Below are 115343 nucleotides of genomic sequence, written 5' to 3' on the forward strand. Positions count from 1 at the left end.
GAGCGGTCCAGCTTCGACGATCCGTCGCCAACTCAGCAGCCAATCGCATACGAAATCCTTTTGCGCAGCGACCTCGTGATCAAGACGAGGCGTTTTTCAACAGCCTGCTAGAGGATCAACCCATCCTGTCGGATTGGACGCGTACTGATAGACGTTGATGCCGCCGGCTAACCCGATCGGGTCTTTCGATACGAACCGTCCGCTACTCGGATCATAATACCGATGCCGGTTATAGACGAACGAGGGGCCGCTAACGCGGCCATCTCATTCATTTAAAGGCAATCCGAAACCAACTTAACCAAATCAGCGAAGAACGCGTCAAGCTCCATGCACAAATACTCTGGATTCCCGTCGAATTTAAAGATATCTCCAGAAATCACTTTTCCCTCTTGATCCGTCAGATCGGCGGTTACCCTATATTTATCACCTACACCTGTCAGATCAAGTGTTAGATCGATCTCCTTTGGGTAGAAGCTTACGTATGCCGTGCCGCCGAGAGAGTTTTGGTAAAATCCTGAATTTGATGACTCAATTTTGACCCTCTTTTCAATGGCACATTTTACCCTTGCCACATAGTCTGACAAATAGGATTGGATATCAGTCGCCATCACTTTTTCCCCCGACCGGTGACTGCTCCCAATATACCTTCTGTCAGAGAATACGTCGAGCCGCCTCCTCTGGACTTCGCCCAGTCTGTTAATTTGGAATCGGTCGGATCGTTTATCGGTCGAATGGTCACGTGACCATTCGGCTTATCATGCGTCGCTTGAAGCCCGCACGAACAAAGCTTGCCGACGTCCAGCTCGACATATTTCCCGCTGTCCAATCCCGCTTCCGAAGTGGCTGCCGACAAGCCCGGCTCTTTCCCATCGACTCGGGTCGTGTCTTTTCCTAAGCTCGGAGTCAGACTATCGGGGGTCCCCGATGCATTTCTAAAGACAGTTCCGCTAGTTAGAACCTTAGGTTCAAAACCGGTTAACCCTAGCGGATCAACCCACCCCGTCGGATTGGGCGCGTACTGATAGACATTGATCCCTCCATGCAGGCCGATGGGGTCTTTCGAGATGAAGCGGCCCGTCAGCGGATCATAGTACCTGTGCCGGTTATAGTGAAGACCCGTCTCGGAATCAAAGTACTGGCCCGCGAAGCGCAGCGGGTTGCTGATTCCTGCCTTGCGTGCTGCTTCGCTGATAACCTCGCTTGCCTCGCCCCACGCCTTGTAACGGACAGATCAGGCGACCTCCCCCGATTCGTCACTGACCTCCTGTGGCGTGCCAATCTGATCGCAATGGTAGTAAGCGATGCGCGCAAACGCCGACGCGGCGACATCGCCGTCGTCCAACATCGCCGGCCCTGTGGCCAGCGCAAGCGGCGTGAAACTCCCCTGCTCATACACGGAGTGCGTCGTCTCCCGTCTCTCCCACGCTGTCTCATAGGCCAGAGTGTCACCGTCCCAACCGTACAACGTGAAACCGTAGCCACGCTCCTGCTTCAGACGTTGCCGTTCCGCATCCCGCCAGCCACTGCCAGCGCCCGCGAGATACGGCACCAACGGTTCGGTTACGGCCCGCTGACCACCACCAACTCACTCCAGGAGTTGATCATGGCTGACGCCAATCTTAAAGCACGTCCACCCATCACGGAACGTTTCATCACCAGGCAGCGCAAGCGAGACATCGGTCGTTACGGAATGAGGGCCATCTATGACGAGAGTTGCGAGCCCCTACACCTCTGGCTCAAGATCGCCGGCCGCTGGCTGATACACGATGTCGGCTTCCACGCCGGACAGAAGCTCCACGTTCACGTCGAACACGGCAAGTTCACCATTACCGCCGCACAGATCGCTCCCGCAGTAGAACAAGCGGAGCAGATCACCATCTCCCCGGATCTCCGCCAACCTCGATAACAACAAGGGCCGCAACCGCGGCCCTTGTTGTTACTGAAGCCAATCCATAGCAAGCTTCAGAATTTCCTGCAAATTACCAGGACCGCCGTATCCGATGAACTCCGTTTCGGTGGCGCTTATCCTGATCCAATCCTCGTCGTCACGCTCAATGTTGATATCGGTCGGTCTCCTGACTGAAGCACCATTTATCTTGACCCTCCAGCCCGGGTTGTCGATATTGACAATCTCCACACCATAAGAGTGCTCCCAAACATCATTGCATTGGGATGTATACCAGCGCTGCAACGCAGCTATTAAATCGCTCATTTGCACAACCCTTTTCGTCTTGCCAGCTCCCTCGCCACTCGAACATCTTGCTTGGTCGCCGCCCTTGTAACCTCTGTCTTTTTCGACGTAGTCACCTGACCGTTTGGCCCGACATTTATTTTCCGAGTCTGGACGTGCGGGGTCGGAATATCGACACCAGTAGCTTTGTCGAAATGTGATGCCCCTTGCAAATCGATGTGGCCCTGTGTCGTCGGTGTAGAGAATGTCACTGAATTCTGGTTGATTTGCCCGGAAAGCTCACGAGCCATCTCCTCCTCATTTTTCAGCCCACGGGACGTATAGTCATTGCAACTTGGCAAGCATTTCGCACATTGCTTCGACAGCCCCAACGGATCAATCCAGCCGACCGGATTTGGCGCGTACTGATAGACGTTGATGCCACCCGCGAGCCCAATCGGGTCTTTCGATACAAACCGTCCACTACTCGGATCATAGTACCTGTGCCGGTTATAGTGAAGACCCGTCTCGGAATCAAAATACTGGCCAGCGAAGCGCAGCGGGTTCGTAATGCCAGCCTTACGTGCCGCGCCGCTGATAACCTCCCTTGCCTCGCCCCACGCCTTGTAGCGGACAGACCAGGCGACCTCCCCCGATTCGTCACTGACCTCCTGTGGTGTGCCAATCTGATCGCAATGGTAGTAAGCGATGCGCGCAAACGCCGACGCGGCGACATCGCCGTCGTCCGACATCGCCGGCCCTGTGGCCAGCGCAAGCGGCGTGAAACTCCCCGGCTCATACACGTAGTGCGTCGTCTCCCGTCTCTCCCACGCTGTCTCATACGCCAGCATGTCGCCATCCCAACCGTACAACGTGAAGCCGTAGCCACGTTCCTGCTTCAGCCGTTGACGTTCCGTATCCCGCCAGCCACTGTCAGCGCCCGCGAGATACGGCACCAACGGTTCGGTTAGCTTCGCAATGCGCCGGCCGAGCGCGTCGTACGTATACGTCGCCTGCATGTGTCGATCGCGTGCCGACACCATCCGGCCAAGGCTGCTCCACTCGAAGTCCGTGCGCTCGCCGTTTCGCGTGCGCTGCTTCAGGTTGCCCATTTCATCGTAAGCGAAATGGATTCCCGCATAGTCCTTCAGCAGATTGTCCAGCAGAGGTGCGGATCGTGCCCCACCCAACACGCCGATGCCGTGTTCGTCGCGCTCCTTCGCCTCGGCGATGTTGCTCGCCGGGTCGAACGAGAACGTCTCGACCCCAAGCGATGATTGCGCGCGTGTCAGTCGACCGATCGGGTCGTACGCGTACTGGATCTCGCCGCGCCGCAGGTCCGTGATCTGGGTCAGCTGGCCTGCGGCGTCATACTGGTAGCGGCGTTCCATCACCTTGCGGCCCGTGCCTTGCAGCAGTTGCCGCGCGAGTCGGCCAGCCTCGTCATAATGCGTCGTTTGCGTCAGTCCGTTACCGAGCTCGCGCTGCGTCTCACGGTGTGAGTCGTCGCGCTCGAAGTTTGCAACGGTCCGCCCGTCGAGCATGACGCCATGCACGTGACCGGAACCGTAGGTAAGCCAGTCCAACCGATGACCATCCGGCCGAATGGTCGCAACTCGCGCCCCGACTTCGTCATACTCGTGCCGCCACACGAATTCGTATTCGCTTCCTTCGACCCGCATGAGCATGTGCTCGCGCGCCAGATTTCCCACTGGATCGTAGAAGCACTGCACGCGCGATTGATCATTGACCGCGAGCGCCAGCCGGCCCAGACCGTCGTACTTGAACGACTCGCTCTCGACAGTCACCTCACCTTGCGCATAAAAGGACGCCCGCACGGGGCGGGCGCAAATGGCGTCGTTGATTATGCCGCCACCGCCGAACATAGTTACATTGCGCGGCTATAGGGCAGCCCCGTCTATCGTCGCCACTCAGTAACATCCACCAGAGATATTCCATCCATCTCAAAAAAATCAAGACTCATTGCCTTTGACAGATCATCGGAAATGAATAAAAGATCGTTAAGTACGACCTCCCCAAATCGGAGTGAAATATCTATACTCCCCATGTTTTTAACAAGAAGAGCTCCACAGTATTTCCAGTCGTCGTCAATTAAAACGTAAAATGAATCAAGATTGCTTTTCTTTATTTTAGATAGAGCCACCCCAACTCCACGTAAAGAAATGCGTCGCTTCCTCGTGCGAAGGCGCGCACTCCCATCTTTAAACTTTTCCAATATGGCGTCTGTTTTATCCAATGGAATAATTTCTTTTTGAGCACCAACTGAAAACAGCGCAGCGACCTTGCGAAGATATTCATTGAGAATCGTTTTCCCACGAACCCTTCGGTACAAAAGCTCCTTTTTGTACCTGTCTGCTTTGGGATCAATCATCGCAGCCCCCGTAATATGCCTTTCCTTTCGGATTGGCGATTTTGGGTCTACCATAATCGTTCATTCTAGCCTCGCCGGTGATCGGATCCACCTTAACCTTGCCCGCCTCCCAATGGTGCTCGTCCAAGTGACTTACGTCCATCGTTTGCTGCTGCACAGTGGCCTGTACTGTCCCACCTCCGGCTTGCGGAACTTCATACCTGTATTCCATTCCGGAGGCATTCCTTGACTGAGCAATCGGTTGCTGGCTTGTCGGAATTCCAGCTTGCCTCATCGCTTCGCGGCGAGCAGCTCGAGACGAGACGTCGGGTCGACATTTTAGCCCTAACGGATCGATCCAGCCTGTCGAGTTAGGCGCGTACTGGTATGGGTTGAACCCACCGGCAAGCCCGATGGGGTCCTTACTGATGAACCTGCCGGTGGCCGGGTCGTAATACCGGTGCCGGTTATAGTGTAGGCCAGTCTCACGATCGAAGTACTGACCCGCGAAGCGCAGCGGGTTCGTAATGCCAGCCTTACGTGCCGCGCCGCTGATAACCTCCCTTGCCTCGCCCCACGCCTTGTAGCGGACGGACCAGGCGACCTCCCCCGATTCGTCACTGACCTCCTGTGGCGTGCCAATCTGATCGCAATGGTAGTAAGCGATGCGCGCAAACGCCGACGCGGCGACATCGCCGTCGTCCAACATCGCCGGCCCCGTGGCCAGCGCAAGCGGCGTGAAACTCCCCGGCTCATACACGTAGTGCGTCGTCTCCCGTCTCTCCCACGCTGTCTCATACGCCAGCATGTCGCCATCCCAACCGTACAACGTGAAACCGTAGCCACGCTCCTGCTTCAGACGTTGCCGTTCCGCATCCCGCCAGCCACTGCCAGCGCCCGCGAGATACGGCACCAACGGTTCGGTTAGCTTCGCAATGCGCCGGCCGAGCGCGTCGTACGTATACGTCGCCTGCATGTGTCGATCGCGTGCCGACACCATCCGGCCAAGGCTGCTCCACTCGAAGTCCGTGCGCTCGCCGTTTCGCGTGCGCTGCTTCAGGTTGCCCATTTCATCGTAAGCGAAATGGATTCCCGCATAGTCCTTCAGCAGATTGTCCAGCAGAGGTGCGGATCGTGCCCCACCCAACACGCCGATGCCGTGTTCGTCGCGCTCCTTCGCCTCGGCGATGTTGCTCGCCGGGTCGAACGAGAACGTCTCGACCCCGAGCGATGATTGCGCGCGTGTCAGCCGGCCTATCGGATCGTACGCGTACTGCATCTCGCCGCGCCGCAGGTCTGCAATCTGGGTCAGCTGGCCTGCGGCGTCATACTGGTAGCGGCGTTCCATCACCTTGCGGCCCGTGCCTTGCAGCAGTTGCCGCGCGAGTCGGCCAGCCTCGTCATAATGCGTCGTTTGCGTCAGTCCGTTACCGAGCTCGCGCTGCGTCTCACGGTGTGCGTCGTCGCGCTCGAAGTTTGCAACGGTCCGCCCGTCGAGCATCACACCATGCACGTGACCGGAACCGTAGGTAAGCCAGTCCAACCGATGACCATCCGGCCGAATGGTCGCAACTCGCGCCCCGACTTCGTCATACTCGTGCCGCCACACGAATTCGTATTCGCTTCCTTCGACCCGCATGAGCATGTGCTCGCGCGCCAGAATTCCCACTGGATCGTAGAAGCACTGCACGCGCGATTGATCATTGACCGCGAGCGCCAGCCGGCCCAGACCGTCGTACTTGAACGACTCCCTCTCGACAGTCACCTCACCTTGCGGATTCAAGAAGACTTGCCCACGGTCCGTGAACTGTGCCGGCCAGCCGCGTCGGGATTCAAGCCGACCCATCGCGTCGTATTCGAACGCATGCATAACGCCGCCGTACAGTCGGTTCGTCACGAGTCCGCTGCCCGCCGCACGGTAATACCGCGTCTCGCGTCCGTCGAAATCCGTTTCGCTGGTGAGACGACCCGCCGTGTCGTAGCCGAACCGGTACTCCCGTCCGTTTTCGTTGCGCAGCGTCGCGATTTGTCCGAGCCGGTTCCAGCCATACTCCACTGAATCACCGCGCGCGTTAAGTCGCTTAGCCAGCAAGCCAGCCGCAGTATAGGAATAACGCGTCGATCGGTTCAGCGCATCCACGTGTTCGAGCAGCCTGCCCTCGGCATCGCGCGCAAATGTGTCGCGCAAACCCGCTGGCCGCGTTACCCACGCAAGCTGACCGGCCTCGTAGCCGTACCGGGTGATTTCTCCGACCGCGTTCTGCTGCTGAACAAGCCGACCGCGGTCGTCGTATTTCCACGTGGCGGTCTTGCCCGAACAGTCGGTGTAGCTCGCAATCTGTCCGTCGGTCCTCCATGCGATCTTCGTCGTGCCACCCTTCGGATCAGTGATCGCGACCGGCAGTCCGGCGCGATCGTATTCATACTTCGTTACGCGCCCGAGCGGGTCAAGCGCCTCGGTCACGCGGCCCTTGCTGTCGTAGTACCGCTCCCAGCGATGACCTTCCGGATCCTGCAACCCCGTCAAATTGCCATGCCGGTCGTACACGTAATACGCGACGCGTCCGTCACGCTGCGTGTGCGAAGTCATCTGGCCTGCCTCGTCCCACGTGAACGATTCCTCGGTTCCGTCAGGGAGCACGTGTCGCGTCACGTTTTTGTCCGCGTTACGCATGAACCACTCTTCGGTGTGGTCCGGATAGACGATCCGGTACACATAGCCGTCGATGTCGTAGTACTGCTGGGTCGTATTGCCAAGCGCGTCGGTCACGAAGGTCAAGCGCAGTTGATCGTGCCAGGTCAGACGGGTGTCGAATGTGCCGTCGTCAGCCCATTCGTGAATCGCCTTCGCGTCCAGGTGCGTCCCGTCCCACTCCAAATTCATCCCACGTCCAGTGCGGTCGCTGTAACGCGTCACGAGGTGATGCGCGTACGCGTAACTCCACGACGCCGCATTCTCGTCGGTTGCCTCCACCAGATCGCCTGCCTCGTCATAGCGATAGCGCGCAAGCGTTCGGATTGCCGCTCCGGTCTTGTCGACCAACGCGACGCGCATGATGCGGCCGACGTTGTCGTGCGTCACCGCCGCGACGATGTCTGCCACCTCGATCCGTGCAAGCAAGCCCTCCACCCACGCCAGCGTCACCTCGTTGCCGGAGCGGTCCTCGATCTTCGAGAGCACGAAACGCGTTCCGTGCCGCTCGTAAGTCTCGGTCAGCGTTTCGCCGCGCACGAGCCGAATGCGATCGTCCGATTCACGCGTGAGCGTGCAAGACTCGATTGGATCGCGATGCGGTTGGCCCAGCGTCAGCGCCGGGTAAACCCCTGCATGTCGACCGGATCGACCACGGCGTTTCGCATGCCGTGGCCGCGGTCTTCGAGTGCAATGCTTTGCGCGCTGCGCACCAGCACGGCGTTGAGCAGTCGATGCGTATCGTCGACAACCGGCTTCAGGCAAAGGTGCGGCGTCGTGTGCTGGTAAGGCGGATGCGTGTCGAGCGGCCGGCGCGTATCCGTACGCAGATGGGTCGACAGCTCGCCTGCCATGCCGATCAAAAGCGCATAGACGTCGGCCGGCGACGTGGTCGGCACGCGCAGCATGTGCTGCAGCAGCGGCTCATACCGGTTCAGGATCTGCAGCAGCAGGTAGTCGGTGACCGTCGCGGCGCTCGCCGTGGTGTCGTCGGTGCCCGCCAGCCGCTGCGCGAGCGCATTCGCGCGCAGGCGTGCGAGATCGTGAATCTTCGTGACCCAGCTGGTCAGCAAGCCGCTCGCACCATAGCCCGACACCGGAGGAACGAGCGTGTCGTCGAGCTCGATGCTGTCGTCCGCGCGAATGGTCTTCACGCGCGTGAGCGCAAGGCCGATCCACGCATCGCCGAGCTCTTTCTCGGGCATCAGGCGCAAGCGCAGGTTCGACAGTTGCACCGGCTCGGGCGCAAGGCCGATCGAATTCGTGTCTCGCAACTCGGTATCGAACACGAGGTAGCGCGCCAGCGAATCCGGCGTGTTCTCGAACGTCGTCTCCTCGCAGTTCGGCAGACGGACCGGCACCGCCAGATAGATCACCTGATCGAGATGCTCCGGCCGGATCGTCAGCGGCGGCGGCAACGGCGTGTTGCCCGGCGCATCGAACGGCGAGCCGTCGGCGAACACGCCAGCGGCGGACTTAACGATCACTTTACCCAGCGCCAGCGACTCCACGTCGAGCGCGTAGTGTGCAAAGCCAAAGAAGAACGGCGACAGCGGCGCCGCACGCATGTGCGCGTACTTCTCGAAGTAGCGATCCTGTTGCTGGAACAGTTGCGGACGGAAAAACAGCCCTTCCTGCCAGGCGACCTTGGCGTACCAGCTCATGCGTATCGTCCGTTTCGTTGAGCGACGTGATTCATTTCTTGGCTTCCTCGATCGTGACGGCCTTGGCCTCAAGATCGATAGTGAGTTTCAGCTTCGGCGTGGAGATGCGGTACCACGCCTTATCGGGCGACGCAGGCATCGTGTAGACCGTCCGCCAGACGGAATTCGGCAGGTCGCGATACGCCGCAATCACGCCAATGGCGGTCGTGTCCGCCGCGGGTCGCCGCACAATCGTTTGGTGCTCGCCGGGGCGCAACTGCAGCTCGTCACGCTTGACGACATCGTCGGCCAGCACCGTCTTGTCCTGCGTCTGCAACGTAAAGAAATCTGCTGCCTTGAAGGCGTTATCGTTCTTCAGCTCATAGAGGCGTACGACTATCGGCGCTGCCCGGCCGCGATCATCCGGGTTGACGTCGGCCCGGGCGTTGACGGTCAGCTCAAGCCGGATCGGTTCCTTGGGCTTCGGCTCGCCGCTCACGCAGGCCGAGAGAATCGTTAAGCTGGCGAGCGAGGCGGCAGTCAGAATCGAACGCATGCAGAATTCACCTTGAGATACGCAGGCAGGCGCTGCGCGTGCGGCAAGACAATTGTGCCGACGCGCAGCGTGACGCCTGCTTACGCTTCCTTGTTGCCCTTGATGTCGAAGCTGGCCGTGACGGCACCGCCGCTGCCGCCCTGCGCGTTCTGCACGACATACTCCTGTTTCACCTTCGCGAACGACAGCGACACCGTCTCGCGGCTCTTTTCGGCGTCCAGCTTGCTGCCCGACGGCTTCACGCGCGTGACGATCACGTCGCTCATCGTGAACTTCAGGTACTCGAGCGGGTTGCCGCCGGCCTTGCGCATCACGAGCGTGGCCTGGTCGATATGCTTGCCCGTCAGCGCGTACTTCATCAGGTTCGGGCTCGCGCGATCGATGTTGTGCTCGAACGTCAGATCCTTGACCGTCGCCTTGCCTGCGCCGCCGCCGCTGCCGGCGTGCATCGTCGACTCCTGCAGGATTTCCCAGTCCCAGCTCAGGACTTCGATTTCGTCCTTGTGCTTGTCGTCGAGCGATTCGCCATTGATGCCATCGATCTTCAGGAAAATGTCTTGTGCCATGCCAATGCTCCTTCAGTGAGTAAAAAAGGCCGGACACCACGAGAGAAGATGGTTTAACGTCCGGCCAAAGAGGGCCAACCTTCGGAATTAAGCCGCTTCCTTGATCGAAGGCAGCTTGGTCACAAGCCGCAGCGAAACCGTCAGCCCTTCGAGCTGAAAGTGCGGACGCAGGAAGAATTTCGCCTGGTAGTAGCCCGGATTGCCTTCGACGTCCTCGACGAGCACCTCGGCAGCTGCAAGCGGCCTGCGGGCCTTGGTGTCCTGCGACGAGTTGACGGGATCGGCATCGACGTAGTGCATGACCCATTCGTTGAGCCAGCGCTGCATATCCTCACGTTCCTTGAACGCGCCGATCTTGTCGCGCACGATGCACTTCAGGTAGTGCGCGAAACGCGAGCACGCGAACAGGTATGGCAGACGGGCGGAGAGGTTCGCGTTGGCGGTCGCATCCGCGTCGTGATACTCGGCCGGCTTTTGCAGCGACTGCGCACCAATGAAGGTTGCGTGGTCGGTGTTCTTGCGATGCACGAGCGGAATGAAACCGTTCTTCGACAGTTCGGCCTCACGGCGATCCGAGATGGCGATCTCGGTCGGGCACTTCATGTCGACGCCGCCGTCGTCGGTCGGGAACGTATGACACGGCAGGTTCTCGACCGTGCCGCCGGACTCGACGCCGCGGATCAACGAGCACCAGCCGTACTGCTTGAACGAGCGGTTGATGTTGACGCCCATCGCGTACGCTGCGTTCGCCCAACCGTAGCGGCTATGGTTCGCGCCGTTCGTGTCTTCTTCGAAATCGAACTCGTCAACCGGATTGGTCTTCGCCCCATAGGGCAGACGCGCGAGGAACCGCGGCATCGCGAGACCGACGTAACGCGCATCCTCGGTGTTACGCAGCGAATTCCACGCGGCATATTCGAGGTTCTGCGTGAAGATCTTCGTCAGGTCGCGCGGGTTCGCCAACTCCTGCCACGACTCCATCTGCAGCACGGACGGCGCCGCACCCGTGATGAACGGCGTATGCGACGCCGCGGCGACCTTCGCGATCGAGCCCAGCAGGTCGACATCGGGCGGCGTATGGTCGAAATAGTAGTCGGCGACAAGACACCCGTACGGTTCGCCGCCAAGCTGGCCGTACTCTTGCTCGTAGATCTGCTTGAAGAGCGGGCTTTGATCCCACGCCAGCCCCTTGTACCGGCGCATCGTGCGATGCAGTTCGGTCTTCGAGACGTCCAGAACACGGATCTTCAGGTGCTCATCGGTCTCCGTGTTCGAGACAAGATGGTTCAGACCGCGCCATGCCGACTCCAGCGCCTGGTAGTCCTCGTGATGCAGAATCAGATTGATCTGCTCGGAGAGCTTGTGATCGATCTGCGCGATGATGGCCGCAATGCTCTTGTACGCATCGTCACTGATCGTGATCGACTGGCTCAGCGCCTGTTCCGCGAGCGTCTGAACCGCAAATTCAACTGCTTCACGTGCCTGCTCGGTCTTCGGACGGAATTCCTTCTCGAGCAGTTGCGTAAAATCGGACTGGGTGGCCACCTGCGCCTGGGCGGCCTGTGCTTGCTGTTTCGCCATGATGGTCTTCCTCGATCGGTTCGTCGGTCAGTTCGCTTCGCTGTGGTCGGCTGCACCGTCGTCGTGACGCTCGGGCTTCGGTGCCGCGGCCAGCGACTTGAGCAGCGCCGGATCCTGCAGCAGTTGCGTAACGAGCGCTTCGGCGCCCGACTTGCCGTCCATGTAGGTCTGCAGGTTCGCGAGTTGCGTGCGCGCCTCGAGCAGTTGGCGCAGCGGCTCGACCTTGCGTGCGATCGCGGCAGGCGAGAAGTCCTCCATGCTCTCGAAGGTCATGTCGACCATCATCTGGCCTTCGCCCGTCAGGGTGTTCGGCACCGCGAACGCGACGCGCGGTCGGATGGCCTTCATGCGCTCATCGAAATTGTCGATGTCGATTTCCAAGAATCGTCGATCCGTCACGGCCGGCAGCGGCTCGGACGGATGCTTGCCGGACAGGTCGGCGAGCACGCCCATCACGAACGGCAGCTCAACCTTCTTCTCCGAGCCGTAGACCTCGACGTCGTACTCGATTTGCACGCGCGGCGCACGATTGCGCGCGATGAATTTCTGCGAACTGCTGGAAGCGGACATGGACAGGCTCTCCTGGACGGTGGGAAGTGGACTGGGCGCTCAACTGAACGACGCGTCCAAATGGATAGGCAATGCATCGAACGTCAGCGCCCGCAGCGGAGCTGCAGCGGGATCGGCAACACCGATCGAAATGCGCGCGATCGCAGCCTTCGACGTGAAGGCGTCGAGCCAAAGGGCAGACAGGCGCGGCAGGATGTGTTGCTCGATAAACCCGATCAGAACGCGTGCACCGGTCTCCTGTACGAGACAGCGGCCGACGATGTAGTCGACCACCGTGTCATCGAAGGTCAACGCGATATCGTGGCTGTCCGCCATGCGCTTCACGACGCGGGCCAGATGCAATCGGACAATGCGGGCGAGCCCATCGTCGGCCAGCGGCCGGTATGGCACCACGGCCACCCGGCCAAGAAAGGCCGCGGGAAAGGCTTTGAGCAGTTCGGGCGCAAGTGCGTCCCGCAACCCGTCCATATCCGGCGCGAGCGCCGGATCGGCGCACAGGCTCGCAGTCAGGTCGGAGCCGACATTGCTGGTCAGCAGGATGGTGGTGTTGAGGAAATCGATGTGGCGACCGTCGCCGTCTTCCATGTAGCCCTTGTCGAACACCTGGAAGAACATTTCATGGACGTCGCGATGGGCCTTCTCAACCTCGTCGAGAAGGACGACCGAGTACGGACGGCGGCGCACGGCTTCGGTCAGCACCCCGCCCTCGCCGTAACCGACGTATCCCGGCGGAGCGCCCTTCAGGCCCGATACGGTGTGGGCTTCCTGATACTCGCTCATGTTGATCGTGATCAGGTTTTGCTCGCCGCCGTACAACGCCTCCGCGAGCGCCAGCGCCGTTTCGGTCTTGCCGACGCCGGACGGCCCGGCGAGCAGAAACACGCCGAGCGGCTTCTTCGGGTCGGTCAGGCCGGCACGCGCGGTCTGCACGCGCTCGCCGATCAAGCGCAGCGCATCGGGCTGGCCGATCACACGGGCTTCCAGCGTTTCGGGCAGCCGGCGCACGGCCGCGACCTCGTCCGTGACCATGCGACCGACGGGAATGCCGGTCCAATCCGACACGATCTCTGCCACGATCGCCTCGTCGACCTCCGGAAACACGAGCGGCGCATCGCCCTGCAGGTTAGCCAGCGTGCGCTCAAGCTCGCGGAGCCGCTCAAGTCGCATCGGTAAATCGTCGGGCTCTCCCGCAGTGCTCTCACGCGCGGCAAGCAGCGCTTGCGCGGCCGTGGCTTGCTCACGCCAACGCATTTCGACCGCGGCCTCGTCCGTCGCCAGCGTGTCGATACGCGCGCGTACGCTGGCCAACGCTGTGTCAGCCTCGAGACCGATACGTGCCTCCTGCACGAGCAGCGCCTCTTCAGTCCGCGCGGCAGCGAGCCGCTGACGCACGTCGTCGAGCTCGCGCGGGGTCGCGTGTTGCGACAGCGCCACCCGCGCGCAGGCGGTATCGAGCAGGCTGATCGCCTTGTCCGGCAACTGGCGCGCCGGAATGTAGCGATGCGACAACGTCACGGCGCCGCGGATCGCCTCATCACGTACCAACACACCGTGATGCGTCGAAAACGTTTGCACGAGCCCCCGGACCATATCGATGGCGGCGGCCTCGGACGGCTCCGCGACCTGCAGTACCTGAAAGCGCCGGGTTAATGCGGGGTCTTTCTCGATATGCCGCTTGTACTCGGCCCATGTGGTCGCGCCGATCGTGCGGATCGTGCCGCGCGCCAAGGCCGGCTTCAGCAGGTTGGCGGCGTCGCCCGTGCCGGCCTGACCACCCGCACCGATCAGCGTGTGAATCTCGTCTATGAACAGGATCACCGGCAATGGCGACTTGGCAGCCGCTTCGAGCAGCCCCTTCAAGCGGGCCTCGAATTCCCCCTTCATGCTGGCGCCGGCGAGCAGCGCACCAACGTCGAGGCTCAGCAGGCGCACGTCAGCGAGGTTCGGCGGCACGTTGCCCGACGCGATCGCCCGGGCAAGGCCCTCTACCACTGCCGTCTTGCCAACACCCGCCTCACCGGTCAGCAGCGGATTGTTCTGCCGGCGGCGCAGCAGCACATCGATCATCGTGCGGATCTCGAGTTCGCGGCCGATGACCGGATCGATCTCGCCCGCTCGAGCGCGCGCCGTCAGATCCGTGCAGTACTGCTCGAGTGATCCGTTTTTTTGCGCGCCCGGCATCGCACCAGACGCCTCACCCGGCGTGGCGGGCGACAAATCGCTATGGTCGTAAGGCGCGTCGGCCGCTTCCGGTGAGCCGGCGATCCACGCAGGCAGCACGCCGTCAAGCGCGTCGACCGGGATCTTGCCGAACGCGGGAGAGATGGAAAGCAGCACACGCCGCAGATCGGGTGTGGACACGAGGGCCGCGATCAACCACCCGCCGCGCACACGGCGGTCATCGTATTCGAGCGTCGCAAGCACCCAAGCGCGCTCGATCGCCATTTCGATATGCCATGAAAAATCGCTGATCGAGCTTGCGCCGGCGGGTAACGCGGCCAGTGCCCGCGCGAAATCGCGCTCAAGCGCATCCCGGTCGATGCCCGCGTGGCGCACGATCCGGTGGAGGTCGCCATCCGGCTGCTGCAGTAGCTGGTGCAGCCAGTGGATGAGCTCAACGAACGGGTTTCCGCGCAACTTGCAGAAGTTCGTTGCGGATTCGATGCCACGGTAAAGCTGGACCCCGAGCTTACCGAACAGTGCTTGCCGTGAAATGGTCATGATGGTCTTTTTTGTTGGCTACGATGCCCCGAGCACCCCGTCAGACCTATCAGGACTACTATGCAGAAGCCTTACCTGATGGAACCGAAAACACTCGACATATCGCTCTCTCTCCGATCCGAGTCAAACGGTCTACTCGGATCAGTGCCGCATTATCCGCATGAAATCGAAACGGCGTCAACGCATTCTCGACATCAGTAGCATTAAGAAAGAATCGCGGCCAATCCGCTCACTCTCCTTCCTGCCTAAATCGCAATCCCGCACGCCTAGCCGGGCCACGCCGACGAGTCATGATGGGATTGGAGATAATCCAAGTCTTTGTTTTTCGAGATAATTTTAGAATTATATGTTTAAACATTTTCACATATTTTCGTAACACGTTGATTTTCAACAACCCCCATCTTAACAATTGACAGTCTCTGACATTTATTTACCAACCCTTAAAACCGCTTACCACCCCACTCGACATCTGGATTATCGATGCCGCGATGGACGAGCCACCGGCACTCGTGTTTAAAATGCGGAACTCTCGTCATCGGACACCAAGATGCGCTCCCTTCGCCTACCCTGGCACCGTCAACCGAACCTCTCGCAGACCGAGCCCGTGCTTGGCGACGGGCTGGCCTCGCGCAGTCCCGACGTGATCGACTCCGGCCTTGCGGCAGACGAAATGGGCGGAGATCTGCGCACCAGCGACGACGTACTTGAACAACTCGGCATCGGGGGCATCGACAGTGCCTCGGCGCATATGCGCACTTCGGCTCGCGCGCCCACTGCCGCCGCTGACAGTCCCGACGCCCTGGTTGATACATTGCACGCCCAATATTGGCGCGCGCTGACCGATCCCCATGCGGCGGTCAGCACCGAGTGGGCGCAAATGGCAGATGAACCAGCCGCGCATACCGACAGTCCGGACCCGCAGGACGCCCTTCACGCGCATGGCAACCTCGGCGGTTCCGATTCGATCGAAACGTTGCTGTTTGGCAATCGCACGCTAGAGGACGTGTTCGAGCGACTGGATGGGCACGCCGAGACCGCGCTCGACGATGAACCCATTCCGGAAATCCTGCGGCTCTTTGCCCCGCCCGAATATCAAGCAGCGGCCGCACGGCGTGGGCCAGCTCTACCGCCCGCGCTCACCCGGCGCGAACACCACGCGCTGACCGTGGACAGTCCGCTATCCGCCCCCTCACGCAAGGACGAATGATGACCCGGCTCACCGCCTCCGACACGCCCTACACCCATCGTTTGGGTGACGCTCCCCTCTGCGAGCAAATCGAGCGCGTCTCGGCACGCCTGCGGGCTCAGCCGACCACCGCCTCCCATCGTTGGGCGCTGTTTCAGCTGTTGTGCGTCATCGGTGAGTGGGCGCGCGCGATCCAGCAATTGCAGACGTGGGCGAAGCTCGAGCCCGGCCAGGCGTCAACCGCGCAGGTTTATCGCGACTTGATCCGGGCCGAGCGCTGGCGAAAGCTCGTAGTCGAGGGAAGCGAGCGCCCGGGCTTCGTGCTCGAGCCGCCAGCGTGGGTCGATGGGTTGCTGAATGCGCTCCACTTGAATGCCGGCGGACAGATTGAACTAGCCGACGACGCGCGCGAGACCGCGCTCGACGCCGCACCGAGCGTCGCGGTCAGGATCCCTCAAGGAAAGGCCGCCTGGATTGTCGATAGCGATTCCAGTTTCGGCCCCGTCTGCGAAGTCATCACCGCCGGACACTACCGATGGGTACCGTTCAGCGATCTCGCAGCATGGCGCGTGTCGCCACCGGCAAAGCTTGTCGACTTGGTGTGGGCACCCTGTACGCTCACGCTCGTCGACGGCGCGCTCGTCCACGGCTTCATGCCGGCACGGTATCCGGGTTCCGAAACGGGGGACGACGCCATGCGCCTTGGGCGCGAAACGGTCTGGCTGGAGAACGGGCGAACCGGCATCACTGCACTTGGGCAAAAGACCTGGACAACGGATCAAGGCGACTTCAGTCTGTTCGATCTGGCGAACACCGAGTTCGGCTCGCGTATTGCTGACGGCGCGACCATTGGCGAGCGCGTCGATGACTGAGCGCAAAAAGCTCTCGACGATGGATGTGATCGCGGTCCGGACACCTCGGCGCGTCAACGCGCACCTGATGCCCACCCTGCTCGACCGGCTGCGCGACGACGCACCGCATCGGCAGGTCGAAGCGCCAGAGGAATACACGGTCACGCGCAAACAGATGCGGGACATTGTGCAGCGAGACCTCGCCTATCTGCTCAACACGACGAGCATCGAGGACCAGATCGATCGCGCACGCCATCCGCATGCGGCGGCCTCGACCGTGAACTTTGGCGTGCCGCCGCTCGCGGGAGCCTTTATCGCGTCGCGCCAGTGGAACGACGTCGAGCGCATGATCCGGCAGGCCATCACGGATTTCGAGCCACGGTTGATTCCTGATTCCCTTGTGGTGTCCCCTCGCCCCGGCAATGACGCCGCCGGCGAACATCACAACGTCCTCGCATTCGAAGTTCGCGGGCTGATTCACATGGATCCGTATCCGCTCGAATTCATGGTGCAAAGCTCGCTGGATCTCGAAACGAGCGAGATTCGAATCACCGGCATGCGCACCAGCTGAGCGCGGCGCGGCACAACGACAACAACGAGAACACTCCGATGGACCCGCGACTGCTCGACTACTACAACCAGGAACTCATCTACATGCGCGAGCTCGCCGCTGAATTCGCGCATGCTCACCCGAAGATCGCGCGGCGCCTGGGCATGCAGGCCGGCGAAGTGGCCGATCCCTACGTCGAGCGCCTGATCGAGTCGTTCAGCTTCATGGCTGCACGCATGCAGATCAAGCTCGACGCGGAGTTTCCGCGCTTTACCGAGCGACTGCTCGAGGTGATCTACCCGAACTACGTTGCGCCCACACCGTCGATTGCCGTTGCGCGCCTGTATCCCGGCCGGACCGAAGGTAACCTCGCCAAAGGGTATCGCATTGCGCGCGGCACTTCGTTCACCGCACGCATTCCCGACGGAGAGAGAACGGCGTGCCAGTTCACGAGCGGACAGGACGTGACGCTGTGGCCGCTCACGATCACCGAAGCGCGTCTGACCGGTATCCCGCCGGACATTCCGGGGCTCGCGCGGTACGTCCCGCCCGATACGCAGGTGCGAGGCGCCTTGCGACTCCGGCTGGCGACGACGGGTGACGTCCGGATCGCTGATCTGCAGGGACTCGACCGGCTCCCGATCTATCTGGCCGGTGATGAGCAGGTCGCTTCCCACCTGTTCGAGCTGCTGCATGTCGGCGCAATCGCCTCCGTGATTGGCGCGCCCGGGGAGTTCGGCGCACCGGGCCGTCCGCCCGCGGCGGTCACCCAAAACGCGGTGGAGCACGAAGGCCTGCGCACCGATCAGAACCTCTTGCCGCTGACGTGGACGAAATTTCACGGGCACAACCTGCTGCACGAGTACTTCGCGTGCCCTGCACGGTTCTGGTTCTTCGCGTTGACCGGCCTGGCCGAGGGCTTTTCGAGGGTGGATGGTCGCGAGGTGGAGATCGTCGTGCTGCTCGACCGCGCACCGGCCGAACTCGCCAACCTCGTCGACGCGTCACGCTTCGCCCTGTTCTGCACGCCGGTCATCAACCTCTTCAGCAAGCATACCGACCGGATCGAGCTCTCGCCGCGCGAAACCGAGTTTCATCTGGTGCCGGCGCGGCTTGCGCCCCTCGACTACGAGGTGTTCTCGGTGGAGACCGTGTACGGCCGCGTGGCCGCGACGTCCGCCGAGCTCGAGTTCCGTCCGCTCTACCAGACGCTGAACAACGATGAAGGCAACCACGGGCGCTACTTTTCGACCCGTCGCGAACGAAGGCTCGTGTCCGATTCGGCGCGCCGCTACGGTACGCGCACGCCCTACGTCGGCACCGAGGTATTTCTCTCGCTTGTCGACCAGAACGAGGCGCCCTATAACGAGAACATCCGCTTTTTGTCGGTCGACGCGCTCCTGACTAACCGCGATCTCGCCACGCTCGTGCCGCGCGATGGTGTGCACGACCTGGAGACCGCCGAGTCCGCCCCGGTCGAGAGCATTGGCCTTATCCGAGCGCCGAGTCCGCCGCTGCCGCCGTATGCCGAGCGCGAGATGGCCTGGCGTCTGATCCGCCAGCTCAATTTCAACTACCTACCGCTTGACGATCTTGATCACCGTGAAGGCGGCCAGGGTCTGCGAGATCTGCTTCGCCTATACCTTGCGGACGGCGATTCCGGACAAGGCCGGCAAGTGGAAAGCCTCGTAGGCGTGAAGACGCGCCCGGTGACGCGCAAACTGCCGGGGGCCGGCCCAATGACGTTTGGGCGTGGCATCGAATGCGCGCTGACCGTCGATGAAACCGGCTTCTCCGGTGTGAGCCCCTATCTCTTTGGGGTCATTCTCGAGCACTGGCTCGCGCGGCATGTCTCGATCAACAGCTTTACGCAAACCGAATTGCATTCGATGCAGCGCGGCCGTATCGCGCGCTGGCCCGTGCGCACCGGTACGCGTGGAGTCCTGTGATGAAGCGCGCCACGCTACCCGCGCTGCTACGCGATAGCACGCTGTCGCCTGAGCTGCTCGAACGGCTGCAGGCCGAACCGTGGCGCTTCGGGTTCCTGTCTCTATTGCGACGTATCGGCGCGAACCCGGCGATCGATCCGATCGGCACCGCACGCCGGCCGCGCTCCGAGCCGTTCCGGCTCGGCCAGCAGCCGAGCCTTGCCTTTGCACCGCGTGAAGTCGCGAGTGCGCAAGAAGCCGACGGGCGACTGAAAGTGCGCCTGTTCGGTCTCGGCATGCTCGGCCCCAATGGTCCACTGCCGATCCACGTCACCGAGATCGCGAAGGATCGTGAAGACAGTCGGCGGGACATGACGACGGTCGATTTTTTCGACATCTTCCATCACCGCTTCTTCACGCTGTTCTATCGCGCATGGGCGTCGGCCCAGTCGGCCGCCGGACTTGACCGACCAGACGAAGAGCACTTTTCGTTTTACGTCGCAAGCCTCACCGGACAGGACGTTGGTGAGTGTCGCCGGCGCCCCCTTCCGTCACACGCGCGTCTGGCCGCGGCGCCGCACCTCGTGCGCGAGTCGCGCAATCCGGACGGTTTGCGCGCGACGCTCGAACGCTACTTTGGCGTGCCGGTCGCGATCGAGGAGCACGTGTTTCACTGGATCGAAATCGATGCAGCCGACCGTGGCCGCATGGGACGTCCTGGTGCGGCGGCGACGATGGGACAAGGCGCGATGCTCGGCCGCGTCGCCCCGGATCGTCAGCATCGGTTTCGGATCGTCATTGGGCCAGTCGATCTCGACGCCTATCTGCGCTTTACGCCCCAGGGCGAGGATCTGCCGCGGCTTGTCGAATGGGTCCGAGCATTCGTGGGATACGAGCTGGAATGGGAGCTCGAGCTGCGCATCAAGCCTGAGAGTGCGCCACCGGCAGTGATGGGTGGCCGGCAGCGCATGGGCTGGTCCGGATGGCTCGGACGTCCGGACCCGCATAAACCCATTACCGGCATGCGTTTCGAGCCCGAGCGTTACGTGCGCCATTTCGATCGCAGTGCCACTGACTCCAAAAATCGACCATGAGCAAGAAGCAATCCGCCACGCACGGCAAGCCAGGCCGCGCCCCCGTCACGGGCGCGTCGCACTTCGACTGGCTCACGCCCGTGAGCGACGGCGCGCCTTGTGGCCCGGATCTCGAATACGACCACGATTTCGTGGTCCTCTTCGCGGGCGCGGCACCCAGGCAGGACGTGCAATACGGCGCGTTCGTCGGTGGGCCCGATCCGCTCAACTGGAGCGAGATCGAACGCGACTGCCGGCGCCTGATGCTGCGCACGAAGGACATGCGTGTGGCAGCGCTCTACACGCGTTGCCGCACCCGCTTGGGCGGTGCGGTCGGACTCGCGGAAGGTACGGGACTGCTCGCGACATGGCTGCAGACGTTTCCGGACAACATCCATCCACAGGCAGGCGTTGACAATGATCGCGAGGCCGCGCTGGACATGCGGATGAATGCGTTGCAGGGGCTCGCGGACCCCGATGGGCTGCTAGCCGACGTGCGGGAAATCGTGCTAGTGAAGTCGACCGCCACGCGGCTGCAGGTGCGGGATGTCGAGCGCGCCTTCGCGCATCCACGCCCGGCCGACGCCATCGCACCCGACTCGGTCGAGCAGCAGCTGCAGGATCTACGTCTGCAGCAGCCGGCGACCATGGCCGCCTTTGACGAGACGATCTCGAACCTCGCTGCGATCAACACGTGGTGCGCCGCCCATCTGGAGTCGTTCCTGCCCGACTTCTCGCCCCTGATCCGCCTCCTCCAGTTGCTGCAGCACGGCGACCAACACATCGAATCCGCACCGGCTGACACATCTCACTTCGACGCCGCCGATCACGATGGCAGCATGACAGAAGGAACGCATGCGACCGAATCCCCGCCGGTGCGACACAGCGGCGAGCGGCTCGCCACTGCCGAGCCGCCATCCACCGCGGCGCGCACGGATGGCGCGCCCGCCGACCGACAAGCGGCGCTGGCATTGATCAGTGCGGCACGTCACTGGTTCGAGACACATGAGCCCAGCAGCCCGGTTCCGGTATTGCTCAAGCGCGCCGAGCAGTTTGTCGGTAAGCGCTACGCGGAAGCGGTCAAGGCAATCCCTGCCGACCTTCTAGCGCAATGGGACGAGGCCGAAGGTCCGTAATAGCGATAAACTCGAAAAGACAGGGCTGGCGCTGTATCGCTCCGAAAGCTATGACCATCCGTTTGTGCATGTTGAGCGGATCAATGCTAATGCGTGGAGTGATAGCGGACTGCGCGCAATGGCTTTACTGATTGGTCATCGGTCTGATGATTCAAGAATCGTCGGGCCAAAGCAGCCGGACGTTACGCGTTGCATTTGTGAATGTGCGGTTCAGTGGCGAAGACGATCACGCTATTGGAGCGACATGGTACGCCGCCGATACGGCGGATACAGAAAAATGGGTCAATCGCGAACTTAACAAGCTGTTGCGCAAGCATGCGCATAAAGGTGTAGTTAACGTCGAGGGCAATAGCGGGCGGATTTCCGCTAACTACTACTGGACGGATGCTGCGCTAGCGAGCGGCAAGAACTGGCACCGGTATCTTGGAACTGGTGTTCGCAAAGAGGCCAACAAAGACCCAGGTTATCGGCCGAAGCCGGATTGAAGCAGAGGCCGCGACAGCGGCCCTTGCTGTTTCTGGGAGGCGATGCACATCCGGCTGTCGGCAGCGAGAATCCGATTCCGTGCCGGGGCTCCGTCGGCACAAGCTCTCTGCAAGGCCGTGCAGCACAACCCGACAGGCCTTAGCGTGCAGTATTTTCCGTTTTCTGAAGTCACCCCCATTACACCGCCCCATCCCCGGCTCCTTTACGCCGCTCATCGACATGCCGGGTCGGCAATGCGGCGAGCCCGCGCACCGCCGCCGCGTTCTCGGCGCCGTCCTCGCTGCTGTCCGTGATCTCGTCCAGCGCCCGGTTGTTGGTGTACGGCCCGAACACGCCTATCGACACCATCACGATCAGCATGCTGCCGCCGATCAGCACGAACACCGCGGACACCCCGGCGCGTTCGAGCAGCAGCGCGACGATGAAACTGCTCGCGATTCCCGTCAGGCGGCCGATCGAATGCACGAAACCGAGCGCCCGCCCGCGGATCTCGGTCGGAAACACTTCCGACTGATACGCGGTGCCGTTGCTTGCGAGTACCGTGTTGGACAGCGTGACGAGCAGGCCGAACGCGATCACGAACGGCGCCTGCGCCGACATCGCAAACGCGGTGCCGAACAGCGCGACGCCGAACGCCGACGCGACGATCAGCCACTTGCGCTCGATCCGGTCGGCGAGCAGGCCGGCGACGAACGGCGACACCGGATACGCGAACGCGATCACGAACGCATACCAGAGGCTCTTCGTGACGGTCGCGCCCTGCGCGGCGAGCAGCGTCGGCAGCCACTGGCTGAAGCCGAAGAAGCCGATGCTCAGGAATGCGTTGAACACGATCAACATCGCCGTGCGGCCGCGATGCTGCGTATCCCACATCGACGGCGCGCGCCGCGCGGCCGGTGTTGCGACGGCTGGCATCCGGACCGCGGGCAGCGGCCGGCCGGATTCCCGCTCGACCGCCTGCTCGAGCCGCTGCAGCACGGCTTCGGCCTCGGCCTCGCGGCCGGTGCGGGCGAGCCAGCGCGGCGACTCCGGCAGCCGCGACTGCAGCCACCAGACGACGACCGCGCCGCCGCCGCCGAGCAGCACGACCCAGCGCCACCCGGACATGCCCAGCGGATCGTGCGGCACCCACAGCCACGACACCAGCGCGAGCACCGGCATCGCGAGATAGCCGACCGCGAAGCACAGCGCGAACGCACGGCCGCGCACGGCCTTCGGCACCAGCTCGGTCAGGAACGCGCCGATCGTGATCAGCTCCGCGCCGATGCCGCAGCCCGCGATGAAGCGGCACACGAGAATGCCGAGCGCGTGGGTCTGCACGCACATCGCAAGGCTCCCCGCCGTGTAGAGCAGCAACGCGCCGGTGAACAGCGCGCGCCGCCCGAAGCGGTCCGCGAGGCGCGACACGAACATCTCGCCGACGAACAGCCCGGCGAACGTCGCCGCGCCGAGCGCGCCCTGGTCCGACATGCCGAGCACGCCGTGCGAGCCCGCGTGAAAGATGCCGTCGCGGATCAGCCCCGGCGGCAGGTAGGTCATCTGGAACAGGTCGTAGACCTCGAAAAACCCGCCGACGCTCAGGAACAGCACGAGCATCCAGATGCTGGCCGTCGCGGGCAGGCGGTCGATGCGCGCGGCAATCGACGCCGCATGGGAATGGGACATGGCGACTCCTCGATGATCCGCCCGCGCGGCCTGCGCGAAGCGGCGGACCGAGCGCCGGCGCGGGGTGCGCGCGGCGCCGGCGTTCATACGGTGGCGACCGGATTGACCGGCGACCCGACAAGCCCGCGCAGGTGCAGCGGCGGCGCGGTCAGCAGGAAGCGGTTGCGCCGGTGCGCGCGCAACCAGTCGGCGAGCGGCGTCAGGTGCCACAGCTCGCCGAGATGAATGCCGAGCTTGAACAGGCACAGCTCGTGCAGCGGCATCAGCGCGCCGGGCCGCTCGCGCGCCGACGCATGGCGCGGGCGCTCCTCGACCGCGTGGTTGTCCGCTGCGAGCGCGGCGAGCCCCGATGCGTCGATCCATTCGAGCAGGCGCGGGTCGTTGCCGTCCAGCACGCAGCACACGTCCGGCGCGGCCTGCTCGCCGCGCGCGTCGGCGTCGAGCAGGCGATCGGCGAAGCCCGTATGCACGCACACGATGTCGCCGCGCTCGACGACCACGTCGTCCTCGCGCAGCACCGCCATCCATTCCGCGTAGCCGATCTTGCGCCGCTCGTCGCCGAAGTGGCGGCGCAGGTCGACCAGCACGCCGCGCCCCTGCACGCCGGTTTGCGCCATCACCTCGATGCCGAGCGCACGCGCGCCGCCGCGCGGCGCGCCCGCTTCGGGCACCTGGATGTGCTCGTCCATCCGGTAGCCGTTGTAGAACACGCGGACTCGCTCGCCGTCGCCCGCCGGATCGAACAGCGAGCCGACGTGCGACAGCGCATCCCATTGCGTCGAGAACTGCGAGTGCATGCAGAACGAATCGTCGCAGACCACGTCGGTTGCGTTCGCAACCTGCTCGTCCGCCCGATAGCCGAAGTACGGCTGGTCGCCGAGCAGCGCCGGCATGATCGCCGGCGGCCGGCGCCGCGCGTTCAGTCCGCCGCCGCGCGGCACGTCGAGCGGCAGGCTCAGCGAAAACACGCGGCCTTCGCGCACCTCCGCGACGCCGCGCAGCACCGCGTCGGCCGTCAGCCAGTTCAAGCGCCCTTTCTGATCGTCCGGGCCAAAATCCCCCCAGTTCGAGCCGGGCGGCCGATGGGTCCAGCGTGGCTTCATGGTGTCTCCTCCATGCAATGTCCAGGGTGCGGCGGCCGTGCTTCGCGGCCGCGTCGCACGTCGCGCCTAGCGCGTGCGGATCACGCCCAGCCCGGCGAGCCGCTCGTATTCGCGTTCGCCGAGCAGCGGCAGCAGAATCTCGCGATTGTTCTCGCCGAGCGCGGGCGCCGGCCGGCGGAACGTGCCGGGCGTGGCCGACAGGCGCGGCGTGATGTTGTGCATCGGCAGGCTGCCGACGTCGTCGTCCGGCAGCTCGACGAGCGCCTCGCGATCGATCACGTAGTGATCCTTAACGATCTGCGCGATGTCCTGGATCGGCCCGACCGTCACGCCGGCTTCCTCGAAGAACGCGAGATTGGCGTCGAGATCGCGCGCGACGATGAATTCGCCGACGATCGCATCGAGCGCCTCCGCGTGCTGCACGCGCTGCACGTTGGTCGCGTAGCGCGGATCGTCGATCAGGTCCGCGCGGCCGATCGCGCGGAACAGCCGCTCGGCCATCGCCTGCGTCGAGCTCGACAGGCACAGCCACTTGCCGTCGCCGGTGCGATACGCGTTGCGCGGCGCGGTGTTCGACGAGCGGCTGCCGGTGCGCGCCTTGATCTCGCCGGTCATCACGTAGTTCGCGGCGGCCGGACCGAGGATCGACAGCAGCGGTTCGAACAGCGACACGTCGATCACCTGCCCCGCCGCGCCGTGCGCGTCGCGCGCATGCAGCGCGACCAGCACGGCGATCGCGCCGGACAGCCCGGCCGTCATGTCGCCGAGGAACATCGGCGGCAGCACCGGCTCGCGATCGGCGAAGCCGTTGATCGCCGCGAACCCCGCATACCCTTCCGCGAGCGTGCCGAAGCCCGGCTTGTGGCGGTACGGCCCCGTCTGCCCCCAGCCGGAGATCCGCGCGATCACCAGCTCGGGACGGATCGCGAGCAGGTCGTCCGGGCCGAGCCCCATCTTCTCGGCGACACCGGGCTTGAAGCTCTCGACGAACACGTCCGCGTCGCGCACCAGCCGGCGGACGATGTCGATCCCCTCGGGCGCGCGCAGGTCGACGCATACGCTGCGCTTGTTGCGCCCGTACACCTTCCAGTTCGTGCTGATCCCGCCCGCGCCGACCGCGCGCAGCGTATCGCCGCGCTCGCTCTCGACCTTCACGACGTCCGCGCCGAAATCGGCGAGCTGCACGCTCAGCATGTTGCCTGCCATCAGGCGCGACAGGTCGACGACGCGCACGCCCGCGAGCGGCCCCTGCGCGCCGGCGTCGAACGGTTTCGGATGGATCGGGCCGGTGGACGCGCGACGGCGCGCGCCGGCCGCGTGAGCGGCCTGCGGGTCGGGAACGAACATGCTTGTCTCCTGGTTGGTGTGTGTGTCGTTCGATGCGGACTTCGAAGTGCGCGCGCTCGGTCGCGCACGACGCTACTCGAGCAGCACGCCGAGCTGGTCGGCCGCGCGGAACGCCGCGCTCGCGGCGGGCAGATCGCCGCCCAGCGCATGCGTCAGCTCGGCGGCGGCCGCCTGCACGCGCGGCAGGTAATCGGCCAGTACCTTCTTGTTGAAGCGATAGCGCGGCACGCCGAGCGAGATCGCGCCGCTCAGCACGCGGCCGACGCCGAACGCCGGGCACGCGATCGCCGCGCTTTCCGGGTCGCGCTCGGCGATCGACACCGCGTAGCCCTGCCCGGCCGTCTTCTCGTAGTCGCCGCCGCGCGTGCCGCTGAACGCGAGCAGTACGCGCCCGGCCGCGCCGACGTCGAGCGGGAAGCGGTCGCCCTCGCGCAGATGCGTGCGCACCGAGCGCTGCGCCTGGATGCGGAACAGGCACACGCGCTGGTCGCCTTCGCGCACGTAGAACGCGGCCGTCTCGCCGGTTTCCGCCGACAGCTTCGACAGGATCGGCATCACGTACTCGCGCAGCTGGAACGACTCGCGATACATCATCCCGAGCTGGAACACGGCGGGCCCCAGCACGTAGCGCCCGTCCGGCAGGCGCTTGATGAAGCGGAACTGCTCGAGCGACTCGAACATCCGCAACAGCGTGCTCATGTTGAGCCCCGTCTCTTCGCTGACCTGCGCGAGCATCAGCCCGCCGGGCGCGTTGCCGAACGCCAGCAGCGCGGTCAGCGCGCGGTTGACCGCGGCCACGCCGCCCTCTGCCTGATTGCTTGTCTCCACCTTGCTCATGTCCACCTCGTGCGATGCCGGCAGCGTCACGAGGCGACGCGGCGGCCGGCATCCGAAAAATGAAAGTCACTTTCATTATACGCAGATCATCGATGACATCAACATGAATCCGCGCGGCTTCGGTCGCTCATCTTCTTACAACCGCCTTTGAAACTAGGCGTTAACGATAATCTTGACGAATGCCCTCATCCATCACAAAAATGAAAGTGACTTTCATTTTTAGAGATCACCGATGAATTCGTCGCCTCAACCCGTCTGGCGTTCGCTGCTGTACGTCCCCGCCCACGTCCCCCGCTTCGTCACATCGGCCCCCGCGAGCGACGCCGATGCACTGATCCTCGATCTCGAGGACAGCGTCCCGCCCGCGTGCAAGGAGGCCGCCCGCGACGGGCTGGCCGACACCGTGCCGGCGCTGCGCGCGCCGGGCCGCGACGTGCTGGTGCGCGCCAACGGCCCGCTCGACCTGCTGGTGCCCGACCTGCGCGCGGCCGTCCGGGCCGGCGTGGACGGCGTCGTGCTGCCGAAGGTGCGCGGCGGCTCGCACGTCGAGGCGATCGACGAACTGCTGGCCACGCTCGAGGAGGAAACCGGCGTGCCGCCCGGCGGCACGCGGATCGTCGCGATCGTCGAAACGCCGCGCGCGTTCCAGTCGATGGACCGGATCGCGCGGGCATCGCCGCGCGTCGTCGCGATGATGCTGGGCGGCGGCGACTTCGCGCTGAACTGCGAAAGCGGCGCGGGCGCCGACGTGCTGCGCGTGCCGAAGCAACTGCTGATCATCGCCGCGCGCGCCGCCGGCATCCTGCCGCTCGGCCTCATCGGCGGCCTCGACGAACTGCGCGATCTCGACGCATTCGAGCGCCTCGCGCGCGCGTCCGCGGAGCTCGGCTATGCGGGCGCGACCTGCATCCATCCACGGCAGGTCGGCGCGCTCAACCGCGCGTTCCGGCCCGACGACGACGCGGTGCGCGACGCGAACGCCGTGCTGGCCGCCTACGACGACGCGCGCGCGAACGGGCGCGGCGCGCTGCGCGTCGACGGCAGGATGGTCGACGCGCCCGGCGTCGCCCGCGCGAAGCGCGTGCTCGCACGTCACGCGGCCGTGCAGGCGCGTGCCGACGGCGCGCCCCGGTGATGCGCGTGCCGACGGCGCGCCCCGGTGATGCGCGCGCCGCCCTTCATCGCCGTGCTTCATCCCTGCGCACGCGCGCGTCGCGCGGTGCACGCGTGCGTTCCACCGCGCCGCTGCCCGTTCGCCGCCCGGCCCGGATAGCGTCGCCCCGCAGCACCGCCGCACCGCTCGACCGGCGCGGCGCCGCATTCGAATAAATAACAAACCCTGGAAGGAGACAAGCCATGGGCAAGCGGATGTCCGCACTGTGCGGACTGGGCCTCGTATCGGCCGGCGCCTGCGCGCAGAGCACGATCACGCTGTATGGCGTGGCCGACATCTATACGGAATTCCTCACCCACCAGGCCACGCCCGGCGACAAGTCGTCGGCATCGCTCGTGCGGATGGCGTCGGGCGGCAAGAGCGGCTCGCGCTGGGGCCTGAAGGGCGTCGAGGAACTCGGCGGCGGCTGGCAGGCCGCGTTCCGGCTCGAAAGCGGCATCAACCTGAACAACGGTACCGGCACCGGCGCGGGCGGCTTCGACCGCTCCGCGTGGGTCGGGCTGCAGCACGAGCGCTGGGGAGCGCTGCGGCTCGGCCACCAGTACTCGACGCTGTTCGACGTCATGGAGCGCTATTCGCCGACGGGCGCGTACTCGACGCTGTACGAGCCGGCCGGCGCGATCGTCGGCGTCAACTTCCGCGAGAACAACGTCGCCAAGTACCTGGCGAAGATCGGCTCGCTGACGCTCGAAACGCACTATTCGTTCGGCGGCACGCCCGGCGCGTTCCAGTCGAACGCAGCCTACGGCGCCGGCTTCGACTATGCCGGCGGCGCCTTCTCGTTCGCCGCCGCGTTCGACGACGTCAACACGCCGCAGCCGGGCGGCTTCGCGCATTTCCGCCGCTACGCCGCCGCCGCGATCGTGTCCGTCGACCGCGCGCAGCTGCTGGCCGGCGTCACGCACGGCCAGAGCGGCGTCGCCACGCCGTCGGTCGTGACGAACTACACGTTCTGGTGGGCCGGCGTGCGCTACATGATCACGCCTTACCTGCAGGCGATCGGCGCGTTCTATTACGAGGACATCCGTGCGCAGAATCCGCCGAACGCGCAGACGCCCGCGCCGCACCCGGCCAACCCGCAGCAGGTCACGCTGCAGCTGAACTACTTCCTGTCGAAAGCCGTCACGCTGTACCTGGCGGGAGGCTACGCGCGCCGCGCCGCGCTCGATTTCGACAATTACAACTACAACTTCCTCCATTACTCGCTGGCCGCCGACCGCGCCGGCAGCGCGGGCGCCGCACTCGGCCTGCGCAAGCTGTTCTGAGCTCGCCTCTCCCCCAGTTTCAGGAACCTTCGGAGTCATCGCACCATGAACCGCCGCCACTTTCTTTCCACGCTGACCGGCGCGGCGCTCGCGCTGCCGCTCGCCCATGCCCGCGCCGGCGCGCTGCCGGCCGCCGGCGTCACCGCCGGCCGCCCGGATCTCGCGCAACAGCTCGCCGACTACGCGGCCGGGCTGCAGTATCGCGACCTCGACGCCGCGACCATCGAGACGATCAAGGCGCATTTGATCGATGCGCTCGGCTGCGCGATCGCCGCGCACGACGAACGCCCGGTGCGGATCGCGCGCGACGCGGCTCTCGCGTCGCCGGGCGGCGTGTCGACGATCGTCGGCACGAGCCGGCGCACGAGCCCCGATCTCGCCGCATTCGCGACCGGCACCGCGCTGCGCTACTACGATTTCAACGACGCGTACGCCGGCAAGGAGACCGGCCATCCGAGCGACAACATGTCCGCGTGCCTCGCAGTCGCCGAAGCGCAGCATGCGAACGGCCGCGACCTGATCCTGTCGATCGCGATCGCGTACGAGATCGCGTGCCGGCTGATGGACGCCGCCGCGATCAGCCCGCGCGGCTGGGATCACACGTGCTACAGCCTGCCCGCCGTCGCGCTCGCCGCCGGCAAGCTGATGCGCATGCCCGCGCCGCAACTGGTGCAGGCGGTGAACCTGTCGATCAACAGCCATCTCGCGCTGAACCAGACGCGCGTCCAGCAACTGTCGAACTGGAAGGCGCTCGCCGATGCGGACGCGGCGCGCAACGCGGTGTTCTCGACGCAGCTCGCGCGCGCCGGGTTGACCGGCCCGTCACCGATCTTCGAAGGCATGGCGGGGTTCTTTCCGCAGGTGTCCGGGCCGTTCGCCGTCGACACGCGCGAATTCGGCGGGCGCGGCGGCGCGTTCCGGATCGGCAAGTGCTTCGTGAAGTTCTATCCCGCGCAAGGCCTCACGCAAACCGCGATTCCGGCCGCGCTCGACGTCGCCGCGCAGGTCGGCGACCTGCGCCGCATCCGGCGCATCGAGATCCACACGACCGAAGTGGGCTACGTGACGGCCGGCCGCGACCGCGAAAAATGGGCGCCGTCGACCCACGAGACCGCCGATCACAGCCTGCCGTATATCGTCGCGCGTGCGATGCTCGACGGCGACATCACGACCGAGAGCTACCGGCACGACGCGCTGCGCGATCCGGCGCTGCGCGCGCTGATCGAGCGGATCACCGTGCACGAAGACCCGGCGCTGACCGCCCGCTATCCGGCGCAGGCGCCGAACCGGGTGACGGCCGTGTGCGAAGACGGCACGACCTGCACGAAGCAGGTGGACGACCTGCCCGGCTCGCCGACGCGGCCGATGCGGCGCGACGACTACGACGCGAAGTTCACGAAGAACTGCCGGCGGCACTGGAGCCCGACGCAGATCCGCGCGGCGCTCGATTACCTGTGGCGGCTCGACGAGCAGCCCGACGTCGCCGCGCTGCCGCCGCTGCTCGTCGTCGGCCGCCCCGTGTGAACGGCCCTGGGGCGGCTCACGCTAAGCCTCCGCCGCGACGCCGTGCCGCTCGAGCGCTTCCGCGACCTCGACGATGCGGCCGCGCAGCCACGCATGCGCGTTGCTGCCGTCATAGCGGCGGTGCCAGTACAGCGACCAAGCGACGGGCTCCATCGCGAGCGGCAGCTCGCGGATCACGAGCCGCGCATCGTCGAGGCTCACCGCATGCCGCTCCGACATGATCACCGCGTACGGCAGCGCATCCAGCATGTTCGGCACGACGAGCCAGTGCGGCACGTTGAGCGCGATGCGCCGCGTGCAGTTCATGTTCGCGAGCAGGTTGTCGACCAGGCTGTGGTCGACCGGGTTGATCGTCACGTTGAGGAAGTCGAGCGCGAGGAACCGTTCGAGCGTCAGCGGCCTGCCCGCGTCCGGATGGCTGCGGCTCATCACGCAGACCATCCGGTCATGAAACACGGTTTGCGACGACAGGGTGCCCGAATGTTCGAGGCCCGCGCTGACCGCCAGGTCGAGCAGCCCCGATTCGAGCGCGTCGGCGGTCTTGGCGGCGCTCATGTGCACGACGTCCATGCCGATATTCGGGCTGGTCAGGCGCATGCAGCGCAGCAGGGCCGGCAGCAAAAGCAATTCGGTGAGATCCGACATGCGCACCGTAAAATGGCGCTCGGACGTAAAAGGATTGAATTGATAATCCGATTCAAATAATTCCTCGATTTGTTGCATGATTTGTCGAATCGGCATGGCCAGCGCCTGCGCGCGCGGTGTCAATTCCATGCCGACCGCGGTGCGCGCCAGGATCTCGTCCTTGAACACGAACCGCAGCCGCGCCAGCGCGTTGCTGACGGCCGGCTGCGTGAGGCCGACCTTCTGGCCGGCCCGCGTGACCTGTTTCTCCGTCAGCAGCGCATCGAGTATGACCAGCAGGTTCAAATCGATCGAACGTAGATTCATGTTTGCGACCATCCACTAAACAGGTTAATCACCGCCTCCGATCACGATTGCGAAATTCCGCAATCGGAGCAATCCCCTGATATTTAGTGCAATGCACAAGAATAGTCCAATCTTGACTTGTCGATATTTTTTGGATAACGGACGATATTATTTATGGTTTTAAATTAAATTGCCCGTTTCGCGTCGATTCTTCTGAATACCTTGTCAATCGGCAATTGAATTCGCATTTTGCGCAAGCCGGTCGCGCTGCAAAAAAAGTGCGGGCGGCCGCCGCCACGGCCGCCCGCACGCTCAAACGGTCGCGACAGGATTCGCCGGCGCGCCGACCAGCCCGCGGATATGCAGCGGCGGCGCGGTCAGCAGAAACCGGTTCCGGTCGTGCGCATGCAGCCAGTTCGCGAGCGGCGTCAGGTGCCACAGCTCGCCGAGGTGAATGCCGAGCTTGAACAGGCACAGCTCGTGCAACGGCATCAGTGCGCCCGGTTGCGCGAGCGGCTGCGCATGCTGCGGACGTTCCTCGATCGCGTGGTTGTCGGCCACGAGCGCGGCCAGCCCCGATTCGTCGATCCATTGCAGCAGCCGCACATCGCTGCTGTCCAGCACGCACGCGCTCGCGACCGTCGCGGGCGATCCGCCGTCGTCGTTCAGCAGCAGATCCGCGAAGCCGGTGTGAAGGCAGACGATGTCGCCGCGCTCGACCTGCACGCGGTCCGCGTCCATCACCTGCATCAGCTGCGCGAAGCCGACCTTCGTGCGCGCGTCGCCGAAATGACGCCGCAGGTCGATCAGCACGCCGCGCCCCTGCACGCCCGTCTGCGCCATCACCTCGATGCCGAGCGCGCGCGCGCCGCCCGTCGTGTCGCCTTCCTGCGGCACCCGCAGATGCTCGCCCATCCGGAAACCGTTGTAGAACACGATTTCAGGCACGCCGTCGCCGTCCGCGTCGAACAGGCCGCCCACGTGCGACAGGCCGTCCCACTGCGTCGAGAACTGCGAGTGCATGCAGAACGAATCGTCGCAAACCACGTCGGTTGCGTTCGCAACCTGTTCGTCCGCGCGATAGCCGAAGTACGGCTTGCCGCCGAGCAGCGCCGGCATGATCGCCGGCGGCCGGCGCCGCGCGTTCAGCCCGCCGCCGCGCGGCACGTCGAGCGGCAGGCTCAGCGAGAACGACAGCCCTTCCCGAACCTCGGCTGCGCCCTGCCGCACCTTGTCCGGCGTCAGCCAGTTCAGCCGCCCCTTCTGGTCGTCGGGACCGAAATCGCCCCAGTTCGAGCCGGGCGGCCGCTTTTTCCAGCGGGGTGCATTCAAGATCGGTGTCCTCCTTCAGTACCTGACGTCAGCGCCGCAAGCGCGTCGAGCGGCGCATCGTCGGCGAGCGCCTGCACCGCGTCGCGCAGTGCGAGCGCGCTCCCCGTGCCGAGCGCCGAACTAGCCGCGAGCACGAATTTCGCGGTGAGCTCCTGTTCGGTCAGCGGCCGCGAATTCGTGCCCTTGCTCGACTCGATCCGCGCCTCACGCACCTGCCCGTCGCGCAGCTCGACGCGCAGCACGGCCGGCAGGAAAGTCGGGAAGCGTGCGTCGCACCACGGATCGGCCACGCAGCGCACCTTCGCGGCCAGCGCGCGCCGTGCGGGGTCCTGCGCAAGCGCATCGCCGAAATCGTCGAACCAGACGCCGAGCCCGCCGCCGCCGAGCAGCGCCGCCGCAACCGTGTACGGCCCCGAGAACGCGGCCGCATAACCGTTCGGCGGATTCGCCTTCAGCTCCGCCGGCTCGCCGATCGTGCGCAGCGTCGACGTCGCGACCCGCAGCTCGGCCGACACCACGTCGTCCGCCGTCACGCCTTGCGCCTTCAGTTGCAGCGCCGCGTCGATGCCCGGATGCGTGAAGTGGTTGCACGGATACGGCTTGAAGATGATCCGGCTCGTCTCCCATTCGTCGCCCAGGTCGCGCAGCACCGCGTCGACGTCGGCGAGGTCGCCGCACCACGCGTGGAAGAAGCCGAAGCGGCCTTCGAGCGCGGTCGGCGGCGCGGTCACGCCCGCGCCTGCCAGTTCCGCCGCGCTCACGCCCGCGTGCGCCGCCCAGCCGCAGTGGATCCGCTTCACCGAGCCGCCGGTGCGGTTCGCTTCGAGCAGGCCCGCGCCCATGCTCGCGGCAATGCCGAGCGCCGCCGCGATCTGCGCGGCGTCGAGCCCGAACAGCATCGCCGCGGCCGCCGCCGCGCCGACCGTGCCGCAGATCGACGTCGCGTGCTGGCCGCGCTCGAAGAACACCGAATTGCCGAGCCGCTCGTTGTACGCGGCGACCCCGAGCCGGATGCATACCTCGGTGCCGACCGTGATCGCATCGAGCAGCGCCGCGCCCGACGCGCCGCTCGCCTGCGCGGCGGCGAGCGCGGCCGGAATCACTGACGCGCTCGGGTGCAGCACCGACAGCATGTGCGAATCGTCGAAGTCCATCGCATGCGCGAGCGTGCCGTTGACGAGCGCGGCGCTCGCGGCCGGCAGCCGGTCGGGCGCGCCGATCACGCTCGCCGGGCCGGTGCCGGCCCAGCGCCGCGCGACCTGCAGCACCGACTGCGCGACCGGTTCGTCGTGCGCGATCAGGCTGTTGCCGACCACGTCGAGCACGCGCGCGGCGGCCTCGACGCGCAGCCTGCGATCCAGCCCTTCGGCGCGCACCTCCGCCGCGAAGCGGCCGAGCGCGCCGACGATGCCGTCGGGCGGCGCGGGCCGGTTCGGTGCGGTCGTATCGGCGGCCGCCGCCTGCGCGGAAAGCGTCTCGGGTGTGCTCATGCCAGTGCTCCACTGAGTCGAAGATTGTTCGCGAGCGCGAGCGTCACGCGCGCGTTGGCGATCAGCGGCGGCGCGACCACGCGGCCGTCCGGCAGCACGAACACCGACGACGCCGAGGCCTTGCCCGCCGCCGCATCGACCGCCTCGAGCACGCGCTCGGCCGCGCGGATCTCGTCGTCCGACGGCGTGAACACCTCGTTGATCACCGAAAGCTGCGACGGATGAATCGCGAAGCGGCCGACGAACCCCATCGATTTCGCGCGCAGCGTCGATTCCTTCAGACCGTCGAGATCGGGCAGCGTGTGATAGACGGTCTGGATCGGCCCGTTCAGCCCCGCCGCACGCGACGCGACCACGCAGCGCGCGCGGCACACCTCGAGCGTGAAGTTGTCGACGCCGATCTGCAGGTCCGCGCGCAGGTCGCTCTCGCCGAGCCCGATCCGATCGAGCCGCGGCGACGCGGTCGCGAGCTGGTAAGCCGTCTCGACGCCATACGCCGACTCGATCAGGATCTGGATGCCCGCCTCGCAGCCGAGCGCGTCGAGCCAGCCCGCCACTTCCTGGATATGCTGCGGCAGGTCGCATTTCGGCAGGCGCAGCGCCTGCAGCGCGGGCTGCGCGATCGCGTCGACGTCGTCGCGGCACCACGGGCTGCCGATCGGGTTGATCCGCACGTACGTCGGCTTCGGCGGACCTTCCGCGAGAATCGCGGCGGCCGCCTCGCGTGCTTCGGCCTTGTGGCTGGCCGGCACGGCATCCTCGAGGTCGAGCACGACGGCGTCGGCTTCGCTTGCATACGCCTTCTCGACCACCTGCGCCTTGTGCGCGGGCACGTAGAGGTAACTGCGGTAAGTTGCGCTGGTTTTCATAGAATGCCCCGTTCGGTCAAATCGGCGATCTCGCGCCGCTCCAGTCCCAATGCGCCGAATACTTCGTCGTTGTGCGTGCCGCGCGCAGGCCCGCCCCAGCGGATCGCGCCGGGCGTGTCGGACAGCCGGAACGGCACGTTGTGCGTGCGGAACGCGCCGAGCTCCGCGTCGGGCACCGATACGATCGAGCCGAGCGCCGCGTACTGCGGATCGCGCAGCACGTCGGCGACGTCGTAGATCGGCGCGACCGCCGCCTGCGCGCGCTCGAATTCGGCGATCACGTCGTCGCGCGTGCGCTGCCCGATCCAGCCGCCGACCGCCGCATCCAGCTCGTCCGCATGCTTCGCGCGCTCGGCGCCGTTCGCGAACCACGGTTCGTCGATCAGGTCCGCGCGGCCGACGAGACGCATCACGCGCTCGGCAATGCTGTGCGCCGACGTCGACAGCGCGACCCACTTGCCGTCCGACGTGCGGTAGACGCCGCGCGGCGAATTGTTCGGCGAACGATTGCCAGTGCGCTCGGGCACCCGGCCCGTCTGGTCGTAGCTCGCGACCTGCGCGCCCATCGCCGCGAGCATCGTCTCGATGATCGCGAGATCGACGACCTGGCCGCGCCCGGTGCGCTCGCGCGCCTTCAGCGCGGTCATGATCGCGAACGCGGCGGTCAGCCCCGCGACCGTGTCGGCGAGCGGAAACGACGGCAGCAGCGGCGGCCCGTCCGCCTCGCCGGTGATCGACGCGAGCCCGCTCATCGCCTCGGCCAGCGTGCCGAAGCCCGGGCGGCTCGCATACGGGCCGAACTGGCCGAAGCCCGTCACCCGCACGAGCACGAGCCGCGGGTTGAGCGCGGACAGCACGTCGTAGCCGAGCCCCCAGCGTTCGAGCGTGCCGGGCCGGAAATTCTCGACGACCACGTCCGCCTGCGCCGCCAGCTCGCGGAAGATCCGCTGGCCGTCGGCCGTGCCGAGATTCAGCGTGACCGCCCGCTTGTTGCGCGCGAGCACCTTCCACCACAACGGCACGTCGTCGCGGCGCGCGCCGTACTTGCGCGCCGGATCGCCGTCCGGATGCTCGATCTTGATCACGTCGGCGCCGTAGTCCGCGAGCATCGTCGCCGCGAGCGGGCCCGCGAACAGCGTCGCGGCGTCGATCACGCGAATGCCGTCGAGCGGCGCCGGTCTGGAGGCGTCCGACGCCGCGCCGGCGTCGACATCCCCGATTTCCACAGTGGCCATGCCGATCTCCAGTCAGATGGATTGCACGGCGCGCCGTGCGCCGACATCGTCTGCATGACTAATCGTCGTGCAGCGATGCGGGCGCGGCGCGCGACCTGCCGCTCAGACGGCATTGATCCGGTAGATCGGGAAATACGTCTGGATCTTCCCGTTCAGGTAGTCGGACGCGAGCTTCGGCACCTCGTCGAAATCGAAGATCTCGGTCGGCTCCTGGCCGATCCAGCCGCTCGTTTCCTGGAAGTCGCGGATCGTGATGCTGTCGTCGTAGCGCCACGCATGCGTGTGGATGTGCAGGCGGCGGTTGATGCATTCCGTCGCGCGCAGGTTCCACAGGCGCATCCCGGTCTTCCAGCCGACCGTCGTGACGATGCCGGTGCGGCCGACCACGCGCATCGTCGCGCGATACAGCGCGCCGCCGAGGTTGTCGAGGAAGATCGCGACGCCGCGGCCGCCGCTCAGTTCCGCGATCGTCTCCGCGAACACGCGCTCCGACTCGCGATAGCTCGCCTGGTACTCGGGATCGGTCTTGTAGCGCTCGTCGTCATACGCGAGATTCGCGAACTTGCGACGATCGACCGGCGTGATGCCGAGCTTCGCGAGCTCCTCGAGGCGCCGGTCGTTGCTCGCCGTCATCGCGACGCGAAAGCCTTCGCGCTTCGCGAGCTGCAGCTCGGCGAGCGTCGTGCCGCCGCCCCAGCCGAATACCAGGTAGTCGGCCGGATCGACGTCCGGCAGCTGCGAGCGCCAGCACGCCGACGCCACCTTCCAGTTGTCCCACGCGGTGAAGTAGCGGCCGTACGTCGCCCATTGCAGCAGCGAATGCCGGCTGTCGGTCGGCACCGCCACGAGGTTGTCGGCGCGCATCTTGGTCCGCTGCGCCATCACGCCAATCGTGCCCGGCGCGTCGTACGCATAGACGAGCTCGGCGAACCCGTATTCGTCGCGCTTGCCGAACGGCATCACCATGCAGATCTCGCCTTCCTTCAGCGTCTTCACGCCGGTGCCGCGCTCGACGATGCGCACCAGCGCACCGTTGCCGAGCACGATCTTGTCCTCGCGGCGCTGCCGGCAGATGTCGACCGGATTGCGCGACAGCGCGTGGTCGAGGTTCGCTTCCCACGATCCGTACAGCGGCTCGACCAACACCTCGTCGGCTTCCAGATCGGAGAATTCGAAGGTTTCGCGACGCAGCTCGCCCGCCACGGGCGCCTGCTTCCTGCTCGGTTCCGGTCCTGCGTAGAGAACCCATGCATCGGTCTTGATCATCGTCATGCCTCGGTAAATGACTCTGTATGAATGTGCACGCCGAACACGCCGCTTCGTTCAGCGCGAATACGCCTGCTCCAGTGCCGCCTCCACGTCGGCCGTCGCGGCGACCTGCCCGAGCTTCGGGAAGATCTGCGTCAGCGCGAAGTGCTGCGCGTCGGCGGACGACGTGCTGACCGCGTCGCTCACGACGACGACGTTGTAGTTGTTCTCGTATGCCTGGCGCGCCGTCGATTCGACGCCGATGTTGGTCGCGATCCCGGTCAGCACGATGTCCGTGATGCCGCGCCGGCGCAGCTGCACGTCGAGGTCGGTGCCGGTGAACGCGCCCCACTGGTGCTTCGTCACGACGATGTCCGACGGCCCCACGCCGAGCGCCGGCGCGAACGCGCTCCATTCGGGATCGAGATTCGGCGGCGCCGACGGCGCATCCGTCCTGACCTTCAGCGCCACGCCGCCGTCCGGCTGATAGCTCGTGTGCACGTAGATGACGGGCAGCTGCAGCGCGCGGAACGCGGTCGCGAGCTCGACCGTCTTCGCCACGACCTGCGCGCCGGTGTAGGGCACGACCGGCAGCGACACGATGCCGTTCTGCAGATCGATTGCGACCAGCGCGACCGTGCGATTGAGCGTCGGAATGGACATGGTGAAACCTCACTTCTGTTGGGAGATGGAAGAAGCGGCGGCATCCAGGTGCCGGCTCGATGCCGCGTTGAGCAGCAGCAGCACGCTGACGACCGCCAGGACGATGGCCAGCTCGCGCAGGCCGCGATCGCTCGCCGGATGGCCGAGCGCCAGCCCGACGAGCGCAAACGACAAGCTGCCGCCGACATACTGCGCGGTGCGGTACAGCCCCGAGGCCGTGCCGATCCGGTCGTGCGGCGCGCTCTGGTAGAGCGCCGCCTGGTTGCCGAGATTGTTGAAGCCGTTCGGCACGCCGAACACGATCGACAGCAGCACGATCGACCAGACCGGCATCGCGCTGGTGAGGAGGCTCATCACGACGCTGCCGATGCACAGCATCGCGGAGCCGATGATCAGCACCGGCCGCGAGCCGTGACGGTGCGCGACGCGGGTCGCGAGCATCGTCGCCAGCGTGCCGACCGCGGCGATCGGCAGCATCACGAGGCCGGCGTCGGCGGCGGACAGGCGCTTGGCTTCCTGCAGCCATATCGGCAGCGCATAGAAGATCGCGTAGAACACCGCGTAGGTGCCGACGCAGCGCAGGTACGTGCTCGTGAGCGCGCGGTTGTCGCTCAGCATGCGGATGTCGATCAGCGGCGTCGCGGCCAGCCGCTCGCGCCGGACCAGCAACGGGCACAGCACCAGCGTCGCGACGAGCAGCAGCCAGTCGGGCTCGCGCGACACCGATTGCAGGAACAGCAGCAGGCTCGTGAGCGTCAGGACGAACAGCACGACGCCGGGCAGGTCCAGCTCCTTCAGCGTGCCCCGCAGCGTGCGGCGTTGCCGCGCGCCGCGCGGGACGACGTCGGCCGGAATCCACAGCCACGCGAGCACGAAGGCCAGCAGCACGATCGGCACGTTGATCCAGAAGATCGCGCGCCAGCCGGCGAACTGCACGAGCGCGCCGCCGAGCGGCGGCCCGAACGCGACGGCCACCTGCGCCGCGACCGAGATCGCGCCGAGGCCGCCCGTCGGCGTCGCGCCGTTCGCGTGCCGCTGCGACCACGTGCGGATCATCGCCATGCCCGCCGGATACGCGGCGGACGTGCCGATGCCGAGCGCGACGCGCGACGCGATCAGCCACCCGAGCGACGGCGCGAACGGCGCGAGCGCGGACGCGATCAATACGATCGCGAGGCCGATGCAGAAGATCCGCTTCGCGCCGAACCGGTCGGCGAGACGCCCCATCGTCGGCTGGCCGACGGCCGTCGCGAGATAGAGGCCCGACACGAGCCACATCGTGTCGATGCGTTCATGCGCGGCACCCTGCGGGTTGAACGCCTGCTGGATGCTGACGAGCGCGACCGCGATCATCGACGAGTTCAGCGCATTGAGCAGCGTGCCGAGCACGATCGGGCCCACCAGCCTGCCCGGCAGGCGCAGGCCCGTCGCGCGCCCATTGCCGCCGGGGGACGAGGGTGTTGCTTGCGCAGGTCGATCGTGATTCGTTTTCATGGCATCGTCACGTGGTGAATTCGCATCGCCCGATCAAATTCGAACGTGCGTTCACCTTACCGTTACGATTGCCGTGAATGAAATGGATTGTTGCGATGCACACATTCGTCGCTTGAATGCAGATCGCGAGCCGAATGCTCGAAAGCGGCCCCGGCAAGCCGGGAATGACGTCGGCAAACAAACAGCGTTCCTTGGCGGACGGGCATATCCCGGGAGCGCGGCGGATCTTGCAGAGTGCGTACGAAATTATTTGCGCCGTGTGCTTCCATCGGCCGACGACTGTTTCATGCGGCAGTGCAATGGGGATTCAGAGCGAGGGCTCTAGAGCGGCATGCCGGTTCTGCAACGAGGCTCGTCTCGACCGCGCTGAAGCACCGATAAACCACGCGCTGTCGATCGTTATCGACAACGCGTTGCGGAAATCGCTCGATATACGACGATCCGCTCGATCGCGCTCCGATCTATTGCGTGCGCGTCGACACGCTGCCGTGATCGAGCGACGCCGCACGCAGCGCCTCCCCCGGCTCCGTAAAGTAGCGCTGCCGCAACTGCGCGATCTGCGCATCGCGATCCTGTGTCGACAGGTTCTGCGCATCGATCTGCGCGCGCTGCGCCGCATATTCGTTGTACTTCGCACGCCACGCGTTGTCCGCCTGCTGCATCTTCACGACTCGCTCGGCAGCCTCCGGCCCGAGCGTTTGCGCGAGCTGCGCGCGCATTTCATCGGGCGTCGCGTTTGATTTCTGCACGTGGTCGATTTGCGCGATCGCGTTGTCCTGCTCCTTCTGGCGCTCCAGCCCGGCGCGCCGATCGGGCGGCAGTTGCTGCTCGAGCGCGGCAAGACCTGCCGCCTTCTGGTCCTCGGTCAGCGACGGATCGCGGACGATCTTCAATCGTGCGAGATCGTCACGCTGCAGCGTCTGCTCGGCGCCGACGAACGGCTCGCTCCAGTCGCCAAGCGTGCGGCTCGCGATCGCCGCGCGCCGGTCGAGCGCGAGCTGCAGTGCCGGGAGGTCGAGCTTGTTGTCCACGGCGCCGCCGCCCGGCAGTTTCGCGAGTTCGGCGAAATACGCGCGGTAGCGCTGCCAGACGTCGAGCGCCTCGCGTTGCGCAACTGTGCCGTCGAGCTGCGCGGCAACCGCGCGCGCGACGAGCGCATCGAGTTCCGCGGCGCGCAACTGGTTTTGCGCGGTCAGGAAATAGTCGAAGAAGCCGCGCACGGCCACGACCTTTGCGAGATGGCCGTGCGCATCGAGCGGCAGGCGCGGCGCAGTCGAGCCGGCGAGTGCCGGGGGCAGCCCGCTTGCGCCGAAACCGGGCACGGTGCTCGCCGCCGTGCCGCCCGCCGACGCGGACGACACGGCCCCGGCAGGCGCGACGCCGGACATGCCGGCGTCGCGCGTCTTCCGGGCGTCGAGCCCATACCAGAGCGCGCCGGCCGCAACGACGCCCGCTGCCCCGTAAAGCGCGACGCGTCGCGCGATGCCGCTCTTGCTACCTGTCATCGCTTACACGCCTTGCGTTTTCAGCCGGTTCGCGTGCGTGCGGATCACCGCAACCGGATCCTCCACATTCGCGCCAAGCACGCCGAGAATCTGGTTGATCGCATCGGTGTGATCCCAGTGATACGTGCCGAGCACCTGGCCGAACAGCGCGCTGCATTGCGATACGACGCCGTCGTTCGGACCGGAGCCGCGATTGATCATCACCGTGCCGCTGCCTTGCAGCGCCAGCGTTGCCGGATCGAGCACGTTCGCCGGATCGGTGGCCCCGCTCACGCTCGTATCGACAGCCCCCGTCACGCCGGCCACCGTCGTTGTCGGCTGGATCGCCGTGCCGCCCCACGAATACAGCAGGTGCGTGTTGCCGTTGACCGTCTCGGTCGACGCGCCCGTCCGACACGAGCCCGGCGCACCGAGACCCGCGCTCGGAAATTTCCGGTTGTATTCGGCGGCCTTCGCCGTCGTCAGCACCGACAGCGCCTGGATCGCATTCTGGTTCGTATTGAAGTTGCTGCTCGTCAACGTGCCGAGCGCATTCGCGAACGCGCCGAGCACGGCCGACGACAGGCCGGTCGGATCCGCCTGCAACAGTTGCTGGACGAAGTCCGCGAATTGCGAACCCCAGTGCGGCGTGCTGATCGTCGTCACCGATGCGACCAGTTCCGGCGCAACAGACGCAACATAACGCGACGTCAGGCCGCCCTGGCTATGGCCGATCAGATTCACTTTCTGCGCGCCCGTCGCCGCGAGGACCTGCTTCACGTATGCAAGCAATTGCTCGCCGCGCCCGTTCGGGCCATCGTCGCTCTGATAGCCGGACAGATTGGCGACGTATACCTTCGCGCCGTGCGCCTGCAGATCCGCCGGAATGTGATACCAGTACTCGACGACGCCGCCATACTTGTCGGTGCCGGTCAGCCCGTGCACGAGAATGATCGGGTACCGGGTCGCCGCATAATCGTCGACGGCGGTCGTCGCGGCGGAAGCGGCCTGCGCGCCGGCCAGCGACAGAATGGTTCCAACACTCGCGGCGGGAGCCGCGTTCATTGCGAATGCGACCACGGCCGCCGCTGTCTTCGCTCGTATCGATCTGCTCATCTTGTTCTCCATTTTTTACGTGCATGTCGGTTGCTTGAGGATGAGGACGCGAGATTCGCCGATGCAGCGACGCTTCCGGCACTGAAGCGTCGCCCGGGCGCGGGATGTCGGCCATACCGGCCTCGACGGCTTGGCGCGACACACACCGACGCCCGAAAACGAATAAAAACGAACACAAACGAACGTTTTCGCACCGGCAGGCGAAGTGAATCACGTTAAACAAGACTGCGCAGACGGTTAGACAGGGCCCTCCAGTCAGTTGACAACGGGTGCATCAACCGCTAAATCCATCGCTCTTCCTCGATGTCTTGCGATCCCGGCTGTTGCGGCTGAGCGCCGACGCGCATCAAACGGATCAATCGCGCCCGGGTGACCTGCCCTGGAATTTTCGGAACCGGCGGCAGCGTTTCGGCGGCCTGGCGGCGGACGACGTCAAGCGGCTCAAGCAACTCGAGCAGAAGCACGCAGGGCTGAAGAAGATGCCGGCGGGGTGTGCCCTGAGATGGGCGCGCGCAACGGCATGGAGATGGCACTCGACGAGCCGGGCAAGCCCTGGCTGAACGGCGCCGGTGTGAACGAAAATTTCAACGGTGAGTTCCGGGATGAATCAACGCTCCCTACACCCGCCCCGCCAGATGAAACCGCGACGCCGGATGCCACAACCGCACCGACGTTGCGATGTGCTCGCCGACCCACGTGCGGCGGCTCAACAACAGACACGGCTCGCCGATTTCCATCACGAGATGCCGACGCACCTGCGCATTGGGTTTTTCCGCGTAGATCCGGAACTCGGCGCGCTGGATCGGCGCAAGCCGCACCATGTAGTGATTCGGCGTCTCGATCGTGAAGTCCTGTTCCAGATACGCGGGAAACAGCGCCGGATTGACGTAGCGATCCTCGAACTGGATCGGCTCGTCTTCCTCGTAATGCACGATGCGCGAATGGAACACGGGCCCCGAACGCAGCCCGAGCGCTTCGACCGCCTCCTGATCGTCGCTGCTTTCGATCAGCAATACGCGCGCGCTGTGCCGGTGGCCGCGCTCCGCGATCTCGTCCGCGATGTTGCGGATTTCCAGCACCGTCGATTCGTAATGCCGCCGTTCGACGAACGTGCCTGCGCCCTGGATCCGGGTCAGCACGCGCTCGGCGGTCAGCTCGCGCAGTGCGCGCGACACCGTCATCCGCGCGACGCCGAATTCCTTGACCAGTTCGGCCTCGGTCGGAATCGCGCCGCCGGGCTTCCAGTCGCCGTTCGCGATCCGCTCGACGACGTAGCGCTTGATCTGCTGGTAGGCCGGCAATGCGCGCGCCGGCACGTCGCCACCCGGTGCGCCCGCCAGCCGGCCGGCAAGTTGTCGTTGCGTTTCGTTCATGCGCCCTCGATCGAATGAATGATGGATCGTCCGCCAGCCGTCGCGTCGCTCGGCGGCCGGCCTCCGGCCGTTACATCACGGGCGGCGGCACGCTCGCGACGATGCCGGCGGCGATGGCGATGTCGTCCGCGAGCGGTCGATCGTCCCGGTACACCGGCACACGTTCGCGCACATGTCGCCACAGCGCGTCGGTGGGTGCGGCCCGCGATGCGCCGTCCGCCTGCAGATCGTAGGCCTGTGCGGCGGCCAGCAGTTCGATCGCCAGCACGCGCGTCGTGTTCTCGATGATGTCGAGCGCCTTCAGCGCCGCCGGCGTCGCATGGCACAGATGATCTTCCTGCAGGCCCGACGTGATGCCGCCGTCGAGGCTCGCCGGCGCCGCGAGCCGCTGGTTCTGCGCAACGAGCGCGACCGCCGTATACTGCGCGATCATGAAGCCCGAACAGGTGCCGCCAGGCGTCGCGAGAAACGCCGGCAGCCCGCTCACGAGCGGATTGACGAGCCGGTCGAGACGCCGTTCGGCGATTGCCGCAACCTGGGCCATCGCCGCCGCTAGGCTGTCCATCGCCAGCGCAATGCCCGCGCCGACCGCATGCGCCTGCGAATGGACGGCCGGCGCGTCGCGCGTGCCGGCCACGATCGGATTGTCGGTCACCGACGCCAGTTCGCGATCGACCACCTCCGCCGTCACGTCGAACACGTCGCGCGCCGCGCCGTGAACGTGCGGAATCGTGCGCAGGCTGAGCGGATCCTGCGTATGCCGGCCGCTTGCCGCCGCGAGCATCCCGCTGTCGGCAAGCAGCGCACGCAACCGCGCGCCGACGTGCCCGATGCCTGGCGAAATCCGCAACGCAAGCGACGCCGGATCGAAGGCGGCGAGCTGCCCGCCGAGGTTCTCGAAGCTCGTCGCCGCCACCCAGTCGGCCCAGTCGAGCAGCCGCTCCGCGCGCGCGAGCGCGAGCGCGGCCAGCCCCGTCACGCACGGCGTGCCGTTGACGAGACTCAGCCCTTCCTTCGCGCCGAGCACGAGCGGCGCGCGGCCGATGCGGCGCAACGCCTCGTCGCCGCTAATCCGCTCGCCGCGGTGGCGCGCATGGCCATGGCCGATGCAGACCAGCGCGACGTGCGCCATATGGGTCAGATAACCGACCGAGCCGTGCGCCGGCACCTCCGGCAGGCAATCGTGTTCCAGCAACGCGACGAGTTGGTCGACGACGTCGGCGCGCACGCCCGAATGTCCGTGCGCGTAGTTGTTGATCGCCGCCGCGACGATCGCGCGCGTTTCCGGCGCGCCGAGCGGTGCGCCCACGCCGACCGCATGGCTCATCAGGATGTTGCGCGACAGCGTGCTCTGCTGCGCCGGCGACACGATCACGTCGCACAGCGCGCCCACGCCCGTATTGACGCCATACGCGCGGATGCCGCGCGCGACGATTTCATCGACGAGCTCGCGCGCCGCGACGACGCGTACGCGCGCATCGTCGGCCAGCGCGAGCGGCTCGCCGGCTGCCACTGTCGCGACCTGCCGCCAGTCGAGCGGCCTTGCCGAACGGAATACGGTCATGGCAGCCTCAGTTCGCGGAACGGTCGTGATGGCTCGACACGAACTGCCGGAAGCGCTCCGAGCACTGGCCGCCGAACAGATCGCCGGGCGTGCCGTCCGAATCGACTTCGCCCTGATGCAGGAACATCACGCGGTTCGACACGTGCCGCGCAAAACCCATCTCGTGCGTGACGACCAGCATCGTGCGCCCTTCCTCCGCGAGCGAGCGCATCACGCGCAGCACCTCGCCGACCAGTTCCGGATCGAGCGCCGACGTCGGTTCGTCGAACAGCATCACCTTCGGATGCATCGCAAGTGCACGCGCAATCGCGACGCGCTGCTGCTGGCCGCCCGACAGGTGCGCCGGATAGTAGCCGCGCTTGTCCGCGAGGCCGACGCGCGCGAGCAGCGCCTCGGCTTCCTCGACCGCTTCCGCGCGGCTGCGCTTCTGCACGCGCAGCGGGCCTTCGACGAGGTTGTCGAGCACCGTCATGTGCGACCACAGGTTGAAGTTCTGGAACACCATGCCGAGCTGCGAACGGATCCGGTCGACCTGACGCCGGTCGCCCGGATGGAGCTTGCCGTCGCGCGTGCGCTTCATCTTCAGTTCCTCGCCGGCGAGCGCGACGGTGCCGTCGTCGGGCGTCTCGAGCAGGTTCAGGCAGCGCAGGAACGTGCTCTTGCCCGAGCCGCTCGCGCCGAGGATCGAGATCACGTCGCCCTCGTGCGCATCGAGCGAAATGCCCTTCAGCACATGATGATCGCCGAACGACTTGTGGATGTTCCTGACCGACAGGGCAACGGGAGCAGCGGTGTTCATCGGATTCTCCGGGAAGGATGGATACGCTCAGGGCGCGACGCGCCGGGCATTGCGCGCCGCCGCGGCGGGCGTGCCGGCCGGCTTCGGCGCGCGCAGGTGGGCCGACAGCCGCCATTCGAGCGCGCCGAGCACGCGTACGACGATGAAGTTCAGGCCGAGGTAGATGAGGGCCGCGCACACGAACACCTCGGTCGTGCGGTAGGTCTGCTGGATGATCTGCTGCGCGACGCCCGTCACTTCCCACACCGTGACGAGGCTGGCCAGCGCGGTCGACTTGACGAGCAGCACGGCTTCGGTCGAATACGCGGGCAGGCACTGGCGCAACGCGATCGGGCCGATCACGCGCCGCAGCAGCGCGAAGCCCGACAGGCCGATCGAATAACCGGCCTCGATCTGCCCGACCGGCACGGCCATCAGCCCGCCGCGCACGATCTCGGCCGTATAGCCGGCCGTGCACAACGCCAGCGACAGCACCGCGCACGCATACGGTTCGCGCAGAAGCGGCCACATGAAGCTCTCGCGAATCACGCCGAACTGGCCGAGCCCGTAGTACACGAGAAACATCTGGATCAGCAGCGGCGAACCGCGAAACACCAGGATGTACGCGCGCGCGAAGCGGTTCGGCAGCCAGCGCGGCGACACGCGCATCGTGACGATCACGAGCGACAGCAGGCCGCCAAGCACGAGCGACGCAAAGAACAGGCCGAGCGTGGTCGGCACGGCCGCGAGCAGCTGGCGCAGCGTGTCGATGAGGAAGTCGAAATCGATGGACATGCGTGCTCTCCGTCAGTTGCGCGCGAAATTGCGGCGGAACGAGCGGCCGACGATCGCTTCCGCCCGGTTGAACACGCGGTTCGACAGGCCCGTCATCACGAGGTAGAGCGCGCCGCCCGCGACGAAGAACACGAAGTACTGGTGCGTCGAGTTCGCGGCGATCTGGCTCGTGCGCAGCAGCTCGGCGAGCCCGGTGACCGAGATCAGCGCCGAATCCTTCAGGCTCAGTTGCCACACGTTGCCGATGCCGGGCAGCGCGAAGCGCAGCACCTGCGGAATCAGGATGCGGCGCAGCACCATGCCGCGCGGCATGCCGATCGAGCGCGCCGCTTCGAGCTCGCCCTTCGACACGGCCAGCACGGCCGCGCGGTACACCTCCGCCTGATACGCGCCCGAGATCATGCCGACCGCCAGCGCGCCGATCACGAACGGCGGCACGCCGATGAAGCCTTCCGCGCCGAACCACTGGCCGATGGTCGTGACGAGCGTCGAGCCGCCGAAATAGAACAGGTAGATGACGAGCAGTTCGGGCACGCCGCGAAACACCGTCGTGTAGAGATCGCCGAGCAGGCGTGCGCTGCGGTGGCGCGACAGTTTCGCGGCCGCGATCGCGGCGCCGATCGCGGCGCCGACCGCGAGCGCGGCGAGCGTCAGCGCGACCGTCATCAGTGCGGCGAGCAGCAACACGCCGCCCCAGCCTTCGGTTCCGAAGCCGAGCATTTCAAGAATCGCCATGCGTGTCTCCCGGCATGCGTTGAGTGAATCTGCAGGATGCGCGCCGCCGCGCGTCGCCGTGTCGTTGCGTCGTGACGTCAACTACGCGGCGGCGGCCGGACGCGCGCTTACGGCGTGACGTCGGTCTTGAACCACTTGTCGGCAAGCTTCTTCACGGTGCCGTCCGCGAGTGCCGCGCCGATCGCCGCATCGAACTTGTTCTTCAGGTCGGCATCCTGCTTGCGGAACGCGAGACCTTCGCCCGGCCCCCAGATCGGCCCGCCGAGCTTCGGGCCCGCGAGCACGATCGACGCGTTTTCCTTCTTCTCGGTGTTCGCCGCGTAGTACGTGACGTCGTCGAACGACGCATCGATGCGCCCGGCGACGAGGTCGAGATCGCGCTCGGGCGAGGTCTTGTACACGCGGATCGACGCGATGTCCTTGAAGCTGTCGTTGATGAATTTCGTATAGACGGTGCCCGACTGGATGCCGATCGTCTTGCCCTTCAACTGCTTGCGCAGCGCGTCGACGGTCGGCTTGTCGGCGTTCGCGTCGCCGGTCAGCTTGACGGCCGGCGCGCCGGGCGCGGCCTTCGGCAGGATCTTCGTGTCGGTGACGGCGAACGTCGCCGGCGTGGCCGCATAGGGGCGCGAGAACAGCAGGATCTTCTCGCGCTCCGGCGTGATCGAGATCGCATCCATCAGGACATCGAACTTGCCGGCCTGCAGGCCGGGAATCATCCCGTCCCAGTCCTGCGCGACCATGTTGCACTGGATCTTGATCCGGCCGCACACGTTGGCGAGCAGTTCCGGTTCGAAGCCGCCGAGCTTGCCGCCCGGCAGCGTGAGGTTCCACGGTGCGTAGCCGCCTTCGAGCGCCACCGTCACCGTCTTCCATTCCTTTGCCTGAACCGGCGCGGCAAGCGTTGCCGCTGCAGCCGCGATGACGCCGATCGTCCTGATTGCCCACTTGATGCGCTTGCCGTTCACGAGATTTCTCCTTGCGTTGAAGTTCGTCATCCCTTCGGTCATTCAAGCCGCCGCAGGAATTTGTCTATACAAGCATGCAAGAAGAAAAACCGTGGGACAAGCGCTGATCAAAAAAAACCGCGTAAACGCGGGAAATCCCCTAAATACAGGGCTCCAGTGCGCCTCATCGCGGGGAATCCGGGCACGGATTTGGTGCGGCGGACGTGGACAAATCCCAAGGATGACTAGACAAATTTTGAATTCGATCACCTGGGTGCCGACCATTCGACGCGCGGAGACAGGCAGGTCGGACTGACCGGAATAAGGTCTGAGGATTGGATATCCGGTCGATGCCCGAACGAGTATTCCGGGCCGCGCGCCGACATCGCGCGCGCCCGGTATGGCCGCGCGTTCGCGTTCTCCGGAAGTCGACGCGAGCGCGACCGATCGGATCGGGGAACATGTCGACGCCCCCCATCCGCGCCATGCTCGCGCGCCACCTTCATGGCCGTTTCGATGTCGGCCACGAGATAGCCCGTGCGTGCCGTCGCGGGCGGCCAGCGGATTGGTGTCTTGAAGCAGAACGAGGAAAGCGTGCCGGACGGCGCAAGGACGAGCTGAGACAGGGGCCGACCGGGTGTCGGCGTCACCTGGAAGACACCTGATTCGACTTGCTGCCGCCAGACCTCGCGACAAAGCTGTCGGTGAAACGGTTGAAATCGCCGGGGGCGACTGACACGAGCATCGTGTCGTATTGCAGACCTGCCGCGAGCGCACGTGCATGCGTAGCGGCAGGTCCGGGAGGCGTTGCGAACGAAGCGGGAGCGGCAACGAAGCCGTCCGCCAGCATCAGCGCAAGCAATGCAGTTCAGTGCGAACGTTCTCCGCGGTTGAATTTCCTTCCTGTTTCAACCTGCCGGACAAACGATCAGGCGCGGCTGTCCCCTTCCCCGCGTTGAACATCGCCAAGCATGGTGGCGAGGACGAGCGCGGCGATCAGCCCCAGGTGCTCGAAGAAACTGTTGAGCGCCATGAAGCGCGCCACGCCCGTGCGGTTCCAGAAGTCGTTCGCCACCAGCATCGCGACGACGGTCAGCACGCCGAGTCCACCCGCGCCAATCCAGGTGAACCGGCGAAATACCACGCACAGCGAACCGCCGATCTCGACCACAACCGCCAGTGCAGCCCAGAACGCGGGCGGATGCAGGCCGAAATGCGCCTGCTCCGCGATCGCATCGTCGAAGTGCAGTGCCTTGTCGACGCCTCCGATCAGGAAGGCGGAAACCAGCGCAAGCCGCACCAGCGCGCCGACCCACGGCTGCGCCAGCAGGACGCGAATCCACCCTGGGCTGTACCGGCCGGTTGTCGTCGACATGTCAGATCGCCCAGCAGGAACAACCGAACGCGCCCCAGAAGCCCTTCGCGTCCGACGTCGGCAATGCACTGCCCCACGCGCTCGCATGCGCATGCGCGTGCACGTTGCACGCACTCGCGCAGCCGCACATCGCGGCGGCCGCCGCACGCTGCAGCGGTGCGCCGTTGCGCTGCGTCGCGCCCCAGCCGCCGTAGCCGCCGTACTCGCGCACCGGCGACCAGTCCGGCATCGCGGGCGGAATCGGCGCGTCGTGCGACGCGAACGGCCCCGCGCCCCATACGATCTTGCCGCCGACCACCGTCAGCAATGCGGTCGTGCCGGCGATATCGTCTTCCGCGCATGCGAAGAAATCGCGATCCGGGACCACCAGATCGGCGAGTTGCCCGACCGCTACACGCCCTTTCTTCCCTTCCTCGTTCGAGAACCAGGTCACGTATTCGGTCCACATCCGCAGCGCGGTCTCGCGATCGAGCAGGTTACGCTGCGGATACATGCGCAGCCCGCCGACCGTCTTGCCCGTCACGAGCCACGCGAGCGACACCCACGGGTTGTACGACGCAACGCGCGTCGCGTCGGTGCCGGCCGACACCTTGATGCCCTTCGAGAGCATCTTCGCGACGGGCGGCGTCGCTTCGGCCGCCTGTGCGCCATAACGCTCGACGAAGTATTCGCCCTGGTACGCCATCCGGTGCTGCACCGCGATGCCGCCGCCCAGCGCCGCAATACGGTCCATCGATTTTTCGGTAATGGTTTCCGCGTGATCGAAGAACCAGTTCAGGCCTTCGAGCGGGATGTCCTTGTTGACCTTCTCGAACACGTCGAGTGCGCGGTCGATCGTTTCGTCGTAGGTCGCATGCATGCGCCACGGCCAGCGGTTCTGTGCGAGCACGCGCACGACGCCTTCGAGATCGTCCTCCATCTGCGCCGGCAGGTCCGGGCGCGCGACGCGGAAATCCTCGAAGTCGGCCGCCGAGAACACCAGCATCTCGCCCGCGCCGTTGTTGCGGAAATAGTCGGTGCCGTCGTGATACTTGACGCTCTTGGTCCAGTTCACGAAGTCTTCCTTCTCGGCGTTCGGCTTCTGCGTGAACAGGTTGTACGCGATCCGGATCGTCATCTCGCCCGCGTCGTGCAGCTTGCGGATCACTTCGTAATCGTCGGGATAATTCTGCGAACCGCCGCCCGCATCGATCACGCCCGTCACGCCGAGACGGTTCAGTTCGCGCATGAAGTGGCGCGTCGAGTTGTACTGGTATTCGAACGGCAGCTTCGGCCCCTTCGCGAGCGTCGCGTAGAGGATCGTCGCGTTCGGGTTCGCGAGCAGCAGCCCGGTCGGGTTGCCCGCGGCGTCGCGCAGGATCGCGCCGCCCGGCGGCTCGGGCGTGTCCTTCGTGTAGCCGACCACGCGCAGCGCGGCCGCGTTCAGCAGCGCGCGGTCGTACAGGTGCAGGATAAACACCGGCGTATCGGGCGCGGCGGCGTTGAGCTCCTCGATCGTCGGCAGGCGCTTCTCGGCGAACTGGTGCTCGGTGAAGCCGCCGACCACGCGCACCCATTGCGGCGCGGGCGTGATCGCGACCTGCCGCCTGAGCATGTCCATCGCGACCGCGAGCGACGGCACACCGTCCCAGCGGAGTTCCATGTTGTAGTTCAGGCCACCGCGAATCACGTGGCAGTGGTTGTCGATCAGGCCCGGCAGCACGGTGCGGCCGTCGAGGTCGACGACCTTCGTCGCGCGCCCGGCGAGCCGCATGACGTCCGCTTCATTGCCGACCGCAACGAAGCGGCCGGCGGCTATCGCCACCGCCGTCGCGGTGGGGTTGGCGCGGTCGAGGGTCGTGAACCTTCCGTTGTGAAGGATCAGATCCGGTTGGGACTCGGTTGCGGTCATATACGTCACCTCGTTTCGATCAGAAGCCAAAGAGCTGTTTGAGGGTGGGGATGGCCTGCACGCCGATCAACATGCCGAGCAATCCGACAAGCGCAATCAGCGGCGGCGCCGGAGAACGGACCTTGATTGCGCTGTAAATGACACCGATCAGCAAGCCCGCACCAAGGGAAACCAGATAAGGTTCCATACGATCAATTTCTCGGACAGGTTGGAATGCAGGTCGTAACGTCCTGGCAAACACGCTGCGGGCGGCATCCGTGAATCGACCACGTACGCCGCCCGCGATTTCATATTGCCGATGCCACGTGTTCGCGGGGAACACGCCGCATCAGCATCGACAGTCGCGACTGCCTTCGGTCACTTCGCCGGCACGGGCGGGATCGACTCGTGCGGCGTCGCGGTACGCTGCGCGGCCTTGTGGACCATCGTGTACGCGTAATCGACACCCATCCCGTACGCGCCCGAGTGCTCCTTCGCGATCGCCATCACGGCGTCGTAAGTCTCGCGGTGTGCCCAGTCACGCTGCCACTCGAGCAGGACCTGCTGCCAAGTCACGGGCACCACGCCGGCCTGCACCATCCGCTGCATCGCGAAGTCGTGCGCGTCCTTCGACGTGCCGCCCGATGCGTCGGCGACCATGTAGATTTCGTAGTCACCTTCGAGCATCGCGCACAGCGCGAACGTCGTATTGCAGACCTCCGTCCACAGGCCCGACACGACCACCTTCTTGCGGCCGTTCGCGGCCAGCGCGTCGCGCACCTTCTGGTCATCCCACGAGTTCATCGACGTGCGTTCGAGCGTCTTCTGGTTCGGGAACACGTCGAGCAGCTCGGGATAGGTGTGACCCGAGAAGCTGTCGCTTTCAACCGTCGTGATCGTGGTCGGGATGTTGAATACCTTCGCGGCCTTCGCGAGCCCGACGACGTTGTTCTTCAGCACCTGACGATCGATCGACTGCACGCCGAACGCCATCTGCGGCTGCTGGTCGATGAAGATCAGCTGGCTGTTATGGGGGGTGAGTACTTCAAGCTTCGGATTGCTCATGGTGGTCATGTCCTTTGACGCGGAGAAAAAATTGCCTGTCTCGCCGGCAAGCCGGGAGGCGCCCAATGCGCTGTGCCGGCAGGTTTTCCTGCCAGCCGGTGCCATTCAACACGCGATTTCATGGTAACGCCACTTAATCAAATCGATTAATAAAATCCCTAAAAACAGGCCTTAAAAGATCTTAAAACCATCGAATTGAATGATCACATCAAAAAAGACCTGCTACGCTATCGAATGAATTCGGGATCGCCCGCGGATCAGTAGTTATCCGTATTTTTCACACGGTTGTCATTCACTTACATCCGAATCATGAAGCCGTATATTTCATCGCTGCTTGCCGGGATTCTCGCCGGCGTCGTCTACTTCCTGATCGGCGTGCAATCGCCCGCTCCGCCCACGATCGCGCTGGCCGGCCTGCTGGGCATTCTTGCCGGCGAACAGATCCTGCCGATCGCACGGAGAATGCTCGCTGGAATTCATCTGAGAACCGCGTGGAACGAAGCGAAGTGCAGCCAGCACATGTTCGGCTCCCTGCCCGGCGCCCAGGCATCCGATGCCGCCGCGAAGAAACGTTAATCGACGCCGTCGTGACCCACGTTGACTGACCGGATTCGGGGAGGCCGACCGGCGTGCCGGCCAATCTCCCGACGCCGACCACACGCAGGCAAGCCGGAACGCGAAGCAGCCGCGAAACCCGGGCCCATTCGGCACGGCTCCCCCGTGCGCTGACGCTGCGGAAATGGCGCACATCGCCAATACCGATCGGACGCTGAATTCGCGCGAGGCAATCCTGCCCGAAAAAGGATAGCGCCCCCGGCTCCGGCAACCGGATTAATTGTTCTGAATCGTATTGGTCTCCGCGGCGCTTGGCGATAACATGACAGCCCGACGCCCGCGTGGATTCCATCATGAAGCTGTCATTCGAAGCGCTCGAAGCACTGGACGCGATCGATCGCACCGGCACGTTCGCCGAAGCCGCGGAGCTCCTGCACCGTGTACCGTCTGCGCTGACCTATCTCGTACAAAAACTCGAAAGCGACCTCGACGTCGCGCTGTTCGACCGCAGCGGGCGCCGTGCGAAGCTCACGCACGCGGGCCGCGTGGTCGTCGAAGAGGGCCGCCGGCTGCTGCATGCCGCCCAACAGATCGAACTCAAGGCACTGCGTGCACAGCAAGGCTGGGAAACCGAGGTTCGCATCTGTATCGACGAGATCCTGCCGTTCGACGCGTTGTGGCCGTACGTGCATACGTTCTACGGGCTCGAGATGAACACGCGGCTGCGCCTGTCCACCGAAGTGCTCGGCGGCACCTGGGATGCGCTGATTTCGCGCCGCGCGGATCTCGTCGTCGGCGCGGTGGGCGAGCCGCCGGAGCTGCCGAACATCGTCGCGCGGCCGATCGGCACGCTCAGGCACGTGTTCGCCGTCGCCCCCACCCATCCGCTCGCGGCGTTGCCCGAACCGCTGTCGATGGCGTCGGTGGTCGAGTATCGCGGCGCCGTCATCAGCGATACCTCGCGCGAGTTGCAGCCGCGCTCGGTCAACGTCGATGCCGGGCAGCCGTATCTCGCGGTCCCCACGCTCGCCGCAAAACTGGCCGCGCAGTGCGAAGGACTCGCGGTGGGCACGCTGCCGGATTGCGTCGCGGCACGCGCGATCTCGCAGGGCAAGCTCGTCGCGCGCCAGGTGACCGGCATGCGCGACACGACACATTGCTATATCGCGTGGCGCGGCGACGAGGCCGGACGCGCGCTGCACTGGTGGGTCGAGCAACTCGACCGCCCCGATCTCGTCGACCGGTTCACCGCGCTCGCCTGATTCCGCCGCACGCCGGCCGCACCGCTCGATCGGCCTTTTCCCGCGATCTCCCGCCGCGTCAGCCGAACGAATCGTGAAGGCGCTTCATCTCCTTCTCGAGCCACTCGATCAGATTGAACGACGCATGCGCCTTCGCGGCCGGCGGGATCATCATCTTTTCCTCGGTCGCGATGTGTTCGTTAAGGGATTCGCACATCAGCCGTCCGAGTTCGGGTTTCCTCGCGAGCAGCGGCGACAGGTCGCGGCTGCTCAACTGATAGGCCGTCACGGCCGTCACCGCGTAGACGCTCGCATGAAGTTGCGTGCCGGCCAGCACGACGGACTGGCCGATCGCGTCGCCGGGCACCATCCGCCTGACCTCGATGTCGCCCGTCGCGCCCGGCACGAACACCGACGCGACACCGGACCCGACGATCGTCAGCAGGCGCGTATCGGAATTCGACGCGTAGATCACGTCCCCTTTGTGGAATACGCGCGACGCCAGCGCATCGGCCAGCACCGCCAGATCCTCGTCGCCGAGTTGCCTGAAGAGTTCGACCGCGCGCAGCAGCCGTTGACCGCTCGAAGCCGGCCGGTGCGCCTCGGCCGTCCCGCCGAGCGGGCGCAGCGCGATGTCCGCGGCGGCGAGATGCCGGTGGGCCAGATCGTAGAGCCGGTTACGCACCGCCACCTTTTTTTGCAGCGCGTCGACGTAACAGACGAGTTCGTATTCGACGGAATTGGTCTTGAAGGCCTTGACGACCGAGATCGGTGCGGGACTGGCCAGCACGTCCAGCGAACTGGCGGCAGCGCGGTCGAGCGCATCGACGACGACGGCCGGCCTAACTGCCGGATCGATCTCGATCGTCAGTGTCACGCCGTGCACGCTCGCGGGTTCGCTCAGGTTGACGATCGTCGCCTTCGCCGCCGTGCTGTTCGGCACGACGACCAGGTTGCCGAGGCTGTTGATCAGCTTGGTCGCGCGCCAGTTGCTTTCGACTATCCGCCCTTCCAGTTCGCCGATGGCCACCGTATCGCCCAGGCGAAACGGCTGGGTGGTATTCAGCACGAGGCCCGAGAACACGTCGTTCAGCGTGTTCTGGACGGCCAGGCCGAGGATCACGGCCACGGCGCCCGAGGTCGCGACCAGGCCGCTCAGCGGCAGGCCCAGTACGTAGCCCAGCGCGGCCACCGCGGCCGCACCGAACACGGCGCCCGCGGCGATGTCGTGAAACAGCCGCTGGTTGCGCCATGCGCGCGGCAGCAGCAGATGATTGAGCATCAGGCTGAACACCAGCGCGCATTGCAGCCACCATGCGACACCGATCGCCTGGATCGCGAGCCGGTCGAACCGGTCGGGCGACGGTGGCACCGCGAGCGGGCTCACGCCGGTGGCGAACAGCACATAGGTCAGCGCGGCGAACGACGCGCAGCGCCAGACCGCTTTCGTCGTCGAACGGCCTGGCCCGAGCAACCGCCACGCAACGAGGTCGGCAACGACGATCGGTGCGCCGTAGGCGACCGTGACGAACAGGTTCAGCATGCCGGAACGGGCCGCGTGCGCGCTGCGCGACTGGCGGGAAACCCGCGCGATCGCATGGCTCGCGCTACCCGATCCGGCGAGCGGCCGCCCGCGGCGAATCGTGGCGTGAAAGGTCGGACTGGACAGGTTTCATGCGGTAGTCGTTCGATGACGCGCGAAGTCGCCGCGGCACGACATGTGCCGATCGCCGCCCCACGCCGGCATTCGGTGGCATCGGGATATCGACAAGCGGCGGTGCGAGCCGGTCTGCTGCCCGCGCGCCAATCGCCGACGGTCTCCATGCATGCAATGTAGACGCACCGGCCGGCCAAGTCCTGAGTTCAGGCTGAAACGTTCTGAATTCGGCAGCGGCGCGCGCCGTTACGGTTCGCGCGCCGGCAACCCGGCCTCGTCCGCGTCGCCCCCGAGCGCGTGCAGTTCTGACCAGGCGTCGTGCACGCCCCGCGTCGGCCCCGACGTATGGGCGAGCGCGGCGGCATAGGCGGCCAGCAGGCGCACGCGCGCATCCTCGCGCGCCCGCGTCTCGTCCATATTCCGCATTGCATCGAGCGCCGCACGCGCCCGTTCGCGACATTCGTCCACCAGTGACAGGTCGAACAGGCACGGGACCGCGACAGCCGCCATTGCGATGCCGACCTCCGCATCGCCGTTCGGCGAAAACGCCCAGTCGAGCGCCGCGCGCAGATTGCCGAGTTCGCGCCGGATCACGTCGAGCCGCGATTCGGCCCGCGGCGCGTCGTCGCCACCGGGCGCAAGCCTGAACAACCTATGGAAGTAGTTCGCATGCGCGAGTGCCGCGGCCGCGCATTCGCCGTTGTTCGCGAGCTGCTGCAGCGCATACGCGCGCGTCGTGGTCAGCAGCCGGTAGCGCGGCGCGCCGTGCGCGCTCTCGAGGCTCAGGAGCGACTTCGAGACGAGGCCGGCGATCGTGTCGAGCAGGTCCGCATCGACCAGCCCCTTCGTGCCGACGATCTCCCGCACCGCGTCGATCGAGAAGCTGTCGCGGAACACGCCGAGCCACCGCAACAGCAGGCGCTCCGCGTCCCCGAGCAGGCGGTAGCTCCAGTCGTACATCGCCTGCAGCGTCTGATGACGCGGCAATGCCGTACGAAAACCGCCGGTCAGCAACCTGAAGTGATCGTCGAGATGCGCGGCCAGCACATCGATGCCGAGCACGGCCGCTCGGGCCGCAGCCAGTTCGATGGCGAGCGGGAGACCGTCGAGACGCCGGCATACCGACGCCATCAGCGACACGCTGCGTCCATGGAGCGGAAAGCGAGGGTCGGCGGCGCGCGCACGCGCCGAGAACAGTTGCACCGCGCTTGCGCGCAGGATCTCGGCATCGTCGGCGCCTTCGCAGGGCACATCGAGCGGCGGAATCGGACACAGCCGCTCGCCCTGGATACGCAGCGCCTCGCGGCTGGTCGCGAGGACGCACAATCCGGCGTCGGACTCGGTCAATGCAGTCGCGATCTGCGCGGCGGCATCGAGCAGATGTTCGCAATTGTCGAGCACCAGCAGCATCCGGCGGTTCGCCACGCTGGCCAGCACCGCTTCGAGCGTCAGCGATCCGGCCAGCTGCACGATGCCGAACGCACCCGCCAGCGCGGCGGGCACGAATTGCGGACACGCAACCGTGGCCAGCGACACGAACGCGGCACCCTCCGGAAAACTCGCCTCGGCCCGCATGGCCGCTTCGAGCGCGACCCGCGTCTTGCCGATGCCGCCCGCCCCGACCAGCGTCACGACGCGCGCGGTGTCGAGCGCCGCGAGGACGTCGGCGACGGTCTGCTCGCGGCCGACGAGCGCGGTCGGCGCGGCGGTCAGCCGCGACGCCGCGGGACGCACGGCCGCCGCGCCTTCGGCCTGGGCGCCGACCAGCCGATAGCCGCGCCCCGGCACCGTGACGATCAGGTTCCGGTCGCCGGCCAGCGCCTTGCGCAACGCGGCGATATGCACCTGCAGGTTGTTTTCCTCCACGATCGTGTGCGGCCACACACGCTGCATGATTTCGTCTTTCGATACCAATGCGCCATTCGCCCGAATCAGGAGTTCGAGAATTTCGAATGCGCGGCTGCCGATGCGCAGCAGTTTGCCGTTCGAGCGAATTTCACGTCTGTCGAGAAAAACGTGAAGTGTTCCAATCCTGATCATGGAAATTCTTAATCGACTTCATTCATTGATGCCCTGTCAGAAATGACACCGGTTTGGTGCCATGCTACGGCATTTGCCCAATGAAATGATTCAAATTATCAGAACGGAAGGAGCAAATTTTTTGAATCGACGAGAACCGTGATCGCCGCGACGCCTCCCGGGCATGCGCGTATGCCGTCCGGCACGGCGCACCACGACATCCTGCATTTTCAATATGCAAAACATTCGTTTATCCGCGAACCCGTTTTCTCGGATAAAACGGCCGATTGGCCGGAATCGATTTCGCGATCTCGTTAATTGAAATCGCAGTTCGAATGACTTGCAAAAAAAACCAGGTAAAAGCGACGTGCAAAGCGCGTCGAAATCGATTCCGGGCGCGAGAGCCGGTCGGATTTTCCGTTCAGAACGATTCAGGCGCCGCTCAGGACATTCAGCGGCGCGGCGCGCGACGATGGTTCGATGGCGCCAGCGTCGAGCGACCGCCGTCACGCCGCGAGGAACACGACCATGGGCAACCGTATCGCCGGCATCCGGATTCCCGACGGCCCGATCGCACGGGAGGCCGCCACGACCGTGCGCGCCGGCGAACCGGAACTCCTGTTCCGGCACGCGATGCGCGTGTTCGCGTTTGCGTCGATCATCGGGCTGCGTCGCGGCATCGCATTCGACGCCGAACTGCTGTACGTCGCCGCGCTGTTCCATGACTTCGGGCTGACGGAGCGCTACCGGGATTCGCGCCGGCGCTTCGAAATCGACGGCGCGAATGCCGCTCACGCATTCCTCTGCGGATACGGCGTCGCCGCCGGCGATGCGGAAGAGGTCTGGCGTGCGATCGCCCTGCACACGACCTTCGGCATTCACCCGTACATGACGCCGTTGACGGCGTTGCTCGGCGCAGGTGTCGAGACGGATCTCTTTGCGCGTCATTTCGACGAAGTGAGCCGATCCGAACGCGACGAGATCGTGAACGCGTGGCCGCGCGGCCCGTGTTTCAAGGAGCTGTTCCTCGAAGTGCTCGCCGCGGGCACCGCGCATCGCCCTGCCGCTGCGTTCGGCAACGTCGGCGCCGACGTGCTCGAGCGTTGCGACCCGGACTATCGTCGGACGAATTTCTGCGGCCTGGTGCTCGGGTCGAAATGGACGGAGTGAGCCGTCCGGTCGGCCGGGCCCACTCCGCCGCGTCATCCCCGCCGGGTCATGCGCGGGCGAACGCCAGCAGTTCGTCGTTCAATCGTTGCGCGTGCGTCAGATACAGCGCATGCGGCCCGCCCTCGTAGACGCTCAGCGTCGCGTGCGGCACGCGCTTCGCGGCGGCGGCGCCCGTGAGCGCGAGCGGCACCGTCTGGTCGTCGTCGCCGTGAATCACGAGCGTCGGCACGTCGAACTTGTCGAGATCCGCCCTGAAATCGGTTTCGGAAAACGCGCCGACGCAATCGAGCGTCCCCTTCAATCCGCCCTGCAGCGCCATGAACGACGTCCAGTCGAGCGCGGCGCGCGAGATCGTCGAAGCGGCCCGGTTCGAACCGGTGAACAGCGGCCAGAAGTTCTCGAAGAAGGCCGCGCGGTCGGCCACGATGCCCGCGCGAATACCGTCGAACACGGCCACGTCGACACCGTCCGGATGGTCGTCGCGCCGCGCGACCAGCGGCGTCACCGACCCGACCAGCACGGCCTTCGCGATGTGTCGCGTGCCGTGCCGGCCGATGTAGCGTGCCACTTCGCCGCCGCCCATCGAAAAGCCGACGAGCATCACGTCGCGCAGCCCGAGCGTCTCGATCAGCGTCGCGAGATCGTCCGCCAGCGTGTCGTAGTCGTATCCCGTCCACGGCTGGCCGGATCGGCCGAAGCCGCGCCGGTCGTAGGCGATGCAGCGAAAGCCGTTCGATGCGAGATGATGCATCTGGACGTCCCACATGTCCGCATTCAACGGCCAGCCGTGAATGAATACGACCGGGCGCCCTGCGCCCCAGTCCTTGTAGTGGATCGAAACGCCGTCGCGTGTCGTGAACGTGCTCATGAAGATTCCTCAGCGGTGAAAAAGCAGCGGCCGCCGGCGATGGCCGACGGATGGGGCGCACCGTTCCGGGTCATGAACGGGACAGCCTGACGATGAACCGATCCAGTTCGGACGCGAGGATCACCTCCCGGTAGTTCGCGGGGCGCTTCGCTCCGCGCCACTGCGGCTTGTAGATTGCATCGCCGGTATGAATCGTGATGCCGGTCAGCGCGCAGCGGCCGAGGGCGCGGGATTTTGCGCTGATCCAGCGCTGCTCGTCGTAGCGGCAGCGGGTCGGATCGCTCCACGATATCAACACCGACGAATCGGTCTGCCGCTCGGCGGCGACGATCGCGCAACGGCGGCGCACGCCGCCGCTCGACGCGGGCGGCGCATCGTCGCGATGGCGACGGCGTACGGGTTCCGGGTCGCGAAGATGCGACGGCGCACAGCGGCTCGCAGCCGGCGACGGGTCGAGCAGCGTCATCACGTGTTCCCAGCGATTGAATTCGTCCATGGCGGCGTACCCAGGCAAGTGGCAAAGGGCGCGGATGTATCGCACCCGCCCGCATTGCGGTCGTCATCCGCCGGCACGAACTGGCAAGACCCGCGACGGGATGACCTGATGCTGACAATAACGAGCCGCCGCTGAAGAGTCTTGATTCCGGGCTTAATTTTTCTGGCCGGTGCGTTCGCGCGGCTTGCGCCGCGACCGCCTTCATGAAAATTCAGCGCGATTTCAGTACAGGCTGCATGACCCCGCGATAGGCTCCTGTCGGCGTTCGTTCGCTAACACTTGCGCGCCTGCCGGCCCGCGACCGCGAACCCACGCCGGCTGCCGGCGCGATTGCCGCATGCGGGCAGGTCCGCACCATCCATCCAACGCGGCATCGTTCCACCGCACGTTCAAGGAGTCCCAATGCGTCCAGCAGATATCGACGCCGTTCCCTCGGCGCGTCGCCGAGACATGCTGCTTGCCGGCGCGACCGCCGTTGCAGCCGCCGCGCTGCCGGCTGCTGCCGCCGCTGCCGCCCCCAAACACGCCGCTTCCGCCCATCAAGGAGCTCATGCGATGAACACGATCACCACCAAAGACGGTACGCAGATTTACTTCAAGGACTGGGGCAGCGGCCGCCCGGTCGTCTTCTCGCACGGCTGGCCGCTGTGCGCCGACGCGTGGGACCCGCAGATGCTGTTCCTCGTGCAGCACGGCTATCGCGTGATCGCGCACGATCGCCGCGGTCACGGCCGCTCGAGCCAGCCGTCGCACGGCAACGACATGGACACGTATGCCGACGATCTGGCGGCGCTGATGGATGCGCTCGACCTGCGCGAAGCCACGCTCGTCGGCCATTCCACCGGCGGCGGCGAAGTCGCGCACTACATCGGGCGCCACGGCACGAAGCGCGTGTCGAAGGCCGTGCTGATCGGCGCCGTGCCGCCGCAGATGGTGAAATCGGCGTCCAATCCCGGCGGCCTGCCGATGGACGTATTCGACGGGATCCGCAAGAACGTCGCCGAGAACCGCTCGCAGTTCTACAAGGATCTCGCCGTGCCGTTCTTCGGCTTCAACCGTCCGGACGCCAAGGTATCGCAGGGCACGATCGACGCATTCTGGGCGCAGGGCATGATGGGCGGCGTCTATGGCCAGTATCTGTGCGTCAAGGAATTCTCCGAGGTCGACTACACCGAAGACCTGAAGAAGATCGACGTCCCGACGCTGATCCTGCACGGCGACGACGACCAGATCGTGCCGATCGACGATTCGGCCCGCCTGTCCGCGAAGATCGTGAAGCGCGCGCAACTCAAGGTGATCCCCGGCGGCGCGCACGGGATGTGCGTCGTCAACGCCGACCGGATCAATGCCGAACTGCTCGCGTTCCTGAAGGCGTAAGCATCGCGGCACGGCGCGCCCGGCCTCCCGGCCTCCCGGCCTTCAGGCCGGCGCGCCCTTCAGCACGTTTCAGGATTTTTCAGGTCGCCGCCGTTGCGTTGCGGCGAGCGCGATCGCCAGGATCGTCGATGCGGCATATCCGCCGATCCGGCGCCGCACGCTCACGACGCACGCGCCGGCCTGAGCAGCAAGCCGATCAACACCCCCGCGACCGCGAAAGCCGTCGCGACACGAAAATTGTCGGCCAGCGCAAGCGTGGTCGCCTGGATGCGAACCGCCCGGTCGAGCAGCGCATAAGCCGCCTGGTCGCCGGTCGCGAAGGTCGCGCCGTGCGACACGAGCAACGCCGCGCCGGCCCGCAGGCGCTCCAGCGTTTGCGGATCCGACAGCGTGACATGCAGACCGACGAGATTCGAATGGGTAGCCTCCATGATGCGCTGGATCACCGCGATCGACGTCGTGCCGAGCTGCCCGCTCAGCAGGCGCGTCGTCTGCACGACGGCGCCGAACGTCAGTACATGCTCGGCCGTCGCGTGCTTGCCGAAAAAGAACACGACCGACGTGAGTGCCATCGTCTGCCCCAGCGCCTGCAGCAGCTGCGACGGGATGAAATCGGGTTCGGCCCAGACGGGCGTGAGGCGCGCGCCGAGCGCGAACGCGACCGCCACCATCGCGAAGCCGGCCACGATCAGCCGGCGCGGATCGACGCGTTGCAGCAGCCACGCCACGCACGGCGCGAACAGCAGCTGCGGCATCGCGATCCAGCGCAGCGTATCGCCGATCTGCAGCGGTCGAAGCCCGTAGGTGCTCGCGAGAAACGCCGACGGAATGAAGCTCGTGTTGAGCACGGTAAAGCGCACGAGGCCGACGAGCAGGATCAGCAACGCGACGTTGGGCAGCGCGAGGTAGCCGAGATCGAGCCCGGCCCGTCGCGACGTCAGTTCGTGGATCAGGAACGCGGCCACCATCACGATGCCGATGCACAGCAGCGCGACGATCAGCGGCGACTGGAACCAGAACAGCCGCTCGCCCTGATCGAGCGCGATGCACAGGCACGCGAACCCGCCGGCGCCGAGCAGCATGCCGCGCGTATCGATACCGGACGCGATGCGCTTGATCGGCTCGGTGGACAGCGACAGCATCAGGCAGACGATGAACGGCACGGTCAGCAATGCGTTCTGCCAGAACAGCCAGCGCCAACTCAGGTGTTCGCTGTACCACCCTTCGAGCGTCGCCGACAGGTTGAGCGACATCTCGAGGTTCATCGCATACGCGGCGATGCCGAACGGAATCAGCCGCGGCGGCAGCGTGCGGACGACGAACCCGACGGTCAGCGGCACGAACACGCCGGACGCGAAACCGGCCAGGCTCTGGAACACGATGAACGTGCCGAAGTTCGTGCACAGCGGCAGCACGCTTTCGACGACCAGAAATACCGCGGCGCCCGCCAGCAGCACGCGACGCGTGCCGAACACGAAGGCCGCCGCGATCGCGAGCGGCCCGACGAACATCTGCGACGCGATGAACGCGGTGTTGATCCACGCGCCCTCGTCGAACCCGACGCCGAGCGCACCGCGTATGTCGGCGAGCCCGAGCGACGTGATGCGCGACGTCAAGGTCGCGATGATCGCGCCGAGCAGCACGGCCGCGATCGCGGCGATCGAACGAAACGTCGGTATGTCGGAGGCCGGCGCTGCGGCCGGCCCCGGTGTCGCGCCACCGGGGGCGAACGTGGTGTTCATCGTCGAGCGGCTCCCGCACAAAAAGCTCGCGCAAGCATAGCGCGATGCGACAAACCCTGTCTTTTCGATGGAGTATCCCGATCGTGACCACGAACCCGCCGGACACGCCGCCCACTTCCGCCGCGCGCTCGCGCAAATGGCCGATCGTATCGATCGCCGGATGCGCGCTGTTGCTCGTCGCGCTGCTGGTCTATGAATTCGACGCGCATGATCGCGGCACCGACGACGCGTACGTGACGGGCCACCTGCACGTGATCTCGCCGCGCGTGGCCGGCACGGTCGAGCGCGTGCTGGTGAACGACAACCAGTTCGTGCACGCGGGCGCCCCGCTCGTGCGGCTCGACCCGCGCGATTTCGACGTGCGCGTCGCGCTGCAGCGGGCCCGCGTCGCGCAGGCGCGCTCCGATGCGAGCCGCGCGAAGGCGCTGGTCGAGCAAGCGGAAGCGACGCTCGTGTCGGCGCATGCCGACGCCGAAAAGGCCGAGCTCGACTACGCACGGGCACGCGAACTGACCCGCGAAACCCCGCGCGGATTGTCGCAGCAGGAATTCGACGCCGCCAACGCGGCGCGCAAGTCCGCCCGCGCACGCATCGAGGCGGCCGACGCGCAGCGGCGCAGCGCGCAGGCCGCGCTGCAGGCCGCCGATGCCGTGTCGAACCAGAACGACGCCGAGTTGCGCGATGCGGAGCTCCAGCGCCAGTACACGACCGTCGTGGCGCCGTCGGACGGCTACGTCGGCAAGAAGACCGTCGAGACCGGCGAGCATGTCGCGCCCGGCCAGGCGCTGCTCACGCTCGTCGAACCGCACCCGTGGGTGGTCGCGAACTTCCGCGAAACCCAGCTCCGGCACGTTCGCGCCGGCGACGTCGTGCAGTTGCGCTTCGACGCGCTGCCGGACCGGACCTTCAGCGGGCACGTCGACAGCCTGTCGCCCGCGACCGGCGGGCAATTTGCGCTGTTGCCGCCCGACAACGCGACCGGCAACTTCACGAAGGTCACGCAGCGGGTGCCGGTCAAGATCCTGCTGGACGGCCCGGCCTCGGCCGAACCGCGCATTCGGCCCGGCCTGTCGGTCGTCGTCTCGCTGCAACGCGGCCGCACGCAGCCATGACCCGCATCGCCGCCCTGCTCGCCGCCGGCCTACTGAGCGCGTGCACGATCGCGCCGCAGCCGCTCGCCCCCGTCGCGGTCGGAGCCGACCGGTTCCGCCATGCGGATGGGCCCGACGAACCCGCACCGTCGCTCGTCGAATGGCCCGCATCGTTCGGCGCTCCGCCGCTCGTCGCGCTCGTCGATGCCGCGCTCGCCGGCAACCACGACATCCGCGCCGCCGCGGCGCGCGTCGACCAGGCGCAGGCGCTGCTCGGCGTGCGCGAAGCCGCACTGGCGCCGACCGTCGGCGTCGATCCGTCGTTCAGCCGCTCGCGCGTATCCGGCACGGTCGACAACGCGTTGCCGAAACGCACGATGCACAACTGGTCGGTGCCGTTCAACGCCAGCTATGAAGTCGATCTGTGGGGGCGCCTGCGCGGCGATGCGGAGATCGGCCGGCAGAACGTGCTGCAGGCAGACGCGGATCGCGCGGCCGTTCGCCTGCGCGTCGCGACCGACGTCGCGAGCGATTACCTGACGCTCCATTTCGTCGAGCAGGATCTCGCGACGCTGGCCCGCGCGATCGAACTGCGACGCACCGCACTCGATGTGATCGCCGCGCGCGTGCGGGCCGGCGCGGCAAGCGATCTCGATGCGCTGCGTGCGGCAGCCGATCTCGATACGGCTCGCGCCGATCTCGCGGACAGCCGGCGGCTGCGCGAAAACCTCGTCGACGCGCTCGCCGTGCTGACCGGCGTCTCGCCGAGCGCATTCTCGGTCGCGCCGACCGCCTCCGCCATGCGCGTGCCGGAGGTGCCGCCCGGCCTGCCGTCCGCGCTGCTCGCGCAACGGCCGGACGTCTATGCGGCGGCGCGCCGCGTCGACGCGGCATCGCTCGAAATCGGCGTCGCCCGCACCGCGTGGCTTCCGACCTTGACGCTGACCGCCCAGGGCGGGTTCGCCAGCCGCGACCTCGGCACGTTTCTCGACCGCAACAGTTCGCTATGGGGCCTCGGCGCGAGCGTGGCCGAAACGGTATTCGACGGCGGCAAGCGCGAAGCCGCGGTGGCCGCCGCGAAGGCAGGCGCGGAACTCGCCGACGCGAACTATCGCGCGACCGCGCTGAGCGCGCTGCGCGAGGTTCAGGACGCACTCAACGACATCGCCGCGCAGAAAGAGCGGATCGTTCGCTACGACAGCGCGGCGCGCGCCACCGAAGCGGCGGCGCGATTGTCGCTGAACCGTTACGGGCACGGCTACGTCAGTTATCTCGAGGTCATCGACGCGGACCGGGACGCACTGAATGCGCGGCGCCAGCTGATTCATAGCCGCCAGGCACTCGCGATCGCGACGGTCAATCTCGTGCGCGCGCTGGGCGGCGGGTGGACACCGCCCGCGGCGAGACCGTCGGACGTCGCGAATCGCGCGGACCGGTTCTGAAAAAAACATCAACGCGCCCTCGACTTCCGTTCAAACGGTCTCACGTATTTTCATATCGCTCTTAAGCTTACCTAACGTTTTTTGTGTTGCCCGGTACCGGTGTGCCGCATAGATTGGTCACATACGAATCCACGGAAGCGAGACCTGTCATGGATCGCCTGAAAACACTCGAGATACTCAAGACGGTTGCCGAACAAGGCAGCTTCACGAAAGCCGCCGAGGCCCACCGGCTCGGCGTCCCCTGCATCAGCCGCGCGATCCGGTGCCTCGAGACGTCGCTCGGCGTGCTGCTGTTTCACCGCACGACGCGCAAAGTGACGCTGACGCGCGTGGGTCAGGACGTGCTCGAGCAGGCGCTCGCGTTGCTGCAGCAGTACGAGCACTTTTCCGTATGCTGTCACGCCAATGCAAGCGAGATGCAAGGCGATATCTCGATCGAGGTCTCGAACCTGTTCGGCGTAGATCGCCTGGTGCCCGTCCTGGCCGAGTTCAATCGGCAGCATCCGCTCGTGCGAATCCGCGTCGACTGGGTCGATCACCCGAGCGCGGCCCTGAGCGGCGCAACGGATCTGTCGATCGTCACCGAACGAACGTCGAGTCTGACGTGCGTCGAGCGGGACCTCGGGCGCATCCCGATGGGCCTATACGCGAGCCCGCGGTATCGGGCCGCAGGCGGCACGGCGGACACGCCGCAGGCACTCGAACGCATGGATGCGCACGGCAGCAAACCGGGTAGCGGCGGCTCGGCATGGCCGCTGCGGCACCGGCGTACCGGCGCGACCGCCGAGATACGGCTGGCCGGCGCGATCCGCTCGAACTGCCTCGATACGCTGATTCTCGCGACGACGCGCGGCACCGGCTTCGCCGTGCTTCCGGAGCATCTCGCGCGGCCGCTCGAGCGCGACGGCGAACTCGTTCGCCTGCTGCCCGACTGGCAGGTCGGCGATCTCGGCGCGTCGCTGCTCTATCACTCGCGCCGGAACCTGCCCGTGCGCATCAGAACGCTCGCCGAACATCTCGTCGCCGCGTTCGACGGCAGCCCCGACGCCCGACCGGCAGCGCGGCGCGACGCGCACGTCGTCACGCACGCCGCGGATGCCGACAGCGAAGTGGCCGCATGAACGCCGTCGCCCGCGTCATCGCGGCCCTGCCCGCCGAAGCCGGCGCCGTTACGTCGACCGCGCCGGCACGCCCGCTCAGTCGCGTGCGCCGGCCGGGCGCACGCCCAGCGCTTCGGCTTGCCGCACGAGATCCGGCAGCGTGCGAACCTGCATCTTCTTCATCACCTGGGCCCGATGCACCTTCACCGTGATTTCCTGCAGGCCGAGATTCGCCGCGATCTGCTTGTTCATCAGGCCCGCGACCACCTGGCTCATCACTTCGCGTTCGCGCGGCGTCAACGACGCATAGGCCTGGCGCACCGCGTCCAGCGCGCGCTCGCGCTCGAGGCGCTCGCCGTCGCGGGCCAGCGCATGGCCGACGGCATCGAGCATCGCTTCGTCGTCGAACGGCTTCGTCAGGAAATCGAGCGCGCCGCCCTTCATCGCCTTGACCGTCGTGGCCACGTCGCCGTAACCGGTCATGAACAGGATCGGCACGTTCAGGCCCGCACGTACCGCTTCCTCCTGAACGGCCAGCCCGCTCTCGTCGACAAGACGCACGTCGAGGATCAGGCAGCTCGGCACGTCGGGCCGCTCGAACGCGAGAAACGCCCGCGACGACGCGAACGTCTCGACGCGAAACCCCGCCGAACGCAACAGTGCGCTCAACGCGCGCCGCAGCGTTTCGTCGTCGTCGACCACATAGACGATCGGCGCGGAATCGCCCGCGCCCCGGTTGCCGGCCGACGTCATGTCCAGCGTGCTCGTCATTGCATTCCCTGTGTATGCATCCGCTTCATTATCGAATGATAAACTAAGAAAAAGCCGAGCGGAACCGCCACGCCTCACGCGGCGCGGCCGGTCGACGGGCCGCCGCTCACGCGGGAGGCGCGCCGGATGCGACCTGATCGATCAGGTTGAGCATATCGTCCGATGGAAACGGCTTGCGCAGGAACGCGACCGCGCCTTGCGCGAGCGCGCGGCGCACCGACTCGTCGTCGCCGTGCGCCGACATCAAGATGACCGGAAGCATCGCCTTGCGCTGAACCAGCAGGCGTTGAACGTCGAGACCGCTCATACCCTTCATCTTCAGATCGACCAGCACGCAAGCCGCGCCGTCCAGCGGGCCGGCCGCGAGGAATTCCTCGCCCGACGCGAATGGCAGTGCGGTATGGCCAGCCGATTTCAGCAAGCTGGCAAGACTCTTACGGACCGACGCATCGTCATCGATGATGCAAACAATGGCCATGAAATGAGAACCTGAGAATTTTGTCAATCCAGAACATCGCGACGCGGCTTGCGCCGCATCGACAGGCGTCACCGCCGCGCGCGACGCCCGCACAACCCGTGTGTCATGCCCACGGTCCTGCCACCAGCAGCGGTTGCGCGGGCGCTGCCGGCGTCGGCGGCAGTGTATCCGCGCGTTCCTCGCCGACGAAGGACGCACACCGGGCATGGACGCGGCCGGCCTCGCCCGACTCCGCCAGCTTCTCGAGCGCATACGCGCGCACGACCTCCAGCAGCGAATAGCGCTTCGAGAGCCCGACCGAATGAACGACCAGCAGCGATTTCGATGCAAGACTGGCCAGGCAGTCGAGCACCCGGGCGGCGCCCAGTTCGTCGCAGGCAGCCAGCGCGCACGCCGCATCGAGCCGGAACGCATCCGGAAACACCGCGATGCGGCACAGCACGGTGCGCTCCGCATCGTCGAGCAGCCGATAGCTCCATTCGATCGTGGCCCTGAGGGTCTGCTGGCGCGGATGGGCCGTACGCAGGCCGCCGGACAACGACAGGACGGACTTGTCGAGATCGGCTGCCAGCCCCTGGATCCCGAGCAACGCGACCCGGGCCGCGCCGAGCTCGAGCGCGAGCGGCAGGCCGCTCAGGCGGCGGCAGATGGTCGCGATCGCGTCCAGCGTCTTCGTGTCCGCGGGCATGTCGGTGCCCATCGCGCGAGCCCGCGCCAGAAACATGCGGACGGCGCCGCACGCGACGATCTCGCCGTCGTTCGCGCCGGCCGGCGGCGCCGGCAGCGGGCCGACGCGATAAACGCGTTCGCCCGCGACACGCAAGGGTTCGCGGCTGGTCACGACGAGTGTCGCGCCGGCATTCGCCTCCGCGATCGCTTCGCAGAGGTCCGCCAGATCGTCGACGTGCTGCTCGGCATTGTCGAGCACCAGCATGACGCGCTGCTCGCCGATCGCACGCACGACGTCGGCGGGTTCGGCGCCGGGGCTGCCCGGCAGGTCGAGCGCGTCCAGCACCGCCGACGCCACCGTCGCGTCGCCCTGCCAGCCGGCGAGATCGATCCGGACCATCTCGATGCCGCGCACCGCCGACCAGGCCGTGGCGACATCCAGCGCGAGATGTGTCTTGCCGACGCCGCCGGGGCCGACCAGCGTGACGAGCGCCTCTCGCTCGAGCAGCACGTGCAACTCGGCCGCTTCCTGCTCCCGGCCGATCAGCGGACATTTGCGCGGCACCGCGCCCGCACGGACGCCGCCTGCCGGCTCGAATCCGGCCGGCAGGCGCTCGGCGTGGTCCGGGTCGACCGGCGGAGCGAGCCGATAACCGCGGCCCGATTCGGTCCGTATCCACCCGTGCTTGCCGCCGAACAGCTTGCGCAGCGTCGAGATGTGCACCTGGATGTTGTTCTCGACCACGATCGTGTTCGGCCACACGGCTTGCATGATCTCGTCCTTCGACACGAGCCTGCCGGCCGCCTTCACCAGCAGCTCGAGAATCTCGAATGCCCGGGCGCCGATATACCGGGGCTGCCCGTCGACGCAGACTTCGCGGCACTCAAGGGAAACCGTCACCCGCCCGAACGTGTACATGATCCGCACTCGCTTATGCTGCTCCGCACCTTGCGCCGCCTCGCGAGGCGGCGCCCTCTGTTCCGGCCGCCCAGTCGCAGCGATGCGTGTCGGAAGGCCTGAACCCATGGTATGGCGCGACAGGCGCGCCGACCATTATCTATAGGTTTAGTCGGGTACCGGCCTGCCCGGTCGTCGGGAACGGCGTGTGCCGGGGGTACTGCAAATTTCCTCAGGCTGGCGGACAATGCACGGCGCCGCCCAGACGCGCGCAACCCAGCCCGGCCGCCCCCGTTTTACGCGCCGGTTTCGCCCTGCTCACCCAGCCTGACCCCACCGTGAACCAACCCTTGCGAGACTCGGACGACACGAAGCGAATGGATGCCGACTGGCTGGCGCGCGCCCGCATGTCGAATGCGGTCCGTTCGGGCGACGTGCTCTGGTTCGACCTCACCGACGCCGGGACGAGGCGCGTATGGTCCGCGTGCCAGACCGGGTGGGAATCCGACCAGCGCTGCCGGCAATTCGAGCACGAATACGCATTGAACGAAGCGCTGGAACCGGCGTGGGCGATCATGCCGGTTGCGCTGATCCGCGCCGCGGACGGCCCGGTGCTCGTCTATCCTCGCCCGGACGTGCGTGCGTTCGACACGCTGGCGGACGGGCGGCTGCCGCTCGACGTCTTTCTCGACGCCGCGATCCAGGCCGCGCGCACGCTCGGGCAGCTTCATCGGCGCGGCTGGCTGCATGGCGATCTGCAACCGGCCAGTTTCGCCATCGCGCCGGACGGTACGGTCATGCTCCGCTCGTTCGCCCATGCGTGGAATCGTCGGACGGAACGAGCCGCGGCGAGTACGATGCGCACGGATTTCGCCGCCTACGCGGCGCCCGAAGTATCCGAAGGCTCATGCGTCGACGAGCGCTCCGACCTGTACGCGTTCGGCATCACGCTGTTCCGCCTGCTGACGGGCGCGATGCCTTACAAGGCCACGTCGACGTCCGAATGGATCCACGCGCACGTCGCGATGCAGCCGTCGCCGGCCACGACCTTTCGCGACGACCTGCCTGCGATCCTGAACGACCTGATCCTGAAACTGATCGCCAAGGAGCCCGCCGATCGCTACCCGTCCTGCGAAGCGGTCCAGCACGATCTCGAACGTATCCGGCGCGACTGGCTGGCGGCTGGCCGCGTCGAGCCGTTCGCGCTCGGCGGCAGCGATCCGCTCGCCGGGTTGCACGCGCCCGACCTGCTGGTCGGCCGTGAAGCCGAATCCCGCCGGCTCGAGGCGGTGCTGGCGGCCGTATCGCAAACCGGCGAGACGGCCATCGTGCTGATCGACGGGCCGGCCGGCGTCGGCAAGACCGCGCTGGCCGAGGACTTCATGCGCCATGCGCGGGCGGCGTCGCGCACGGCCTGGTGCACGTCGGCGAAGGTCGATCAGTTCCAGCCCGCGCGGCCCTACGCGCCCGTGCTGCAGGCGTTGCGCTCGCTGTTCGGCAGCGCGCTGGCCAGGCGCGACGACGAAATCGCGGCGATTGCCGCGCGGCTGCGCGACTGCGTGGGCCGTCAGGCCAACCTGCTGTCAGGCATCTTCCCGGAGATCGCGTGGTTGCTCGATGTCGAGCCCGTCGCGTTCGACCATACCGGTGCGATTCCGGAATTTCACCTATGCCAGATCGTCGTGAATGCGTTCCGTGCGTTCGCGGCGCCGGCGGAACCGCTCGTCATGGCGCTGGACGACATCCAGTGGGCCGACGACGCGACGCTCGCGTTTCTCGCATCGATCGCCGTCGATCCGCCGGCCAATATCTGCGTCGTTGCCGGTTATCGAAGCGGGCCGCAGCACGACCACCCGCCGGCATTCCGCCGCTTCCTGCGCCAGCTCGACCCCACCCGCCTGTCGGCCCTGACGCTGGCGCCGCTCGACGCACCCGACGTCACGCGCATGCTGGCCGGCCTGCTCGGCGAGGCGCCGGACCGGCTGTCCGGGCTCGGCGACATCGTTCACCGCAGGACGGGCGGCAATCCGTTCCACATCCAGCAGTTGCTGCGCACGCTGATCGACGAGCGGCTCCTCGGCTACGACCCGGTGCGACAAACGTGGCAATGGGATGCGGCCGACATCGACGCGCGCCGCCCGACCGAGAATGTCGTGAGCCTGCTCGCGATCCGGATGCAGCGGCTGCCGCACGAATCGAGAACGCTGCTGTCGCTGCTGGCCTGTATCGGCACCGACGCCGACGACGCGCTGTTGTGCGCCGCCGCCGGCAAGACGTGGGCCGAACTCCGCTTCTGGCTGGACCCCGCGCGCCAGGCGGGCCTCGTGTCGCTCTCCGGCAACCGCTGGCGCTTCGTTCACGACCGCATCCTCGAGGCCGTCTACGCGGTCATCGGGCGGGCGGAGCGCGCGCTGTGCCATGCCCGGATCGCCGCCGCGATGCTCGGGCGCGCGGACGCGCAGTCGACTGAATCCCGGCTGGAACTCGCCGCCCAGATCGAGCAGGCGAAAACCGCACCGCTCGACGGCGCGCTGGCACTCGCATTCGCGGATGCCCTGGTCGCGGCTGCCGAGGCCGCGGCGATCGTCGCCGCGCGCGATCGCGCGCTGTCGTTTCTCGCGACCGCGCAATCGCTGCTCGGTCCTCACGCATGGTCGCAACACTACGGTCTCGCGAGCCGGATCGGCATCCTGCGCAGCGGCCTGCTGCTCGCGACCGGCGAAACCGCACAGGCATCCGAAGCGATCGACGAGCTCATGGCGCGGACGCGCACGCCGGCCGATCGCGCCGAGGCCCACCGGCTGAAGGCCGCGCAGCTCACGGTGGAGTCGCGCTACCGGCAGGCCGTCGACGTCGCGCTGGCCGGGCTCGCGCTGCTCGGCGTCGTACTGCCGGCCGAGCCGGTCGAGGCCGATCTCGCAGCGGCGTGCGACGCCGTGCGCGATGCGCTCGATGGCCGCGCCATCGGCGAACTCGTCGACCTGCCCGTGATGACGGACACGCGCGTCGAAGCCGCGATGGCGCTGCTGACCGCACTCGAAGCCGCGATGTTCTATCCGAGCGGCGGGCTGATGCTGCTGCATTTCGCGACGATGGTCCGGCTGACCCTGCGCCACGGCGTCACCGCCGCGTCGGTGCAGGGGCTCGCGTGGTACGGCGTCAGCATTGCCGGGCACCACGACGCGTATGAGGACGGCCTCGAATTCGCGAAGGTCGCGCTCGCGCTGGTCGATCGCCACGGCTTCGAGCGCTACCGCTCCGCGACGCTGATCGCGCTCGACCAGGTGAGCGTCTGGACCCGGCCGCTGTCGTACGCGCTCGAGCGCGCGCGCGATGCGAAAGCGGCGGGCAATGCGAGCGCCGAGCTGCGCTGGATGTGCTACAGCTGCAACCACATCGTCAGCGATCTGCTCGCGATGGGCGAAGCGCTGCCGGCGATCCGCGACGAGATCGATCCGCTGCTGCAGATCGCACGCGGTGCGCGTTACGACGACATCGTCGACCTCGTTTCCACCCAGTCGGAATTCGTCGACGCGCTGCAGCTCGGCTACCACCGGCCGATCGGCACCTGGCGTGCCCGTGCGTCGACGAAGACGCCGATGTCGGTCCTGCAGTTCTGGACCGACGTGCTCGCCGGCCAGGCGGCCTTCATTTTCGGCGACGCGGACGCGGCGCGCGCGTCGCTCGACGCAGCCGCATCGAGCGCGTGGTCCACTCCCGCGCACATCATGCTGTCCGACTTCCACCTGTTCGGCGTGCTGGCCGGCATCGCGAGCGACCGCGGCGCCACGCCGCCCGGGCGGCTGCTCGAACGCCATGCGCCGCAACGCGCCCGCTTCGCCGCGTGGAGCGAACGCAACCCGGGCACGTTCCGCAACAAGCTCGCGCTGATCGATGCCGAATTCGCACGCGTGCGCGGCGAACATATCGTCGCGATGCAGCAGTACGAGGCCTCGGCCAGCCTCGCGGCGGAACACGGTTTCGTGCACGAACAGGCGCTCGCGCACGAACTGGCCGCGCATCACGCCACGTCGCTCGGGCTCGCCGGCCCCGCCCGTCATCAGCTGCGGCTCGCCCATGCGTGCTACCGGCGCTGGGGTGCGGCCGGCAAGGCGCAGGCGCTGGAAGCGCAGCATCCGTTCCTCGTGATGGACCCGTCGCCGGGCGGCCCGGCCATGCCCGCGCGCGAAGATCTCGATTTCTCGCTCGCGATGCGCGCGGCCCATTCGCTGTCAGAGGAAATCGTGCTGGAGCGCCTGATCCAGACGCTGATGCGCAACATGATCGTGTATGCCGGCGCGCGTTATGGCCTGCTGCTGCTCGCCCGGCACGACCGGCTGACGATCGAGGCCGCCGCGCGGACCGTCGGCAGCGACGTGATCGTCGACATTGCCCGCAGCGAACCCACCGAGCAGGATGTCCCGCTGTCGATCCTGAACACCGTCGCCCGGACCCGCAAGCCGGTCGTGCTCGCGAACGCGCAGCGCGAGGGCGTTCCCGACCACGCCGACAGCCTGCGCGCGCACCCGACGCGCTCGCTGTTCTGCCTGCCGCTGTTGAAGCAGGGTGCGCTGATCGGCGTGCTGTATCTCGAGAATGCATTGTCCAACGGCGTGTTTTCGCCGCGGCGCATCGCGATGCTGGAAGTGCTCGCGCCGCAGGCGGCCAATGCGCTCGAATCCGCGCGGCTCTACGCGGAACTGATCGACGAAAACACGCGCCGGCTCGAGACCGAGGCCGCGCTGCGGCATGCACGGACCGAGCTCGCGCGCACCGCGCACATGACGGTGATGGGAGAACTGGCCGCGTCGATCGCGCATGAGATCAATCAGCCGCTGACGAGCATCGTGTCGAGCGTCGGCGCGTGCATGCGCTGGCTGCGCGGCGCGCAGCCCGATCTCGGCGAAGCGCTCGCAAGCCTCGAAGACATCCGTGCGTCCGGCGTGCGTGCGGCCGACATCGTCCGCGCGTTGCGATCGCTCGCACGCCAGGCACCGCCCGCGCTGGCGCCGCTCGCGATCGACGACCTGATTCGCGACATGCTGCATCTCACCGCAACCGAAATCGACGCGAAGCAGGTCGCGCTGCGCGTCGACCTGCATTGCAGCGACATCCGCGTGATGGCGGATCGCACGCAGATCCAGCAGGTGATCCTGAACCTGGTCACCAACGCGCTCGACGCGATGGACGGACTGGCCACGGCGCGCGAACTCGAGATCGCGTCGCAGGTCGGCGACGATTACGCGGTCGTCTTCATTGCCGACCGCGGCGCCGGCATCGATGCCGACATCGCGAACCGGATCTTCGATCCGTTCTTCACGACGAAATCGCACGGCATGGGGATGGGCCTGGCGATCTGCCGCTCGATCGTCGAAGCGCATGGCGGCACGCTCGAAGCCGCGCCGCGCGACGGGAACGGCACCGTGCTGACGTTCCGGCTGCCGATTTCGACGACGCGCTGACGCATGGGCCGAGCGCGCGGCGGAACCGGCGCGCGGCTCGGGCTCGGCTCAGGCTCGGGTGCCGCTCGGCCGATGCGCGTCTTCGCCGAGGAACCGGTGCACGAACGTCACGGCCATCGCCCCTTCGCCGACCGCCGACGCCACCCGCTTGACCGAACCCGACCGCACGTCGCCCGCCGCGAACGAACCGGGCACGCTCGTTTCCAGATAGTAGGGCCGGCGCTCGAGCGGCCACACGCGCTCGAATGCCGGGCAGTCGTACAGGTCGCTGCCGGTCACCAGATAACCGCCCGGATTGCGGATGATGTTCGTATCCCGGGCCCATTCGGTGTTCGGCGCACCGCCGATGCAGACGAACAGGTGCGTGGCCGGCAGCACGTCGCGCGCGCCGTCTTCCGAACGCAGCACGATCGCTTCGAGCCGGCCGTCGCCGTGCAGCGCATCGACGGTCGTGCCGTACCGTACCGTCACGTTCGGCGTGCGCTCGATCCGGTCGATCAGGTAGCGCGACAGCGTCGCCGCCAGCGACGCGCCCCTGACGATCATCGTGACTTCGCGCGCGTGCCGCGCGAAGTTCATCGCGGCCTGGCCCGCCGAATTGCCGCCGCCGACGATGAACACGTGCTTGCCTTCGCACATCGGCGCTTCGCTCGATCCCGCGCCGTAGAACAGGCCGGCGTTGAGAAACTTCCGTTCGTCGGGCAGGCCGAGACTGCGGTATTCGATCCCGGTCGCGCAGATGTTCGAGCGTGCGGTCAGGATCGAGCCGTCGGCCAGGTCGACGCGAATCTTGCCGTCGACGAACGTCGCGTGCACGCCCTCGCGCATCATCAGCAGCTCGACGCCGAACTTGACCGCCTGCCGGCGCGCGCGCTCGGCCAGCTCGGCGCCCGGAATGCCCTCCGGGAACCCCATGTAATTCTCGATCAGCGAACTCGTTCCCGCCTGCCCGCCGATCGCATCGCGTTCGATCACGACGGCGCGCAGCCCTTCCGACGCCGCGTAGACGGCCGCCGACAGGCCGGCGGGACCGGCGCCGTAAATCGATACGTCGTACTCGATGAAGCGAGGCCGTGCGACCCAGCCGAGCTTCGCGGCAATCTCCGGCAGCGTCGGCTGGTAGATGCGTGAGCCGTCCGGAAAGATGACGACCGGCAAGCGGATATCGCGCAGCGGCGCGATGCCCAGCTCGCGCGCGCAATCGGTGTCGGACGTCAACTCGCACCATTCGTACTCGATCACGCCGCGCTTCAGGAAGTCGCGGATTGCGTAGGCCTCCTTGCTGTTCGGCAAACCGATTACCTTGACATGCTGCGGCTGAGTCATGAACGCCTCCCGGTGACCGTCGTGTCGGATCTCGCCCGGACCTCGCGCCGGGCGCACTTGCGACTGTACGTCCCCTTGCCGCCCGGGTTGACGCGCTTAATAAGAATTAAGGTCCGCGCGCGACACGACCGTCCACAATGCACCGTATCCAACCCCGCTCGCAGCTTCGCGCCGGCCGCGCTGCGAGCGATCTCCGGCGCCGGCATCGGAGCGGAAGATGACCACGACCTGCACCCATCTCGGCGAAGCGCGCATCCTGACCACCGACAAGGACTACTGCGAGGAATGCGTGAAGTCCGGCAGCCAGTGGGTGCATTTGCGCCTGTGCCTGACATGCGGGCACGTCGGCTGTTGCGACTCGTCGCCGAATCGCCACGCCAGCCGGCATTTTCATGAAACCGGCCACCCGCTCGCGCGTTCGATCGAACACGGCGAGCGCTGGGTCTGGTGTTATGCGGACGACGTGATGGCCGGCGAGATCGCGTCGTAACGCGCCGCGCGCCGGGATCCGGCGCCCGCGCGCGCCCGTGTCCCACGACGGGCCGCCCGTCGCCCCCACCTGCCGACATCGATCCGGCACCTTTCCGGACCGCGGGTTAACACCGTTCGATCGCGCCTTTGTCATGCCGATCTTTTCGGCTATAGTTTATCGAACGATAACTTATCTATCGATAAACAAGGAGTCTCCCATGCCCGTATCCAGACTCGCGCACTACTCGATCCGCACGCTCGATCTCGAGAAATCGTGCCGCTTCTACGAACGTGTGCTCGGCTTCAAGCGCGGCTACCGGCCGCCGTTCGACTTTCCCGGCGCGTGGCTCTACAAGGGCGGCGACGAAGCCGATTACGGCACGGTCCACATCATCGGCGTCGATCCGGCCAACCCCGACGGGCTCGCGGCCTATCTCGGCGACAAGGACCTACCCGCAACGGGCACCGGCACCGTCGACCACATCGCGTTCCTCGCGACCGGCGTCGAAGCGATGTGGAACACGCTGCGCGCGCAAGGCATCGCGTGGCGCGACCGCACGGTGCCGAGCCTCGGGCTGCACCAGGTCTTCATCGAGGATCCGTCCGGCGTGACGATCGAGCTCAACTACCCTGCCGCCGAGGTCGCCGGCCTGGCGCTTCCCGCCGCGGCCGGATCGGCCGGCGCCCCCCACGGAGACTGACATGAACGACAGCACTTCGACGAACCGCAAGGCCGCCATCATCGGCGGCTCGCTGGGCGGCCTGTTTGCCGCGAATCTCCTGCTGCGCAACGGCTGGGACGTGGACGTGTTCGAACGCGTGCCCGAGGCGCTCTCGGGCCGCGGCGCCGGCATCGTCACGCATCCGGAACTGTTCGACGTGATGCTCGCCTCGGGCGTGCGCATCGACGAATCGATCGGCGTGAAGGTCGCATCGCGCATCACGCTGGCCAGAGACGGCACCGTGGCGTCGGAACGCGGGCTGCCGCAGACGCTGACCGCGTGGAGCAAGATGTACCACGTGCTGCGCGCGGCACTGCCCGACCAGCATTACCACTCGGGCGCCGTCGTCGCAGATGTCGCGGACGGGCCTGATCGCGCATCGGTCACGTTGTCCGACGGCTCGGTCGTGCACGCCGATCTCGTGATCGCGGCCGACGGATTCCGCTCCGCGATCCGCGATAAATTCCTGCCGGACGCACGGTTGCAGTACGCGGGCTACGTCGCCTGGCGCGGGCTGGTCGACGAAGCCGGCCTGTCGGACGCGACCCACGCGACGCTGTTCGGCAAATTCGCGTTCGGGCTGCCGCCGCACGAGCAGATCCTCGGCTATCCGGTCGCCGGCCAGGGCAACAGCACGAAGCCGGGCGAACGCCGCTACAACTTCGTCTGGTATCGCGCGACCCGCGAAGACACCGACCTGCCGAACCTGCTGACCGACGAGACCGGCAAGCTGTGGGCGGGCGGCATTCCGCCGACGCTGATCCGCCGCGACGTCCTCGACGACATGGAATACGCGGCGCACGCGCTGCTTGCGCCGCAGTTCGCCGAGGTCGTGGCGCGTGCGACGCAACCGCTGTTCCAGCCGATCTACGACCTCGAAGTGCCGAACATGGCGTTCGGCCGGATCGCGCTGCTCGGCGACGCCGCGTTCGTCGCACGGCCGCATTGCGGGATGGGCGTCACGAAAGCCGCCGGCGATGCGCTCGCGCTTGTCACGGCACTCGCCACGCGCACCGACCCGCTCGACGCACTGTGCGAATACAGCGAAACGCGCACCGCGTTCGGTGCCGCGATCGTGCAGCACGCGCGCCATCTCGGCGCCTACATGCAGGCGCAACTGAAGGACGACACCGAGCGCGCAATGGCCGAACGCTATCGCACGCCGGAAGTCGTGATGCGGGAAACCGCCGTTCCGCCGCATTTCTGAGCGCGGGCGGGCGCCGCGTGCGAGACGCGCGGCGCCCGCTGCCCGGCCAGGATACCCAAACCAGAAGGAGACACCGTGAACCACCCGATTCCGGCTGCCGCCGGCACCGCATCCGACCTGGACGCGCCGGCGCAGGCCACGCATCCGCTGCTGCGCGATGCCCGCTTTCGCGATCTCGTCAGGCGCAGAAGGCTGTTCGCCTGGTCGCTGACGCTCGTCATGCTCGCCCTCTATTTCGCGTTCATCCTCACGCTGGCGTTTTCGCCGACGCTGCTCGGACAGCCGATCGTGCAGGGCCGGCCTACCCCGTGGGGCATCCCGGTCGGTTTCGGCATGTTCGTCGTCACGTTCGCGCTGGTCGCGCTTTACGTGTATCGGGCCAATTCGGTGCACGACACGATCGTCGCGTCGATTCGTCACGGAGGCGATCAATGAAACGCCTGCTCATCGCATCGATCGCCGCCGTCGCCGCCGTCGGCCCGGCACCGGCGTTCGCGGCCGGCCCCGCGGCGGCGCTGGCGCACAGGCACAATCCGGTCGCGATCGGCATGTTCCTGCTGTTCGTCGCGTCGACGCTTTTCATCACGCGCTGGGCTGCGCGCAGGAACAACAGCGTGGCCGACCACTACGCCGCCGGCGGCAAGATCACCGCGTTCCAGAACGGCTGGGCGATCGCCGGCGACTACATGTCGGCGGCGTCGCTGCTCGGCATCTCCGCGCTGGTGTTCACGAGCGGCTACGACGGCCTGATCTATTCGGTCGGCTTTCTCGCGAGCTGGCCGATCATCCTGTTCCTGATCGCCGAGCCGCTGCGCAACCTCGGCAGGTACACGCTCGCCGACGTCGTGTCCTATCGCCTCCGGCAACGGCCGATCCGCGCGTTCGCGGCGTCGAGCTCGATCGTCATCGTGCTGCTGTACCTCGTGTCGCAGATGGTCGGCGCGGGCAAGCTGGTCGAACTGCTGTTCGGCCTGAACTACACGGTCGCGGTGCTGATCGTCGGCGTGCTGATGGTCGTCTACGTGTTCTTCGGCGGGATGCTGGCGACGACCTGGATCCAGATCATCAAGGCCGTGCTGCTGCTCGCCGGCGCGGCCTTCATGGCGATCATGGTGCTGAGCCGTTTCGGCTTCAGCCTCGATGCGCTGTTCGCGCAGGCGATTCTCGTGCATCCGAAACATGCGGCGATCATGCGCCCCGGCGGCCTGGTATCCGATCCGGTCTCGGCCGTGTCGCTCGGTCTCGCGCTGATCTTCGGCACGGCGGGCCTGCCGCACATCCTGATGCGCTTCTTCACGGTCGGCAACGTCAACGCGGCCCGCAAGAGCATCCTCTATGCGACCGGCATCGTCGGGGCCGGCTATGTGCTGATCGTCATCATCGGCTTCGGCACCATCGCGCTCGTCGCGTCGGACCCGCAGTACCGCGACGCATCCGGCGCCATCGCGGGCGGCGCGAACATGGTCGCGGTCCATCTCGCGCATGCGGTCGGCGGCGACGTGTTCCTCGGCTTCATCTGCGCGGTCGCATTCTCGACCATCCTGGCCGTGGTCGCCGGACTGACGCTCGCGGGTTCGTCGGCGATCTCGCACGACCTGTATGCGAACGTGCTGCGTCGCGGCCGCGCTTCGGATCAAGAGGAAATGCGCGTGGCGCGCGGGACGACCCTGGTGCTCGGCGTGCTCGCGATCCTGCTCGGCATCGCGTTCGAAAAGCAGAACATCGCGTTCATCGTCAGCCTCACGTTCTCGATCGCGGCAAGCTCGAACTTTCCCGTGCTGCTGCTCTCGATCTACTGGCGCGGCCTGACGACGCGCGGCGCGGTACTGGGCGGCCTGACCGGGCTCGCCACCGCCGTGACGCTCACCGTGCTGAGCCCGACCGTCTGGGTGCAGGTGCTCGGTCATGCGCATGCTGTCTATCCGTACGAATATCCGGCGCTGTTCTCGATGGCGGCGGCATTTGCCGGCGTCGTCCTGTTCTCCGTCACCGACCGCTCGGCCCGTGCGCAACGAGAGCGCGAGCAGTTCGACACGCAGCTCGTCGCCTGCGAAATGGGCATGACGCAACGCGGCTGAGCCGCACGCCCCGAAAAAATCGCTATCCCGTGGGAGACACCATGTTGAACTGCACCTGCTGCATGTCGCCGGCACGGCGCCGCCTGCTCGGCGCGTTGGCCGCGCTCGCCGGCACGGCCGTCGCCGGACGCACCGCATCCGCAGCCGACACCGCGAGCGCACCGGCCGCCTCGGCCGCCGTGCCGCGGCACCGGCCGCGCTCGATCGACATCCACGCGCACTACTACCCTGAAAGCTTTTGCGATCTGGTCGGCGGCGAAGGCAAGCGCTTTGGCGGGTCGTTCGCGTGCGACGATGCGTCGTTCACGTTCCGGACGCCCGCCGGCGGCCTCGGGCCGCTGCCGATGAAGTTCATCGACGTCGACGCGCGGCTCAAGGACATGGATGCATCCGGCGTCGACGTCCAAGCGCTGTCGCTCAGCGTGCCGATGGCGTACTGGGGCGACCGGCCGTTCAACGCGAAGCTCGCGCGCGACTGGAATTCGGCCGCGTCGCGCGTCTACCGGCGGCACCCGACGCGGTTCGTCGTACTCGCGACGCTGCCGATGCTGAACGCGACCGATGCGATCGACGAACTCGAGCGCGCTGCGCAGTTGCCGGGCGTGCGCGGCGTGTACATGGGCACCAACATCGACAACCGCGATCTCGACGATCCGCTGTTCGCTCCGGTGTTCGCGCGCATCGAGCAACTGGGCCTGCCCGTGTTCCTGCATCCGCAGCAAACCGTCGGCGGCGCGCGGCTCGGCGATTTCTACCTGAGCAACCTGCTCGGCAATCCGTTCGATACGGCGATCGCGGGCTCGCACCTGATTCTGGGCGGCGTGCTCGACCGCCACCCGAACCTGCACGTCACGTTGCCGCATGCGGGCGGCGCGCTGCCGATCCTCGTCGGGCGCCTGGACGCGGGCTGGACCGTGCGCCCCGAAACGCGCCGGCTCGCGCACAAGCCCAGCAGCTATCTGCGGCGCTTCAGCTACGACACGGTGTCCCATTCGGGGCCCGTGCTGAAGTTCCTGATGGAGAACGTCGGGGTCGACCGGCTCGTACTCGGCAGCGACTACTGCTTCGACATGGGCTACGAGCAGCCGGTCCGCTTTCTCGACCGGCTCGACCTGACGGCGGAACAGCGTTCGATGATACTCGGCGGCAATGCGGGCCAGCTGCTCGGGATCTAGCGGGCAAGCAGCCATATGGAAACTTTCGACCCGCGCCTGCACCGTCGGCGCAGGCCGTTGCCGGACCTGGCATCATCCGGCGAACCGGTGCGTGCCGGCATGCAACGCCACGCATCACGACGGACGGACGGCGACACACGCCGCCGGCCGAACACGGGAATCACGCACGATGAAGATAGTCATTGCAGGCGGATCGATCGCGGGTCTCGCGGCCGCGCTGACGCTCGATTGCATCGGACACGACGTCATGGTCTGCGAGCGCTCGCCGACGCCGCTGCGCGGCCAGGGCGGCGGCGTGGCCGTGTTGCGCCGGATGATGGCGTTTCTCGAACGGCATGGCCGGCATTGCCGCCAGACGATCAGCGTGCCGACGCATCGGCGGCGCTGGATCGATCGCGACGGCGTCGTCACGCGGGACGAACCCGAAATGCTGCCGTTTTCGTCATGGGACGCCGTCTACCGCTCGCTGTGCGAGACGCTGCCGCGCGGGCGCATCCATTACGGCCGCACGGTCACCGGCTTCGACCAGGACGCGGACGGTGTCGACGTATACCTCGCAGACGAACGCATCCGCGCGGATGTGCTGATTGCAGCCGACGGCTCCGGCTCGAACCTGCGCGCGCACCTCTTCCCCGGCTATACGCCGTCGTTTGCCGGCTACCTCGCATGGCGCGGCATCGTCGACGAAGCCGAATTCGACGCCGCGTCGATCGCATCGCTGGTCGAGAACATGACGCTTCACAAGGCGCCGGGCGAGCTGTTCATGGCGTTCCTGATTCCCGCGCTCGACGGCTCGCTCGTGCCGGGCACGCGCCGGTTCAACTGGCTGTGGTATCGCAACGAAGCCGATCCGGATGCGCTGCGCCGGCACCTGACGGATCGGGACGGCCAGCTCCATCACGCGTCCGTGCATCCGGGGCAGCTTTCCGACGACACCGTCGCGACGCTGCGGCAGCTCGCGGGCGAACGCTTGCCTGCTTCCCTGTCGCAACTGGTGCTTGCGACGCGCGCGCCGTTCAACCAGGCGATTTTCGACGCACTGAGCCCCGGCTTCGTCGACGGCCGCGTCGCGCTGATCGGCGACGCGGCCTGCACCGTGCGCCCTCATACGGCATCCGGCACGTCGAAGGCGGCGAGCGATGCCGTGTCGCTCGCCGAAGCGCTGCCGGCGGACGCGACCGATGTCGTCGAGCGCTTGGCGTCATGGTCTGCCCGGCGGCGGGAAGAAGTGACGTCGCTGCTCGACAAGGGTCCGCAACTTGCCGCGTCGTTCGGCCTCGGCACGCCACGCTGACGCATGTGCGCTGGCGCCGGGATGCAGCATGCGCGCGTTCAGAACGTTTCAGCGCAGCTTCAGGAAATGGCGTCGGCGCCCGCGTAGACTGCCTCCCATCATCCACCGCGCGGGCAAACAGCCCTCGCGCGGCCCCCACCCATGGAGTAACGACATGATCTCCGCCGCGAATCGCTGTCGCCGGGCACGCTTGTCATCGCCGAATCGATCGGCAATGCTGTGCCGCCGAACGTCCGTCGCGAACACGCGCAAGCCGGGCCACGCTCGTGGGCCCGCCTGTCGCGACAACCGGATCCGCGCTGCCGCGCGCGATCGTCATGCGGACGTGCGCGGCCGACGCGCCGTCTATTGCCCCGCCTGTCGAATGACGCCGGACGAACCGGTTCGCGTGGAGCGCGCATGAAGCACAAGCGACTCTGGTTGGGCGCCGCAGGCGTCGCGATCGCCGGCCTGGCGGTCGCGATCGGCATCATGGTTCGGCCGTTGATCGCGCCGATCGATCCGCCTGCCCGCGCATCGTTCGATCCACAACTGATCAAGGCCGGTGCGCGCGTGGTCGCGCTGGGCGATTGCGTCGTCTGCCACACCGCGAAGGACGGCAAGCCGTTCGCGGGCGGGCTGCCGCTCGCGACGCCGTTCGGCACGATCTACGCGACCAACATCACGCCGGATGCCGACACCGGTATCGGCCGCTGGTCGCGTGACGCGTTCGCGCGCGCGCTGCGCAGCGGCATCGCCCGCGACGGCCATCCGCTCTACCCGGCCTTTCCGTACATTCACTTCACGCGGATGTCCGACGACGACATCGCAGCCGCTTACGCGTACCTGATGACCCGCGAGCCGGTTCGAACGAAGACGCCGGCGAACGACCTGATCTTCCCGCTCAACTTCCGGCCGCTGGTCGCGTTCTGGAACGTGCTGTTCCTGCGCGAAGGCGCATACCGGCCGGACCCGTCGCAATCCGCGCAATGGAATCGCGGCAAGGCGCTCGTCGACGGCCTCGGCCACTGCGCGTCCTGCCATTCGCCGCTGAATGCGATCGGCGGCGAACAGTCGGGCAAGGCGTTCGACGGCGGCATCGTCGACGGCTGGGAAGCACCGCCGCTCAATACGCTCGGCCACGCGGTGCGGCCGTGGACGCAGGCGCAACTCGTCACGTACCTGCGCACCGGCCGCGCGAGCGAGCACGGCGCGGCCGCCGGACCGATGCTGCCCGTCACGCGCGATCTCGCGACGGTGCCGGCCGAGGATGTCGAGGCCATCGCGGCCTACATCCTGTCGATCCAGAAGCCGGCTGCCCCGCGGCCTGCGACGAGCGCCGCCGAACGCCATGCGACGACGCCTGCCGGCCAGCGCGGCGCGGTGCTGTTCCAGGCATCGTGCGCGCAGTGCCACGGGCCTGCATCGCCGATGCAGTCGATCGGCGAACGGCCGACGCTCGCGTTCGGCACGGCAGTCGCCGCCGACACGCCGCGCAACGCGATCCAGATGATGTTCAACGGGATCGGCTGGCACGGCGAGGACACGCTGAACTACATGCCGTCTTACCTCGACCAGTACGACGACGCGCAGATCGCGGACCTCGCCGCATACCTCCGCGAAACGTACACCGATCGCCCCGCGTGGAGCGGCATCGACACCCTGGCCGCGAAACTCAGAAAGGAGGACAGCGCGCGATGATCACCCTCACCGTGAATGGCGTGCGGCACACGCTCGACATCGATCCGTCCACGCCGCTCCTTTACGCGCTGCGCAACGACCTGCACCTGCACGGCGCGAAGTTCGGCTGCGGCCTCGGGCAATGCGGCGCGTGCACCGTGATCGTCGACGACAAGCCGATGTTCTCGTGCCTGATTCCGGTCGCCGCGGTCGGCGAGCGCCGCGTCAGGACCCTCGAGAGCCTCGGCACCGCCGAGCATCCGGGCAAGCTTCAGCAAGCGTTCATCGATCATCAGGCGGCGCAGTGCGGTTATTGCATCGCGGGCATGATCATGCGCGCGCAGGCGCTGCTGGAACGCAAGCCGAAACCCACCGAACACGAGCTGCGCACGCACATGGAACCGAATCTGTGCCGTTGCGGCACGCACATGCGGATCCTGGCGGCCGTGCGCCAGGTCGCGGGCCTGCCGGACCCGGAACCGGCCGCAGCTCCCGTCACGATCAGCAAGGGACTCTGATGAACCCACCCGACGATATCGACGAAGGCCGCCGGCACTTCATGGTTTCCGGCGCGCTGTTCGTCGCGTTCAGCCTCGCACCGGCCGCGCGCGCCGCCGCCGAGGTCGTGATCGCGGACGAAGGTGCGGCCGTCCACGTGTCCGGGGCCACCGAAACGCTGGCCGGCAGCCTGAAGACCAATCCGCTGCTGGACGCGTGGATCAAGATCACGCCCGACGGCAAGGTCACCGTGTTCACGGGCAAGGTCGAGCTCGGCACCGGCGTGCGCACCGCGTTGCTGCAGGTGGCCGCCGAGGAGCTGAACATGAAGCCCTCGCTGATCACGTTCCTGACCGCCGATACCGGCGCGTCGCCGGACGAGGGATTGACGGCCGGCAGCCACACGATGGCGGACAGCGGCTCCGCGCTGCTGAACGCCGCCGCGCAGGTGCGCGGGCTGCTGGTCGACGGCGCGGCGAAGCAGTTCGGCGTCGAGGCGCGCCTGCTCACCGTCGCCGACGCGGTCATCAAGGCGCCGGACGGCCGCACGATGCGCTACGGCGACGCGGTCCGCACCGTCGACCTGCATCGCCGCGCGACGCCGACGTCGCCGTTGAAGAGTCCGGGCACGTTCGCCGTGATCGGCACGTCGCTGCCGCGCGTCGACATTCCGAACAAGGTCACGGGCGGCGTCAGCTACGTGCAGGACATGACGCTGCCCGGCATGCTGCATGCGCGCGCCGTGATGCCGCCGGTGTACGACGCGAAGCTGCTGTCGTTCGACGAAGCCGCGATCCTGAAGATGCCGGGTGTCGTGCGGATCGTGCGCAACGGCAGCATGCTCGCGGTGGTCGCGCAGGGCGAATGGCAGGCGGTCGTCGCGCAGCGCGCACTGGCCGCCGGCTGCCGCTGGTCGCCCGGCCGGGCGCTGCCCGATCGCGACACGGTTCACGAGGACCTGAAACGAATCTCGACGCAGCGCATCGAGATCGCCGATACGCATGCGCAAACCGCGCCGGCGACGAAGACGCTGTCCGCCACGTTCCTGAAGAACTACCTGCTGCACGGCTCGATCGGGCCGTCCTGCTCGGTCGCGCATCTCGAGAACGGCATGCTGACCGTGTGGACCCACTCGCAAGGCGTCTACCCGCTGCGCGACGCGCTCGCCGAGATGCTGTCGATGCCGAAGGCGAACGTCCGCTGCATTCACACCGAGGGCTCCGGCTGCTACGGGCACAACGGCGCGGACGACGCGGCCGCGCATGCGGCGCTGATCGCGGCCGCGATGCCCGGCAAGCCGATCCGCGTCCAGTGGATGCGCGAACAGGAACATACGTGGGACCACTTCACGCCGGCGATGGTCACCGAGCTCAGCGCGTCGCTCGACGCGAGCGGCCGCATCGTCGACTGGAAATACGCGCTGTGGAGCAGTTCGCACAACGAGCGGATCGTCAACGCCGGCCGGCTGCTGCCCGCGCGCATGCTCGAGCCGCCGTTCGTGCCCGCACCGTCGACGCCGATGCTGCAACCCGAGGGCGGCGGCGACCGCAACGCGATCCCGCTGTATGCGCTGCCGAACATGCACATCGTCAACAACTTCTCGCCGACGATGCCGCTGCAGACGTCGGCGATGCGCTCGCTCGGCGCGCACACGAACGTCTGGTCGATCGAAAGCTTCATGGACGAGCTCGCGCACGCGGCCGGCGTCGATCCCGTCGAATTCAGGCTGCGTCACATGCAGGATCACCGCGCGAGCCAGGTGATCAAGCTCGCCGCGACGAAATTCGGCTGGCCGCGGCCGCCGCGCGAACGCAACCGCGGCGTCGGCTTCGCATTCGGCAAATACAAGAACCTGATGGCCTACGTCGCGATCGCGGTCGAGGTGTCGGTCGTGCCTGAAACCGGCCAGGTGACGCTCGAACATGCGGAAGCGGCCGTCGACGCGGGCCAGATCGTGTCGCCGGACGGCATTCGCAACCAGATCGAGGGCGGTATCATCCAGTCCGCGAGCTGGACGCTGTACGAGGCGCTGAAATACGATACGCAGCGCGTGCGCAGCTTCGACTGGAGCAGCTATCCGATCCTGCGCTTCTCGGCGGCGCCGCAAAGCGTGCGGGTCAATCTGATCAATCGCCCCGGCGCGCCGTTCCTCGGCGCGGCCGAGGCGTCGATGGGACCGACCGCCGGCGCGCTTGCCAACGCGATCTTCGACGCGACCGGCCAGCGCCTGCGCGAGATGCCGTTTGCGGGCGACGCGCTCAGGAAACGCATCGACGCCTAGCGGCACGACACGACAAATCGCGCCGGCATGAACCGGCGCGGACAACAAACAGGCTGGAGATTTCGGAACGATGGATACCTTGCTTTCAATGCGCGTGTTTACGCGCATCGTCGAGACAGGCAGCTTCACGCGCGCGTCCGACACGACCGGTCTCACGACGCCGCGCGTGTCCGCGCTGCTGAGCGCGCTCGAACAGCATCTCGGCTGCCGGCTGCTGAACCGCACCACGCGACGGATCTCGCTCACCGAGGACGGGCAGGCGTACTACGAACGCTCGGTCGCGGTGCTGCGCGAGATCGACGACATGGAGGCATCGGTATCGCAAGCGCGCAACGTGCCGCGCGGCCGTCTGAAAGTGAACCTGCCGCCGGCCATGGCGAAGCAGATCATGGTGCCCGCGCTGCCCGAATTTCTCGCCGCCCATCCGGGCATCATGGTCGAGCTCGGCGTGACCGATCGCCAGATCGACCTCGTCGGCGAAGGCGTCGACTGCGTGGTGCGGATCGGCGCGCTCGACGATTCGGGGATGGTCGCGAAACGGATCGGCAGCCTGACGACCTGCACCTGCGCGTCCCCCACGTATCTCGACCGATGCGGCGCGCCCGAAACGGTGGACGATCTCGCCCAGCACGTCGCGATCAGCCACATCTCGGCCGATACGGGCCGCCCGCGCCCCTGGGACTACGTCGTCGACGGCGAAACGCGCATCGTGCAGATGTGCGGCACGGTCGCGGTCAACGATGCCGACACCTACATCGAGTGCGGCGTCGCGGGGATCGGCCTGATCAAGACCTCGCTGTACCTGGTCGAGCCATATCTGAAATCGGGGCGCCTGCGCGAGGTGCTGACCGATTTCAACACGCCGCCCCGGCCGATCTCGATCCTGTATCCGCCCAATCGGCATACGCCCGTCAAGCTCAAGGTCTTCGTCGACTGGCTCGCGGGGCTGTTCGCGGAGATTCCGACGCTGCAGGGCAAGCGCTGTTGAAACCCGCAGTTGCAACTGATCGTCCGCGCCACCGCGCGCACAGCATGAATCACATGATTTAAGACGGCGTTCAGGACTATTCCGTCCTGCCGATCCAGACTGGCCTCATCGGGCTTCGCGATCCGCGGTATCCGCGCCGGAGGCCCGTTTCGAGACGCACATCATGAAAATCGTGACCGCCGCGCGATCCGTCCTGGCCGTTTTCGATGTCCCCAGCCCCGCCTTCGCCAGCGGCCGCATCGCGCTAGTCGCCGACGCGGCCCCTCCTCGCGCGGGCGCGGCCGCCCGACGCGCATGAACCCGCGCACGATCCACCCCTTTGCGTGGCGCGCAATGCTCGATTGCGCCCCGGACGTATTCCCTTGTTATCGATCGATCAATAATCTTGACGGCAATGCGGCGGCTTCCGTTTCGCCGCGACGGCAATCGCAACGCCCGCCCGACGAACGGGCACCCGACATCTCTTTCCAAGGAGTCGACCATGTCAGCAGAATCCACCCCGCTCGCGCCCCACGGGCACGCGGCCAAGCTTACGCAGGGCCTCATCCTGCTGTTCGCGTTCAGTTGCGGCGCGATCGTCGCGAACCTGTACTACGCGCAACCGATCACCGAACTCATCGCGCCGAGCCTGCACATGTCCGGCGAAACCGCGAGCCTCATCGTATCGCTGACGCAGATCGGCTACGCGCTCGGCCTGTTCTTCATCGTGCCGCTCGGCGACCTGCTCGAGAACCGCAAGCTGATGATCGTCACGGCCGTCGTGTCGATCGCGAGCCTCGCTGCCGCCGCGGTCGTCCAGACGCCCGGGCTGTTCCTCGCGATTTCGCTGCTGGTCGGCTTCAGCTCGGTTGCCGTGCAAATCCTGGTGCCGCTCGCCGCGCACCTCGCGCCGGATCATTCGCGCGGCCGCGTGGTCGGCACGATCATGAGCGGGCTGCTGCTCGGCATCCTGCTCGCGCGCCCGCTGTCGAGCGTGGTGGCCGACGCGTTCGGCTGGCGCTTCGTGTTCGCGGCCGCCGCCGTGCTGATGACGCTCGTGACGGCCGTGCTCGCGCTGACGATTCCGTCGCGCCAGCCCGATCATCGCGCGACCTATTTCGAGCTGATCGGCTCGCTGCTGCATCTGGTCCGCACGATGCCGGTGCTGCGCCATCGCGCGTTCTACCAGGGCCTGATGTTCGCGTCGTTCAGCCTGTTCTGGACTGCCGTGCCGGTCGAGCTGACGCGTCACTACGGGCTGTCGCAATCGGCCATCGGCCTGTTCGCGCTCGTCGGCGCGATCGGCGCAACGTCGGCACCGGTCGCGGGCCGCCTCGCGGATGCCGGCCATACCGTGCGGGCGACGCTGATCGCGCTGGTCGCCGGCGCCCTGTCGTACGCGGTCGCGCCGATCCACGGCGCCGGCCTGTATGGCCTGGTCGTCACGGGCATCGTGCTCGATTTCGCGGTGCAGATGAACATGGTGCTCGGCCAGCGCGAGATCTACGCGCTGCACGCGGCGAGCCGCAACCGCCTGAACGCGCTGTACATGACGAGCATCTTCGTCGGCGGCGCCATCGGCTCCGCGCTCGCGAGCCCCCTGTACGAGCATGGCGGCTGGCCGCTCGTCGCCGCCGTCGCCGGCGCGTTCCCGATCGTCGCGCTCGCACACTACCTCGCGATCGGGCGTCCGCACGCGGAACGCCACGCACGGACCTGAACCGGCGCCGGCACCGGTTCACGCGCGAATCCCGCCCGGGCCGTTCGCGCGCCGGAACGCTGCCGGCACGTCACCCGCGTCACTCCCGAACTTTCCGCAGGGCCCGCCGTTGCTCCGGTCGCAACCGGACGCTATCGCACGATAAGCGGCGCCGCCCTGCTCCACGCAAAAGGAATCCATCATGTCTTCCCTGCTCAGCCACTACGACCTGCGCGGCCTGCCGCTTCCCAACCGTGTCGTGATGGGGCCGATGACGCGTTCGCGCGCGCCGTCGCGCGGCCAGCCGACCGAACTCATGGCCGAGTACTACGCGCAGCGCGCGTCCGCCGGCCTGATCGTGACCGAAGCGACCAACGTCAGCCCGGCCTCCGCGTCGTTCGAACTGACGCCGGGGCTCGTCACCGACGAACAGGCGGCCGGCTGGAAGCAGATCACGGACGCGGTCCACGCGAACGGCGGCCGGATCTTCGCGCAGCTGTGGCACGGCGGCCGGGTCAGCTCGCTGACGCTGCTCGGCGGCGATGCGCCGCTGTCGCCGTCCGGCATCAACGACGATCTCGAGCAGCTGCAGGTATGGGCGCAGTTGCAGAACGGCTATTACACGAAGATTCACGCGACACCGTCGCGCGCGATGACGACGGACGAAGTTGCCGGGACGGTCGACGAATTCCGCCAGGCGGCCATCCGCGCGATGGCGGCCGGCTTCGACGGCGTCGAGATCCACGCGGCCAACGGCTACCTGCCGCACCAGTTCCTGTCGTCGACGCTGAACCGCCGCGACGACCGTTACGGCGGCTCGGTCGCGAACCGCGCGCGCTTCCTCGAGGAAATCGTCGACGCGGTCGGCGGCGTGATGCCGCTCGACCGCGTGGGCGTGCGCATCTCGCCGTACGCGAAGTACAACAACGTGCGCGACGCGGATCCGGACGCGACGTACGCGTACGTCGGCCGCATGCTCGACGAAGCCGGCGTCGCCTATCTGCACGCGGCCGACACCAACGGCTGGAGCGGCGAGCCCGACCTGCCGCGCATCGTCGAGAACACGCGCAAGACCTTCGGCGGCACGCTGATCGTCAACGGCGGCATCGCGCCGGACGCCGCGAACGCACTGATCGATGCCGGCGACGCCGATCTCGTCGCGTTTGCGCGCGCGTACATCGCGAACCCCGATCTCGTCGAGCGCATCGCGGCGAATGCGCCGCTCGCCGCGCCGAAGCCGGTCGGCTGGTATGGCGGCGACCGCACGGGATACGTCGACTATGCGCGTCACGACGCGGCCAGCCGGGCGGCCTGAGCCCCGCTCCGGCGGCGGCCCGATGCAGCCTCGCTCAGGCCGTCGCCGACCGTGGTCGAACCCGTCGGTCGGACCCGCTCACGCGTCGTTCCAGCGCGCGCCCAGCACGCGTCCGCAGAAGTTCGGCCGGTGAAAATCCGGATCGGCGCGCTCGAGCACGTCGGCGCTCCACGTGCCGAACGTCGACGCCGGCCGGTGCGCGACCCCGCGGGCGATCGCATCGAGGAACGCGTCGCCGAACCCGTCGCCGCGCGGGTACGCGGCGAGCAGCGCCCGCCGCGCGTCGACCGAATACGCATCGACGCCGGTTGCCATCAGGTCGGTCGATATGGCGGACGCCAGCACGCGCGCGAGCGGCGACACGCGCGCGGCCACACCGGGCGTCGTGTGCAGCGCGATCGCGTGCCACACGTCGTCGCGCATGCGCTGCGGCGTCCGATGGCGCAGCAGGAACGCCTGCGCGGCATCGGCGCTGTCGATCTCGTAGCGCTCGGTCGAGCGGCAATACGCGGTGCTCAAGCCCATGTTCGCGTACATCGCGGCCACGTACAGCGTATCGGCATCGCAGGTCTCGCTTGCACGTCGCGCGGCAAGCGACGCGAGGACGAACACCCGGCGCGCGTGGTCGGTAATCACCCGCGGCAGCGACGCGCATGCCGCTTCGGCGGCTTCGATCGCCATCGGTGTCCGGGGAATGCGGACGCCGGCGACTTCATCATGGGCCGATGCGCACGTGTGCGCAGAATTCATCTCGTCTCCTTCTGCCCCGCGCCGGGGCGGGAAATTGTCCATTCATCGCGCGGCACGCGCCGGGGTCGCCGGCCTGCCCGCTGAGCGACGCCATCCTAAAAGGCGACACCGGGCTGATCGAATGCTTCGCACTGCTTGACGGACTCTGTCGCGGCCGCATGCAGGCACTGCGTGAAACGACGCCCGTAACCGCGCACGGAACCGGCATCCTGGCCGGCGTCGGCCGCCGCACGCGGCTGTGCCGGCGCGGCCGGACGACGCTGGCCGAATCCGCCGACACCGCCGAATTCGGCCACCGGCGACCACGCGGGGCGGACCGCCAGCGGCGGCGGCGCAAGCGGCGCGAACTCGTCGTCCGCATGCACGACCTTGCCGTCGACGACCGTCAGCACCGACGAAAGGAACTTGATCCGCGCCTCGTCGATCGTGAAGTAGTCGTCCGTCAGCACCGCGAAATCCGCGTACTGGCCGGGCACCAGCGCGCCCTTGCGGTCGTCCTCGTTCGAGAACCATGCGCTGCCGACCGTGTAGCGGCGCAGCGCTTCCATCCGGCTGAGCCGGTTGCGTTCGGGATAGAGCGCCGTGCCGCCGACCGTGCGCCCGGACACCATCCAGTACAGCGACACGAACGGGTTGTAGCTCGCGATGCGCGTCGCATCGGTGCCCGCGCCGACCGGCAGCCCGGCCGCCAGCATCGCGCGGATCGGCGGCGTGCGCGCGGCCGCTTCCGCGCCGTAGCGTGCAATGAAGTACTCGCCCTGGAACGCCATCCGGTGCTGGACCGTCACGCCGCCGCCGAGCGCGGCGATGCGCGCGATGTTCGCATCCGAAATCGTCTCGCAGTGATCGAAGAACCAGCGCAGCCCATCGAACGGGATGTCGCGGTTCACGGCTTCGAGCACGTTCAGGAAGCGGCCGATCGATTCGTCGTAGGTCGCGTGCAGCCGGAACGGCCAGCGGTGCCGCACCAGCAGCCGGACCACCGCGGCCAGCTCAGCCTCGAGCGCTGCGGGCAGATCGGGGCGCGGTTCGAGAAAATTCCCGAAATCGGCTGCCGAATACACCAGCAGTTCGCCGGCGCCGTTCATCCGCAGGAACCCGTCGCCGTCGCCGGGCCGCGCCAGCGTTACCCATCGCGCGTAGTCGTCGAGTTCCTGTCCGGCATGCTGCACGAACAGGCTGTAGGCGATGCGCACCGTCAGTTCGCCGCGCTTCGCGAGCGCCATGATCGCGCCATAGTCGTCCGGATAGGCCTGGAAATCGCCGCCCGCGTCAATCGCGCTCGTCACGCCGAGGCGGTTCAGTTCGCGCAGGAAGTGCCGCATCGAATTCATCTGCTCGTCGTAGCCGAGCTTCGGGCCTTTCTCGAGCGCCGCATGCAGGATGCCCATGTCCGGGCGCGCGATCAGCATGCCGGTCGGCCTGCCGAGGCGATCGCGCTGGATTTCGCCGCCGGGCGGATCGGACGTATCGCGGCCATAGCCGATCGCGCGCAGCGCGGCCGCGTTCAGCAGCGCGCTATCGCCCAGGTGCATGATGAAGACCGGCGTGTCGGGCGCGATCGCGTTGAGTTCGGCCGCCGTCGGCCCGCGCTTTTCCGCGAACTGGAATTCGGTCCAGCCGCCGACGACGCGCACCCACTGCGGCGCAGGCGTGCGCAGCACCTGGCGACGCAGCATGCAGAGCGCATCGGCGAGCGTCGGCACGCCGTCCCAGCGCAGTTCCAGGTTGAAGTTCAGGCCGCCGCGGATCACGTGCAGGTGCGAATCGTTCAGCCCCGGGATCACGGTGCGGCCGTTCAGGTCGATGCGCAGCGTGTCGGCGCGCGCATGGCGCATCACCTCGTGCCCGCTGCCGGTCGCGAGGATCCGGCCGTCCTTCACCGCGAGCGCGGTCACGAACGACTGCCGGTCGTCCTGCGTCGCGATCTTGCCGTTGCATACGATGAGGTCCGCCGTTTCGGCGGATTCCGTCGCCTTAAGCACCGTCCGGCCTCCTGTTTGCGCCGAAAGCCGGCATACGGCCGCACGCGGCATGCACCCGGATTGACGATACACGGACCATCCACTTCCCCTTGAACGTTGATCGATCGGACCGGCAGACTGCGGCGCGATGGCGCGGCTGCGTCCTGCGCGGGCCGGGCGCGCCGTTACGCCACCTGCTGCATCGCATCCGCCGCCTCATGCCGCATCCGCGTACGGCCCGTCGACGGCGTCGTCTCCGGCCGGACGAAGTTCTGCACGCGCGCCAGCCGGCGCACGTCGAACGCACGCGATTGCGGATCGAAATGCCCTGACAGACCGGCCAGCAGCGACGAAGCCTGCCCGGTCCGTCCGCGCTCGATCAGGTGATCCGCGAGATCGAGCGTGCCGCGCAGCGCCCACATGGCTGCCCCTTGCCCGTTCGCGGTATGAATCCCCATCAGCAGATGACGGTGCCCGTCGGCTTCGCACGCGATCGCGAGGTCGGCATCGGCGGTGCGTGCCTGTTCGAGCATCGCCAGCCCCCTGGCGCGCAGCAGCTCGGGCACGAACAGATGCTCGCCGTGCGTGCGGCAGCGCGCGAGCGTCGCATCGAGCTTCGTGCATGCCTCGGCCGCGCGGCCCGTGCGCGTCAGCGCTTCCGCGTACGCGACGATCAGCGGCGCGAGCGCGCGCTGAAAGCCGCTCGCTTCGATGCGCCGCAGCGCGGGCTCGAGCCGCGCGAGACCGGCACCGGGATGCCCGGTCTGCATGTCGAACTGCCCGGCAAGGCATTCCGCATGGCTGAGCCAGATGTCGAACCCGTTCGCCTCTGCGGTCGATCGCAGCGTCCCGAGATAATCGGAAATCACGTCGTGATCGCCATAGCGCAATGCAATCGGCACGGCCGCGGCGCCGAGCACCACGCACAATGCCGGCGCCGAACCGCTGCGGCGCGCGCATTCGACCGCCTGCGCCGCCAGTCGCATCGCATATTCCGGGTCGCCCTGCATCCACACGAGCCGCGTCAGCATCGTCCGGCCGAGCGTCGCGACGTCGACCCCCAGCGCCGCTTCTGCGCAGGACGGTTCGCCGACCTCGGCCAGTTCGGCCATCGCCGCCTCCAGCCGCTCGCGCGCCTGCGCATGCTCGCCGAAGTAATGCAGCGAGGTCGCGACCATCGCGTTCGCCAGCAGCCGCTGCGACCGGTCGCCCCGCCGCTCCGCGGCGCGCTCGAAGCGCGTCGCGTAGCGCAGCGATTCGTGGATGTCGGAGCGCGTCAGCATCGTGTTCCACAGCCCGACCAGCGCGCGCGCGTCGAACGCCTCGTCGCCGATCCGGCCCGCGAGACCGAGCGTCCGGTCCCACATCGCCGCGGCCGTGTGCGTATCGCCATCGGTATGCAGCAGCGCCGCCGCATAGGCCGCGCGCAAGCGCATTTCGCGCGCCGCATCGATGCCCTCGGCCGCCCCGGCCTCGATTGCGTCGAGCGCTCTCCTCGCCGGTATCGAACATTCGCGCATCCGCGCCGGCTCCCGCAACGCGAGCGTCAGCGCGTCCACTTCCAGCGCGTGCGGCTCGGCCGCCGCGGGTTCGCGCGGCGCCGGCTCGCCCGCGGCGAGACGCAGGCTCGCGAGGTCCGCGGCTTGTGCGTGCGTCAGCATCCGCGCTTCCCCCTGCTCGCGTTCGTAGCGCGCATGACGCTCGGCGACGGCTTCGAATTCGCCCTCGTTGTGCAGTTTCTCGAGCGCATACGCGCGCGTCGATTCCGTCAACCGGTAGCGCGCCTGCGCGCCGTCGAACTCGACGGTCACCAGCGACTTCGCGACCAGTTCGCCGAGCACCGCGATCATCGCGGCGGCCGACATGCCGGGATCCATCGCCACCTCGCGGGCCGCATCGAACGTAAACGGGCCGATGAAGCACGCCATGCGACGAAACAGCGACCGGGCGGCCGCATCCAGCAGCACGTAGCTCCAGTCGAACGTCGCCCGCAGCGTCTGGTGGCGCGGCAGCGCCGAGCGCAGCCCGCCCGTCAGCAGGTTCAGCCGGTCGTCGAGTCGCGACGCGACGACCTCGAGCCCGAGCGTCGCGACGCGCGCGGCGGCCAGCTCGATCGCCAGCGGCAGCCCGTCGAGGCGCCGGCAGATGTCGCCGATCAGCCTGACGCCGGCCGCGTCGACCTCGCAATCGGGCGTGGCGGCGCGAATCCGCGCCAGAAACAGCTCGACGGCCGAATGGCGCACGATCTCGTCGACCGACTCACTGCCGTCCGGCACCGCCAGCGGGGCCACGCGAAACACGGCTTCGACCGAGATATGAAGCGGCTCGCGACTCGTCACGAGCACGCGCAGCGGCGCGGCGCGCGACGTCAGCGTTTCGACGAGGTCGGCCACCAGGTCGACGACGTGCTCCGCGTTGTCGAGCACGAGCAGGCCGCGCGAAGCGGCGCATGCGTCGCCGATCCGGTCGGCGGCAGGCACGCCGTCCGTCTCGAGCCCCAGTTCCGCGGCAATCGCGAGCAGCACGTCGTCGCGCGTCGCGGCACTGGCCAGCTCCACGAACAGGCCACGCTCGCCGGACCGGCCGCGCAGCTCGTGCGCGACGCGGTTGGCCAGGCTGGTCTTGCCGATGCCGCCCGCGCCGACCAGCGTGACGACCGGCGCACGTCCGATCATGTCGACGATCTGCTCGATCTCGGCCTGACGTCCGACCAGCGGAACCGGATGAAAGGCAGCGGCAACCTCGGGCGGACATTCGGCCGCGCGCGGCGCCGCCGAATGCGCGACCGGCGGCTGCGCGATCAGCAGGTAGCCGCGGCCCGGCACCGTCTTGATCAGGTCGCGATTCGCGCCCAGTGCCTTGCGCAACGTCGCGACATGAACCTGCAGCCGGTTTTCCTCGACGATCAGGCCCGGCCAGACGGCATCCATGATGTCGTCCTTCGACACGACGGAACCGTTCGCGCGATGCAGTACTTCAAGGATGTCGAGCGCGCGTGCGCCGATACGCAGCGACGCGCCGTGATGGCGAATGTCGCGCTGCTCGAAATCCACCGACAAATTCCCGATCTGGATCATGGCCGCCTCCAGGTTCCCCACGATGACCGCCATGTGAACGCACGGTTCACCGGGGCGGGAGTCCGCATCCGGCCTGCGTTGCAGGCCGGCGCAAAGTCTCAAAAAGTGGGCCGAGTGTAAACGCCGCAAATACAAAAATCTTGAAGGAAAATGCGCTGACACCCGGCGCTTGGGCGCTCGGCGGAAGCCTGACGGCGCGAATACAACGGGAGCAGGATCGATCGGAATGCGGCATTCATGCGCCGGCCAGGCCTGGCGCGGCGCGGTTCGGCCCTCACGATGCATTTCGTCAGCCAGCGGACATTTATTCAAGTTATCTTGGGCCTGTCGGGCGCGCCGTATACACTGCACGCAGTCAGGATGCTCGCGCGCCATACCCCATCGAAGGATTGCTCCACCATGCCAGCCCCCCTCGTCGCGCCGCCTGCGGCGCCGAAAGACACGCTCGGATGCATCTCGAGCCTGCTATCCAAGGATATTGAAAGGTCGGTCGGCGGCCTGACGCTCCACCGCAAATGCATGCGCGACGAGCAATTCGAGCGCATCGAGATGGCGGCCAGCGATCGCGGCTTCCTGATCGGCGTGTCGCTGAATGGCGGGCACCGGCGCACGATCTACGGCGGGGCCGGCAAATCCGAGCGGCGGTTTCAGCACAACTCGATCTACATTCGCGACTTTTCCCGGAATTTCCGCGCCGACCTGTACGGCAAATTCGACTTCCTGCTCGTCGAGCTGTCGCGCAGCTACCTCGACCGCCTCGGCCGCGAGCACGGCGGAACGGAAATCGGCGGCCTGACCTGCGCGCCCGACGTGCAGGACGCGGTGCTGGGCCATCTCGCGCACGCCGTCGCGAACAGCCTCGACGCGCCGGGCGCGCTGAACACGCTGTTCGTCGAGCAGATGGGGCTCGCGATCGGCACGCATCTCGCATGCCGCTACGGCAATGCGCACGCGCGCGACCTGCAGCGCAAGGGCCTGCTGTCGCCGGCCAAGGCGGCGCTCGCCAAGGAACTCCTGATGGAAAAGGCGAACCTCGGCGTGTCGATCGAGGAAGTGGCCAACGAATGCGATCTGTCGCGCGGCTATTTCATCCGCGCGTTCTCGCGCACGACGGGACGCACGCCGCATCAATGGCTGCTCGAACAGCGCGTGATCCGCGCCCGGCAACTGATCGAGACGACCGACATGACGCTCGCGGAAATCGCGGCCGCCTGCGGCTTCGCGGACCAGAGCCACCTGAACCGCGTGTTCGCGCGCATCGTCGGCCATCCGCCCGGCGCATGGCGGCGCGAACTGTCGCGCTGAAACGGCCGCCGCGCGCGCCATGCTCGTCATTGAAGCGGCGTCGCGTCGTAGTTGACCGGCACCCAGTCGTACTGCTCCCCGTCCCTGCGCAGATGCCCGAGCCCGGGAAACGCGATGTGCGCGGCACCGACCAGATAACGCTTGTCCGCGACGCGCTTCAGCGTATCGCGCCGGGTGCGGCGCGCCGCGTCGGCATCGCTGTCGTACTGGACGGTTGCGTCCGGATCCTGCAACTGGATCGCCGCGACGTGCACGATGTCGCCCCACGCGAGCAGCCCGGCGTCGCCGCTCTCGATCAGATAGGCCGTATGGCCCGGCGTATGGCCGGGCATCGGCACCGCGCGAATGCCGGGGGCGAGTGTCGCTTCGCCGTGAAACGTCTTGAAGCGTCCAGCCGCGACGTACGGTGCGACCGACGCGGCCGCCGCATCAAAAAACGACGACAGGAACGCCGGCGCTTGTGCCTTGTTGTCCGAATCGAGCCAGTAATTCGCTTCGATCTCGTTCACGCGAACGACCGCATTCGGAAAGGTCATCCTGCCGTTCGACGCAATGCCGCCGACGTGATCCTTGTGCAGGTGCGTGAGCAACACTTCGTCGATCTGCTCCGGCGCATAGCCTGCCGCGCGCAGGTTCGCGAGCAGCTTGCCGCAGCAGTCGCCATACAGGACGCCGGCGCCCGTATCGACAAGAATCCGCTTCGATCCCGTATCGACCAGGAACGCGTTGATCGAACCCTGGACGGGCGGCTCCAGAAACTCGCGATCGAGATCGCGCCGGATGTCGTCCTTCGACACATCGCGGAAGACCGTATCGACCGGAAACGGATGCGTGCCGTCGGACAGCGCGACGATCCGAAGGTTGCCGAGCTTCTGCCGATAGAAGCCGGGTGCCTGGTTCCCGCCGCCCGGCTCGCCGGCCAACGCGACCGATGCGACGATGCCGACGCACCACGCGATGAGCAGCATGCGGCCCGAGCGCGCCGCGCGCGTGCGCCAGTTCAAGTTCTTCATGTCCACTCCCCGGTTGCGTATCGACGTGGCGCGCGCCAGCTTGGCGGTCCAGCCGGCATGGATGCGCGCGATACCGAGCTTACCGGCCGGATTCGCAATAGTCCTGAGCGGGACATGAATCGTTCTGAAGGCCGGCCCTCGGCGGCGCCGGCCCGGATTCAGGCGGCCCGGTCACGCGCGTGCTGCGCGGCAATCAACGCATCGCGAAAGACGGCGGCCGGCTGCGCGCCGCTGACGACCGACAGCCCGATGCGCGTCGACGGCACCGACGCGACGCCTTCACGCACCGCCTGCGCTTCGAGCGCGACCACCGCATCGAGCCCTTCGCCGGACGCCAGGAACGCACGCACCGCGTCGCCCGGCAAACCGGCGCCGGCCGCCGTCTCGACCAGCACGTCCGCGTCGCCGATATCGCGGCCGTCGCGGAAATACGCGGCAAACAGCGCGTCGACGAGCGCGACCGCACTGCCGCGTTGTTGAGCGAACCAGACGAGCCGGTGTGCAAGCCGCGTGTTCGGCGTGCGTGCGATCCGCGCATGATCGAACACGAGGCCGGCCGCCCGGCCGGCTTCGGCCACATGCGCGTCGAGTGCCTGCGAGCGCGCCCAGCTGCCGAACTTCGCGCTCCGGTACGCCTTGCGGTCCATGCCGCCGGCCGGCATCGACGGGTTCAGTTCGAACGGCACGAACCGGACGCTCACGTTGCCGGCCAGGCCGGCTTCGTCAAGCGCCTCCGCGAGCCGGTGCTCCGCGATCCAGCACCACGGGCAGATGAGGTCGTAGGTCACCGTTACTTCGAGGGGTTTCATCGCAGGCTCCTTCCTGTACATTGCAGTCCGGAAGATAGCGCGTGCGGGCCGACGATAGAATGCGAACGGCACGCAATGCATCGTTGCGATACGCACAAAGGCACAAAGGCACGAAGTCACAAAGGCGACGACATGGACAAATTCTCCGCGCTGCGCGCGTTCGTGGAAGTAGCGGAAGCCGGCGGCTTCTCGAGCGCGGGACGGCGTCTCGAACTCGCGGCGTCGTCGGTGGTGCGCGCGGTGGATGCGCTCGAGGCGTCGCTCGGCACCGTGCTGCTGAACCGCACGACGCGACAGGTCACGCTGTCCGATGCCGGCTCCGTGTACTATGCACGCGCGAAGCGGCTGCTAGAGGAACTCGCGGAAGCCGACGCACTGGTTTCCGATCGCGGCGACGAGCCGTCCGGACCGCTGCGCGTGTCGGTGCCGGTCGCGTACGGCGTGCGCCGCATCGCGCCGCACGTCGCGGCATTTCTCGCACGCTATCCGAAGCTCGACCTCGACCTGCAGCTCACCGACGAACGCGTCGATCTCGTCGCCGGCCGGATCGACGTCGCGATCCGGCTCGGCGAAGCGGCGCCGTCCGCGGAAGTCGTCGCGCGGCAGCTCGGCACGTTCCAGCGCTATGTCGTCGCGAGCCACGACTACCTCGACGCGCACGGCACGCCATCGGTGCCGGGCGAGCTGGTCGATCACGGGTGCCTGCGCTTTCACTTCGGCGGCGACCAGCAGGCGTGGACGTTTGCCGATGCGCACGGCACGACGAAAGTGCTGGTCGCCGGGCGCCTGAAGTCGAATCACAGCGAGGTGTTGCGCGATGCCGTGCTCGACGGCGCAGGCATTGCGCTGCTGCCCGACTGGCTGGTCGACGCCGACGTCCAGTCGGGCCGCCTGCGCAGGCTCTTCGAACAGTACGACGTCACGCCCGATGCGGCGCGCTCGGTCGTCACCGCGCTCTACCTGCCGAATCAGCGCGGCTCGAAGCGCGTCACGGCGTTCATCGATTTTGTCGAGGCGCTGGCGCGCGCGCAGCACTGAGCCGCGCGCCGCGCCGTATTACCAGCCGAACTTCGCTTCCATGCCGACATAGTCGGCATGGCGCGCACCGAGCGCGCGAATCGAGTTGGCGACCTGGAAGTGCACGGCCTCGACGGCCAGCGCCACGTTCGCATTGACGAGCCAGTCCACGCGGGCCTGCGCATACATGCCCGTCCACGAACCGCCCTTGCCGGCCGTGCCGGGCACCGCCGACATCCCTTGCCCGTAGATCGCGTCGGCCGTCGACTCGCGCCACTGGAAACCGACCGCGGTCAGCACCGTCACGGTGCTGGACGGCTTGAACGTCAGCGAAGGCTTCACGTGAATCAGGTTGCTGTAACCGGTGTAGCCGGCGAGCGTGAAGTAATAGCCGTTCGGAAACAGCGGGTTGAAGGTGCCCATGCGCCCGTCGCCGGGATGCTTGTCGCCCGACGCGCCGTCGACCTGAATGCCGATGCGCGGCGTGCCCGCCGTCTTCGTGAACGTGTAGCCGCCCAGCGCGCCGAACGCCCACGCACCGATCGTGTCCTGTCCGATGTGCCCCGTCTGGAGCATCGCCTCGACGTCCCAGTCGAGCCGGCCGGATTTGCCCGCGTAGCGCATGTCGAACACGTCGCGCCGCTCGGTACCGGCTCCGGCGAGATAACGCGCGTTGTCGCGCGTATAGCGCGACCAGTAGGCCGACAGGTCGCCGGGGCCCGTGCCGCTGCGCTCGACGCGCACGCCGTCGAATCTCAGGTGCCGGTTCGACACGTCGTCGAACACCGCGTCGTTGCGATATTGCACCGGGCGCGTCACATAGCCGATCAGCCGCCATTTGCCGATTTCGTAGTTTGCCCACAGCGCGTCGAACGCCTGGCGCACGTTCGGCCCGTCGCGCACCGACACGAACCGCTGCAAGTCGAACGCCATCTCCTGCCGGCCGATGCGCGCCTTGAACGTGCCTCCGCCCACCTGGTCGACATACGCGACGAACGCCTGCTCGATATCGAGCTGATCCTTGTCGACGGGGCCGACCGTATCCTTGCCGAACGGCCGCGCATCGACGAACTGGACGAACGCCTGGAAATGCCCCGCATAACGCAGATCCGCGTGCACCGTCGCGCGCTGGATCACGTAATTGTCGTCATGCGCGGCGCCGAGCCCGAACAGCGGCGCGTTGTTCAGCTCGAAGCGCTCGCGCAGGTTCGCGCCGAGCGACAGGTAGGTCGACGGGTCGGCGCCCAGCGGGATGTACTTCAGCGCATCGAGCGGCTTGCGCGGCACGCACGGATCCGCGAGTACCGACCAGTCTTCCTGCCAGCGGTTGAACAGCAACGTGGGGCGCTTTGCGGTGCACGTCGCGCCGGCGGTCGGGGCCGGCGCCGCGGCATCGGCCGCCGCGGCTTCCTCGGCGCCGGCCGCCGTCCCGGCGTACGTCGCGACACCGCCCGCCAGCACGGCGGCCGGCAGCACGCGCCGCCACGCCCGTCTCATCGGCCGGCGGTCCATCATTTCGACCGCGCGTGGATCTCGGCGACGTAGCCGCCCGGGAACTGCACGAGCGCCGCATCGCGCCCGTCCGACGTGAAGGTCGGCACCAGCACGGTCACGCCCGCTGCCTGCGCCTGCTTCAATGTCGCGGCCAGATCCTGCACTTCGTAGCCGGTCATCTCGCGGCCGAACGGGTAAGGCAGATGGCCGTCAGTAGCCAGCACGGTCATCTTGCCGAAGCCCGACTCGATGCGGATGCGGCGATACGTGTCGTTCGGCCGGCCGATCTCGATGCCCGGCGCCTTGCGCACGTCGGACACGACCTTGCCGCGCGAGAACGCGACGAAGTCGTGCACCAGCTTGCTCGCGCTTTCCGGCGACACGTACACGCGGTTTTCCGGCACCGTCTGCAGCGGGTCATACTTCGGCGCCTGGGTGTGCCAGTACAGCTGCATGTTCACGCCGCCCGGCCAGCGGACGATCGCGTCGCGGCCGATCGGGTCGGGGAACGTGTCGACGATCACGTCCGCGCCGTGCGCGCGCGCCGACTTCACCGCGACGTCCATGTCGGTGACGAGATAGCCGGTGCGCTCCTCGCAGAACGGATACGGGATCGGCGTCTTGAAGCCGAACACCGAGACCGTGCCGACCGGCGTCAGCACCAGCTGCGACATCGTCTGGCTCGGCGTCGGCGTGACCTGGAACACACCCTGCTGCGACTTCTTGCCGCCGAACGTCGCGACGAAGCTGTCGGTGAAGCGGTCGAAATCTTCCGGCGCGACGCACACGTGCGTCGTGTCGTATTGCGGGCCGACCGCGACGGCCGGCACACGCGCGGACGAGGACTGGAGCAGGCGCGTCTCGTCGGCATGGGCCGGCGCGGTCGCCAGCAAAGCGCCGAGCACGGCCGTCGACGCGGCCGTCATCCGCAATACTTGTCGCAACTTCAGTGCAATCATCGAATTCTCCTTGAAAGTGGCAAGCGCAGCCGTATGCTGCGCGCGCATTCAGCGTGACGTCGGCCCCGCATCGGGCCGACCGGATTGATAGGCGAGGAAGCACAGCGCCGCGAGCGGCAGCGCCAGCGCCCAGAAGGCGGCGAACACATAAGCCGCCGCCCCCGCGCCGGCCCCGAGCGCAAAGCCCGCGACCGGCGGCAGCGTGCGCCGCAGCCGTGCCCGCGCGGCGTCCCGTTCGGCAGGAGCTGCGAGCGGCACGAGCCAGTCGAATGCATCGATCACCGCCTGCGTGACATTGCCCGTCATCACCGTGTTGGCGACGACCGAGCGGGCCGTCAGCCGGCCGTGCGCGTTCTGGACGCCCATCGCCGCGGCGCCGAGCAGGCCGCACAGGATCGTCCGCGGCGCGTCGGCGTCGGCGATCGGCGATGCCATCACGCCGGCCAGCATGAACCCGGCCAGCAGCACGGCCTGCAGCGCATACAGCGAACGTGCGCGCACGCCATGGCCCAGCGCGCGCATCCGATGGTCGAGCACGCGCGCGCCGACGATGCCGGCGATGAAGGCCGGAAACGCGAGCCACTTGATCACGAGCCCTTGCCCGACGCCGGCCAGCCCCGAACCGATCAGGATGAAGTTGCCGGTGACGTGCGCGGTGAACAGGCCGAACAGCGCGACGAAGCCGAGCGTGTCGACATAACCGGCGATCGACGCGAGAAACACGTCCTCGCCGCGCACGTGATCGGGCGCGGCGGCGGCGCCCGCGGTTACTTGCTGCGAAGGCATGAGCCGGTTTCCTGGAATGTGTCGGCTGCGCCGGCGCCCGCAATGCCGGCGCCCGACGAGATCAGATAAAGCATGTTCCGCTCCGGTTTCGCCGACCGGTCCGGCTTGCCGACTGGCATCCGGCCCGTGCGGCGGTTCGGAAGCTAGAGTAGTGAAGGCCGGCCTAAATGTCTTGGCGGCGGCCTGAAATTTTCTGAATCCGCCGGCTCGAGCGCAGGACGGGGGCGCCGGTCCGGTTCGACGCAGGGAGATCCCGCAAGGAATTCAGCGCCGCGACAAAAGCCGCGCCGCAAACCGTATTCGCGGCCCCGATCGTGCTATTTTTCGATCGATAGTTTAGGCATGCGCGCCATCAGGAGCCGAGGAATGACCGAAAGAAAACGCAGCACGCCGGCCCGCGAGCCCGGGACCAACACCGACGGCAACGCCGTCACGCCGGGCCGCCGGCTCGCGCCGGAAGCGCGCGAGCGTCAGATCGTCGAGAAGGCGATCGAGCACTTCGCGACGCACGGCTTCTCCGGCAGCACGCGCGAGCTCGCGCGGCAGATCGGTGTCACCCAGCCGCTGCTGTACCGGTACTTTCCGAGCAAGGAAGCGCTGATCGACCGTGTCTACGACGAGATCTACACGTGGGATCCCGACTGGGAAAAGCTGATCTCCGATCGCGCGGTGCCGCTGCAGGAGCGGCTCGTCGCGTTCTACCGCGCGTACGCGCAAACCATCCTGCGGCGCGAATGGATCCGCACCTTCATCTTCGCGGGGCTCAGCCGCGAGGGGTTCAACACGCGCTACCTGTCGCGGCTGCGCGAACGCGTATTCCTGCCGGTGCTGCGCGAGCTGCGGTACGAATACGACATCGCCACGCCTGCGACGGAGGCCCAGCGCAATGCGGAAATCGAACTGGTCTGGAGCCTGCACGCGAGCATCTTCTATTTCGGCGTCCGCAAATGGGTCTACGGCCTGCCGGTGCCCGACGATCTCGACACCGAAATCGAACGGCTGATCGACGCATTCCTGCACGGCACACCCGCCGCGCTGAAGCAGCTCGCGTCGGGCGCGACCGGCCGCCGCCGCCGGCGCGCGTGACGCGGCGGCGGCCGGCGATCGCGCTCGGATCGCGTGCAATCGCGGCGCGACGCTCGACGACGGTCGAATTGGCATCCTGCATTTTTACGCCCTGGCGCCTTCGTTGGTCGTGCCGATCGTCGGACCGCCGTTTGCGGCGCGATTCACGCGAGGGTCAGCGGACACCGGCCACCCGGCCAGGGCGCGATCGTGATGAAGCGGTCGATGCCGGCCGTACGCGCCACCAGACGAATTCAGAACAATTTATCCGGCGCACCGCGCGCTTCGCCTATCCTCGACAGGCATTCGCGCCCACGCCTGCCGCGCGCGGGACGAACCGAACAGGGACCGTCACATGACCATCGCCACGCCTTCGATCACCCATCACACCGTCACTGCGAACGGCATCCGCCAGCACTACATCGATGCTGGCAGCGGGCCCGTCGTCGTCCTGCTGCACGGCTTCCCGGAAACCAGCTTCGCGTGGCGCTTCCAGATCCCCGCGCTGGCGCAGCGCTACCGCGTGATCGCGCCCGACCTGCGCGGCTACGGCGAAACCGACAAGCCGGCCGCCGGTTACGACAAACGCAACATGGCGCGCGACCTCGCCGAACTGCTCGACACGCTCGGCATCGGCCGCATCGCGCTCGTCGGGCACGATCGCGGCGCGCGCGTCGCGACGCGTTTCTCGAAAGACTTCCCCGAGCGCGTCGAGCGGCTCGTCGTGATGGACAACGTGCCGACGCGCATCGTCGCGCAGAACATGACCGCGCAAACGGCGCGCGCGTACTGGTTCTTCCTGTTCCACCAGGTGCCGGATTTGCCCGAAGCGTTGATCGCCGGCAAAGAGGCCGAATGGCTGAGCTATTTCTTCTCCGACTGGTGCTACAACCCGCACGCGATCTCCGGCGACGCGTTCGACACGTACGTGCGTGCGTATCGGCGTCCGGGCGCCGTGCGCGGCGCGCTGGCCGACTATCGCGCGAACGCGGAAGACGTGAAGCAGGATCTCGTCGATGCGGACGTCCGGATCGCATGCCCGACCATGGCCATCTGGGGCGAGGATTTTTATGCGGTCGGCAAGATGTTCGACATGAAATCCGTGTGGGAAAGCATGGCGACGAACCTGCGTGCCGAGCCGATCGCGCAGTGCGGCCACCTGCCGCAAGAGGAGCAGCCGGAGCGCGTGAACGCGCTGCTGCTCGACTTCCTGAAGCACTGGGAAGGCTGAACCGCCGCGCGCGACGGATCATCGGGAGGAAGGAACCATGAGCGACGTTTCGGGCCCGCTGGCGGTCGTCATCGGCGGATCGGTGGGCGGGCTTTTCACGGCCACCGCGCTGCGCGCGGCCGGATGGCGCGTCAAGGTCTTCGAGCAATCGCCGAACGACCTCGACAGCCGCGGCGGCGGCATCGTGCTGCAAGCGCCGATCGAACGCGCATTCACGTTCGGCGGCGTGCCCGTGCCGCGCGATGCGGGCGTCGATTCGGTCGACCGGATCTATCTCGACGAGCACGACCGGATCGTGCAACGCCTGCACATGCCGCAAACGCAGACCGCGTGGAACGTGATCTACACGGCCCTGAAGCGCGCGCTGCCGGCCGGCGTCGTGCACGCCGGCGTATCGTTCGAGCGGTTCGCGCAGGAAGGCGACCGCGTGATCGCGCATTTCGCGGACGGCCGCGTCGAGCAGGCCGACCTGCTGGTCGGCGCCGACGGCGGCCGCTCGAACGTCCGCGCGCAACTGCTTCCCGAAACGCGGCCCGCGTATGCGGGTTATGTCGCGTGGCGCGGGCTCGTCGACGAGCATCTGCTTCCCGACACGGTGCTGCGGGTGCTGCGCGACCGCTTCACGTTTCAGCAAGGCGACGCGCACCTGCTCCTGACCTATCTGGTACCCGGCCGCGACGGCGCGATCGAACCGGGCAAGCGGCGCGTGAACTGGGTCTGGTACCGGCGGCTCGCAGCGGATCGCCTGCCGTCGCTGTTCCTCGCGCAGGACGGCACGCAGCGCGACGGGTCGCTGCCGCCCGGCGCGATGCGGGACGACAACCGGCTCGAACTCGTGGACGCCGGCCGCCGGATGCTTGCGCCGACGCTCGCCGCGCTCGTCGACGCGACGCAAGCACCGTTCGCGCAGGCGATCCTGGATCTCGCGGTCGACCGCATGGCTTTCGGCCGCGCGGTGTTGCTCGGCGACGCGGCCTGCCTCGTCCGGCCGCACACGGCCGCCGGCGTCGCGAAAGCGGCGGAGAATGCGGTCGGTCTCGCCGATGCGCTGCGCGGCGTCGTGCACGGCCCCGCGTTCGACGCCGCGCTGTCGCGCTGGGAGGCCCGTCAGCTCGCCGCCAATGCGTCGCTGTCCGAACTCGGCATCTCGCTCGGCACCCGGATCATGGGGCGCGCATGACCGGCCATCGGATGCGCGCGGTGCATCGTTCGATCATGCGATGGTCTCCGACACGTTGCCGTCGACTGGCGAAGCGGCGGCGCAACCTTTTATTTTTCAAGTGCTTGAACCAGGCGCCGGTTTCATTCGAGCGCCGGGACCGGTCATGTACCCGCCGCAACCAGCGAATTAAACGACGTATCCCAGAACGGCGCGACATTCGCCGGCCCGTCCAGCACGCCGATGCGAGCGAACACATCCGCGACCTGCTGATGCTGCGCCACCACGTCGGGCGTCACCGGCAGCAGCGCATAGTCGTCGCTGCGCTGCTCGAACATCGCGACGAGATCGGCAACCGGCACGCGCGTCTCGCGATTCTGCACGAGCGCATAGTCGCGGAAACGCCCGTTCGCCCACGCATACGCGTGCCGGAACCGCAGCAGCAGATCGCCCGTCGCGGCACGACGGCGCGCATCGTCGAGCGTGCGCGGGTTCGCGTAGACCGGAAAATTGCCCGACAGATAACCCTTCCCCGTCTTCAGCACGCGCGCGCCGTAGCGATTGCGCGCGAGCTGGCCGTTGTAGCCGTAGATCGCCCACGCGTCGATGTCGCCGCGATCGTATGCGGACAGACCATCCGTCGGCGACAGGTTGATCGGCTGGATGTCGTCGAAGCTCAGGCCGGCCTCCGCCAGCTGGCGATACAGGAAATAGTGCGACGTCGTCGCGCGCACGTAGCCGACGCGCTTGCCCTTCAGTTCCGCGATGCTGCGGATCGGCGTGTCCTTGCGCGCGAGCGTGACCTGGTTGTTCAGGTCTTCGCGTGCGCGGGAGATGAACCGCACATTGGCCTTCTGCCGCGCGGCGAACACCGCCGGAATTTCGCTACCCGAACCGATATCGAGCGCATCCGCATTGAGCGCCTCGATGTGCAGCACGCCGTTGTTCAGCTCGCGCCATTCGATCCGGTACGGCGTGTCGCCGAGGCCGGCCGCCTGCAGCAGCGCGCGCCAGCCGCCCTTGTAGGTCGCGACGCGCAACGTCGTGCCGGCGAGATCGGCATTGACGGCCGGCGCGGCGAACACGGCCCTTGAGGAAAACGGGGCCAGCGGGGCCGACACGGCCGCGGCACCGGCGAGCAGCAGGCGGCGGCGCGCCGCCGAAATTGACGACATCGGATGCTCCTGTCAGTCGGATCGGAATCGGACAAGAAGTGAAAGCCACCGCATCAATGAAGCACCGGAAACCCGTGGCGTTCGGCCAGCAGTTCGAGGATGCGCCGCGCGTCGGTGACGAAGCGCACGTCGCCGAGCGTCCGCGCGTCGTCGGGCGCCGGCTGGTCGCGGCCGAGCACGAGCACCGGCAGGCCCTGGTGCGCGTCGTCGAGCGCGTCGATCACCGCGTGCCGCGGCCGCTCGAAACCGATTCGCTTCACGTCGATGCGGCCGGCGCGGTCGGGCGCGCTCGCCAGCAGCCCTTCGATCGACAGTCCATGCGGACAGACGAAGCGTCGGCCCGGATGCTTCGGATCGCTAAAGCCCGGTTCCAGCAAAAACAGCACATCGCGACTCATGTCAAACGGCTCCCGTGTTCGTTGTACGACCGGGACGAACGCGCGCGTCGGCGCCCTCGTGTTCCCGGAGCATGCCGGCCCGCGACCGGATGCCCGACTCTACCGTCACGCATCGCACTGCCCTACCAACGTTTTGCGAAATCGATATGCGGCCGCGCATAGCGCATCGGCCATTCGCCGCACAGGGGGCGTTGCATAAAAGCATCGCGAGCCGCCCCGCATGCATTGCGGACATCGAACGATTTCATCGATCGATATGACGGCAGCCGCACGTTTGCAGCGCTCGACGTTCGCCGTCGGTGCGATGCGTTCGCCGCAGCATGTGCGCCGGACGCGATCGCGACGCACGTGTCGAGCGTGCGGCGACGCACATTGCAAATCCGCCGCGCAGCGATTTACAAACCACGGATCGACCGTTCAGCGCGGCGCCCGTCGTCAATAGCATCGTGATCCTCGCAGACGTAGTCATAAAAGCAGAGGATGGTCATGATCAAAAAATCGGTAGTCCTGGGTTTGGTTTCGATCGGTTCGGTCGGCGCGCATGCGCAGAGTTCGGTGACGTTGTACGGCGTCGTCGATGCCGGTATCGCCTATACGAACAACCAGGGCGGCGCGAGCAACATCCAGCAGACGAGCGGCAAGCTGAGCGGCAGCCGCTGGGGCCTGAAAGGCGCGGAGGATCTCGGCGGCGGCCTGCAGGCGGTCTTCACGCTCGAAAGCGGGTTCCGGCCGAGCGACGGCGGGCTCGGCCAGGGCGGCCGCCTGTTCGGCCGCTCCGCGTACGTGGGCCTCGCGAAGAAGGGGCTCGGCACGCTGACGTTCGGCCGCCAGTACGAGCCGATCACCGATCTCGTCGCGCAGTACTCGGGGTCCGGCTTCTGGTCGCCGGCCACGCACGTAGGCGACAACGACAACCTGAACCAGAGCTTCCGGCTCAACAACGCGGTGAAGTTCCGCAGCGACACGATCGCCGGCTTCACGGCCGGCCTGCTCTATGCGTTCAGCAACCAGGCGAACGGCGGCGCGGGCACCGGTTTCTCGAACAACAACGCGTGGGGCGTGTCGGCGAACTACGTGAACGGCCCGCTGTCGCTCGGCGGCGGCTACGTGCGGCTCAATCATCCGAACGCGACGTCGAATACCAGCGGCGCGGTGGGCGGCGCGACCTCGACCACCGGCAACGACTACAGCGGCGCATTCTTCTACGGGCTGAACGGCGGCGTGCTCAAGCAGCAGATCGGCGCCGTGGGCGCGAACTACGCGCTCGGCCGAGCGACGCTCGGCTTCGCATGGAGCCACACGCAGCTCGACTATGTCGACGGTTCGTCGCGCAAGTTCAACAACTACGACGCGAACGCGCGTTACCAGATCACGCCGGCGGCCACGCTGATCGGCGTCTATACGTTCACCGACGGGCGAGCGAGCGGCTTGCCGGGCACCGGCGGCCAGACGCTGAAGCCGCGCTGGCACCAGTTCACGCTCGGGTTCGATTACGCGTTGTCGAAGCGCACCGATCTCTACCTGTCCGGCATCTACCAGCTCGCGGCCGGCGATCCGAGCACGGCAACGTCGGGCGGCTATCGCAAGGTCGCGGCGATCTCGAACATCGGCAGCGCGTCGTCGACGAACCGCCAGGTCGCGATCGTCAGCGGGCTGCGCGTGAAGTTCTGACGGCACGCGCATCGGGCGCGGCGCGATAAGCACGATAAGCAAAGCGGGAATCGTTGTTTGCCGCGTCGCGCCCGGTTGCCGAGAATGTCCGTTTCCCCGCGTGCGGCCGCCGCACGCGATACGCGTTCGACCATGACCGATTCCCGTTTTCCTTCCCGCCCGCCGCGCACCGGCCGGCGCGCGGCGCTGCGCCAGCTCGCCGGCGGATGGGCCGCCGCGCTGCTGCCTGCCGGCGGCGCGCTCGCAAGCCAGCCGCTCTCCCCGCTGGACGTGCCGCCGTGGACCCGTTCGCCGGGCGCGCCGCTGCTGTCGCCGCCGTACGGCGTGCCGGGCCCGCACGAACGCGACGTGATCCGCCGCAGCGCCCGCACGCCTGCGCTGCCCGGCTCCGGCTCGTCGATGACGCCGCTCGCCGACCTGTTCGGCGACCTCACGCCGAACGGCCTCGTGTACGAACGTCATCACGCCGGGGTGCCCGAGATCGATGCGCAGCGCCATCGCGTCGTCGTGCACGGCCTCGTGCGCGAGCCGCGCGTGTTCACGATCGACGACCTGCTGCGCTTCCCGTCCGAATCACGAATCCACTTCCTCGAATGCTCGGGCAACACCGGCAGCGAATGGAACGGCCCGAGCGGGCTGCCCGTCCAGTTCACGCACGGGCTGCTGTCGTGCTGCGAATGGACCGGCGTCCGGCTGTCGACGCTGCTCGACGAAACCGGCGTCGACCCGTCCGCGCGCTGGCTGCTCGCCGAAGGCGCCGATGGCGCGGCGATGACGCGCAGCCTGCCGCTCGACCGGATCCTCGAACGCGCGCTCGTCGTCTATGCGCAGAACGGCGAGCGGCTGCGCCCCGAGAACGGCTACCCGGTGCGGCTGATCGTGCCGGGCTTCGAAGGCAACACGAACATCAAGTGGCTGCGGCGGCTGAAGCTGGTTCGCGCGCCGGAGATGACGCGCGAGGAAACGTCGAAATACACGAACCTGCTGCCCGGCGGCTGCGCGCGCCAGTTCGTGTTCGAGATGGACGCGAAGTCGGTGATCACGCGGCCGTCGGCCGGCCATCGTCTCGCTGCGCACGGCTATCACCCGATCGGCGGCTACGCGTGGTCGGGCCGCGGCCGGATTCGCGCGGTCGACGTATCGACCGACGGCGGCCGCACATGGCGACCCGCGCGGCTCGCCGGCGACGTGCGCGATCGCGCATTGACGCGCTTCGAGGCCGACTGGGTCTGGAACGGCGAGCCGGCCGACCTGCAAAGCCGCGCGACCGACGACACGGGCTACGTGCAGCCGACCCGCGACGCGCTCGTCGCCGCGCGCGGGCTCAATTCGCAGTATCACTACAACGGCATCCAGAACTGGCGCGTCGGCACGGACGGCGAGGTGCGCAATGCGTAAGCCGCTCGCCTGCCTGCTCGCTGCGTCCGTGGTCGTGTCGAACGCATTCGGTGCCGGCTTCGGCCTCGGGCAGCCGGTCGACCGCGCGGCGCTCGCCGCGTGGGACATCGACGTCGCGCCCGACGGCAGCGGCCTGCCGCCCGGCTCGGGCACGGTGGCGCGCGGCGGTCATGTGTTCGCGGACAAGTGCGCGATGTGCCACGGCGCCGGCGGCGAAGGCGGCGTCGGCGATCCGCTCGTCGGCGGCCTCGGCTCGCTCGCGGGCACCAAGCCGAAAAAGACCGTCGGCAGCTACTGGCCGTATGCAACGACGCTGTTCGACTACATCCGCCGTGCGATGCCGTACAACGCGCCGCAATCGCTGAGCGCGGACGACGTCTACGCGGTCACCGCATACGTGCTGCACCTGAACGGCATCGTGCCCGATGACGCGCGGCTCGATGCGCGCACGCTGCCGCGCGTGAAGATGCCGAACCGCGACGGCTTCGTGCCCGATCCGAGGCCGGGCCGGTTATGACGCGGCGCGATCCGCTCGCCGTGCAATCCGCAGTCGTTCCCGCGCGAACTGCCGCAGCGCGTGCGTATCGTCTTCGTCCGGCTTCAGCGCGCACACACCCCGCAAGGAACCCATCATGAGCGACATCTCCCTCGCCGCCCCCGTCGCATCGTCGCCGTTCGTCGACGTCCGCTCGCCGGCGGACTTCCCCGACAGCCCCGTGTCGCGCACGCTCGCGCAGCCGCTGATGCTCGGGCTGTTCCTGCCGATCCAGGCCGGCGGATGGAGCGCATCGACGCTGCCGCGCTCGACCGACTGGACCTTCGACTACAACGCCGACCTGGTCGCGCGCGCCGAAGCGCTCGGTTTCGATCTCGTGTTCGCGCTGTCGCAGTGGCTGCCGAAAGGCGGCTACGGCGGCGTGTTCGACGGCCAGGCACTCGACTCGTTCATGACGCTTGCCGCGCTGACCGCGCGCACCGAGCGGATC

General features: G+C 66.9%; 98 protein-coding genes and 3 pseudogenes (1 of these 101 running past the window's edge). 42 read left to right on the plus strand and 59 right to left on the minus strand.

The features are described 5' to 3' along the window. Positions 1-108: 108 nt before the first annotated feature. From ACNQQL_RS13550 to ACNQQL_RS13565, 4 genes and pseudogenes are all read right to left on the minus strand, one after another. Positions 109-234: pseudogene (locus ACNQQL_RS13550) on the minus strand (RHS repeat-associated core domain-containing protein); the annotation flags it as partial. Positions 235-272: 38 nt separating this feature from the next. After that, the gene (locus ACNQQL_RS13555; protein WP_347064388.1) at positions 273-608 is read right to left on the minus strand and encodes a hypothetical protein; all 336 of its coding nucleotides are present in this window, start codon (positions 606-608) and stop codon (positions 273-275) included. Next, a complete protein-coding gene (locus tag ACNQQL_RS13560; RefSeq protein ID WP_416392618.1) occupies positions 608-1192 on the minus strand; it encodes an RHS repeat-associated core domain-containing protein in 585 nt (194 codons plus the stop codon). The genes ACNQQL_RS13555 and ACNQQL_RS13560 overlap by 1 nt, the downstream gene beginning before the upstream one ends. 39 nt (positions 1193-1231) lie before the next feature. Then, positions 1232-1549, minus strand: a complete 318-nt coding sequence (locus tag ACNQQL_RS13565) for an RHS domain-containing protein (protein ID WP_416392615.1) — start codon at positions 1547-1549, stop codon at positions 1232-1234. A 54-nt stretch (positions 1550-1603) separates the two neighbouring features. Here ACNQQL_RS13565 and ACNQQL_RS13570 point away from each other — a divergent pair, with 54 nt between their 5' ends. Continuing rightward, a complete protein-coding gene (locus ACNQQL_RS13570; RefSeq protein WP_347064389.1) occupies positions 1604-1906 on the plus strand; it encodes a SymE family type I addiction module toxin in 303 nt (100 codons plus the stop codon). Positions 1907-1936: 30 nt separating this feature from the next. Here the strand turns inward: ACNQQL_RS13570 and ACNQQL_RS13575 are convergent, their stop codons facing one another. The 10 genes and pseudogenes from ACNQQL_RS13575 to tssH all read right to left on the minus strand — a co-directional run bounded on the left by ACNQQL_RS13575 (position 1937) and on the right by tssH (position 14870). After that, positions 1937-2212, minus strand: a complete 276-nt coding sequence (locus ACNQQL_RS13575) for an immunity 53 family protein (protein ID WP_124613831.1) — start codon at positions 2210-2212, stop codon at positions 1937-1939. Then, positions 2209-4056, minus strand: a complete 1848-nt coding sequence (locus ACNQQL_RS13580; protein WP_347064390.1) for an RHS repeat-associated core domain-containing protein — start codon at positions 4054-4056, stop codon at positions 2209-2211. Before ACNQQL_RS13580 ends, ACNQQL_RS13575 begins: the two co-directional genes overlap by 4 nt. A gap of 32 nt (positions 4057-4088) precedes the next feature. Then, positions 4089-4562, minus strand: coding sequence for a hypothetical protein (locus ACNQQL_RS13585; protein WP_347064391.1), 474 nt, complete (start codon positions 4560-4562; stop codon positions 4089-4091). Beyond that, a complete protein-coding gene (locus ACNQQL_RS13590) occupies positions 4555-7722 on the minus strand; it encodes an RHS repeat-associated core domain-containing protein (protein ID WP_347064392.1) in 3168 nt (1055 codons plus the stop codon). Before ACNQQL_RS13590 ends, ACNQQL_RS13585 begins: the two co-directional genes overlap by 8 nt. 134 nt (positions 7723-7856) lie before the next feature. After that, positions 7857-8897, minus strand: a pseudogene (gene tssK / locus ACNQQL_RS13595) (type VI secretion system baseplate subunit TssK); the annotation flags it as partial. Positions 8898-8928: 31 nt separating this feature from the next. Then, entirely contained in the window at positions 8929-9432 is a 504-nt protein-coding gene (gene tssJ, locus ACNQQL_RS13600; protein ID WP_347064393.1) for a type VI secretion system lipoprotein TssJ, read from the minus strand. Positions 9433-9512: 80 nt separating this feature from the next. Then, the gene (locus tag ACNQQL_RS13605) at positions 9513-9998 is read right to left on the minus strand and encodes an Hcp family type VI secretion system effector (protein ID WP_347064394.1); all 486 of its coding nucleotides are present in this window, start codon (positions 9996-9998) and stop codon (positions 9513-9515) included. A gap of 87 nt (positions 9999-10085) precedes the next feature. Next, complete coding sequence (tssC, locus tag ACNQQL_RS13610) at positions 10086-11579, minus strand: type VI secretion system contractile sheath large subunit (protein WP_204421214.1); 1494 nt, start codon at positions 11577-11579, stop codon at positions 10086-10088. 27 nt (positions 11580-11606) lie between these two features. Then, positions 11607-12149 (minus strand): type VI secretion system contractile sheath small subunit, encoded by a 543-nt coding sequence (tssB, locus tag ACNQQL_RS13615; RefSeq protein WP_204421215.1) that lies wholly within the window; start codon positions 12147-12149, stop codon positions 11607-11609. A 39-nt stretch (positions 12150-12188) separates the two neighbouring features. Beyond that, positions 12189-14870 carry a type VI secretion system ATPase TssH gene (tssH, locus tag ACNQQL_RS13620; RefSeq protein WP_347064395.1) on the minus strand — a complete coding sequence of 894 codons (2682 nt, stop codon included), beginning with the start codon at positions 14868-14870 and terminating at the stop codon, positions 12189-12191. 547 nt (positions 14871-15417) lie between these two features. On the opposite strand from tssH, the gene ACNQQL_RS13625 reads away from it, so the two are divergent. The 7 genes from ACNQQL_RS13625 (at position 15418) to ACNQQL_RS13655 (ending at position 22079) form a co-directional block, all read left to right on the plus strand. Next, positions 15418-16077 (plus strand): TagK domain-containing protein, encoded by a 660-nt coding sequence (locus ACNQQL_RS13625; RefSeq protein ID WP_347064396.1) that lies wholly within the window; start codon positions 15418-15420, stop codon positions 16075-16077. Then, entirely contained in the window at positions 16077-16928 is an 852-nt protein-coding gene (locus ACNQQL_RS13630) for a type VI secretion system accessory protein TagJ (RefSeq protein ID WP_347064486.1), read from the plus strand. The genes ACNQQL_RS13625 and ACNQQL_RS13630 overlap by 1 nt, the downstream gene beginning before the upstream one ends. Next, positions 16921-17478, plus strand: a complete 558-nt coding sequence (gene tssE, locus ACNQQL_RS13635; RefSeq protein WP_347064397.1) for a type VI secretion system baseplate subunit TssE — start codon at positions 16921-16923, stop codon at positions 17476-17478. Before ACNQQL_RS13630 ends, tssE begins: the two co-directional genes overlap by 8 nt. Before the next feature lie 38 nt (positions 17479-17516). Further along, positions 17517-19406, plus strand: coding sequence for a type VI secretion system baseplate subunit TssF (gene tssF / locus ACNQQL_RS13640; protein WP_347064398.1), 1890 nt, complete (start codon positions 17517-17519; stop codon positions 19404-19406). Then, the gene (tssG, locus tag ACNQQL_RS13645; RefSeq protein WP_347064399.1) at positions 19406-20479 is read left to right on the plus strand and encodes a type VI secretion system baseplate subunit TssG; all 1074 of its coding nucleotides are present in this window, start codon (positions 19406-19408) and stop codon (positions 20477-20479) included. Before tssF ends, tssG begins: the two co-directional genes overlap by 1 nt. Further along, entirely contained in the window at positions 20476-21594 is a 1119-nt protein-coding gene (locus tag ACNQQL_RS13650) for an ImpA family type VI secretion system protein (RefSeq protein WP_347064400.1), read from the plus strand. Before tssG ends, ACNQQL_RS13650 begins: the two co-directional genes overlap by 4 nt. A 131-nt stretch (positions 21595-21725) precedes the next feature. Next, a complete protein-coding gene (locus tag ACNQQL_RS13655; protein ID WP_347064401.1) occupies positions 21726-22079 on the plus strand; it encodes a hypothetical protein in 354 nt (117 codons plus the stop codon). A gap of 178 nt (positions 22080-22257) precedes the next feature. Here the strand turns inward: ACNQQL_RS13655 and ACNQQL_RS13660 are convergent, their stop codons facing one another. From ACNQQL_RS13660 to ACNQQL_RS13675, 4 genes are all read right to left on the minus strand, one after another. Next, a complete protein-coding gene (locus tag ACNQQL_RS13660) occupies positions 22258-23745 on the minus strand; it encodes an MFS transporter (protein ID WP_347064402.1) in 1488 nt (495 codons plus the stop codon). 83 nt (positions 23746-23828) lie between these two features. Then, positions 23829-24848, minus strand: coding sequence for a cyclase family protein (locus ACNQQL_RS13665; protein ID WP_347064403.1), 1020 nt, complete (start codon positions 24846-24848; stop codon positions 23829-23831). Positions 24849-24914: 66 nt separating this feature from the next. Further along, complete coding sequence (locus ACNQQL_RS13670; protein WP_347064404.1) at positions 24915-26195, minus strand: CoA transferase; 1281 nt, start codon at positions 26193-26195, stop codon at positions 24915-24917. Positions 26196-26267: 72 nt separating this feature from the next. Further along, a complete protein-coding gene (locus ACNQQL_RS13675) occupies positions 26268-27032 on the minus strand; it encodes an IclR family transcriptional regulator (protein WP_072445220.1) in 765 nt (254 codons plus the stop codon). Between the two features lie 232 nt (positions 27033-27264). Between ACNQQL_RS13675 and ACNQQL_RS13680 the strand changes: the two genes are divergently transcribed. The 3 genes from ACNQQL_RS13680 to ACNQQL_RS13690 all read left to right on the plus strand — a co-directional run bounded on the left by ACNQQL_RS13680 (position 27265) and on the right by ACNQQL_RS13690 (position 30995). Further along, a complete protein-coding gene (locus ACNQQL_RS13680) occupies positions 27265-28167 on the plus strand; it encodes a CoA ester lyase (RefSeq protein ID WP_347064405.1) in 903 nt (300 codons plus the stop codon). A gap of 221 nt (positions 28168-28388) precedes the next feature. Further along, positions 28389-29471, plus strand: coding sequence for a porin (locus ACNQQL_RS13685; protein WP_347064406.1), 1083 nt, complete (start codon positions 28389-28391; stop codon positions 29469-29471). A 45-nt stretch (positions 29472-29516) separates the two neighbouring features. Beyond that, positions 29517-30995: an MmgE/PrpD family protein gene (locus ACNQQL_RS13690; RefSeq protein ID WP_347064407.1), complete on the plus strand. Its 1479-nt coding sequence runs from the start codon at positions 29517-29519 to the stop codon at positions 30993-30995. A 21-nt stretch (positions 30996-31016) separates the two neighbouring features. Here the strand turns inward: ACNQQL_RS13690 and ACNQQL_RS13695 are convergent, their stop codons facing one another. From ACNQQL_RS13695 to ACNQQL_RS13800, 22 genes and pseudogenes are all read right to left on the minus strand, one after another. After that, a complete protein-coding gene (locus ACNQQL_RS13695) occupies positions 31017-31946 on the minus strand; it encodes a LysR family transcriptional regulator (protein WP_072445219.1) in 930 nt (309 codons plus the stop codon). Positions 31947-32237: 291 nt separating this feature from the next. Further along, positions 32238-33257 carry a cyclase family protein gene (locus ACNQQL_RS13700; RefSeq protein ID WP_347064408.1) on the minus strand — a complete coding sequence of 340 codons (1020 nt, stop codon included), beginning with the start codon at positions 33255-33257 and terminating at the stop codon, positions 32238-32240. Continuing rightward, positions 33254-34747, minus strand: coding sequence for an MmgE/PrpD family protein (locus tag ACNQQL_RS13705; protein WP_347064409.1), 1494 nt, complete (start codon positions 34745-34747; stop codon positions 33254-33256). The genes ACNQQL_RS13700 and ACNQQL_RS13705 overlap by 4 nt, the downstream gene beginning before the upstream one ends. Beyond that, positions 34744-35616, minus strand: a complete 873-nt coding sequence (locus ACNQQL_RS13710) for an HpcH/HpaI aldolase/citrate lyase family protein (RefSeq protein ID WP_072445206.1) — start codon at positions 35614-35616, stop codon at positions 34744-34746. Before ACNQQL_RS13710 ends, ACNQQL_RS13705 begins: the two co-directional genes overlap by 4 nt. Continuing rightward, the gene (locus ACNQQL_RS13715; protein ID WP_347064410.1) at positions 35613-36851 is read right to left on the minus strand and encodes a CoA transferase; all 1239 of its coding nucleotides are present in this window, start codon (positions 36849-36851) and stop codon (positions 35613-35615) included. The genes ACNQQL_RS13710 and ACNQQL_RS13715 overlap by 4 nt, the downstream gene beginning before the upstream one ends. Before the next feature lie 102 nt (positions 36852-36953). Further along, complete coding sequence (locus tag ACNQQL_RS13720) at positions 36954-38117, minus strand: zinc-binding alcohol dehydrogenase family protein (protein ID WP_347064411.1); 1164 nt, start codon at positions 38115-38117, stop codon at positions 36954-36956. Positions 38118-38174: 57 nt separating this feature from the next. Then, the gene (locus ACNQQL_RS13725; protein ID WP_204420686.1) at positions 38175-38762 is read right to left on the minus strand and encodes a hydrolase; all 588 of its coding nucleotides are present in this window, start codon (positions 38760-38762) and stop codon (positions 38175-38177) included. A 9-nt stretch (positions 38763-38771) separates the two neighbouring features. After that, the gene (locus ACNQQL_RS13730) at positions 38772-40256 is read right to left on the minus strand and encodes an MFS transporter (protein ID WP_347064412.1); all 1485 of its coding nucleotides are present in this window, start codon (positions 40254-40256) and stop codon (positions 38772-38774) included. A 461-nt stretch (positions 40257-40717) separates the two neighbouring features. Next, entirely contained in the window at positions 40718-41761 is a 1044-nt protein-coding gene (locus ACNQQL_RS13735; RefSeq protein ID WP_347064413.1) for a lipase secretion chaperone, read from the minus strand. Positions 41762-41764: 3 nt separating this feature from the next. After that, positions 41765-42856: a triacylglycerol lipase gene (locus ACNQQL_RS13740; protein WP_347064414.1), complete on the minus strand. Its 1092-nt coding sequence runs from the start codon at positions 42854-42856 to the stop codon at positions 41765-41767. Between the two features lie 281 nt (positions 42857-43137). Beyond that, entirely contained in the window at positions 43138-43320 is a 183-nt protein-coding gene (locus ACNQQL_RS13745) for a hypothetical protein (RefSeq protein ID WP_347064415.1), read from the minus strand. Positions 43321-43473: 153 nt separating this feature from the next. Then, positions 43474-44229, minus strand: coding sequence for a histidine utilization repressor (hutC, locus tag ACNQQL_RS13750; protein ID WP_347064416.1), 756 nt, complete (start codon positions 44227-44229; stop codon positions 43474-43476). A 70-nt stretch (positions 44230-44299) separates the two neighbouring features. Next, positions 44300-45793: a histidine ammonia-lyase gene (locus ACNQQL_RS13755; protein ID WP_347064417.1), complete on the minus strand. Its 1494-nt coding sequence runs from the start codon at positions 45791-45793 to the stop codon at positions 44300-44302. Positions 45794-45800: 7 nt separating this feature from the next. Further along, the gene (locus ACNQQL_RS13760) at positions 45801-46592 is read right to left on the minus strand and encodes an ABC transporter ATP-binding protein (RefSeq protein ID WP_034184353.1); all 792 of its coding nucleotides are present in this window, start codon (positions 46590-46592) and stop codon (positions 45801-45803) included. A gap of 27 nt (positions 46593-46619) precedes the next feature. Then, positions 46620-47366, minus strand: a complete 747-nt coding sequence (locus tag ACNQQL_RS13765; protein ID WP_072445198.1) for an ABC transporter permease — start codon at positions 47364-47366, stop codon at positions 46620-46622. 12 nt (positions 47367-47378) lie between these two features. Then, positions 47379-48101, minus strand: a complete 723-nt coding sequence (locus tag ACNQQL_RS13770) for an ABC transporter permease subunit (RefSeq protein WP_347064418.1) — start codon at positions 48099-48101, stop codon at positions 47379-47381. A gap of 107 nt (positions 48102-48208) precedes the next feature. After that, positions 48209-49069 carry a transporter substrate-binding domain-containing protein gene (locus tag ACNQQL_RS13775; protein WP_347064487.1) on the minus strand — a complete coding sequence of 287 codons (861 nt, stop codon included), beginning with the start codon at positions 49067-49069 and terminating at the stop codon, positions 48209-48211. Positions 49070-49487: 418 nt separating this feature from the next. Further along, positions 49488-49898: pseudogene (locus ACNQQL_RS13780) on the minus strand (glyoxalase); the annotation flags it as partial. Positions 49899-49976: 78 nt separating this feature from the next. Continuing rightward, positions 49977-50423, minus strand: coding sequence for a DoxX family protein (locus ACNQQL_RS13785; protein ID WP_347064419.1), 447 nt, complete (start codon positions 50421-50423; stop codon positions 49977-49979). Position 50424: 1 nt separating this feature from the next. Next, positions 50425-52314, minus strand: a complete 1890-nt coding sequence (locus ACNQQL_RS13790; RefSeq protein WP_347064420.1) for an amidohydrolase — start codon at positions 52312-52314, stop codon at positions 50425-50427. 19 nt (positions 52315-52333) lie between these two features. Continuing rightward, positions 52334-52501 carry a DUF1427 family protein gene (locus tag ACNQQL_RS13795; protein ID WP_034184358.1) on the minus strand — a complete coding sequence of 56 codons (168 nt, stop codon included), beginning with the start codon at positions 52499-52501 and terminating at the stop codon, positions 52334-52336. Between the two features lie 170 nt (positions 52502-52671). Continuing rightward, entirely contained in the window at positions 52672-53358 is a 687-nt protein-coding gene (locus ACNQQL_RS13800; protein ID WP_072437974.1) for a hydrolase, read from the minus strand. Between ACNQQL_RS13800 and ACNQQL_RS13805 the strand changes: the two genes are divergently transcribed. The 3 genes from ACNQQL_RS13805 (at position 53357) to ACNQQL_RS13815 (ending at position 55175) form a co-directional block, all read left to right on the plus strand. Continuing rightward, positions 53357-53485 (plus strand): hypothetical protein, encoded by a 129-nt coding sequence (locus ACNQQL_RS13805; RefSeq protein ID WP_258365351.1) that lies wholly within the window; start codon positions 53357-53359, stop codon positions 53483-53485. The two genes, ACNQQL_RS13800 and ACNQQL_RS13805, sit on opposite strands and share 2 nt — an antisense overlap. Before the next feature lie 182 nt (positions 53486-53667). Then, on the plus strand, positions 53668-53934 hold the full coding sequence (locus ACNQQL_RS13810) for a XapX domain-containing protein (RefSeq protein WP_072437973.1): 267 nt from the start codon (positions 53668-53670) through the stop codon (positions 53932-53934). A 332-nt stretch (positions 53935-54266) separates the two neighbouring features. Continuing rightward, on the plus strand, positions 54267-55175 hold the full coding sequence (locus ACNQQL_RS13815; protein WP_072437972.1) for a LysR family transcriptional regulator: 909 nt from the start codon (positions 54267-54269) through the stop codon (positions 55173-55175). 58 nt (positions 55176-55233) lie between these two features. Here ACNQQL_RS13815 and ACNQQL_RS13820 read toward each other — a convergent pair whose 3' ends face one another. Further along, positions 55234-56697, minus strand: coding sequence for a mechanosensitive ion channel family protein (locus tag ACNQQL_RS13820; protein ID WP_347064421.1), 1464 nt, complete (start codon positions 56695-56697; stop codon positions 55234-55236). A 360-nt stretch (positions 56698-57057) separates the two neighbouring features. Next, entirely contained in the window at positions 57058-58851 is a 1794-nt protein-coding gene (locus ACNQQL_RS13825; protein WP_347064422.1) for a winged helix-turn-helix domain-containing protein, read from the minus strand. Positions 58852-59358: 507 nt separating this feature from the next. Between ACNQQL_RS13825 and ACNQQL_RS13830 the strand changes: the two genes are divergently transcribed. Continuing rightward, a complete protein-coding gene (locus ACNQQL_RS13830; RefSeq protein WP_347064423.1) occupies positions 59359-60000 on the plus strand; it encodes an HD domain-containing protein in 642 nt (213 codons plus the stop codon). A gap of 46 nt (positions 60001-60046) precedes the next feature. Here the strand turns inward: ACNQQL_RS13830 and ACNQQL_RS13835 are convergent, their stop codons facing one another. Together ACNQQL_RS13835 and ACNQQL_RS13840 are read right to left on the minus strand one after the other, a co-directional pair. Beyond that, a complete protein-coding gene (locus tag ACNQQL_RS13835) occupies positions 60047-60868 on the minus strand; it encodes an alpha/beta hydrolase (RefSeq protein ID WP_347064424.1) in 822 nt (273 codons plus the stop codon). A 70-nt stretch (positions 60869-60938) separates the two neighbouring features. Continuing rightward, positions 60939-61364 (minus strand): DUF3331 domain-containing protein, encoded by a 426-nt coding sequence (locus ACNQQL_RS13840; RefSeq protein ID WP_072437967.1) that lies wholly within the window; start codon positions 61362-61364, stop codon positions 60939-60941. Positions 61365-61919: 555 nt separating this feature from the next. Here ACNQQL_RS13840 and ACNQQL_RS13845 point away from each other — a divergent pair. Next, entirely contained in the window at positions 61920-62741 is an 822-nt protein-coding gene (locus ACNQQL_RS13845; protein WP_347064425.1) for an alpha/beta hydrolase, read from the plus strand. Positions 62742-62902: 161 nt separating this feature from the next. On the opposite strand, the gene ACNQQL_RS13850 is transcribed toward ACNQQL_RS13845, so the two are convergent. Continuing rightward, complete coding sequence (locus ACNQQL_RS13850) at positions 62903-64483, minus strand: MFS transporter (RefSeq protein WP_072437965.1); 1581 nt, start codon at positions 64481-64483, stop codon at positions 62903-62905. Between the two features lie 44 nt (positions 64484-64527). Here ACNQQL_RS13850 and ACNQQL_RS13855 point away from each other — a divergent pair, with 44 nt between their 5' ends. The 3 genes from ACNQQL_RS13855 to ACNQQL_RS13865 all read left to right on the plus strand — a co-directional run bounded on the left by ACNQQL_RS13855 (position 64528) and on the right by ACNQQL_RS13865 (position 68137). Next, positions 64528-65595: an HlyD family secretion protein gene (locus ACNQQL_RS13855; RefSeq protein WP_347064426.1), complete on the plus strand. Its 1068-nt coding sequence runs from the start codon at positions 64528-64530 to the stop codon at positions 65593-65595. Then, positions 65592-67016 (plus strand): efflux transporter outer membrane subunit, encoded by a 1425-nt coding sequence (locus tag ACNQQL_RS13860; protein WP_072437963.1) that lies wholly within the window; start codon positions 65592-65594, stop codon positions 67014-67016. The genes ACNQQL_RS13855 and ACNQQL_RS13860 overlap by 4 nt, the downstream gene beginning before the upstream one ends. Before the next feature lie 149 nt (positions 67017-67165). Further along, entirely contained in the window at positions 67166-68137 is a 972-nt protein-coding gene (locus tag ACNQQL_RS13865) for a LysR family transcriptional regulator (protein ID WP_072437962.1), read from the plus strand. A gap of 75 nt (positions 68138-68212) precedes the next feature. On the opposite strand, the gene ACNQQL_RS13870 is transcribed toward ACNQQL_RS13865, so the two are convergent. The 3 genes from ACNQQL_RS13870 to ACNQQL_RS13880 form a co-directional block, all read right to left on the minus strand. Next, a complete protein-coding gene (locus ACNQQL_RS13870; protein WP_072437961.1) occupies positions 68213-68887 on the minus strand; it encodes a response regulator transcription factor in 675 nt (224 codons plus the stop codon). Between the two features lie 106 nt (positions 68888-68993). Continuing rightward, positions 68994-69437, minus strand: coding sequence for a response regulator transcription factor (locus tag ACNQQL_RS13875; RefSeq protein WP_256260627.1), 444 nt, complete (start codon positions 69435-69437; stop codon positions 68994-68996). Positions 69438-69468: 31 nt separating this feature from the next. Further along, entirely contained in the window at positions 69469-70953 is a 1485-nt protein-coding gene (locus ACNQQL_RS13880) for a winged helix-turn-helix domain-containing protein (RefSeq protein WP_204420705.1), read from the minus strand. 86 nt (positions 70954-71039) lie between these two features. Between ACNQQL_RS13880 and ACNQQL_RS13885 the strand changes: the two genes are divergently transcribed. Then, the gene (locus tag ACNQQL_RS13885) at positions 71040-76394 is read left to right on the plus strand and encodes a trifunctional serine/threonine-protein kinase/ATP-binding protein/sensor histidine kinase (RefSeq protein ID WP_347064427.1); all 5355 of its coding nucleotides are present in this window, start codon (positions 71040-71042) and stop codon (positions 76392-76394) included. A 48-nt stretch (positions 76395-76442) separates the two neighbouring features. On the opposite strand, the gene ACNQQL_RS13890 is transcribed toward ACNQQL_RS13885, so the two are convergent. Then, a complete protein-coding gene (locus tag ACNQQL_RS13890) occupies positions 76443-77720 on the minus strand; it encodes an NAD(P)/FAD-dependent oxidoreductase (protein WP_347064428.1) in 1278 nt (425 codons plus the stop codon). Between the two features lie 217 nt (positions 77721-77937). On the opposite strand from ACNQQL_RS13890, the gene ACNQQL_RS13895 reads away from it, so the two are divergent. From ACNQQL_RS13895 to ACNQQL_RS13955, 13 genes are all read left to right on the plus strand, one after another. Then, positions 77938-78210: a UBP-type zinc finger domain-containing protein gene (locus tag ACNQQL_RS13895; protein WP_347064429.1), complete on the plus strand. Its 273-nt coding sequence runs from the start codon at positions 77938-77940 to the stop codon at positions 78208-78210. A 199-nt stretch (positions 78211-78409) separates the two neighbouring features. Beyond that, a complete protein-coding gene (locus ACNQQL_RS13900) occupies positions 78410-78892 on the plus strand; it encodes a VOC family protein (RefSeq protein WP_347064430.1) in 483 nt (160 codons plus the stop codon). Position 78893: 1 nt separating this feature from the next. After that, on the plus strand, positions 78894-80120 hold the full coding sequence (locus ACNQQL_RS13905) for an FAD binding domain-containing protein (RefSeq protein ID WP_347064431.1): 1227 nt from the start codon (positions 78894-78896) through the stop codon (positions 80118-80120). A 75-nt stretch (positions 80121-80195) separates the two neighbouring features. Further along, positions 80196-80555, plus strand: a complete 360-nt coding sequence (locus ACNQQL_RS13910) for a DUF485 domain-containing protein (RefSeq protein ID WP_072437954.1) — start codon at positions 80196-80198, stop codon at positions 80553-80555. Next, a complete protein-coding gene (locus ACNQQL_RS13915) occupies positions 80552-82198 on the plus strand; it encodes a cation acetate symporter (RefSeq protein WP_347064432.1) in 1647 nt (548 codons plus the stop codon). Before ACNQQL_RS13910 ends, ACNQQL_RS13915 begins: the two co-directional genes overlap by 4 nt. Positions 82199-82239: 41 nt before the next feature. Continuing rightward, positions 82240-83373 (plus strand): amidohydrolase family protein, encoded by a 1134-nt coding sequence (locus tag ACNQQL_RS13920; RefSeq protein ID WP_072437952.1) that lies wholly within the window; start codon positions 82240-82242, stop codon positions 83371-83373. Between the two features lie 169 nt (positions 83374-83542). After that, positions 83543-84667, plus strand: a complete 1125-nt coding sequence (locus ACNQQL_RS13925) for an FAD binding domain-containing protein (RefSeq protein ID WP_347064433.1) — start codon at positions 83543-83545, stop codon at positions 84665-84667. A gap of 399 nt (positions 84668-85066) precedes the next feature. After that, complete coding sequence (locus ACNQQL_RS13930) at positions 85067-86347, plus strand: cytochrome c (RefSeq protein WP_347064434.1); 1281 nt, start codon at positions 85067-85069, stop codon at positions 86345-86347. Continuing rightward, complete coding sequence (locus ACNQQL_RS13935; RefSeq protein ID WP_072437949.1) at positions 86344-86844, plus strand: (2Fe-2S)-binding protein; 501 nt, start codon at positions 86344-86346, stop codon at positions 86842-86844. Before ACNQQL_RS13930 ends, ACNQQL_RS13935 begins: the two co-directional genes overlap by 4 nt. After that, entirely contained in the window at positions 86844-89105 is a 2262-nt protein-coding gene (locus tag ACNQQL_RS13940) for a xanthine dehydrogenase family protein molybdopterin-binding subunit (RefSeq protein WP_072437948.1), read from the plus strand. The genes ACNQQL_RS13935 and ACNQQL_RS13940 overlap by 1 nt, the downstream gene beginning before the upstream one ends. Before the next feature lie 70 nt (positions 89106-89175). Then, complete coding sequence (locus ACNQQL_RS13945) at positions 89176-90093, plus strand: LysR family transcriptional regulator (protein ID WP_347064435.1); 918 nt, start codon at positions 89176-89178, stop codon at positions 90091-90093. Positions 90094-90574: 481 nt separating this feature from the next. Further along, the gene (locus ACNQQL_RS13950) at positions 90575-91792 is read left to right on the plus strand and encodes an MFS transporter (protein WP_347064436.1); all 1218 of its coding nucleotides are present in this window, start codon (positions 90575-90577) and stop codon (positions 91790-91792) included. A gap of 181 nt (positions 91793-91973) precedes the next feature. Beyond that, the gene (locus ACNQQL_RS13955; RefSeq protein WP_347064437.1) at positions 91974-93086 is read left to right on the plus strand and encodes an alkene reductase; all 1113 of its coding nucleotides are present in this window, start codon (positions 91974-91976) and stop codon (positions 93084-93086) included. 78 nt (positions 93087-93164) lie between these two features. Here ACNQQL_RS13955 and ACNQQL_RS13960 read toward each other — a convergent pair whose 3' ends face one another. The 3 genes from ACNQQL_RS13960 to ACNQQL_RS13970 form a co-directional block, all read right to left on the minus strand. After that, a complete protein-coding gene (locus ACNQQL_RS13960; protein ID WP_204420715.1) occupies positions 93165-93836 on the minus strand; it encodes a phosphohydrolase in 672 nt (223 codons plus the stop codon). Between the two features lie 95 nt (positions 93837-93931). Next, a complete protein-coding gene (locus ACNQQL_RS13965) occupies positions 93932-95821 on the minus strand; it encodes an amidohydrolase (protein ID WP_347064438.1) in 1890 nt (629 codons plus the stop codon). 164 nt (positions 95822-95985) lie between these two features. Further along, positions 95986-98877, minus strand: a complete 2892-nt coding sequence (locus ACNQQL_RS13970; RefSeq protein WP_347064488.1) for an ATP-binding protein — start codon at positions 98875-98877, stop codon at positions 95986-95988. 399 nt (positions 98878-99276) lie between these two features. Between ACNQQL_RS13970 and ACNQQL_RS13975 the strand changes: the two genes are divergently transcribed. Then, positions 99277-100182 carry an AraC family transcriptional regulator gene (locus ACNQQL_RS13975; RefSeq protein ID WP_347064439.1) on the plus strand — a complete coding sequence of 302 codons (906 nt, stop codon included), beginning with the start codon at positions 99277-99279 and terminating at the stop codon, positions 100180-100182. 26 nt (positions 100183-100208) lie between these two features. On the opposite strand, the gene ACNQQL_RS13980 is transcribed toward ACNQQL_RS13975, so the two are convergent. Both ACNQQL_RS13980 and ACNQQL_RS13985 read right to left on the minus strand, forming a co-directional pair. Beyond that, complete coding sequence (locus tag ACNQQL_RS13980) at positions 100209-101150, minus strand: MBL fold metallo-hydrolase (protein WP_416392619.1); 942 nt, start codon at positions 101148-101150, stop codon at positions 100209-100211. 203 nt (positions 101151-101353) lie between these two features. Next, positions 101354-102004: a DsbA family oxidoreductase gene (locus tag ACNQQL_RS13985; RefSeq protein ID WP_347064441.1), complete on the minus strand. Its 651-nt coding sequence runs from the start codon at positions 102002-102004 to the stop codon at positions 101354-101356. A gap of 132 nt (positions 102005-102136) precedes the next feature. Here ACNQQL_RS13985 and ACNQQL_RS13990 point away from each other — a divergent pair, with 132 nt between their 5' ends. Next, positions 102137-103042, plus strand: coding sequence for a LysR family transcriptional regulator (locus ACNQQL_RS13990; protein WP_072437941.1), 906 nt, complete (start codon positions 102137-102139; stop codon positions 103040-103042). Between the two features lie 18 nt (positions 103043-103060). Here the strand turns inward: ACNQQL_RS13990 and ACNQQL_RS13995 are convergent, their stop codons facing one another. The 3 genes from ACNQQL_RS13995 to ACNQQL_RS14005 are packed head-to-tail and all read right to left on the minus strand — an operon-like array spanning position 103061 to position 106260. Continuing rightward, on the minus strand, positions 103061-104518 hold the full coding sequence (locus ACNQQL_RS13995) for an alginate export family protein (RefSeq protein WP_347064442.1): 1458 nt from the start codon (positions 104516-104518) through the stop codon (positions 103061-103063). A gap of 14 nt (positions 104519-104532) precedes the next feature. Continuing rightward, entirely contained in the window at positions 104533-105474 is a 942-nt protein-coding gene (locus ACNQQL_RS14000) for a glyoxalase (protein WP_347064443.1), read from the minus strand. A 48-nt stretch (positions 105475-105522) separates the two neighbouring features. Further along, positions 105523-106260 (minus strand): YoaK family protein, encoded by a 738-nt coding sequence (locus ACNQQL_RS14005; protein ID WP_204420722.1) that lies wholly within the window; start codon positions 106258-106260, stop codon positions 105523-105525. A 366-nt stretch (positions 106261-106626) separates the two neighbouring features. Here ACNQQL_RS14005 and ACNQQL_RS14010 point away from each other — a divergent pair, with 366 nt between their 5' ends. The 3 genes from ACNQQL_RS14010 (at position 106627) to ACNQQL_RS14020 (ending at position 109736) form a co-directional block, all read left to right on the plus strand. Further along, complete coding sequence (locus tag ACNQQL_RS14010) at positions 106627-107346, plus strand: TetR/AcrR family transcriptional regulator (protein WP_347064444.1); 720 nt, start codon at positions 106627-106629, stop codon at positions 107344-107346. 334 nt (positions 107347-107680) lie between these two features. Continuing rightward, positions 107681-108556, plus strand: coding sequence for an alpha/beta fold hydrolase (locus ACNQQL_RS14015; RefSeq protein ID WP_072437938.1), 876 nt, complete (start codon positions 107681-107683; stop codon positions 108554-108556). A 37-nt stretch (positions 108557-108593) separates the two neighbouring features. Then, entirely contained in the window at positions 108594-109736 is a 1143-nt protein-coding gene (locus ACNQQL_RS14020; protein WP_347064445.1) for an FAD binding domain-containing protein, read from the plus strand. Positions 109737-109879: 143 nt separating this feature from the next. Here ACNQQL_RS14020 and ACNQQL_RS14025 read toward each other — a convergent pair whose 3' ends face one another. Together ACNQQL_RS14025 and ACNQQL_RS14030 are read right to left on the minus strand one after the other, a co-directional pair. Next, positions 109880-110890, minus strand: coding sequence for an ABC transporter substrate-binding protein (locus tag ACNQQL_RS14025; protein ID WP_347064446.1), 1011 nt, complete (start codon positions 110888-110890; stop codon positions 109880-109882). Positions 110891-110943: 53 nt separating this feature from the next. Next, on the minus strand, positions 110944-111288 hold the full coding sequence (locus ACNQQL_RS14030) for a DUF3088 domain-containing protein (RefSeq protein WP_347064447.1): 345 nt from the start codon (positions 111286-111288) through the stop codon (positions 110944-110946). Positions 111289-111774: 486 nt separating this feature from the next. On the opposite strand from ACNQQL_RS14030, the gene ACNQQL_RS14035 reads away from it, so the two are divergent. The 4 genes from ACNQQL_RS14035 to ACNQQL_RS14050 form a co-directional block, all read left to right on the plus strand. After that, positions 111775-112959, plus strand: a complete 1185-nt coding sequence (locus ACNQQL_RS14035; protein WP_347064448.1) for a porin — start codon at positions 111775-111777, stop codon at positions 112957-112959. 132 nt (positions 112960-113091) lie between these two features. Further along, positions 113092-114357 (plus strand): sulfite dehydrogenase, encoded by a 1266-nt coding sequence (soxC, locus tag ACNQQL_RS14040; RefSeq protein WP_204420726.1) that lies wholly within the window; start codon positions 113092-113094, stop codon positions 114355-114357. Further along, a complete protein-coding gene (locus ACNQQL_RS14045) occupies positions 114350-114874 on the plus strand; it encodes a c-type cytochrome (RefSeq protein ID WP_204420727.1) in 525 nt (174 codons plus the stop codon). The genes soxC and ACNQQL_RS14045 overlap by 8 nt, the downstream gene beginning before the upstream one ends. A gap of 115 nt (positions 114875-114989) precedes the next feature. Further along, positions 114990-115343, plus strand: the start of a protein-coding gene (locus ACNQQL_RS14050) for an LLM class flavin-dependent oxidoreductase (protein ID WP_347064449.1). 834 nt of this gene lie beyond the right edge of the window; only the first 354 of its 1188 coding nucleotides appear in the window; the start codon lies at positions 114990-114992; the stop codon falls past the right edge of the window.

This window comes from Burkholderia sp. LFS061, from assembly GCF_047978125.1.
Taxonomy (GTDB): Bacteria; Pseudomonadota; Gammaproteobacteria; order Burkholderiales; family Burkholderiaceae; genus Burkholderia; species Burkholderia pyrrocinia_C.

Excerpts from the sequence above, each read along its gene's own strand:
- ACNQQL_RS13555 (WP_347064388.1), bottom strand. The coding sequence starts at position 608 with ATGGCGACTGATATCCAATCCTATTTGTCAGACTATGTGGCAAGGGTA.
- ACNQQL_RS13570 (WP_347064389.1), top strand. The coding sequence starts at position 1,604 with ATGGCTGACGCCAATCTTAAAGCACGTCCACCCATCACGGAACGTTTC.
- ACNQQL_RS13575 (WP_124613831.1), bottom strand. The coding sequence starts at position 2,212 with ATGAGCGATTTAATAGCTGCGTTGCAGCGCTGGTATACATCCCAATGC.
- ACNQQL_RS13580 (WP_347064390.1), bottom strand. The coding sequence starts at position 4,056 with ATGTTCGGCGGTGGCGGCATAATCAACGACGCCATTTGCGCCCGCCCC.
- ACNQQL_RS13585 (WP_347064391.1), bottom strand. The coding sequence starts at position 4,562 with ATGATTGATCCCAAAGCAGACAGGTACAAAAAGGAGCTTTTGTACCGA.
- tssJ (WP_347064393.1), bottom strand. The coding sequence starts at position 9,432 with ATGCGTTCGATTCTGACTGCCGCCTCGCTCGCCAGCTTAACGATTCTC.
- ACNQQL_RS13605 (WP_347064394.1), bottom strand. The coding sequence starts at position 9,998 with ATGGCACAAGACATTTTCCTGAAGATCGATGGCATCAATGGCGAATCG.
- tssC (WP_204421214.1), bottom strand. The coding sequence starts at position 11,579 with ATGGCGAAACAGCAAGCACAGGCCGCCCAGGCGCAGGTGGCCACCCAG.
- tssB (WP_204421215.1), bottom strand. The coding sequence starts at position 12,149 with ATGTCCGCTTCCAGCAGTTCGCAGAAATTCATCGCGCGCAATCGTGCG.
- tssH (WP_347064395.1), bottom strand. The coding sequence starts at position 14,870 with ATGACCATTTCACGGCAAGCACTGTTCGGTAAGCTCGGGGTCCAGCTT.
- ACNQQL_RS13625 (WP_347064396.1), top strand. The coding sequence starts at position 15,418 with ATGCGCTCCCTTCGCCTACCCTGGCACCGTCAACCGAACCTCTCGCAG.
- ACNQQL_RS13630 (WP_347064486.1), top strand. The coding sequence starts at position 16,077 with ATGACCCGGCTCACCGCCTCCGACACGCCCTACACCCATCGTTTGGGT.
- tssE (WP_347064397.1), top strand. The coding sequence starts at position 16,921 with ATGACTGAGCGCAAAAAGCTCTCGACGATGGATGTGATCGCGGTCCGG.
- tssF (WP_347064398.1), top strand. The coding sequence starts at position 17,517 with ATGGACCCGCGACTGCTCGACTACTACAACCAGGAACTCATCTACATG.
- tssG (WP_347064399.1), top strand. The coding sequence starts at position 19,406 with ATGAAGCGCGCCACGCTACCCGCGCTGCTACGCGATAGCACGCTGTCG.
- ACNQQL_RS13650 (WP_347064400.1), top strand. The coding sequence starts at position 20,476 with ATGAGCAAGAAGCAATCCGCCACGCACGGCAAGCCAGGCCGCGCCCCC.
- ACNQQL_RS13660 (WP_347064402.1), bottom strand. The coding sequence starts at position 23,745 with ATGTCCCATTCCCATGCGGCGTCGATTGCCGCGCGCATCGACCGCCTG.
- ACNQQL_RS13665 (WP_347064403.1), bottom strand. The coding sequence starts at position 24,848 with ATGAAGCCACGCTGGACCCATCGGCCGCCCGGCTCGAACTGGGGGGAT.
- ACNQQL_RS13670 (WP_347064404.1), bottom strand. The coding sequence starts at position 26,195 with ATGTTCGTTCCCGACCCGCAGGCCGCTCACGCGGCCGGCGCGCGCCGT.
- ACNQQL_RS13675 (WP_072445220.1), bottom strand. The coding sequence starts at position 27,032 with ATGAGCAAGGTGGAGACAAGCAATCAGGCAGAGGGCGGCGTGGCCGCG.
- ACNQQL_RS13680 (WP_347064405.1), top strand. The coding sequence starts at position 27,265 with ATGAATTCGTCGCCTCAACCCGTCTGGCGTTCGCTGCTGTACGTCCCC.
- ACNQQL_RS13685 (WP_347064406.1), top strand. The coding sequence starts at position 28,389 with ATGGGCAAGCGGATGTCCGCACTGTGCGGACTGGGCCTCGTATCGGCC.
- ACNQQL_RS13690 (WP_347064407.1), top strand. The coding sequence starts at position 29,517 with ATGAACCGCCGCCACTTTCTTTCCACGCTGACCGGCGCGGCGCTCGCG.
- ACNQQL_RS13695 (WP_072445219.1), bottom strand. The coding sequence starts at position 31,946 with ATGAATCTACGTTCGATCGATTTGAACCTGCTGGTCATACTCGATGCG.
- ACNQQL_RS13705 (WP_347064409.1), bottom strand. The coding sequence starts at position 34,747 with ATGAGCACACCCGAGACGCTTTCCGCGCAGGCGGCGGCCGCCGATACG.
- ACNQQL_RS13710 (WP_072445206.1), bottom strand. The coding sequence starts at position 35,616 with ATGAAAACCAGCGCAACTTACCGCAGTTACCTCTACGTGCCCGCGCAC.
- ACNQQL_RS13715 (WP_347064410.1), bottom strand. The coding sequence starts at position 36,851 with ATGGCCACTGTGGAAATCGGGGATGTCGACGCCGGCGCGGCGTCGGAC.
- ACNQQL_RS13720 (WP_347064411.1), bottom strand. The coding sequence starts at position 38,117 with ATGATCAAGACCGATGCATGGGTTCTCTACGCAGGACCGGAACCGAGC.
- ACNQQL_RS13725 (WP_204420686.1), bottom strand. The coding sequence starts at position 38,762 with ATGTCCATTCCGACGCTCAATCGCACGGTCGCGCTGGTCGCAATCGAT.
- ACNQQL_RS13730 (WP_347064412.1), bottom strand. The coding sequence starts at position 40,256 with ATGAAAACGAATCACGATCGACCTGCGCAAGCAACACCCTCGTCCCCC.
- ACNQQL_RS13735 (WP_347064413.1), bottom strand. The coding sequence starts at position 41,761 with ATGACAGGTAGCAAGAGCGGCATCGCGCGACGCGTCGCGCTTTACGGG.
- ACNQQL_RS13740 (WP_347064414.1), bottom strand. The coding sequence starts at position 42,856 with ATGAGCAGATCGATACGAGCGAAGACAGCGGCGGCCGTGGTCGCATTC.
- hutC (WP_347064416.1), bottom strand. The coding sequence starts at position 44,229 with ATGAACGAAACGCAACGACAACTTGCCGGCCGGCTGGCGGGCGCACCG.
- ACNQQL_RS13755 (WP_347064417.1), bottom strand. The coding sequence starts at position 45,793 with ATGACCGTATTCCGTTCGGCAAGGCCGCTCGACTGGCGGCAGGTCGCG.
- ACNQQL_RS13760 (WP_034184353.1), bottom strand. The coding sequence starts at position 46,592 with ATGAACACCGCTGCTCCCGTTGCCCTGTCGGTCAGGAACATCCACAAG.
- ACNQQL_RS13765 (WP_072445198.1), bottom strand. The coding sequence starts at position 47,366 with ATGTCCATCGATTTCGACTTCCTCATCGACACGCTGCGCCAGCTGCTC.
- ACNQQL_RS13770 (WP_347064418.1), bottom strand. The coding sequence starts at position 48,101 with ATGGCGATTCTTGAAATGCTCGGCTTCGGAACCGAAGGCTGGGGCGGC.
- ACNQQL_RS13785 (WP_347064419.1), bottom strand. The coding sequence starts at position 50,423 with ATGTCGACGACAACCGGCCGGTACAGCCCAGGGTGGATTCGCGTCCTG.
- ACNQQL_RS13790 (WP_347064420.1), bottom strand. The coding sequence starts at position 52,314 with ATGACCGCAACCGAGTCCCAACCGGATCTGATCCTTCACAACGGAAGG.
- ACNQQL_RS13795 (WP_034184358.1), bottom strand. The coding sequence starts at position 52,501 with ATGGAACCTTATCTGGTTTCCCTTGGTGCGGGCTTGCTGATCGGTGTC.
- ACNQQL_RS13805 (WP_258365351.1), top strand. The coding sequence starts at position 53,357 with ATGGTGGTCATGTCCTTTGACGCGGAGAAAAAATTGCCTGTCTCGCCG.
- ACNQQL_RS13800 (WP_072437974.1), bottom strand. The coding sequence starts at position 53,358 with ATGAGCAATCCGAAGCTTGAAGTACTCACCCCCCATAACAGCCAGCTG.
- ACNQQL_RS13810 (WP_072437973.1), top strand. The coding sequence starts at position 53,668 with ATGAAGCCGTATATTTCATCGCTGCTTGCCGGGATTCTCGCCGGCGTC.
- ACNQQL_RS13815 (WP_072437972.1), top strand. The coding sequence starts at position 54,267 with ATGAAGCTGTCATTCGAAGCGCTCGAAGCACTGGACGCGATCGATCGC.
- ACNQQL_RS13820 (WP_347064421.1), bottom strand. The coding sequence starts at position 56,697 with ATGCTGAACCTGTTCGTCACGGTCGCCTACGGCGCACCGATCGTCGTT.
- ACNQQL_RS13825 (WP_347064422.1), bottom strand. The coding sequence starts at position 58,851 with ATGATCAGGATTGGAACACTTCACGTTTTTCTCGACAGACGTGAAATT.
- ACNQQL_RS13830 (WP_347064423.1), top strand. The coding sequence starts at position 59,359 with ATGGGCAACCGTATCGCCGGCATCCGGATTCCCGACGGCCCGATCGCA.
- ACNQQL_RS13835 (WP_347064424.1), bottom strand. The coding sequence starts at position 60,868 with ATGAGCACGTTCACGACACGCGACGGCGTTTCGATCCACTACAAGGAC.
- ACNQQL_RS13840 (WP_072437967.1), bottom strand. The coding sequence starts at position 61,364 with ATGGACGAATTCAATCGCTGGGAACACGTGATGACGCTGCTCGACCCG.
- ACNQQL_RS13845 (WP_347064425.1), top strand. The coding sequence starts at position 61,920 with ATGAACACGATCACCACCAAAGACGGTACGCAGATTTACTTCAAGGAC.
- ACNQQL_RS13850 (WP_072437965.1), bottom strand. The coding sequence starts at position 64,483 with ATGAACACCACGTTCGCCCCCGGTGGCGCGACACCGGGGCCGGCCGCA.
- ACNQQL_RS13855 (WP_347064426.1), top strand. The coding sequence starts at position 64,528 with ATGCGACAAACCCTGTCTTTTCGATGGAGTATCCCGATCGTGACCACG.
- ACNQQL_RS13860 (WP_072437963.1), top strand. The coding sequence starts at position 65,592 with ATGACCCGCATCGCCGCCCTGCTCGCCGCCGGCCTACTGAGCGCGTGC.
- ACNQQL_RS13865 (WP_072437962.1), top strand. The coding sequence starts at position 67,166 with ATGGATCGCCTGAAAACACTCGAGATACTCAAGACGGTTGCCGAACAA.
- ACNQQL_RS13870 (WP_072437961.1), bottom strand. The coding sequence starts at position 68,887 with ATGACGAGCACGCTGGACATGACGTCGGCCGGCAACCGGGGCGCGGGC.
- ACNQQL_RS13880 (WP_204420705.1), bottom strand. The coding sequence starts at position 70,953 with ATGTACACGTTCGGGCGGGTGACGGTTTCCCTTGAGTGCCGCGAAGTC.
- ACNQQL_RS13890 (WP_347064428.1), bottom strand. The coding sequence starts at position 77,720 with ATGACTCAGCCGCAGCATGTCAAGGTAATCGGTTTGCCGAACAGCAAG.
- ACNQQL_RS13895 (WP_347064429.1), top strand. The coding sequence starts at position 77,938 with ATGACCACGACCTGCACCCATCTCGGCGAAGCGCGCATCCTGACCACC.
- ACNQQL_RS13900 (WP_347064430.1), top strand. The coding sequence starts at position 78,410 with ATGCCCGTATCCAGACTCGCGCACTACTCGATCCGCACGCTCGATCTC.
- ACNQQL_RS13905 (WP_347064431.1), top strand. The coding sequence starts at position 78,894 with ATGAACGACAGCACTTCGACGAACCGCAAGGCCGCCATCATCGGCGGC.
- ACNQQL_RS13915 (WP_347064432.1), top strand. The coding sequence starts at position 80,552 with ATGAAACGCCTGCTCATCGCATCGATCGCCGCCGTCGCCGCCGTCGGC.
- ACNQQL_RS13920 (WP_072437952.1), top strand. The coding sequence starts at position 82,240 with ATGTTGAACTGCACCTGCTGCATGTCGCCGGCACGGCGCCGCCTGCTC.
- ACNQQL_RS13925 (WP_347064433.1), top strand. The coding sequence starts at position 83,543 with ATGAAGATAGTCATTGCAGGCGGATCGATCGCGGGTCTCGCGGCCGCG.
- ACNQQL_RS13930 (WP_347064434.1), top strand. The coding sequence starts at position 85,067 with ATGAAGCACAAGCGACTCTGGTTGGGCGCCGCAGGCGTCGCGATCGCC.
- ACNQQL_RS13935 (WP_072437949.1), top strand. The coding sequence starts at position 86,344 with ATGATCACCCTCACCGTGAATGGCGTGCGGCACACGCTCGACATCGAT.
- ACNQQL_RS13940 (WP_072437948.1), top strand. The coding sequence starts at position 86,844 with ATGAACCCACCCGACGATATCGACGAAGGCCGCCGGCACTTCATGGTT.
- ACNQQL_RS13945 (WP_347064435.1), top strand. The coding sequence starts at position 89,176 with ATGGATACCTTGCTTTCAATGCGCGTGTTTACGCGCATCGTCGAGACA.
- ACNQQL_RS13950 (WP_347064436.1), top strand. The coding sequence starts at position 90,575 with ATGTCAGCAGAATCCACCCCGCTCGCGCCCCACGGGCACGCGGCCAAG.
- ACNQQL_RS13955 (WP_347064437.1), top strand. The coding sequence starts at position 91,974 with ATGTCTTCCCTGCTCAGCCACTACGACCTGCGCGGCCTGCCGCTTCCC.
- ACNQQL_RS13960 (WP_204420715.1), bottom strand. The coding sequence starts at position 93,836 with ATGAATTCTGCGCACACGTGCGCATCGGCCCATGATGAAGTCGCCGGC.
- ACNQQL_RS13970 (WP_347064488.1), bottom strand. The coding sequence starts at position 98,877 with ATGATCCAGATCGGGAATTTGTCGGTGGATTTCGAGCAGCGCGACATT.
- ACNQQL_RS13975 (WP_347064439.1), top strand. The coding sequence starts at position 99,277 with ATGCCAGCCCCCCTCGTCGCGCCGCCTGCGGCGCCGAAAGACACGCTC.
- ACNQQL_RS13980 (WP_416392619.1), bottom strand. The coding sequence starts at position 101,150 with ATGCTGCTCATCGCGTGGTGCGTCGGCATCGTCGCATCGGTCGCGTTG.
- ACNQQL_RS13985 (WP_347064441.1), bottom strand. The coding sequence starts at position 102,004 with ATGAAACCCCTCGAAGTAACGGTGACCTACGACCTCATCTGCCCGTGG.
- ACNQQL_RS13990 (WP_072437941.1), top strand. The coding sequence starts at position 102,137 with ATGGACAAATTCTCCGCGCTGCGCGCGTTCGTGGAAGTAGCGGAAGCC.
- ACNQQL_RS13995 (WP_347064442.1), bottom strand. The coding sequence starts at position 104,518 with ATGAGACGGGCGTGGCGGCGCGTGCTGCCGGCCGCCGTGCTGGCGGGC.
- ACNQQL_RS14000 (WP_347064443.1), bottom strand. The coding sequence starts at position 105,474 with ATGATTGCACTGAAGTTGCGACAAGTATTGCGGATGACGGCCGCGTCG.
- ACNQQL_RS14005 (WP_204420722.1), bottom strand. The coding sequence starts at position 106,260 with ATGCCTTCGCAGCAAGTAACCGCGGGCGCCGCCGCCGCGCCCGATCAC.
- ACNQQL_RS14010 (WP_347064444.1), top strand. The coding sequence starts at position 106,627 with ATGACCGAAAGAAAACGCAGCACGCCGGCCCGCGAGCCCGGGACCAAC.
- ACNQQL_RS14015 (WP_072437938.1), top strand. The coding sequence starts at position 107,681 with ATGACCATCGCCACGCCTTCGATCACCCATCACACCGTCACTGCGAAC.
- ACNQQL_RS14020 (WP_347064445.1), top strand. The coding sequence starts at position 108,594 with ATGAGCGACGTTTCGGGCCCGCTGGCGGTCGTCATCGGCGGATCGGTG.
- ACNQQL_RS14025 (WP_347064446.1), bottom strand. The coding sequence starts at position 110,890 with ATGTCGTCAATTTCGGCGGCGCGCCGCCGCCTGCTGCTCGCCGGTGCC.
- ACNQQL_RS14030 (WP_347064447.1), bottom strand. The coding sequence starts at position 111,288 with ATGAGTCGCGATGTGCTGTTTTTGCTGGAACCGGGCTTTAGCGATCCG.
- ACNQQL_RS14035 (WP_347064448.1), top strand. The coding sequence starts at position 111,775 with ATGATCAAAAAATCGGTAGTCCTGGGTTTGGTTTCGATCGGTTCGGTC.
- soxC (WP_204420726.1), top strand. The coding sequence starts at position 113,092 with ATGACCGATTCCCGTTTTCCTTCCCGCCCGCCGCGCACCGGCCGGCGC.
- ACNQQL_RS14045 (WP_204420727.1), top strand. The coding sequence starts at position 114,350 with ATGCGTAAGCCGCTCGCCTGCCTGCTCGCTGCGTCCGTGGTCGTGTCG.